The sequence below is a fragment of the Streptomyces sp. NPDC001744 genome, from assembly GCF_042892575.1.
GTDB lineage: Bacteria > Actinomycetota > Actinomycetes > Streptomycetales > Streptomycetaceae > Streptomyces.
Window position 1 is genome coordinate 57672 of sequence record NZ_JBIAUG010000021.1, and the last position, 82458, is coordinate 140129.

The 82458-nt window shown below is 73.5% G+C and carries 64 protein-coding genes, 1 tRNA gene and 2 pseudogenes (1 of these 67 cut by a window edge); 41 read left to right on the forward strand and 26 right to left on the reverse strand.

Features of this window, described 5'->3' with window-relative positions:
- From ACFYZY_RS23565 to ACFYZY_RS23580, 4 genes are all read right to left on the reverse strand, one after another.
- On the reverse strand, positions 1-209 hold the beginning of the coding sequence (locus tag ACFYZY_RS23565) for a MaoC family dehydratase (protein ID WP_388697417.1). The gene continues 253 nt to the left of window position 1, outside the view; 209 of the gene's 462 nt are visible here — the first part of the coding sequence; the start codon lies at positions 207-209; the stop codon falls past the left edge of the window.
- Between the two features lie 68 nt (positions 210-277).
- Positions 278-1834 (reverse strand): long-chain fatty acid--CoA ligase, encoded by a 1557-nt coding sequence (locus ACFYZY_RS23570; RefSeq protein WP_388697418.1) that lies wholly within the window; start codon positions 1832-1834, stop codon positions 278-280.
- Positions 1835-1845: 11 nt separating this feature from the next.
- Positions 1846-2745: an amidohydrolase family protein gene (locus ACFYZY_RS23575; RefSeq protein ID WP_388697419.1), complete on the reverse strand. Its 900-nt coding sequence runs from the start codon at positions 2743-2745 to the stop codon at positions 1846-1848.
- Between the two features lies 1 nt (position 2746).
- Complete coding sequence (locus tag ACFYZY_RS23580; RefSeq protein WP_388697422.1) at positions 2747-3658, reverse strand: SDR family oxidoreductase; 912 nt, start codon at positions 3656-3658, stop codon at positions 2747-2749.
- A gap of 206 nt (positions 3659-3864) precedes the next feature.
- On the opposite strand from ACFYZY_RS23580, the gene ACFYZY_RS23585 reads away from it, so the two are divergent.
- Entirely contained in the window at positions 3865-4284 is a 420-nt protein-coding gene (locus ACFYZY_RS23585; protein WP_388697425.1) for a MarR family winged helix-turn-helix transcriptional regulator, read from the forward strand.
- Between the two features lie 28 nt (positions 4285-4312).
- Here ACFYZY_RS23585 and ACFYZY_RS23590 read toward each other — a convergent pair whose 3' ends face one another.
- On the reverse strand, positions 4313-5023 hold the full coding sequence (locus ACFYZY_RS23590) for a TetR/AcrR family transcriptional regulator (protein ID WP_388697427.1): 711 nt from the start codon (positions 5021-5023) through the stop codon (positions 4313-4315).
- Positions 5024-5117: 94 nt separating this feature from the next.
- On the opposite strand from ACFYZY_RS23590, the gene ACFYZY_RS23595 reads away from it, so the two are divergent.
- Positions 5118-6752: an amidohydrolase gene (locus ACFYZY_RS23595; RefSeq protein ID WP_388697429.1), complete on the forward strand. Its 1635-nt coding sequence runs from the start codon at positions 5118-5120 to the stop codon at positions 6750-6752.
- On the opposite strand, the gene ACFYZY_RS23600 is transcribed toward ACFYZY_RS23595, so the two are convergent.
- A complete protein-coding gene (locus ACFYZY_RS23600; RefSeq protein ID WP_388697431.1) occupies positions 6719-7810 on the reverse strand; it encodes a LacI family DNA-binding transcriptional regulator in 1092 nt (363 codons plus the stop codon). The genes ACFYZY_RS23595 and ACFYZY_RS23600 overlap by 34 nt on opposite strands.
- Positions 7811-7941: 131 nt before the next feature.
- Between ACFYZY_RS23600 and ACFYZY_RS23605 the strand changes: the two genes are divergently transcribed.
- The 5 genes from ACFYZY_RS23605 to ACFYZY_RS23625 are packed head-to-tail and all read left to right on the forward strand — an operon-like array spanning position 7942 to position 13229.
- Entirely contained in the window at positions 7942-9576 is a 1635-nt protein-coding gene (locus tag ACFYZY_RS23605) for an ABC transporter substrate-binding protein (protein ID WP_388697433.1), read from the forward strand.
- Positions 9573-10526: an ABC transporter permease gene (locus ACFYZY_RS23610; protein ID WP_388697436.1), complete on the forward strand. Its 954-nt coding sequence runs from the start codon at positions 9573-9575 to the stop codon at positions 10524-10526. The genes ACFYZY_RS23605 and ACFYZY_RS23610 overlap by 4 nt, the downstream gene beginning before the upstream one ends.
- Positions 10523-11401, forward strand: a complete 879-nt coding sequence (locus ACFYZY_RS23615) for an ABC transporter permease (protein WP_388697439.1) — start codon at positions 10523-10525, stop codon at positions 11399-11401. Before ACFYZY_RS23610 ends, ACFYZY_RS23615 begins: the two co-directional genes overlap by 4 nt.
- A gap of 5 nt (positions 11402-11406) precedes the next feature.
- Positions 11407-12426, forward strand: coding sequence for an ABC transporter ATP-binding protein (locus ACFYZY_RS23620; RefSeq protein WP_388697553.1), 1020 nt, complete (start codon positions 11407-11409; stop codon positions 12424-12426).
- The gene (locus ACFYZY_RS23625) at positions 12423-13229 is read left to right on the forward strand and encodes an ABC transporter ATP-binding protein (protein WP_388697441.1); all 807 of its coding nucleotides are present in this window, start codon (positions 12423-12425) and stop codon (positions 13227-13229) included. The genes ACFYZY_RS23620 and ACFYZY_RS23625 overlap by 4 nt, the downstream gene beginning before the upstream one ends.
- A 310-nt stretch (positions 13230-13539) precedes the next feature.
- Here ACFYZY_RS23625 and ACFYZY_RS23630 read toward each other — a convergent pair.
- Positions 13540-13613 (reverse strand) — tRNA-Pro (locus ACFYZY_RS23630).
- Between the two features lie 52 nt (positions 13614-13665).
- Entirely contained in the window at positions 13666-16548 is a 2883-nt protein-coding gene (locus tag ACFYZY_RS23635; protein WP_388697444.1) for an AAA family ATPase, read from the reverse strand.
- A 124-nt stretch (positions 16549-16672) separates the two neighbouring features.
- Between ACFYZY_RS23635 and ACFYZY_RS23640 the strand changes: the two are divergent.
- Positions 16673-17131: pseudogene (locus ACFYZY_RS23640) on the forward strand (DUF309 domain-containing protein); the annotation flags it as partial.
- Between the two features lie 323 nt (positions 17132-17454).
- Here ACFYZY_RS23640 and ACFYZY_RS23645 read toward each other — a convergent pair.
- Entirely contained in the window at positions 17455-18057 is a 603-nt protein-coding gene (locus tag ACFYZY_RS23645) for a TetR/AcrR family transcriptional regulator (RefSeq protein ID WP_388697446.1), read from the reverse strand.
- A gap of 202 nt (positions 18058-18259) precedes the next feature.
- Between ACFYZY_RS23645 and ACFYZY_RS23650 the strand changes: the two genes are divergently transcribed.
- The 7 genes from ACFYZY_RS23650 (at position 18260) to ACFYZY_RS23680 (ending at position 29404) form a co-directional block, all read left to right on the forward strand.
- Entirely contained in the window at positions 18260-19219 is a 960-nt protein-coding gene (locus ACFYZY_RS23650) for a phosphatase PAP2 family protein (protein WP_388697449.1), read from the forward strand.
- Positions 19216-20478, forward strand: a complete 1263-nt coding sequence (locus tag ACFYZY_RS23655) for a DMT family transporter (protein ID WP_388697452.1) — start codon at positions 19216-19218, stop codon at positions 20476-20478. The genes ACFYZY_RS23650 and ACFYZY_RS23655 overlap by 4 nt, the downstream gene beginning before the upstream one ends.
- Positions 20479-20602: 124 nt before the next feature.
- Positions 20603-21613: an SPFH domain-containing protein gene (locus ACFYZY_RS23660; RefSeq protein ID WP_388697454.1), complete on the forward strand. Its 1011-nt coding sequence runs from the start codon at positions 20603-20605 to the stop codon at positions 21611-21613.
- Complete coding sequence (locus ACFYZY_RS23665; RefSeq protein WP_388697457.1) at positions 21610-22509, forward strand: hypothetical protein; 900 nt, start codon at positions 21610-21612, stop codon at positions 22507-22509. Before ACFYZY_RS23660 ends, ACFYZY_RS23665 begins: the two co-directional genes overlap by 4 nt.
- A 398-nt stretch (positions 22510-22907) precedes the next feature.
- Positions 22908-23774, forward strand: coding sequence for a GNAT family N-acetyltransferase (locus ACFYZY_RS23670; RefSeq protein WP_388697460.1), 867 nt, complete (start codon positions 22908-22910; stop codon positions 23772-23774).
- Positions 23775-24299: 525 nt separating this feature from the next.
- The gene (locus ACFYZY_RS23675) at positions 24300-25991 is read left to right on the forward strand and encodes a S8 family serine peptidase (protein ID WP_388697554.1); all 1692 of its coding nucleotides are present in this window, start codon (positions 24300-24302) and stop codon (positions 25989-25991) included.
- A 311-nt stretch (positions 25992-26302) separates the two neighbouring features.
- Entirely contained in the window at positions 26303-29404 is a 3102-nt protein-coding gene (locus ACFYZY_RS23680; RefSeq protein ID WP_388697557.1) for a LuxR C-terminal-related transcriptional regulator, read from the forward strand.
- Positions 29405-29423: 19 nt separating this feature from the next.
- Here ACFYZY_RS23680 and ACFYZY_RS23685 read toward each other — a convergent pair whose 3' ends face one another.
- A complete protein-coding gene (locus ACFYZY_RS23685) occupies positions 29424-30092 on the reverse strand; it encodes a 1,4-alpha-glucan branching protein (RefSeq protein ID WP_388697462.1) in 669 nt (222 codons plus the stop codon).
- A gap of 214 nt (positions 30093-30306) precedes the next feature.
- On the opposite strand from ACFYZY_RS23685, the gene ACFYZY_RS23690 reads away from it, so the two are divergent.
- A complete protein-coding gene (locus tag ACFYZY_RS23690) occupies positions 30307-30771 on the forward strand; it encodes a GreA/GreB family elongation factor (RefSeq protein ID WP_388697464.1) in 465 nt (154 codons plus the stop codon).
- A 7-nt stretch (positions 30772-30778) separates the two neighbouring features.
- The gene (locus ACFYZY_RS23695) at positions 30779-31639 is read left to right on the forward strand and encodes a hypothetical protein (RefSeq protein ID WP_388697466.1); all 861 of its coding nucleotides are present in this window, start codon (positions 30779-30781) and stop codon (positions 31637-31639) included.
- 55 nt (positions 31640-31694) lie between these two features.
- Here the strand turns inward: ACFYZY_RS23695 and ACFYZY_RS23700 are convergent, their stop codons facing one another.
- From ACFYZY_RS23700 to ACFYZY_RS23710, 3 genes are read right to left on the reverse strand one after another with little or no spacing between them, the layout of a single operon-like run.
- Positions 31695-32330, reverse strand: a complete 636-nt coding sequence (locus ACFYZY_RS23700; RefSeq protein ID WP_388697468.1) for a DUF1345 domain-containing protein — start codon at positions 32328-32330, stop codon at positions 31695-31697.
- Positions 32331-32333: 3 nt separating this feature from the next.
- Positions 32334-33149: a family 1 encapsulin nanocompartment shell protein gene (locus ACFYZY_RS23705; protein WP_388697469.1), complete on the reverse strand. Its 816-nt coding sequence runs from the start codon at positions 33147-33149 to the stop codon at positions 32334-32336.
- 5 nt (positions 33150-33154) lie between these two features.
- Positions 33155-34135, reverse strand: coding sequence for a Dyp-type peroxidase (locus ACFYZY_RS23710; protein ID WP_388697471.1), 981 nt, complete (start codon positions 34133-34135; stop codon positions 33155-33157).
- A 308-nt stretch (positions 34136-34443) separates the two neighbouring features.
- On the opposite strand from ACFYZY_RS23710, the gene fdhD reads away from it, so the two are divergent.
- Positions 34444-35280, forward strand: a complete 837-nt coding sequence (fdhD, locus tag ACFYZY_RS23715) for a formate dehydrogenase accessory sulfurtransferase FdhD (protein WP_388697474.1) — start codon at positions 34444-34446, stop codon at positions 35278-35280.
- Positions 35281-35326: 46 nt separating this feature from the next.
- On the opposite strand, the gene ACFYZY_RS23720 is transcribed toward fdhD, so the two are convergent.
- A complete protein-coding gene (locus ACFYZY_RS23720; protein WP_388697477.1) occupies positions 35327-37861 on the reverse strand; it encodes an ATP-dependent Clp protease ATP-binding subunit in 2535 nt (844 codons plus the stop codon).
- A 433-nt stretch (positions 37862-38294) separates the two neighbouring features.
- Here ACFYZY_RS23720 and ACFYZY_RS23725 point away from each other — a divergent pair, with 433 nt between their 5' ends.
- Positions 38295-39590: a YhgE/Pip domain-containing protein gene (locus tag ACFYZY_RS23725; protein ID WP_388697480.1), complete on the forward strand. Its 1296-nt coding sequence runs from the start codon at positions 38295-38297 to the stop codon at positions 39588-39590.
- 76 nt (positions 39591-39666) lie between these two features.
- Here the strand turns inward: ACFYZY_RS23725 and ACFYZY_RS23730 are convergent, their stop codons facing one another.
- The 3 genes from ACFYZY_RS23730 to ACFYZY_RS23740 form a co-directional block, all read right to left on the reverse strand.
- Positions 39667-40542 carry a 3-hydroxyacyl-CoA dehydrogenase family protein gene (locus tag ACFYZY_RS23730; protein WP_388697483.1) on the reverse strand — a complete coding sequence of 292 codons (876 nt, stop codon included), beginning with the start codon at positions 40540-40542 and terminating at the stop codon, positions 39667-39669.
- A 179-nt stretch (positions 40543-40721) separates the two neighbouring features.
- Positions 40722-42755 carry a DNA helicase RecQ gene (gene recQ / locus ACFYZY_RS23735; RefSeq protein ID WP_388697485.1) on the reverse strand — a complete coding sequence of 678 codons (2034 nt, stop codon included), beginning with the start codon at positions 42753-42755 and terminating at the stop codon, positions 40722-40724.
- 123 nt (positions 42756-42878) lie between these two features.
- On the reverse strand, positions 42879-44696 hold the full coding sequence (locus ACFYZY_RS23740) for an ABC transporter ATP-binding protein (protein WP_388697488.1): 1818 nt from the start codon (positions 44694-44696) through the stop codon (positions 42879-42881).
- Between the two features lie 272 nt (positions 44697-44968).
- On the opposite strand from ACFYZY_RS23740, the gene ACFYZY_RS23745 reads away from it, so the two are divergent.
- Positions 44969-45157: a CsbD family protein gene (locus tag ACFYZY_RS23745; protein WP_388697491.1), complete on the forward strand. Its 189-nt coding sequence runs from the start codon at positions 44969-44971 to the stop codon at positions 45155-45157.
- Between the two features lie 148 nt (positions 45158-45305).
- On the opposite strand, the gene ACFYZY_RS23750 is transcribed toward ACFYZY_RS23745, so the two are convergent.
- The gene (locus tag ACFYZY_RS23750; protein WP_388697494.1) at positions 45306-46106 is read right to left on the reverse strand and encodes a polysaccharide deacetylase family protein; all 801 of its coding nucleotides are present in this window, start codon (positions 46104-46106) and stop codon (positions 45306-45308) included.
- Positions 46107-46586: 480 nt separating this feature from the next.
- Between ACFYZY_RS23750 and ACFYZY_RS23755 the strand changes: the two genes are divergently transcribed.
- From ACFYZY_RS23755 to ACFYZY_RS23810, 12 genes are all read left to right on the forward strand, one after another.
- A complete protein-coding gene (locus ACFYZY_RS23755; protein WP_388697496.1) occupies positions 46587-47111 on the forward strand; it encodes a hypothetical protein in 525 nt (174 codons plus the stop codon).
- A 401-nt stretch (positions 47112-47512) separates the two neighbouring features.
- Positions 47513-49648 carry a hypothetical protein gene (locus tag ACFYZY_RS23760; RefSeq protein WP_388697497.1) on the forward strand — a complete coding sequence of 712 codons (2136 nt, stop codon included), beginning with the start codon at positions 47513-47515 and terminating at the stop codon, positions 49646-49648.
- Between the two features lie 103 nt (positions 49649-49751).
- Positions 49752-51263: a GT4 family glycosyltransferase PelF gene (pelF, locus tag ACFYZY_RS23765; RefSeq protein WP_388697499.1), complete on the forward strand. Its 1512-nt coding sequence runs from the start codon at positions 49752-49754 to the stop codon at positions 51261-51263.
- Positions 51260-52660, forward strand: a complete 1401-nt coding sequence (locus ACFYZY_RS23770) for a hypothetical protein (RefSeq protein WP_388697500.1) — start codon at positions 51260-51262, stop codon at positions 52658-52660. The genes pelF and ACFYZY_RS23770 overlap by 4 nt, the downstream gene beginning before the upstream one ends.
- An 88-nt stretch (positions 52661-52748) precedes the next feature.
- Entirely contained in the window at positions 52749-53750 is a 1002-nt protein-coding gene (locus tag ACFYZY_RS23775; protein WP_388697502.1) for a GDP-mannose 4,6-dehydratase, read from the forward strand.
- 31 nt (positions 53751-53781) lie between these two features.
- Complete coding sequence (locus tag ACFYZY_RS23780; protein ID WP_388697506.1) at positions 53782-54495, forward strand: NDP-sugar synthase; 714 nt, start codon at positions 53782-53784, stop codon at positions 54493-54495.
- A 6-nt stretch (positions 54496-54501) separates the two neighbouring features.
- Positions 54502-55431 (forward strand): NAD-dependent epimerase/dehydratase family protein, encoded by a 930-nt coding sequence (locus tag ACFYZY_RS23785; RefSeq protein WP_388697508.1) that lies wholly within the window; start codon positions 54502-54504, stop codon positions 55429-55431.
- Positions 55428-56090: a spherulation-specific family 4 protein gene (locus ACFYZY_RS23790; protein ID WP_388697510.1), complete on the forward strand. Its 663-nt coding sequence runs from the start codon at positions 55428-55430 to the stop codon at positions 56088-56090. Before ACFYZY_RS23785 ends, ACFYZY_RS23790 begins: the two co-directional genes overlap by 4 nt.
- 29 nt (positions 56091-56119) lie before the next feature.
- Positions 56120-57106, forward strand: a complete 987-nt coding sequence (locus ACFYZY_RS23795) for an endo alpha-1,4 polygalactosaminidase (RefSeq protein ID WP_388697559.1) — start codon at positions 56120-56122, stop codon at positions 57104-57106.
- Between the two features lie 183 nt (positions 57107-57289).
- Positions 57290-57844, forward strand: coding sequence for a 2Fe-2S iron-sulfur cluster-binding protein (locus ACFYZY_RS23800; protein WP_388697513.1), 555 nt, complete (start codon positions 57290-57292; stop codon positions 57842-57844).
- Positions 57841-58848, forward strand: coding sequence for an FAD binding domain-containing protein (locus ACFYZY_RS23805; RefSeq protein ID WP_388697516.1), 1008 nt, complete (start codon positions 57841-57843; stop codon positions 58846-58848). Before ACFYZY_RS23800 ends, ACFYZY_RS23805 begins: the two co-directional genes overlap by 4 nt.
- Positions 58849-58871: 23 nt before the next feature.
- Positions 58872-60971, forward strand: coding sequence for a xanthine dehydrogenase family protein molybdopterin-binding subunit (locus ACFYZY_RS23810; RefSeq protein WP_388697518.1), 2100 nt, complete (start codon positions 58872-58874; stop codon positions 60969-60971).
- Here ACFYZY_RS23810 and ACFYZY_RS23815 read toward each other — a convergent pair.
- The 5 genes from ACFYZY_RS23815 to ACFYZY_RS23835 all read right to left on the reverse strand — a co-directional run bounded on the left by ACFYZY_RS23815 (position 60968) and on the right by ACFYZY_RS23835 (position 68394).
- Positions 60968-62179: a type III PLP-dependent enzyme gene (locus ACFYZY_RS23815; RefSeq protein ID WP_388697521.1), complete on the reverse strand. Its 1212-nt coding sequence runs from the start codon at positions 62177-62179 to the stop codon at positions 60968-60970. The two genes, ACFYZY_RS23810 and ACFYZY_RS23815, sit on opposite strands and share 4 nt — an antisense overlap.
- Positions 62176-63954 (reverse strand): IucA/IucC family protein, encoded by a 1779-nt coding sequence (locus ACFYZY_RS23820; RefSeq protein WP_388697522.1) that lies wholly within the window; start codon positions 63952-63954, stop codon positions 62176-62178. Before ACFYZY_RS23820 ends, ACFYZY_RS23815 begins: the two co-directional genes overlap by 4 nt.
- Positions 63954-65147 (reverse strand): MFS transporter, encoded by a 1194-nt coding sequence (locus ACFYZY_RS23825; protein ID WP_388697525.1) that lies wholly within the window; start codon positions 65145-65147, stop codon positions 63954-63956. The genes ACFYZY_RS23820 and ACFYZY_RS23825 overlap by 1 nt, the downstream gene beginning before the upstream one ends.
- Positions 65148-65377: 230 nt before the next feature.
- Positions 65378-67180, reverse strand: coding sequence for an IucA/IucC family protein (locus tag ACFYZY_RS23830; protein ID WP_388697562.1), 1803 nt, complete (start codon positions 67178-67180; stop codon positions 65378-65380).
- Positions 67181-67203: 23 nt separating this feature from the next.
- On the reverse strand, positions 67204-68394 hold the full coding sequence (locus tag ACFYZY_RS23835; RefSeq protein WP_388697528.1) for an acetyl-CoA carboxylase biotin carboxylase subunit family protein: 1191 nt from the start codon (positions 68392-68394) through the stop codon (positions 67204-67206).
- 249 nt (positions 68395-68643) lie between these two features.
- Here ACFYZY_RS23835 and ACFYZY_RS23840 point away from each other — a divergent pair, with 249 nt between their 5' ends.
- On the forward strand, positions 68644-69528 hold the full coding sequence (locus ACFYZY_RS23840) for an iron-sulfur protein (RefSeq protein ID WP_388697531.1): 885 nt from the start codon (positions 68644-68646) through the stop codon (positions 69526-69528).
- A 149-nt stretch (positions 69529-69677) separates the two neighbouring features.
- Here the strand turns inward: ACFYZY_RS23840 and ACFYZY_RS23845 are convergent, their stop codons facing one another.
- Complete coding sequence (locus tag ACFYZY_RS23845) at positions 69678-70679, reverse strand: ABC transporter substrate-binding protein (RefSeq protein ID WP_388697534.1); 1002 nt, start codon at positions 70677-70679, stop codon at positions 69678-69680.
- A 203-nt stretch (positions 70680-70882) separates the two neighbouring features.
- On the opposite strand from ACFYZY_RS23845, the gene ACFYZY_RS23850 reads away from it, so the two are divergent.
- The 7 genes and pseudogenes from ACFYZY_RS23850 to ACFYZY_RS23880 all read left to right on the forward strand — a co-directional run bounded on the left by ACFYZY_RS23850 (position 70883) and on the right by ACFYZY_RS23880 (position 78124).
- Positions 70883-71956 carry a FecCD family ABC transporter permease gene (locus tag ACFYZY_RS23850; protein WP_388697537.1) on the forward strand — a complete coding sequence of 358 codons (1074 nt, stop codon included), beginning with the start codon at positions 70883-70885 and terminating at the stop codon, positions 71954-71956.
- Positions 71953-73008 (forward strand): FecCD family ABC transporter permease, encoded by a 1056-nt coding sequence (locus ACFYZY_RS23855; RefSeq protein ID WP_388697539.1) that lies wholly within the window; start codon positions 71953-71955, stop codon positions 73006-73008. Before ACFYZY_RS23850 ends, ACFYZY_RS23855 begins: the two co-directional genes overlap by 4 nt.
- Before the next feature lie 2 nt (positions 73009-73010).
- Complete coding sequence (locus ACFYZY_RS23860) at positions 73011-73841, forward strand: ABC transporter ATP-binding protein (RefSeq protein ID WP_388697542.1); 831 nt, start codon at positions 73011-73013, stop codon at positions 73839-73841.
- A 446-nt stretch (positions 73842-74287) separates the two neighbouring features.
- Positions 74288-75532, forward strand: a complete 1245-nt coding sequence (locus ACFYZY_RS23865) for a hypothetical protein (protein WP_388697544.1) — start codon at positions 74288-74290, stop codon at positions 75530-75532.
- 1123 nt (positions 75533-76655) lie between these two features.
- A pseudogene (locus ACFYZY_RS23870) lies at positions 76656-76907 on the forward strand (helix-turn-helix transcriptional regulator); the annotation flags it as partial.
- A 144-nt stretch (positions 76908-77051) separates the two neighbouring features.
- Positions 77052-77750 (forward strand): caspase family protein, encoded by a 699-nt coding sequence (locus ACFYZY_RS23875; RefSeq protein WP_345491952.1) that lies wholly within the window; start codon positions 77052-77054, stop codon positions 77748-77750.
- Positions 77747-78124 carry a hypothetical protein gene (locus tag ACFYZY_RS23880; protein WP_345484367.1) on the forward strand — a complete coding sequence of 126 codons (378 nt, stop codon included), beginning with the start codon at positions 77747-77749 and terminating at the stop codon, positions 78122-78124. The genes ACFYZY_RS23875 and ACFYZY_RS23880 overlap by 4 nt, the downstream gene beginning before the upstream one ends.
- 1024 nt (positions 78125-79148) lie before the next feature.
- On the opposite strand, the gene ACFYZY_RS23885 is transcribed toward ACFYZY_RS23880, so the two are convergent.
- Positions 79149-79967, reverse strand: a complete 819-nt coding sequence (locus ACFYZY_RS23885) for an IS5 family transposase (RefSeq protein WP_388697546.1) — start codon at positions 79965-79967, stop codon at positions 79149-79151.
- Positions 79968-80018: 51 nt separating this feature from the next.
- Positions 80019-80827, reverse strand: a protein-coding gene (locus tag ACFYZY_RS23890; RefSeq protein ID WP_388697549.1) for an IS5 family transposase whose coding sequence is annotated in 2 segments (ribosomal slippage) — positions 80019-80488 and positions 80488-80827 — 810 coding nt in all. Because the reading frame shifts where the segments join, the coding sequence is not laid out codon by codon here.
- Positions 80828-80964: 137 nt separating this feature from the next.
- Here ACFYZY_RS23890 and ACFYZY_RS23895 point away from each other — a divergent pair.
- Positions 80965-82272, forward strand: a complete 1308-nt coding sequence (locus tag ACFYZY_RS23895) for a hypothetical protein (RefSeq protein ID WP_388697551.1) — start codon at positions 80965-80967, stop codon at positions 82270-82272.
- The last annotated feature ends 186 nt before the right edge of the window (positions 82273-82458 follow it).

An 82458-nucleotide genomic window follows, 5' to 3' on the forward strand; every position in this document is an offset into this window, starting at 1 on the left:
GAGAGGGTGAGGTAGCCGTGGGCGATGGGGCCGCCGAAGGGCCCGTCCTTGGCCTTCTCCGGATCGGTGTGGATCCACTGGTGGTCGTCGGTGGCGTCGGCGAAGGTGTTCACCCGGTCCTGGGTGATCTCGAGCCACTCGGTGCGGCCGAGGTCGGCTCCGCTGAGGGAGGTGAGTGCGCCGAGGCCGTCGGCGATGGCGATGGGCATGAGGAGACCTTTCGATGGCGCGGGCGGCGCTGGGCGCACCCGGGGGAAACGTCCTGGTCGAACGCCGGTCACGACCGGGGGCGTTCGGCGGGTCCGGTGGTGAAGGAGTCGCGGACGGCCGACTTGACGACCTTTCCGGAGGCCGTGCGGGGCAGGCCGCCGGTGAGGACGACCGACTTCGGGATCTTGTACTTGGCGAGCCGGCCCCGGAGGTGGCCGAGGATGTCGTCCTCGCCGGCGCGGGCCCCGGGCTCGAGGACGACGACGGCGCGGCCGACCTCGCCCCAGACCGGGTCGGGGATGCCGATGACCGCGCATTCGGCGACGGCGGGGTGGTCGAGGAGCGCGTCCTCGACCTCGGCCGGGTAGACGTTCTCGCCGCCGGAGACGTACATGTCCTTGACCCGGTCGACGATGTAGGCGTAGCCGTCCTCGTCGGTCCGGGCGATGTCGCCGGTGCGCAGCCAGTGGCCGTCGGCGAAGACGGCCGCGGTGTCCTCGGGCCGCTTCCAGTAACCGGTCATGACGTGGGGGCCCTGGACGAGGACCTCGCCCCGCTCGCCCGGTCCGGCCTCGCTGCCGTCGGGCCGGACGATGCGGGTGTCGGTGAAGAAGTGCGGGACGCCGGCGGAGCCGGCCTTGGCCGCGGTCTGTTCCCGGTCGAGGAAGAGGACGCCGGGGGACGCCTCGGTCATGCCGTAGCCCTGGCTGAAGGCCAGGCCGCGGTCGATGTACGCGGCTATGGTACGGGCGGGCACGGGCGCGCCGCCGCAGTTGAGGGTGCGCAGGCTGGAGAGGTCCGTGGTTCCCCACCGCGGCCGGGCGGCCATGGCGTCGTACATCGTGGGGACGCCGAACAGGTACGTCACCCTCAGGTCCTCGACCAGTTCCAGGACGCGGTCGGCGTCGAAGGCGGCGAGCAGGACCACCCGGCCGCCCTTGAGGAGGGTGGGCAGGCAGGTCATGTTGAGGGCGCCGGTGTGGAACAGCGGGGCCACGACGAGGGTGACCTCGTCGGCGGTGAGGTCGGTGTCGACGAGGACGTTGACGCTGTTCCAGGTGATGTTGGCATGGGAGAGGACGGCTCCCTTGGGGCGGCCCGTGGTCCCGGAGGTGTACATGATCATGCACGGGTCCTCGGGCGCCACGGACACGTCCAGGAGCTCGTCCGTGGCCGCCCCGGCCTGCACCTCGTCGTACGAGAGGGCGCCCTCGCCGGGGCCCTCGGGCCCTTCGAGTGCGATCCGGTGGCGCACCCCGGCCTCGTCGGCGGCGGTGCGTGCGGCTTGTGCGTGCTCGGGGGCGTGGATGAGGACGGTGCTGCCCGAGTCGGAGAGGTTGTACACCAGTTCCGGTGTCGTCAGCCGGGTGTTGAGCGGGACGAAGACCGCGCCGAGCGCTCCGGCGGCGAACAGGGTTTCCAGGAAGGCCGGGTGGTTGGGGCCCAGGTAGGCGATCCGGTCGCCGCTCTCGACGCCCAGGGCGCGCAGGCCGTGGGCGAGGCGCAGGACCCGCCCGTGCAGCTCGCGGTAGGTCCAGGTGCGGCCGTCGTGGACGACGGCGGTCCGGTCGGGCGTTTTGCGGGCCCGGCGCGTCGGCCAGGAGCCGATGCCTTGGTTCAGCACGAGCGATTCCTTCAGTCGGTGGACAGACCGAGCAGGCGGACGGCGTTCTCCTTGAGGATCTTCGGCCGGACCTCGGGCTTGATGTCGAGTGCGGCGAAGTCGGCGAGCCACCGATCGGGCGTGATGACCGGATAGTCGGAGCCGAAGAGGACCTTGTCCTGGAGCAGGGTGTTCGCGTAGCGCACGAGCTGCGGGGGGAAGTACTTCGGGGACCAGCCGGACAGGTCGATGTGGACGTGCGGCTTGTGGGTGGCGACCGCGAGCGCCTCGTCCTGCCAGGGGAAGGACGGGTGCGCGAGGACGATCCGCAGTTCGGGGAAGTCGACGGCGACGTCGTCGACCAGCATGGGGTTGGAGTACTTCAGCCGGATGCCGCCGCCGCCCGGGACGCCGGCGCCGATGCCGGTCTGGCCGGTGTGGAAGAGGGCCGGAACGCCGAGTTCCTCGATGGCCTCGTACAGCGGGTAGGCGAGGCGGTCGTCGGGGGAGAATGCCTGGATGCTGGGGTGGAACTTGAACCCGCGCACGCCGTACTCCCCCACCAGGCGCCGGGCCTCGCGGACCCCGGCGCGGCCCTTGTGCGGGTCGATGCTGGCGAAGGGGATCAGCACGTCGGCGTGGGCGGCGCAGCTTTCGGCGATCTCCTCGTTGGCGATCCGCGGGTGGCCGGTGGCCTGTTCGGCGTCGACGGTGAACACCACCGCGGCCATGCGGCGTTCGCGGTAGTGGTCGGCCATCTCCTCGATGGTGGGCTGCCGGTGGCCGTGGGCCTTGAAGTACTTCTCGGAGGCGCCGAACAGCTCGGGGCTCAGCGCCCCGTGGCCGTCCTTGGAGACTTCGGCGTGGGTGTGCACGTCGATGGCGGTCAGCGTGTCGAGGTCGAGCGCGGTCCCGCGGGGGCGGTCGGTCATCTCATGCCTCCGGGGCCCGGGGCGCGGGGATGCCGTAGGTCTCGGGCTCGGCGCCGACGCCGTCCGGCCATGCGGCGGCGATGGCGTCGCCACTCCAGCCTCCGTCGGCGAAGGCGACCGCCTTCTCCTTCGGGTGGGCCCACAGGGCGAGGCGGTCGCCACCGATGCCGATGGCCTGCCCGGTCACGCCGTCGGAGTCGTCCGAGGCCAGGAAGGTGATCAGGCCGGCGACGTCCTCGACGGTGCCGAGGCCCTCGTCCTTGCGCAACCAGTCGGGCAGCGGCTCGCCGGTACGCTCGGACTCCTCGATGACGGGGGCGAACGCCGGGACGGTCCGGGTCATCTCGGTGGCGGCGACCGGCACGACGGCGTTGACGGTGATGCCGGCGCGGCCCAGTTCCATGGCCCAGGTGCGGGCCATCGCGGCGATGCCGGCCTTGGCGGCGGCGTAGTTGGTCTGGCCGAAGTTGCCCCGCTGGCCGGCGGGCGAGGAGATCAGGACGAGCCGGCCGCCGGTGCCCTGCTCGCGCATGCGGACGGCGGCGGCGCGGGCACAGGTGAACGTGCCGCGCAGGTGGACCCGTACGACGTCGTCGAAGTCCTCGTCGGTCATCTTCCACAGCACGCGGTCGCGCAGGATGCCGGCGTTGGTGACGAGCACGTCCAGGCGCCCGAACTCCTCTACCGCCGCGTCCACGAGCCGCTGGGCCGCCTCGCTGTCGCCGACGGCCACGGCCACGCCGGTCGCCGCGCCTCCGCGGGACGTGATCGAGGCGACGGCGGCGTCCACCGTGTCCTTGTCGACGTCGTTGACGACGACGGCGGCGCCCGCGGCGGCGAGGGCCTGGGCGTATGCCAGTCCGAGGCCGCGTCCGCTGCCGGTGACGACGGCGACCTTGCCCTGAAGATCCATGAGAGATGCCTCTCGAAGGGGGTGGAAGGGAGTGGAAGGGAATGCCGAGAACACCGGCCGAGCCGGGATCGACAGGAATCCTGATGAATGCAGTCTGAGCAATCAGCAGGATTCCTGTCAATGCCCTAGGGTGGGGCGACGCCGCGCCCCGGAGACACGCCCGGAAGCGGTACGAACCGTTCCACGCGGACCGTCACCACGGGAGGATGGACGTGAGCACGTCATTGCTCTACCTGATCAAGAGAACGGAGCTCGCGGTGCGCGCCCGGCTCGACGAACTGCTCAAGCCCGCCGGGATCACGGCGCTGCAGTACACCGCCCTGACGGTGCTGGAGCGGCACGACGGCATCTCCGCGGCGCAGCTCGCCCGCGACTCCTTCGTCACCGCCCAGTCGATGGCCGACATGGTCCGCGCACTGGAGAGCCGCGACCTGATCCGCCGTGAACCCAATCCGGCCAATCGCCGCGAACGCCTCATCCTGCTCGCCGACCCGGGGCGGCGGCTGCTCGCCGAGTACGCCGGGCCGGCCCGCCGCATCGAGGAACGCATGACCGCCGGCCTGGGCCCCGAGCGGACCGAGGCGTTCCGGCTGGCGCTGAACGAGTCCTGGCGGGCCCTGTCCTGACCCGGCGCGCCCGCGGGGCGGACGCCGCTCAGGCTTCGGCCGCCGCCGGGCGGAGCGCCGCCATCGCGCTGAGCATCAGTTCCAGGGCGAAAGGGTAGCCGCTGTCACGCATGTCGGCGGCCAGCAGCGGGAAGACCGCCGCGACATTCGGATGGGTGTCGGCCGTCAGCCTGCCGTAGACCGAGTTCCAGACCGCCTCGTCCGCCTCCCGGGCGGCCTTCGGCAGAGCGAGCGCCGCGGCGTCCAGGGCGGCGAAGGCCAGGGCCTGGTCCACGAACGCGTGGTAGGCGCGGACGGCGAAGGCGTCCGGGAAGCCCGCCGAGCGCAGGATGCCGAGGATCCGCTCGACGGCCCGGGTCTCGTGGGGGCGTCCCGTCGTGCGGTACGCGCCGAGGACGGCCGCCTGCGGGTGGGACAGGTAGCAGGCGTGGATCCGCAGGCCCATGGAGCGCAGGTCCTCCCGCCAGTCCCCGGTCGCCCGCCAGCCCTCCTGCGCCCTGCCGATCATTTCGTCCGCGAGGGCGAGGAGGAGGGCGTCGGTGTTGTGGAAGTAGCGGTACAGCGCGCTCGGGTCGGCGCCGAGCGCGGCGCCCAGCCTCCGTACGGAGAGCGCTTCGGCTCCGTGCTGGGCGACGAGCCGCAGCGCCGTCTCGACGATGAGCCGCTCCGAGAGGACAGCGCCCTGCTTGGTGGGTCTGCGGCGCTTGCGTCCGCCTTCGGGAGTGACACGTTCGGACATGGCCGGGACCTTACGTCAACACCATTGACGTGTAAACGGCCTTCCCGATTCCATGGCCCCCGCCCCCCGTCGCCTCACGCTCTGGAGCTTTCGAATGGCCAAGGCCGATCTGGTCTTCACCCGCGGCCCCGTCTTCACCGTGGACCCGGCCCGCACCCGGGCGACCTCGCTCGCCGTCATCGGCGACAGGATCGCGGCCGTCGGCCACGACGAGGTGCGCGAACTCGTGGGGCCCGGCACCGAGGTGGTCGACCTGACGGGGAAGCTGCTGCTCCCCGGCTTCCAGGACGCCCACATGCACCCGGTCTTCGCCGGCGTGGAACTGGCCGAGTGCGACCTGACCGAGACCGTCACCGTGAACGACTACCTGGCCCGGATCCGCGCGTACGCCGACGCGCACCCCGACCGCGAGTGGATCACCGGTGGCGGCTGGTCGATGGAGAGCTTCGAGGGCGGGCTGCCGACCCGGCAGCTGCTCGACTCCGTCGTCCCCGACCGCCCGGTCCTGCTGGTCAACCGGGACCACCACGGTGCCTGGGCGAACACCCGGGCGCTCGAACTCGCCGGGATCACCGCGACCACCCCCGACCCCGCCGACGGCCGGATCGAGCGCGAGCCGAACGGCACTCCCAGCGGCACGCTCCAGGAGGGCGCCACCTCGCTGGTCGGCCGACTGCTGCCGGCGAGCACGCCGGCGGAACTCCTCGCCGGGCTCCTGCGGGCCCAGAAGCTGCTGCACTCCCTCGGCATCACGGGCTGGCAGGACGCGATGCTCGGCGAGCTGGGCGGCCGGCCCGATCCCTCGGACGCGTACCTGACCGCGGCGGCGGACGGCACGCTCACGGCCCGGGTGACGGGGGCGCTGTGGTGGGACCGCGCACGGGGCGTCGAGCAGGTTCCCGAACTGGTGGCCCGGCGCGAGGCGCTGCGGGCCGACCGGTTCCGCGCGACCTCGGTGAAGATCATGCAGGACGGTGTCGCGGAGAACTTCACCGCCGCCATGACCTCCCCGTACCTGGACGGCTGCGGCTGTGCCACCGCCAACAGCGGTATGAGCTTCGTCGAGCCCGGGGCGTTGCGCGGATACGTGACGGAGCTCGACGCCCTCGGCTTCCAGGTGCACTTCCACGCCCTGGGTGACCGGGCCGTGCGCGAGGCCCTCGACGCGATCGAGTCGGCGGTGGCGGCCAACGGACACCGCGGCAACCGCCACCACCTTGCCCACCTCCAGGTCGTCCACCCCGAGGACCTCACCCGCTTCGCCGCGCTCGGCGCCCTGGCGAACATCCAGCCCCTGTGGGCGGCCCACGAGCCCCAGATGGACGAGCTGACCATCCCGTTCCTGGGTCCGGAGCGTGCCGCCTGGCAGTACCCGTTCGGCGACCTGGTGCGCGCGGGCGCGACCCTCGTCGCGGGCAGCGACTGGCCGGTGAGCAGCCCCGATCCGCTGGCGGGCCTTCACGTGGCCGTGAACCGCCGGGACCCCGACGCCGACCACGACCGGATCTTCTATCCCGAGCAGCGGCTCGACCTGCCGACCGCGCTGGCCGCGTACACCGCCGGAGCCGCCCACGTGAACGGTCACGACGACGCGGGCAGCCTGCGGGTCGGCAACCTCGCCGACCTGGTCGTCCTGGACCGCGACATCCTCACGGCGCCCGCGGAGGAGATCGCGGAGGCCCGGGTGGAGCGGACCTACGTCGGCGGCCGACTCGTGCACTCGGTCTGAGCGGACCGGACCGATGACGCCCGTACGTCGAGCCGGGTCGGGACGAGCACCCCCGCCGTCTCCCGGTCGCCGTGTTCCAGGACCGCCACCAGGGTTTCGACGCCCGCCTCCGCGATCGCCTCGGGCCGCAGGCTCAGGGTGGTCACGGGCGGCTCGGTGTGCTCGGCGGTGACGTCCTCGCTCACGCAGACGAGGAGCAGGTCGCCGGGGACCTCGTAGCCGAGCCGGCGCGCCGCGTCGAGGATCAGGGGCGGACTCGCCTCGGCCACGACGAGCAGGGCGTCGGGCCGTGCCCGGCCGCCCGCCGGGTCGCCCGTGAGGGCGGTCTCGACGGCGCGGATGACGGGACCGTTCCCCGGCCCCCCGGCGCGTACGACCCGCACCGCCACGCCGTGTGCCGCGCACCACTCCTCGTGCGCGGCGAAGACCTCGGCGTGGAAGCGGGTGGTGCTGTCCGGCACCACGAGGACGGGCCTGCGGGCGCCCTGCTCGCGAACGTGGTCGAGGGCCTCGCGCAGGGCGCCGCCGGCATCCACGTCCACCCAGTACGCCCCGGGCCGCCCCTCGACGGAGCGGTCGCTGAACACGGGGATGCGGGCGGCGAGAAGGTCCTCGACGATCAGGTCGTTGGCGACGGGGTCGGCGACGACCACCGCGTCGAGCGACAGGTCGGCCCACTCGCTCTGCAGGGACCCGGCGGGCAGCAGCACCACGGCGTAGCCGCGCCGCAACGACATCGCCGCGGTGGCCGCGGTCAGCCGGGCGAAGTACGGCGACTCCAGGAAGGCCCAGGGGGCGTCGGCGAACTCCCCGACCACGTAACCGATCAATCTGGCCCGTCCCGCGCGCAGCCGGCGCGCGGTGGCGTTGGGCCGGTAGCCCATTCTGCGCGCGGTCTCACGGGCCTTCTCCCGGACTTCGGGAGAGAGCCTTCCGGTGCCGTTCAGTGCCGCCGAGACGGTCGTCTTGGACAGGCCCGCCTCGCGGGCCACGTCGACGAGGCGGACGCGTGGGAGGGGCGGCGAGGGCTGCCCGCCGTGCGGTGGGGCGTCGGTCATGCGACTGATGCTGCCACCTTCGTGACCTTTGCAAAACCGTTCCCGCACAGCCTTGTGCGGGAACGGTCCCGCATCAATACTCACTCCAACCCCCAGCGCCCGTCACTACACCCGTAAAGGGGTGGGTCTGCATGCGCATGCCCCGAGCCATCGCGCTTCTCCTCTGTACCGCCGCCGTCGCGGCCACCACCAGTGCCTGTTCCGGCGCCACCGCGCCCAAGACCGCCGCCGGCGCGGACCACAAGGTCACTCCGCTCTCACCGCCCGCGCGGGGCCCCCTGGACTCCTTCACCTGGTCCCTGTACGCCGAGCCCTACACGCTCGACTACGCCCTCGCGTACGACTACCCGCCGAACACCGTGCTCGCCAACGTGTGCGAGCAGCTCATGCGGGTCACCCCCGACATGAAGATCGAGCCCGGCCTCGCGGTGACGTACGACCGGCCCGACCCGCTCACGCTGGTCTACACGCTGCGCCCCGGGGTGAAGTTCCACGACGGCACGACCATGACCGCCGACGACGTGGTCGCCTCCCTCCAGCGCCAGATGGCCCCTGGGACCGGTTCCCCCTGGGGGTCGGCGTTCAAGAACGTCAAGGCCGTGGAGAAGACCGGCCCGCTGGAGGTGACGCTCCGGCTCACCAAGCCCGACGTCCTGCTCCACGAGCTGATGGCCGCCTCCCCCGGCACCGTCGAGAGCGCCGCCACCCTCGCCGAGGCCGGCAAGAACTACGGCACCCCCGCGGGCAAGGTCAACTGCACCGGTCCGTACGCACTCGACACCTGGTCCCAGGGCGCCGAGATCACCCTGAAGAAGCACGGCGCGTACTGGGACCCCCGGCTCGCCCCCAAGACCGACACCGTGAAGTTCACGTTCATCGAGGACACGGCGGCCCGCACCAACGCCTTCCTGTCCGGCACCGCCGACGGCGGGTACATGGTGGCCCCCGCCACCATCGGACAGCTGCGTTCCGGCAACAAGGGCAGCGTCCTCTTCGGCCCCAACACCGCCGCGTCCAATCTCGCCGTGCTCGACTTCGGCGGCCCGCTCGGCGACGTGAAGGTCCGCAAGGCCCTCTCCCTGGCGCTCGACCGCAAGAACATCATCAAGGCCGCGGCCGGCGGCATCGGCGTCCCCGCCAAGGCCCCCGCCGCGCGCGGCGCGTGGGCGCTGGCCCCGGAGAAGACCGCCGCGCTCTACGACACCCGGCCCGAGCCCGGTTACGACATCGGCGCCGCGAAGAAGCTCGTCCAGGAGGCCGGGGCCGCCGGCCGCAAGATCACCCTGGTCACCAGCACGCTCGCTCCCGAGATCAGCGTCGTCGCCAACGCCGTTCAGGCCGCCGGTCGGGAGATCGGCCTGAACGTCGAGCTGAAGTCGGTGCCCCCCGAGGCGTACAGCAGCATCTTCGTCGACCCCGGCGCACGCGCCGGCATGGACCTGGTCATCACCAACGGGTACGACAACACGCCCGACCCGCTGGAGTTCTACCAGTACCTGCGCACCGGCGACTTCGGGAACTACGGCAACTGGTCGAACGCCGCGTACGACGCCGCCTTCGACCGGGCCAACGCCGAACCCGACGCCGGCAAGCGCGCGGAGCTGACCGCCGAACTCCAGGAGATCGCGTTGCGCGAGCTGCCGATCATCCCCCTCTACGAGGCGCCCTACACGGTCTTCCTCGGCAAGCGCGTGACCGGCGCCCCGACCGGGATCGCCCAGTTGTACTACCCGTGGGCCGCGACGATCGGGGCCGCGGCGAAATGACGCGCTACCTCATCGGACGCGTCGTCGGCCTGGTGGCGGTGCTGTTCGCGACCTCCCTCGTGGTCTTCGGCAGCGTCCACCTGGCGCCCGGCGACCCGGTGTCGTTCCTGCTCCACGGCCGCCCCGCGACCCCCGAGGCCGTGGCGGCCCTGCGCTCCCAGTACCACCTGGACGACCCGCTTCCCGTGCAGTACGCGAAGTGGCTCGGCGGGGTCTTCCGGGGAGACTTCGGCAGCTCCGCCCAATTCCACCAGGACGTCTCCGCCCTCATCGGATCACGGCTGCCCGGCACGGCCCTGCTCGTCGGGTACGCGGCGCTGCTCGTCGCCCTCATCGGTGTGACGTCCGGGATCCTCGCCGCCCTGCGGCCCGGACCGCTGGACCGGGCGGTGCTCCTCGGCAGCGGCGTCGCCACCGCCACCCCGTCCTTCGTGACCGCGATCGCGCTCGTGTCCCTGTTCTCCGTCCGTCTGGGCTGGTTCCCCGGCCCCGGCGGCACGCCCGTGGGATTCTCCGAGGGGCTGTACCACCTGACCCTGCCGGCCTTCGCCCTGGCGCTGACCTTCGCGGGCCTGCTCGCCCGGGTGACCCGCTCGGCGATGCTCGACGAACTCGGCCGGGAACACGTGGAGGTGGCACGCGCCCGAGGCGTCCCCGCGCGGGTCGTGGTCCGTCGCCACGTCCTGCGCAACGCGCTCGGCCCGGTCGTCACCGTCGGCGGCACGATGCTCGCCGGACTCCTCATCAGCACCTCGATCGTCGAGACCGCCTTCGACGTGCCCGGCCTCGGCTCCCTGCTCGTGCAGTCGGTCACCGCCAAGGACTTCGCCGTCGTGCAGGCGATCACCCTGCTCAGCGTGGGCGCCTTCGTCCTCGTCAACCTCGCCGTCGACCTGCTCGCACCCCTCATCGACCCCCGGCTGTCGCTCCACGGGGAAGGCTCCTCATGACCACCACCGCACCTCCGGAGCCCGCCGTCCTGCGCCGCAGGCCCGGGCTGCGCCCCCTGCGCCTCCTCGCCCAAGGGCCGTTGTTCACCGCCTCGATCGCGGTGCTCGCCGTTCTCGTCCTGATCGCCGTGCTCGCCCCCGTCCTCGCTCCGTACGACCCCGAGGTCCTCGATCTCCCGGCGAGTCTGACCGGGACCACCGGCGAGCACCTCCTCGGCACCGACCAGTCCGGTCGGGACGTCCTGTCGCGGCTGATGCACGGGGCCCGCACCGGGCTTCTCGGCCCGCTGCTCGTCGTCGGCGTCTCCACCCTGCTCGGCACCCTGCTCGGCGTGGTGGCGGCCTGGCGCGGCGGTTGGGCGGACTCCGTCCTGTCCCGCTCGATGGACATGGTCTTCGCGATACCCGGACTCCTGCTCGCGATCCTGCTCGTCTCCGTCGCCGGCTCGGGGATGACCGCGCCGGTGATCGCGATGGCAGTGGCCTACACCCCGTACGTGGGCCGCCTGGTGCGCGGCATCGCGCGCCAGGAGAAGGCCCGCCCGTACATCGAGTCCTACCGGGTACAGGGCTGGTCCGGCTGGAACGTGTGCCTGCGCCACCTGCTGCCCAACATCGCCGCCACCGTCTTCGCCCAGTCCGCGATGAACTTCGGGTACGCGCTGATGGACCTGGCGGCCCTCTCCTACCTCGGCTTCGGCGTGCAGCCGCCGACCGCCGACTGGGGCGCCATGATCAACGAGGGTCAGTCGGCCGTCCAGCAGGGGGCGATGCTGCCCGCCCTCGCGCCTTCCGTGTGCATCGTGCTCGCCGTGGTGGCGTTCGGCATCGTCGGCGAGGGTCTCGCCGACCGGATCGCGAGGCGGAAGCGGTGAACCGCATGAAGGAACAGCCGGAACGGAAGGACGCGTCTCCGGTCCCGGCCGGCGACGGGCGTCCGGTCCTGGAGATCGACGGGCTCGGGGTCCGGCTGCCCGACGACCGGGCCGGGCGGCCGATCCTGGACGGGGTCGGCCTGCGGGTACGCGCCGGGGAGAGCGTCGGCCTCGTCGGCGAGTCGGGCTCCGGGAAGTCGGTGACGTGCCGCAGCGTCCTCGGGCTGCTGCCCGCGGGCGCACGCACCAGCGGCGAGGTCCGGGTCGCCGGCCGGGACGTGCTCACCATGAGCCGTTCCGAACTGGCCGAGCTGCGGGCCCGGCAGGTCGCGATGGTCTACCAGGACCCGCGTGCCTCCGTGAACCCGCTGCGCCGAGTCGGCGACTTCCTCACCGAAGGGCTGCGCGCGGCCGGGACCCCGGCCGCCACGGCGGACGCGCGGGCCCTAGAACTCCTCGACGCGGTCGGCATCCGAGACCCGCGCGGCGCCCTGCGCCGCCGTCCCCACGAGTTCTCCGGCGGCATGCTCCAGCGGGTGGTCATCGCCGCGGCGCTCGCGGCCGAACCCGCGCTGATCGTCGCCGACGAGCCGACCACCGCCCTGGACGTCACGACCCAGGCCGAGATCGTCGAACTCCTCGCCCGGCTGCGGGCCGAGCGCGGCACGGGCCTCCTCTTCGTCACCCACGACCTCGAACTGGCCGCCACCGTCTGTGACCGGGTGTACGTGATGTACGCGGGCCGGGTCGTGGAGACGCGCGGTACCGACGAGTTGTTCGACCGGCCGCGGCACCCGTACACCGCGGGACTGCTCGCCTGCACGCCGAGCATCGAGGCGGGCGCGCCCGCGCCCCGCCCCATTCCCGGGCGTCCCGTCTCCCTGTCCGAGGCGCCGCCGGGCTGCGCCTTCGCCGCGCGCTGCGCCCACGCACTGCCGCGCTGCTCCGAGGAGAAGCCCGCACTCACCCGGCACGGCGACGGACTCGCCGCCTGCCACCGCGCCGACGAAGGGATCACGCTGTGACCGCCTCAGCGAAAGAGGGACCGGTCGTCAAGGGCCTGGTCGTCGAGGGCCTGCGGAAGCGGTACGGAGACCACGTGGCGGTCGACGGCGTGTCCTTCTCCCTGGCACCCGGGGCCTCTCTCGCGATCGTCGGGGAGTCCGGCAGCGGCAAGACCACCACGGTCCGGATGCTCGTCGGCCTGGAGCACCCGGACGGCGGGACCGTCCGCCTGGACGGACGGGACCGCTCCGCGCGGCCCCGGCGGCGGGCGGAACGGCTGTCCAGGGCCCGGGAGATCCAGATGGTCTTCCAGGATCCGTACCTCTCGCTCGATCCCCGGGTGACCGTCTCCGGATGCCTGGACGAGGTGCTGCGCCTCCACACCGGTCTCGATGCGGGCGGCCGCGGCACCCGGGTCACCCGGCTCCTGGACCAGGTCGGCCTCGGCACACGCGAGGCCGCCGCTCTCCCCCGCGACCTCTCGGGCGGCCAGCGGCAGCGCGTGGCGATCGCCCGTGCCCTTGCCGTGGAGCCCCGGGTCCTCGTTCTCGACGAAGCCGTCGCCGCGCTCGACGTGTCGATCCAGGCGCAGATACTCGAACTCCTCGGGCAGATCCGCAGCGCATCGGGGATCGGCTACCTGTTCGTCACGCACGACCTGGCGGTGGTCCGGCACATCGCCGACGAGGTCCTCGTGCTCAAGTCCGGTCACGTCGTGGAGACGGGCCCGGCCTCGCGGGTCCTGGAGGCCCCGGAACATCCGTACACCCGGCTCCTCCTGGACTCGGTGCCCCGGCGCGGGCGGTTCCCCGCAGGCCGGTGACCGTCGTCACGGACCCGTGGGGCCCGGCACCGGGACCCCGTCCTTCCGGCGCGCACGGCTCAGGGCTCGGGCCGTCGTGGTACAGGCGGGCGTGCACTCCTCAGCGGCCGGGGGGAGTCGTGCCCGGATTCGTGGGCCTCGCCCGCGTCGATCGCCGTGGCCGGAACGGTGGATCCGGACCGCTCCTTGAGCAGGTCAAGACGCGTCGGGAACCCTCGCACAAGGGTTTGGTCCCCAACTGGTCCCCAAAAACGATCAGGGGCCGTTCTGGATTGCTCCAGAACGGCCCCTGACCCGCGACTGTCTCCAGTCGGGACGACAGGATTTGAACCTGCGACCCCTTGACCCCCAGTCAAGTGCGCTACCAAGCTGCGCCACGTCCCGATGCACGGCCCCTGCGGTTTTCCCCGCGTCGGCGTGCAGGGGAAACACTACCTCACTCCGGAGGGCGGTCCGACGCACGGGCTGTCACCACGCCGCAGGCGGCGGCCAGGGCCGTCGCTTCCGCGAGGGCTCGCGGGGAGCCGGTGGCACGGGCCAGGTCGAGGCGGGCGCGGGCCTCCTCGTAGCGGGAGGGGGACGCGGACAGGTGGGCGACGGCCTCGGCGAGGAGGCGCCGGGACTCGGACGGACCGGCGAAGAGGGCCGCGCAGCGGAGGGCTTCGCCCAGGGCGGTGGGGGTGCCGATGCGTTCGGCGCGGGCACGGGCCTCGGCGGCGATCCCGGCGGCGCGGTCCGGGTCCGTGGCGGCGAGCGCCCGGGCGAGGTCCAGGGGCCAGGGAGCCCACACGATGTGGTGGCGGCCCCGGCCGATCAGGGCCTCGGCCGCCGCTTCCAGGGTGGCCACCGCCTCCTCGACGCGCCCTTCCGCGAGCAGCAGCCGGCCGAGGACGCTGGGACCGTCGGGCAGGACGATCGCGCCCGGCCACGGCGGCCCGAAGGAGTAGCGGTCGGCGACGGAGCGCGCCTCCGCCGTACGGCCCCGGGCGACGAGCGTGTCCACGAGGAGGCAGGCGGTGTCCCAGTGGACGGGGAGGCCCTTGCCCACCCGGTCGGCCAGGCGCAGGCCCTCCTCCAGGTAGTGCTGCGCCTGCGGCAGGTTGCCGCGGCGCCGGTGGACCAGGCCGAGCAGGGTGTGGGCGAAGGCGAGGTGGGCGCCGCTCCAGCCGGAGATCTCGAAGGCGCGGACGGCCTCCGTGAAGAGGGACTCGGCCCGGTCGGGACGGTCGGCGAACGCGTACGCGATGCCGGTGAGCGCCGGGATCTCGAATCCCCACGTGGAGTCCGTCCAGCCGAGTCCCCGGGCGAGCGCGCCGTCGACGAGGGCACGGTCGCAGAGTCGTACGACCTCGGTGGCGGGTTCGCCCCGGAGCATCGCGTCGAATCCCCGGACCATGAGGAGCGCCCGCTCGGAGTTGTCGGCGCCCGTGAAGCCCTCGGTGAGTTCGGCCAGGCGGCGGGAGCGGCGGAGGCCGTCCTCCTCGGCGGCCTGGAACCCCTCGTACATGAAGTGCGCGGCCTGCAGGCGGCGCCGGTCGGTGCCGGGTGGGGTGCGGACGGCCTCGGCGTCCAGGGCCCGCGCGGCCTCCCGGAGCTCGTTGTTGTGGGCGAGTGCCTGCGCCAGCCGGTAGGTCGCGTCGATGCGCAGGGGGTGGTCCAGGCCGGGCAGGTCCAGCGCGGAACGCAGGTGGCGGACGGTGGCGGCGGGCGCGGTCAGCAGGGAGGCGCAGCCGAGTTCGTACAGCACCTGGGCGTACGTCTCGGGGCCCGGCGGTTCTTCCAGGGCCCGCTCCAGGCACCGGCGGGCCGCGTCCGGGGCTCCCACGGCGAGGTGTTCGGCGGCGGCGGCCCGCAGCCTGTCCACGACCTCCTCGTCGTCGTCCGGGTGCACCTGGAGGAGGTGCCGGGAGACGGCGGCCGGTCCGTGGCCCGCTTCGGTGAGCGCCCAGACGGCCCGTCCGTGCAGGGCGGTCCGGGCGCCCGTCGGCACCGCCCCGTACACGGCGGTCGCGATGAGGGGGTGCGCGAACTCCAGGTGGGTGACCTCGCCCGGAGTCACCGCGGCGAGGCCGCTCCCGGCGGCGGGAGCGTCTCCGGCGGCGGAGTCGTCCGGACCCCCGTGTCCCGCCGGCGCTTCCGCGTCCTGTGCCTCCCGGACGTCGGCCGGGGTCGTGGGGCCGGACCCGGCGGCGCGTTCGGCGCGCGTCGGCGGGGTCGTCCGCGTGGTCACGATCCGCGCCTGGCGGAGGAGTTCGGCGTGTTCGGCGACCTCCCGCGGTCCCAGGCCCGTGACGGCCGCCAGGAGGGGCGGGGTGCTGTCCGCGCCGAGGACGGCTATCCCCCAGGCCAGGTTGGTCGGGCCGGTGCCGAGTTCCTTGATGCGGGTGACGAGGCCGCCGCCGCGCGCACCGGCACCCAGGTCGCGGAGGAGACCGGCGGAACCGGCGACGGGTTCGAGCATCCGGTCGCGGGCCTTGGCGAGGAGTTCGACCGTCTCGTACGGGTTGCCGCCGGTCACGGTCCACAGTTCGCGGCAGAAGGGTTCGTCGGCGTGGTCGCCCAGCATGTCCCGGGCGAGCGCGGCGGTGGCGTCGGGGGTGAGCGCGTGCAGGCCCAGGGTGAGGACGGCGCGGCCGGCGAGCCCGGCGAGGACGGCCGCCGTGCCGGAGCGGTGCGGTCCCTTCGGCAGGGGACGGTGGGCGAGCACGAGGAGGACGGGCAGGCGGCGGTTCCGCCCGATCCGGGTGAAGGCGTCGAGCCACGCCAGGGTTTCGGCGTCGGCCCACTGGGCGTCGTCCACGAGCAGGACCGGGGGCCGGTCCCGCAACCGGTCCGCGAGCCGTTCCAGGAGTCTGGCCAGGCCGTCCTGTACGCCCTGCGGATCGGCGGGTTCGTCCGACGGCGACGGCGAGGCGAGCCCGAGCGCGGGGGCGAGCAGGTCGAAGTGGTCGCCGAAGAGGTCGTGGATGTCCTCCGGGCCGAACCCGTCCAGGGCGGGCTGGAGCAGCTGGCGGGTGACGTGGAACGGGACCGAGGTGAGCGTTTCGCCGCCCCGGGCCGTCAGGACGGTGCACCGGTCCCGGGCCCTGCGGTGTATCTCGCCGAGGAGGGCGGTCTTGCCGATGCCGGCCTCTCCTTGGTAGACGAGGATGCCGCCGCGCACCGGGTGGCCCGCCACCGCACCGGCGACGAGTTCCTCGACGGCGTGGGCGGCGGCGGTGAGTTCCGGGCCCCGCTCGAGCAGCCCGCCTCGACCCCCGCCCCAGGCCCTGGTCGCGAACGGCGCTGCGGGCGACGGGTGTTCGGGATCCGACGACAACGGTGGCTCACTCCCCACACGGACTTCCGGCACGGCGCGGCCGACGTGACCTGTGTCGACCGGCGCAAAGCGTCTGTCCGACGAGCCTAGCGTTCCTGATCGTTCCGGGGGCAACAATGAAGGGGTGAACCGGACAGCGAGTGATCACGGCAGGGACCGCGACGAGGAGGGACGGGCCCGCAGCGCCCGGCCCCGCGACGGCCTCGGCAGGCCGCTGCCGTACGGGGCGGAGGGGGTGCCCCGGCAGCCCGAGGGCGTCGTGCGTGATCCCGGGGCGACCCTGCGCGAGGCGCAGCGGCTGCTCGACGCCGGGATGCCCTTCCACGCGCACGAGGTCTTCGAGGACGCCTGGAAGTCCGGTCCGGAGGCGGAGCGGGACCTGTGGCAGGGACTCGCCCAGCTCGCCGTGGGCCTGACGCACGCCGCCCGGGGCAACGCGGCGGGCGGCGCGCGTCTGCTGCGACGTGGCGCCGACCGTCTGGCGGCCCGGTCCGGGAGCCCGGCCCCCGCCCCGTACGGGATCGATGCCGAGGGGCTCGTCGCCTGGGCGCGGGAGCTGGCCGACCGCGCCGAGAGCGAGCCCGGGGACGGGGGCGAGGACCGGGACGGGAACAGGACGGGGAGGGAGAGGCAGAGGGAGGAGCGGGTGGACGCGGGGGCCGGGAGGCGGACGGAGGCCGGAACCGGACCGTCGGCGGAGGCCGGGAGGCGGGCGGAGGCCGTCCGTCCGGTCGTGATCGACGCCGCCGCCGAAGCGCCGCGCCTGCGGCGGAGCGCTTCCTGATCCCGGAGCTTCCCGGGCCCGCCCCTCTCCGCTCCGGCTCCTCCCGGGGCCGCCCCGGCCCCCGTTCCTCCTGAGGCCGCCCCTTCGGGCCGTGGACCGGGGCGCCGGGCGGCACCCCCGGCTCACTTGCCGGCGTACAGCGCCGGGAGGAGGACGGCGTCGACGAAGGACCGCATGGCCGAGGCGTCCTCGAACCTTTCCTCGAAGAGGCGCTCGACGCGGAGCAGGCCGAGGAAGCAGGGGGCGACGAAGCCGATGGCGGCGTTGTCGGCGGCGATCTCACCCCGTTCGACCGCGCGGGCCACGAGGCCGTCGAGGGCCGCGATCTCGGGGGCGATGACGGTCTCGCGGAGCGCGGCGCGCAGATCGGGGTGCTGGATGTACGCCTGGGCGACGGCCTCCATGAGTTCGGCGTCGCGCTCGCGGCGGGAGGCGGCGACGCGGGCGGCCTCGCGCAGGTCGTCGGCGAGGCTGCCGGTGTCGATGCCGCTGAAGAGGACGCAGCGCCGCTGGGCGAGGGCGGCGGTGACGAGCTTCGGCTTCGTCCCCCACTGCCGGTAGAGCGTGGCCTTGCCGCACTTGGTGCGGGCCGCGACGCCCTCCATGGTCACCGCGTCGTAACCGCCCTCGCGGAGCAGGCCGAGCACCGCGTCGTACAGCTCCGTCTCGCGCTCGGGCGTGAGCTTGCCGCGGCGGGCTGCGGCGGTCGCGGCCTGTGTGGACATCGGTCCCTCCCTGACGGGCACCTCGGTGTCTCCGCCGTCTCTCCCCGTGGGGGATTCCTACGCGTACGAGTCCGTCCCCGCACCCACGAGGATAGGACGCGAGCAATCGAGACGCAAACGTATCGATACGTTTGCGTCTCGATCGGATCGGATCTAGGCTTCCTCCGTTTGTTGCCGATTTGACGGATTAGAGGGCCGCGCGATGGCTGCCGGGATACGCGGGATACGAGGACCACGTCCTGCAGGACCGGAGGCGACGTACGCCCCCGGCCCCGCCGGGCAGGACGTCGGCGAGGGGGACGGAAGAGGAGAGCGGGGCGACGGACGGGAACCCGGCGGGAGCCCCGGCGGGCGGGAAGCCCCCGAGGGCGCCGGGAAGGCGCCGGAACCGCGCTCTCCGCGCGCCGGGAGGGGTCCGAGGCCGTCGCTCCCGCGCGAGTTGCTGCTCGTCACCGCCCTGTTCCTCGTCTACAAGTTCGGCCGGCTCTTCGCCAACGGCCACGAGACCCGCGCCTTCCGGAACGCCGACCGCGTCTGGGACGCCGAGCGCGCCCTCCGCCTGCCGAGCGAGGAGACGGTCCAGCACCTGCTCCTGCACGGCGAACCGCTGGTCCGGGCCGCGAACACGTACTACGCGGCCGTGCACTTCCCCGCCACGATCGCCTTCCTCGTCTGGCTGTACCTGCGCCGTCCCGCCCACTACCTCTGGTCGCGCCGGGTGCTCGCGCTCCTCACCGGCGCCGCACTCGCGCTGCACCTGCTGATGCCGCTCGCGCCGCCCCGGATGCTCGCCGCCACCGGACTGATCGACACCGCCCGCGTCTACGGCCCCTCCGTCTACGGGGCGGTGCCGGAGACGGACTCGATGGCGAACCAGTTCGCCGCGATGCCGTCGCTGCACTTCGGCTGGGCCCTGATGGTCGCGATCGGCCTGATCGCCGCCACCCGGTCCCGCCTCCGGGTGCTGTGGCTGCTGCACCCGCTGTTCACCCTGCTCGTCATCGTCGGCACCGCGAACCACTACTGGTTCGACGCGCTCGCCGCCACCGCCCTCCTCGGCCTCGCACTGCTCGCGGTCCGCGCCCCCGGCCGCCGGACGGCGCCCCCACCCGTACACCGTCCGTTCGGGACGGCCCCCCTTCCGGTCGGAGCCCTGCGATGAACCCCGCCGTCGGCACCACGTTCGCGGTGCTCCTCTCCCTCGTCTCCGCCGCCGGGTACGCGCTCGCCGCCGTCGCCCAGTCCCGGCTCGCCACCGCCTCCCCCGCCGCTCCCGTCGGGCGCGGGGCGCTGCGCGCGCTGCTCGCCCGCCGGCAGTGGTGGTGGGCCGTCGGCCTGAACGCCGCCGGAGCCCTCGCCCACGTGGCGGCGCTGCACTACGGCCCGCTGACCCTGGTCCAGCCGCTCGGCGCCCTGACGCTCGTGGCGGCCCTGCCGCTCGGCGCCTCCCGCGCGCGCCGGCGGGTGACCCGTACCGAGTGGCGCGGGGCCCTGTGGACCCTGGGCGGGCTGGTCGGCCTGGTCGCCGTCACGGGGCCCGCCGCGCCCGGCGAGGCCCTCAGCCTCCGCGAGTCGCTGGCCGTCGCGGCGTCGACGGCGCTCCTGATCTCCGCGCTCGCCTCGGGCCGGCTGCCCGGAAGCGGCCGGGGCGGGAACGGACTCGGGCACGCCACCGCCTCCGGGATCGCCTCCGGCGTCGCCTCGGCGCTCACCCAGACCCTGACGGGCGCGCTCGCGCTCGAACTCCCCGGCACCGAGCCGACCTGGTGGCAGACCGCGCTGCTCGCGGTCCTCGTCTCCGGCTTCGCGACGGGCGGGCTGCTGCTCTCGCAGACCGCCTACCGGGGCGGTTTCGCGGCACCGCTGGCCGTCGTCAACCTCTCCAACCCGGCCGCCGCCGCGGTCATCGGCGTGGCCCTGCTCGGCGAGACCTTCCGGGCCGGCGCCTGGGGCTGGACGGCCGCCGCCGCCGCGTCGATGGTGGCGGCGCGGGGGGTGGTGCTGCTGACGAAGGGCGGCGCGGCCGAGAGCGGGGCCGGGGCCGTCCCGGGGGCCGGAACCGCGCCCGTCGCGGCGGCGGTCGGTGGCGTCCGGACGGGGGAGGGTCTTCCCGCCGCGGTCGGGGGCGTTCCCGCCGCGGTCGGGGCCGGGACCGTGCGTACGGTCGGTGCCGTTCCCGCCGTCGGGGGTACGCCCGCGTCCGGGGCGGCGGTGACGCTCGAAGGAGTACGGGCGGTCGCGTCGGCGGCGGGACGCGGACCCTCGGGCCCCGCCCGTACCTCTCGCGCCTTCCGCACCCCTCGCGCCTCTCGCGCCCCGCGCGTCCGGAGGGCCGTCCGGGGAGCGTGGTTCGTGCCGTCGGCGCGGATCGCGGACGCGGCGACGGAGGCCGAGCCGGCGGGCGCCCCGCTCGCGGGCTGAGGGCGGACGCGGCCGGGGTCCGGGCCGGGGGCCGTCCGCCTCCGCACCCCCGCCTCCTGAATTCGTCATCTTGACGACAACTAACTCCGCCCCCTATCGTCAGTATGACGACAAGGGGGATTCCATGGCCGACATCACCCGGCGGGCCGGCTGGCGCCATCTGCGTTCCGCGCCCACCGCGCACATCCGCCACCAGCGACGGGGACGACTCGTCCACGACGGCGAGGGACTGAGCTTCTGGTTCCGGCCGCGCACCGCCGCCCTCTCCGAGGTCCCGGTGAACGACCGGGAGCTGGCGATGGCCTTCCACGCCCGCACGGCCGACTTCCAGGACGTGAGCGTGCAGTCCACCGTCACGTACCGGATCGGGGACCCGGGCGCGGCGGCCACCCGGCTCGACTTCTCCGTCGACCCCGACACCGGCGCCTGGCGCGGCACCCCGCTGGAGCAGATCGCCACCCTCCTCACCGAGACCGCCCAGCAGCACGCCCTCGACGTCCTCGCCCGCACCACCCTCGCCGCCGCGCTCGTGGACGGCGTGGCGGCGGTGCGGGACCGCGTCGCGACCGGCCTCGCCGCCGAACCGCGCCTGCCGGACACCGGCATCGAGGTCGTCGCGGTCCGGGTGGTGGCGATCCGCCCCGAACCCGAGGTCGAGCGCGCCCTGCGCACCCCCGCCCGCGAGCAGATCCAGCAGGAGGCCGACCGGGCCACCTACGAACGCCGGGCGGTCGCGGTCGAGCGGGAACGCGCCATCGCGGAGAACGAGCTGGCCAGCAAGATCGAGCTGGCCCGGCAGGAGGAACGGCTGGTCGAGCAGCGCGGCACCAACGCGCGCCGCGAGGCCGAGGAGAACGCCGCCGCCGACGCGGTACGGGCCGAGGCCGAGGCCGTACGGACGGTCCGGCTCGCACGGGCCGAGGCGGAGGCCGCCCGCGAGGTCGGCGAGGCGCGCGCCGGAGCGCAGTCCGCGTGGCTGCGGGCGCACGCCGAGGCCGATCCGGCGACCCTGCGCGCCCTCGCCGTGCAGCGGGCCGCCGAGAACCTGCCCCGCGTCGAGCACCTGACGCTCTCCCCGGACGTGCTCACCGGCCTGCTGGCCAGGCTGGGCGGCGAGGGCGGGGCCCGGCCGTGAGCCTCGCGCCGCGCGCGGTGCTCGTGCACCGGACCACGGAGTACGAGGAGCTGCTCGCCCGGCACGGCACGCACGGGCAGGCCGCGTTCTTCCTCGCCGCGCGCGGCCGCTCGGTCGAGGAGGTGCGCGCCCGGCACGAACGCGCCCACCGGGCGCTCGCCGAGGTGGCGGGCGCGGTGCCGCAGGCGTGGCGGCGGGCCCGGGTGGAGCGCGCCGACCTGGACCGGTTCCTGTTCGGCCCCGAGGACGTCGTCGTGGTGGTCGGGCAGGACGGCCTGGTCGCCAACGCGGCGAAGTACCTGACGGGCCAGCCCGTCGTCGGCATCGACGCCGACCCGGGGCGCAATCCGGGCGTCCTGGTCCGGCACCCGGCGGCCCGGGCGCGGCGGTTGCTGCCGTACGCGGCGGAGGAAGGGGCGGCGGTCGACGAGCTGACGATGGTCGAGGCCGTCACCGACGACGCGCAGCGGCTCCTCGCGCTCAACGAGATCTACGTCGGTCCGCCGGGCCACCAGACGGCCCGCTACACGCTCGGGCTCGACGGCACGGACGCGCCGGCCGAGGCGCAGGCGTCGTCGGGCGTCCTGGTCGGCACCGGCACGGGGGCCACGGGCTGGCTGCGCTCCCTGTGGGAGCAGCGTTCCAGCGCCCTGGCGCTGCCCGCTCCGTCGGACCCCCGGCTCGCCTGGTTCGTCCGTGAGGCGTGGCCGTCGCCGACGACCGGCACCACCCGCGTCGAGGGGGTTCTCGGCCCCGGCCGGGGCCTGCGCCTCACCGTCGAGTCGGACCGCCTGGTCGTCTTCGGCGACGGCGTCGAGTCGGACGCGCTCCACCTGACGTGGGGCCAGACGGTCCGCCTGTCCGTCGCCGTCCCGCGCCTGCGCCTCGTGTGCTGAACCCCGGCGGCGGACGGCCGTGACCGCCGCCCGGGGAGCGCGGGAAGCCCGGCAAGCGCGGGAGTCCGGCAAGCGCGGGACCGGGTGCCTTCCGCCGCTGCCCGGCGCACGGCCGTGACCGCCGCCCGGGAGACCCGAGCCCTCCCGGACGCCGACGCCGTGCCCCGGCCGCCCGCGTCCGTCCCGTACGCCACCCCTCCCCCGTGCGGCCGGAATCGTTCGGTCGGGGGCGAAGGGCGGCCCCGTGAGCGTTATGCTCGGCGCGCTTCGCCCGGACATCCGGCCCGCCGCGCCCCCGCTTCCCGGTCCCGGTCCCGGCCCCGTCCACGGCTCCCGCCCCCGGCGGCCCGGCCGCGCCGGTGCCCTCCCGCCCCTTCCCGGCTGTCGAAGGACACTCCATGGCCCCCGCCTCCTCCGGCCCCCTGTCCGTCTCCCCCGCCACGCCGCAGGAGTGGGCGCTCGTACGCTCCTGGGCCGCCGAGGAGGGGTGGAACCCCGGACTCTCCGACGCCACGGCGTTCTTCGCGCAGGACCCCGGCGGTTTCTTCCTCGGCCGCGTCGACGGGGAGCCGGTCTCCGCCATCTCCGTCGTCACCTACGACGACGCCTACGCCTTCCTCGGCTTCTACCTCGTGCGTCCCGGGCTGCGCGGGCTCGGCCACGGCCTGGCCACCTGGCGGGCGGCCCTCGCCCACGCGGGCGACCGGACCGTGGGGCTCGACGGGGTGCCCGCGCAGCAGGACAACTACCGGCGCTCCGGCTTCACGACGGCGTACCGCACGGCCCGGTACGTGGGCGAGGTTCCGGTGCCGGACGCCCCGCCGGCCGGTGTGGTGGCCGCCGGACGGGTCGATCCGGCCGTCCTCGCGGCGTACGACCGCGCCTGTCACCACGCCGACCGCCCGCGCTTCCTCTCCTCCTGGCTGACCACGCCCGGACACCGCGCGCTGGTCCGGATCGTCGACGGCCGCCCGGCCGGGTACGGGGTGGTCCGTCCCGCGCAGGACGAGGCACGGATCGGGCCGCTGTTCGCGGACACCCCGGCGGACGCGGCGGCCCTGCTCGACGGACTCGCCGCCGAGGCCCGGGGCTTCGGTTCGGCCCGGATCGCGGTCGACATGCCGGAGACGAACCCGGCGGCGGCGCGCCTGGCCCTGGAGCGCGGCCTGGAACCGACGTTCGAGACGGCCCGGATGTACACGGGTCCGGTCCGGCCGGTGGCCCGCGAGCGCGTCTTCGGCGTCACCACGCTCGAACTGGGCTGACGGCGGCGGCACCCCGGCGGGGCGCGGCCGGCGGGCCGCCCCGCCCAGGTCGCCACCCTCCCCGCGCCTCTTCCCCCTCCCCCTCCCCTTTCCCCGCCCCCCACCCTCCGCCGTCCCCGAGGGGTGACAAGGGTTTTCCCCGTATCGGGTTCACCCCCCGTTCCCTACTGTCCTCCGCACCGGCAGATACCATCCTCCGAGCCGCACCGTGACAGGTGCATGCGAAGGGTGGCGTCCGCCGGTGACGGCCTTGACCCGGGCCGTCGCGCCGGTGGCGGCGCACGGGCCCCCCAAGCCCAGGGACCCGCGGACCGTGACCCCACTTCGCGCCGTGTGTCCCGCGCCGCCGCCACTGCTCCGCAGTTACGTCGTACTCGAAAGGGCCACACCTTGAACCGTTCCAGGCGGAGAGTCATATCCGTGGTCGCGAGCGCCGCGATCCTCGGTGCCGCTGCCACCACCTCCGGGGCGTTCGCCGCCGCCCCGGTCGCTGCCACCCCGAAGCCCGCTCCGGCTTCGCAGACGATGCGGGCGCTTCCCGGCGCCCCCGTCGAGAAGGTCATCGTCACCTACAAGAACCAGGCCGCCGAGGCCGGGTCCAACGCCGCCGCGAAGAGCGACGCGGCCGAGAAGGCCGTGAAGACGGGCGAGAAGCTCTCCTTCGAGCGCCGCCTCTCCACCGGCGGCGCCCTGGTCGACCTGGGTGACAGCGCCACCCGGCAGGACGTGACGAAGGTCATGGACGCCTTCCGCGCCGACCCGTCCGTCGCCTCCGTCGAGCCCGACATCCGCGCGTACGCGATGGCGGTCACGCCGAACGACACCGAATACGCCAAGCAGTGGGACCTCGTCGAGCCCACCGGCGGCATGAACGTTCCCGCGGCCTGGGACAGGACGACCGGTTCCGGCGTCACCGTGGCCGTCATCGACACCGGCTACGCCGCCCACTCGGACCTGGCGGCCAACGTCGTCGCCGGTTACGACTTCATCTCGACCTCCGCCGACGCCCGCGACGGCAACGGCCGCGACGCGGACCCGAAGGACGAGGGCGACTGGAACGCCACGGCGGGCGAGTGCGGCACCGGCTCCACCGCCTCCAGTTCCTCCTGGCACGGCACCCACGTGGCCGGCACCATCGGCGCCGTCACGAACAACGCCAAGGGCATCGCGGGCATCGCGTACGGCGCGAAGATCCAGCCCGTGCGCGTGCTCGGCAAGTGCGGCGGCTCCTCCTCCGACATCGCCGACGCCATCACCTGGGCCTCCGGCGGCAGCGTGCCGGGCGTCCCGGCCAACGCGAACCCGGCGAAGGTCGTCAACCTGAGCCTGGGCGGCGCGAGCTCGACCTGCCCCAGCGTCTACCAGACCGCGATCAACGGCGCCGTCTCGCGCGGCACCACCGTCGTCGTCGCGGCGGGCAACAGCAACGCCAACGCCTCCGGTTTCACCCCCGCGAACTGCGCGAACGTCATCACCGTGGCGTCGACCAACCGCGAAGGCGGCCGGTCGTACTACTCCAACTTCGGCACCCTCGTGGACGTGGCCGCGCCCGGCGGCGAGACCCGTCGCGCCACCGACACCCCCGGTACCGTCACCACCCCCGAGAACGCCATCCTCTCCACGCTGAACTCGGGCGCGACCGTCCAGTCGACCGAGACCTACAAGCCCTACCAGGGCACCTCGATGGCGGCTCCGCACATCGCGGGTCTCGCCGCGCTCCTGAAGGCGGCCAACGGCACCCTCACCCCGGCCGCGATCGAATCCACGATCAAGGCCAACGCCCGCCCGCTGCCCGGCACCTGCACCGGCGGCTGCGGCACCGGCATCGCCGACGCCGCGAAGGCCGTCACCGCCGTCACCGCCCCGGCGACGGGCACCGTCCTCACCGCCGACGCCGACGTGGCGATCCCGGACAACACCACCGTGACGTCCCCGATCACCGTCACCGGCCGCACCGGCAACGCCCCCGCCGCCCTCAAGGTCGGCGTGGACATCAAGCACACCTGGCGCGGGGACCTGGTCGTCGACCTGGTCGCCCCCGACGGCACGGTGCGCAACCTGAAGGCGTCCTCCTCCTCGGACAGCGCCGACAACGTCCTGGCCACGTACACGGTCGACGCGTCGAGCGAGGTCGCCAACGGCACCTGGAAGCTCCAGGTCCGCGATGTGGCCAGTGGTGACACCGGCTACATCGACTCGTGGAGCCTCACCTTCTGACAGAGCACCACCCCCCACCGAACCACCCCCCACATCAGCATTCTTGCTGGTCAGCGACGCGCTCGTGGTCTACACCACGGGCGCGTCCCGGCGTTGCGGGGGCGGAAGCGGCCGAAGGGCGCTGTCCGTATGCCGGACAAGGGGCCTGGACTCCGCCGGTGGGCTCCGTATTCTCTGCGCACGGGGCTCACGGGCGGGGCCCGAGCGGCCGGAGGGGATGGACAGTGACGACAGTTCCGCACGCCTCCCCGCGCCCCGCGGGCACGGGGGCGTCCCCGGCGCCGGTGGGCCGCGAGGAACTCCTCGCCCGGCTGGAACGCGCCCTGCACACCCGGGGCCGCGCCCTGCTCACCGGCCCCGCCGGCGTCGGCAAGACCGAGGTGGCGCTCGCCGCGGCGGCACGCGCCGAGGCACGCGGCGAGACCGTGCTGTGGCTCGCGTCCCTGCCGTCCGACCGTGAGATACCCGGCGCGTCGGCCGCCGCGCTCCTCGCCTCCGTGGCGGCGACGGTGTCCTGGCCCGGGGCGGCCCGGCCCGAACCGTCCGGGGCGCCCGGTTCCGGCGTGCCGGACGCCGTGCCGCCCGGGACGGCCGCCCCGGCCTCCGGAAACCCGGGGCCCCTCCTTCCCGGAGCGGGTACGGCCCCGGCCCACGGCTCCGGCTCCGGTACGAGGTCCGCCCCCGGTCCCGGAACGCGCACCGGCGCGGCCCGCGCCGGCGGCGCGCACGACGACGGGACGGCCTCCGGCGGGACGCGCCCCGCCGGGGGCGTCCTCTCCGGGGCCCCCGCCCCCGAGACCCTCGTCCCGGGGCTCTCCGCCTCCGGGGGCTTCACGTCCGGGATCTTCGTCTCCGGGATCTTCGACGAACTGCCCGGCCCGCAGCGGACCGCCGTCGCCATGCTCTGCCGCGAGGCTCCGGTCGACGCGGACGGCTGGGACCCGATCGCGCTGCGCCTCGGCATCGCCCGCGTGCTGCGCGCCCTGGCCTGCCGGGGTCCCGTCCTGCTCGTGGTCGACGGGGCGCAGCACGTCGACGCGGACAGCGCGGACCTGCTGCGGTTCGCCCTCCACCTGGCGCCGCCCGCGCTGCGGGTGGTGGCCGTGGAGACCCCGGAGCCGTACGGGGAGGTCCACGGCCCGTACCGCTCCGAGGACCCGGACGCCGGGCACCTCTGGGTGCCGTCGGAGGCGGACGTGCTCCGCGTCCCGCCGCTGCACGCCGACGAGATCGCCGAACTCCTCATCCACCACCGGCTGCCCTCCCGGATGGCCGGCCGCATCCACCGCGAGAGCGGCGGCAACCCGCGGCTCGCGCTCGCGGTGGGCCGGTCGCTCGCCGACGCGCGGACCCCGGTGCACCACGCCGAGGCCCTGACGCTCTCCGGGCGCGCCCGCGACCTCGCCCGTCAGCTCCTGGGCGCCGCGCCCCCGGCCGTACGGGAGACGCTGCTGCTCGCCGCCCTCGCGCTGCGCCCGTCCGCGACGCTGGTGCGCCGGGCCGGGCGGCCCGGCGCGGAGGCGGACCTCGCGGCGGCCGAGCGGGCCGACCTGGTGTCGCTCGCCGAGGACGGCTCGGTGACCTTCACCGCCGGGCTGCTGGCCTCCACCCTGGTGCACGACGCCTGCTGGGCCGAGCGGAGCGCCGGGCACAGGGCCCTCGCGGAGGTCGTGGACGACCCCGTGGAGGCGGTGCGCCACCGGGCGCTCGCCACCGACAGCCCGGACGAGGAGCTGGCCGCCGAGGTCGCGGCGGCCGCCGAGCTGGCCCGGCGGCGCGGGAACAGCGCGCTCGCCGCCGAACTGGCGCTGCTGGCGGCGGAGTCGACGCCGGGGCGGCACGGCGCGCGGCGGATCGCCCGGCTCGTCGACGCCGCCGAGGAGGCCGCCCGCGCGGCCCGCGCCGATCTCGCGATGCGGGCGGCCACCGATCTGCTCGCCCGGGACGCGGGCCCCGCCGACCGGGTACGGGTGCGCCTCGCCGTGCTCGACACGGCGGGCCAGGGGCTGACCGGCCTGGACGAGATGTACGTCCACGCCATGGAGGACTCCGAGGGCGACACCGCGCTGCGGGCCGCCGTCCAGCTCCGGCTGGCCGTCAAGTACGTGCTGGCGGACGGCGATCCGCAGCGTTCGCGGACGGCGGCGGTCGCGTCGGCCGCGCTCGCCGCCTCGACGGGCGATCCACGCACGGCCGCGCAGGCGCTGACCGTGCGGGCGCGGATGGAACGGGCGCTCGGTTCGCCCGGCGCGGAGTCCGTACTGGCCCGCGCCCGCGCCCTGGAGCTGGCCGAACGGCCGCTGGGCATCCACAACGCCGCGCAGATCCTGACGATCCGCCACGCGCTCTTCGACGACCGGCTGGTGGAGGCCCGTGACGAACTGGGCGCGCTCCTGCCGCTGGTGCAGCGGCGCGGTTCCGTCGAGGACGCCATCGAACTCTTCCGCACGCTGGCCGAGATCGAGTCCCGGATCGGCCCGTGCGCGGCGGCCCTCGCCCATGCCGGACGGTCCCTCGCCCTCACCCTGGAGGCGGGCCTCTCCCCCGGCCCCGCCTGGTACGCGCTCGCGCTCGCGGAGACGGCGGGCGGCAGCTTCGCGCGGGCCGCGAGCTATGCGCGCCGCAGCGTGCAGGCGTCGGAGGAGGAGGGCGACCGCGTCTTCCTCTCGCGCGGCCGGTACGCGCTCGGCCGGGTCCAGCTGGTGAACGGGGACGTCGCCGCCGCCCTGGAGACCCTGCGCCGGGTCCAGGCCGACGAGCACGCCCAGTCGACCGTGGACCCGTCCATGCTCCGCTGGCACGAGGAGCTGGCCGAGGCGCTGCTCGCGCACGACGCCGGCGAGGAGGCCCTGGCGCTCCTCGCGGAGGTGCGGCCGGTGGCGGAGCGCCTGGGGCGGTCCACCGTCCTGCTCGGCTGCGACCGGGTGCACGCGCTGTGCCTGGCGGCCGGGGGGCGTACGGGCGAGGCGGCGGAGCTGCTGACCGGCACGGCCGAGCGGTTCGGGCGGGCCGGTCTGCCCCTCGAACAGGGGCGGGCGCTGATCGCGCTCGCCCGGGTGGAGCGCCGCAGACGCCGCCGGTCGGCGGCGCAGGCCGCCCTCCACGGGGCGGCGTCGGTGTTCGAGCGGGCCGGGGCGGTGCCGTGGCTGGCCCTGGCGGGCGAGGCACCGGCGGTCCCTGCGGGCGAGGGGCCGGTGGGGGGTGCCGGGGGCGAGGAGGCGGCGTCCGCGCTCTCCTCCCTCACGGAGGCGGAGCTGCGCCTGGCCCGGCTCGTGGGCCGGGGGGCCAGCAACCAGGAGGCGGCGGCGAAGCTGTACCTGAGCGTGAAGACGGTGGAGGCGCGGCTCACCCGCATCTACCAGAAGCTCGACGTCCGTTCCCGCGCCCAGCTGGCGACCGCGCTCCGGCCGTGAGCCACCGGGGCGCGATCCGCTACCGGTCCGTGAGGGCCACCGCGCAGACGCTCCGGACGACGGTCCCGTCGGGCCTCCGCCATTCGGCCGTCACCCGTCCCGGGCCGCCGGCCGCCGGGCCGTCGTCGCCGGGCCGCAGGACGCGCCGCACCCGCAGGACCGGCGGAGCGTCGGTGCCGGGCACCCGTACCGCCACGTCGGTGTGGTCGGGGCCTTCGGCGACCCGTACGGGTTCCGCGTCGGCACCCGTGCCGGCCGGGGCGAGCGGCGAGACGGTGACGGTGGGGTCGGGCGTGTCGCTCACGGACTGTTCCTGCGGTGCGGCGCGGCCGTCGAGCAGCGCGTACAGCCGCGCGACGAAGACCGGGTCGTGGACGCCGTCGTAGATCCAGCGCTTCCCCAGGACGCCGTGTTCGGAGGTGCCGACGAGGGCGTGCTCGGCGCCCGCCAAGGGGGCCGGACGGTAGGTCAGGGGGACCTGGTACGCCGTCGCGTCCGCTTCGGCGCCGTCGGTCACGACCATGAACTCGATGCCCACCTCGCCGGCGGGGTCGTCCAGGCGGAACCCGCCCGCCTTGGCCGGCCGGGGACCGGCCGGCCCGCCCGCGTACCAGGGACGGGTGGGGAGCCAGGCGGTGAGCAGCTCCAGTTTGGTGGGGTGCATCGTGGTGCGGTGGATCACGGCCATCGTGTGCTTCTTCCTTCCGGTCCGGGGCCCGGGCAACGTAACAGACCTGCCGGGACCCGGTTCCGGGCACGCCTTCGGCCGGGCGGTCACCGGAGTCGCGGGTCGTGACGGGCCGTCCCCGCTTCTCACCCCTCGTCACCCTTGCCTGATAATGTCAGGAATGTCGCATTCTCTGTGCGGCCCTCGACCGTGCCGTCCCAGAACGGGAGCAGGAATGTCCGGTGGACCCGAGCCCATCAACGCCGACGCCCGAGAGGCCCTGGAACGGGAGCTCGCCGAGCTGCGCGCCGAACGCGAGTCGGTCGCCGTCACCCTGCGGGACGGCGGCGGCGACGAGGTCGGCGACAGGGCCGACCAGGCCGACGAGTTGATGCGCGCCGACCAGGTCGACCGGCTGAACGGGCGCATCAGGGAGATCGGGGAGCGCCTGGAGGAGGGAGCCGTCGCGGCGCCGCCGCCGGCCGGCACGATCGGGGTCGGCAGCGGCGTGACCGTACGGTTCGACGACGGCACCGAGAGCGGTGTGCGGATCGCGGAACTCCCCGACGCGCTCGACCCGTCCCTGGTGACCGCCGACAGCCCGCTCGGCCGGGCGCTGCTCGGCCACGGCGCCGGCGACACCGTCACGTACGAGACGCCCGAAGGCCCCGCGACCGCGACCGTGGTCTCGGTCGGCTGACGGCGCCGTGCGGAAGGCGGACGGAGGACCGGGCGGAACCGGTCCGGAGGCGGAACCCGGGGACCACGCCGAGCAGGAGCGGATCAGGGAGACCGACCGCAAGGGCGGCCCCGGCCACACCGTCCTGGTGGCGCTGGCCCTCGCCGTGCCGGTCACCAAGCTCGCGTACACGGTCGGCGGCGGGGACGCCGTCCGCGACGTGCTCGTGGGCATGGAGCCGGCGAACTGGCCGGACATCGTCATCGGCATGCTCATCACCGACCCGCTGCTCGGCTCGGTGCTGGCCGTCGTCGTCTCCCGCGTGGTCTTCGCCCTGTTCGCCGCGCGCGGCGCGGTGCCGCTGGGCGGCGGACGGGTCGGAGCCCTCCGGCGGGCGGCGCTCACGGTCGTCAACCCGGTCGCCATGGGCGTCATCGACGCGTGCTTCTTCGGGCCGTGGTGGGGGCTCGGCACCGGGCTCGCCGCCTTCGCGCTGCGGCAGGGCGTGGTCGTGGAGTACCGCACGGGCCGCCGCCGGCCGCACCACCGGCACGGCCGGGAACCGGGCGCCCGTCACAACACCGGGTACCGGCCGCCCGCCTGGCTGGTGCGGGCCGCCGGCTTCGAACAGTGGGCGTCCCTGCTCCTGACCGTGGTCGCGCTGCCCGTCCTGTTCTTCGTCTCGGCCCTCGACGGGCAGTCGTGGACGTCGATCGTGGAGTGCCGGGTCACCCGTGGGACCGAGACCGGGAACGACCGCCTGATCGAACTGGGCCGCAAGGGGAACGGCGTCGTGGGCTGGAACCTGGACACCGAGCAGGTCTCCAACGGCGTCGGGTGCACGAGCGACGAGAGCCGCTTCGTACGCGAACCGTGGTGGCGCTCCTGACCCGGCGCCCGTTCCCGGCCCGGTCCGTGGCGGGTGCCCGGCCCGTGGCCGGTGCTCAGCCCGTGACGATGCCGGTGACCAGGTTGATGGCGGTGGCGAGGATGCCGGTGCCGAAGACGTACGACAGCAGGCAGTGGCGCAGGACGACCGCGCGGAGCCCGGCGGTGGACACGCCGGTGTCGGAGACCTGGTAGGTCATGCCGAGGTTGAAGCTGAAGTAGAGGAAGTCGCTGTACCGGGGCGGCTCCCGGGTGTTGAAGTCGATCCCGCCGCCCGGCTCCAGGACGTAGTAGAGGTAGGCGTAACGGGTGGCGTACATCAGGTGGAGCGCCGCCCAGGCCGTGGAGACGCCGCAGAGGGCGAGCGCGGCCGCCGCGCGGCTCAGGTCGGTGTGGCCGACCAGGAGCAGCACGACGATGGTGCCGAGCCCGCACAGGGAGGTTCCGACGACGGCGGCCTCCTCCACGGAGGCCCGGAACTCCTCGCGGTGGACGTTGCGGTGGGTGGCGGCGGCGTCCATGGGCCACAGGACGATCCAGCCGGAGACGACGAAGAGGGTCTCGGTGACGGCGATGCCGGTGAGGACGCCGAGCGGCACACGGGACAGCACGGCGACGAGCACGCCGGCCGCCGCGCCGGCGAGCACCGACCCGACGAGCCGCGGGAAGGCCCCGAGCAGCCGGTGGTGCACGGTTCAGGGCTCCAGGAAGACGACGGCCTCGTCCGTGTACGTGAGGAAGGTGAGCGTCTCGTAGAGGTACAGCTCGACGTTGTCCGCGTCGTGCGAGGTGTAGCCGATGGCCGCGTCCTGGCCGAGGCGGAGTTCGAAGTCGCCGCCCCGGGTGGACAGGACGACACCGCCGTCGAGGGCGGGCGCCCAGACCGGGGGGCGGTCCAGCATCCGGTCGAGGTGCGAGGCGACCGGATGGCCGTGGTCGGAGGTCTCGGCGACCGCCCGGTAGTGATCGGCGCCGAGGAGCAGCGCGTAGGGGCCCTCGACCCCCGCGAGCCGCAGCGCGCTCAGGGCCCGGGAGACCGCGTCGGGGTACGCGCGCGGTTCGGCGGGCAGGGGCAGCACCGGGTGGGAGGTGCGGGCGCGCAGCCCCTCGACGCCGGCCGCGCCGTACCCGTCGAAGACGGTCCGGTCCTCGACGAGGGCCAGGGTGCGGGCCGCGTCCTTGACGGGCTGCCAGTCGGAGTCCCGGGAGCCGCGCTCCACGTCGTCCACGGCGGCCCGGGTGACGGTGAACGGCACCTTGAGTTCGACCAGGGGCCGCGCCTCGCGGAGCCGGGCCGTGACGCCGGGGGCGGGCGGCTCCACGGCGGAGAGGTGGCCGGTGCCGACGGCGGCGAGGGCCGGGCCCGCCGGGTCGGGGACGTCCACGACCCGGCGGGCCGCGACGTGGCGACGGAAGGTCCGGCGGGCCTCCTCCTCGATCTCGGCCCAGGCGGCCGGGGTGACCGGGGCGAGTTCGCGGTGCAGGTTGGTGGGGTGCTCGGGGGGTGTCATGGGGCTCAGGCTCCTTTCAGGCTGCCGATGCCCAGGGAGTCCCCGGGACCGGTGGTGTCCGGCGCGCCGGGGAGACCGTCGAGGAGGTCGGCGCTCGGCACGAAGAAGAGGCCGCCGGTCACGGCCCGGGAGAAGTCGAGGATGCGGTCCGTGGTCCCGGGCGGGTTCCCCAGGAACATGTGGCGCAGCATCTGTTCGGTCACGGCGGGCGTCCGCGCGTAGCCGATGAAGTAGGTGCCGAACTCGCCGCTGCCGGGCCGGCCGAACGGCATGTTGTCGCGCACGATCTTCCGCTCGTCGCCGTTCTCGTCGGTGACCGTGGTGAGGGCGACGTGCGAGTTCGCGGGTTTGACGCCGTCGGGCATCTCGACGTTGGCCGCCTTGCCTCGTCCGATGACCCGCTCCTGCTCCTCGACGGTGAGCGCGTCCCAGGCCGCCATGTCGTGCACGTACTTCTGCACGACGACGTAGCTGCCGCCCTCGAACCCGGGGTCCTCGTCGCCGATGTACACCGACTCCGCGGCCAGGGGGCCCGTGGGGTTCTCGCTGCCGTCCACGAAGCCCAGGAGGTCGCGCTCGTCGAAGTATCCGAAGCCGTGCACCTCGTCCACGACGGTCACGGCGCCGCCCAGCCGCTCCAGGACGAGCCTGGCCAGTTCGAAGCAGAGGTCGGGGCGGCGGGCGCGCAGGTGGAGGAGGAGGTCGCCCGGGGTGGCGGGGGCGCGGTGACGGGGACCCCGGAGGGCCGGGAAGGGGTGCAGGTCGCGCGGGCGCGGATCGCCGACGAGCCGGTCCCACGCCTCCGAGCCGATGCCGACGACGCAGGTGAGCTGTTCGTCCGGGGCGCGGAAGGCCACCGAGCGGGTCAGGCCCGTCACGTCCTGGAGCGCCTCCCGCACGGCGCCCTCGGCGCCGGGGCCGATGGTGGCCACCAGGAAGAGGGCCGCCCGGGCGGGTGGCATGACGACGGGCTGGGGTACGGCCATGGCGCTCCCGCTGGAGAACGGCACCGCAGGACAAGGAGGGTGTCATGACGGTTATGACGGACATGCCAGATATGACGGACAGGGCCAGCGTAGGCGGACGGGGTGCCGCGCGCAGCCCGACGCGGCGGGCGCGGGGCCGGGCGGCGTACCACCGGGCCGGAGCGGCGCCCGGCTCCGGTTCCGGTTCCGGGGGGCGCGGCCGGGGCCGTCGCGCGCGGCGGTGCCCCGACGGCTACCGTCGGGGGTCGGGCCGCGCGGCGCCGCGGACCCGCGGATGCGCCGGCCGGAACCACAGGAGGGAACGAACCATGGGACGAGTGACCGCGCGGCGGCGCGTCCTGCGCGTGCGGGAGGGGGGCGCCTCCTACCGTCCGGACACGCTGGCCGCGGAGGAGCCGATGGAGATCCGGGTCGGCGGGCGGCCGCTGACCGTGACGATGCGCACCCCGGGCGACGACTTCGACCTCGCGGCCGGGTTCCTCGTGAGCGAGGGCGTGGTCCGCTCCGCCGGGGAGGTGGCCGGAATCCGGTACTGCGCGGGCGCCACGTCCGACGGCGGCAACACGTACAACGTGGTGGACGTCGTCCTCGCCCCCGGTGTGGCCGCCCCGGACGCCTCCCTGGAACGGAACTTCTACACGACGTCCTCGTGCGGGCTGTGCGGCAAGGCCAGTCTGGACGCGGTGCGCACCACGGCCGCCTGGTCCGTCGCGGAGGACCCGCTGCGCGTCGGCACGGAGGTGCTGGCGGTCCTCCCCGACCGGCTGCGGGCGGCCCAGAAGGTGTTCGACAGCACGGGCGGGCTGCACGCGGCCGGGCTCTTCTCCGCGGAGGGCGAACTGCTGTGCCTGCGGGAGGACGTCGGCCGGCACAACGCCGTGGACAAGGTCGTCGGCCACGCCCTGCGGTCGGGGCTGCTGCCGCTGCGCGGGACGGTCCTGATGGTGAGCGGCCGGGCCTCCTTCGAGCTGGTGCAGAAGGCGGTGATGGCGGGGGTTCCGCTGCTCGCGGCCGTCTCCGCCCCCTCCTCGCTCGCGGTGGACCTCGCCGCGGAGAGCGGGCTGACGCTGGTCGGCTTCCTGCGCGGCACGTCCATGAACGTGTACTGCGGCGACGAGCGCCTGGAGACCGTGCCCACCGGGTGAGGGGCCGCCGGTGTGCGGCGGCCCCTCACCCGTTCCGGCCCCGGCGCTACGCCGCGGCGGCATCCTCGTCGTCGTCCCGGTGCGCGCCCGCCCCGGGGCCGCCCTTGCGCACCGTGCAGTGGATCGAGTCGTCCGCCACGTCGGCCACGATCGTGTCGCCGGGCTCGGCGTCACCGCCGAGCAGCAGGGAGGCGACCCGGTTGTCCAGCTCCGTCTGGATGGTCCGGCGCAGCGGCCGGGCACCGAACGCGGGCTGGTAGCCGTGCGCGACGAGGAGTTTGCGCGCCGCGTCGGTTACCTCCAGGGTCATGCCCTGCGCGTGGACGCGCTTCTTGCTGCGGTCCAGGAGGTGGCCGACGATCTCCGACAGGTCCTCCTCGGTGAGGCTGTGGAAGACGATGATGTCGTCGATGCGGTTGAGGAACTCGGGCAGGAAGCGCCCCCGCAGGTCCTCCATCAGACGGTCCTTCAGCTCGGCCGCGTCGCCCTGGTGGTCCAGGATGCGGTGGGCCCCGATGTTGGACGTCATGATGACGACGCAGTGGCGGAAGTCGACCGTGCGGCCCTGCCCGTCCGTCAGGCGTCCGTCGTCCAGGATCTGGAGCAGCGTGTTGAAGACGTCGGGGTGTCCCTTCTCGATCTCGTCGAACAGGACCACGCTGTAGGGCTGGCGGCGGACCTTCTCGGTGAGCTGTCCGGCCTCCTCGTAGCCGACGTACCCGGGAGGCGCCCCGACGAGCCGGGCCACCGTGTGCTTCTCCTGGAACTCGCTCATGTCGAACCGGATCATCCGGTCCTCGTCGCCGAACAGCAGCTCGGCGAGCGTCTTGGCGAGTTCGGTCTTGCCGACGCCGGTGGGCCCGAGGAAGAGGAAGGAGCCCACGGGGCGGTTCGGGTCGCCCATGCCCGCCCGGTTGCGGCGCACGGCCTCGGAGACCGCCGTGACGGCCTCGTCCTGGCCGACGATCCTGGCGTGCATCTCCTGCTCCAGCCTGAGCAGCTTCTCCTTCTCGCTGGCGGTGAGCTGGGAGACCGGGATGCCGGTACGGCGGGACACGATGTCCGCGATGTCGCCGGCCGTGACGGAGACGACGCCCTCGCGCCGCTCCTCGATGCCCGCGAGTTCGCCCTCGATCTCGGCGATCTGCCGCTTGAGGTCGGACGCCTTCTCGAACTCCTCGCCCGCGACGGCCTGGTCCTTCTCGCGGCGCAGTTTCGCCAGCCGGTCCTCCCGGCTGATCACCTCGGTGGAGCGGCCGCCGCTGCGCAGCCGCACCCGGGCCCCCGCCTGGTCCATCAGGTCGATGGCCTTGTCGGGGAGGAACCGGTCGCTGATGTAGCGGTCGGAGAGCTCCGCCGCCGCCGTGAGGGCGCCGTCGGCGAAGCGGACCCGGTGGTGCGCCTCGTAGGCGTCCCGCAGCCCTTCGAGGATCTGCACGGTCTCCTCGACCGTGGGCTCCGGGATCAGGACGGGCTGGAAGCGGCGTTCGAGGGCGGCGTCCTTCTCGATGTGCTTGCGGTACTCGTCGATGGTGGTCGCGCCGACCACGTGCAGCTCGCCGCGGGCGAGGGCCGGTTTGAGCATGTTGCCCGCGTCCATCGAGCCCTCGCCGGTGGCGCCGGCGCCGACGACCGTGTGCAGTTCGTCGATGAAGAGGACGATGTCGCCCCGGGCCTCCTGGACGTCCTCGATGACCTTCTTCAGGCGCTCCTCGAACTGGCCCCGGTACTGCGCGCCGGCCACCATCCCGGAGAGGTCGAGGGAGATCACCCGCTTGTCCTTGAGGGTGTCGGGCACCTCGCCGGCCACGATGCGCTGGGCGAGGCCCTCGACGATGGCGGTCTTGCCGACGCCGGGTTCACCGATGAGGACGGGGTTGTTCTTGGAGCGCCGGGAGAGGATCTCGACGGTCTGCTCGATCTCCTCCGCCCGGCCGACCACGGGGTCGAGCCTGCCGGCCTTCGCCTCCTCGGTCAGGTCCCGGCCGAACTCGTCGAGGGTCGTGGCCGGCTGCTTCGGGGCGGCGGGCGCGCTCTCCCCGCCGAAGGCCGCCCGGTCCGCCGGGCCGCGCAGCTTCGACACGTCCAGGTCCTCGGCGCGCAGGAAACGGGAGGCGCCGGAGTCGGGGTCGCCGAGGAGGGCGCCGAGGATGTGCTCGGGGCCGATGTACGACACCCCGGCGGCCTGCGAGCGGGCGTGGGCCAGGGCGAGGGTGCGCTTGGCCGCCGGGGTGAGCCCGGGTTCCGAGGAGGGTTCGGCGGACTCCCCCGGCAGCACTTCGGCGATCCGGTCCGCGAGGGCGTCGGGGTCCACTCCGCCCTGGGCGAGCAGCCTGCGGGAGGGATCGACACGGGTGGCTGCCCACAGGAGGTGTTCGGTGTCGAGGTCGGAGGTGCCGTCCTCGACCGCCCTGCGGGTGGCGAGGTTGAGGAGTTCGTGCGAGGACTCCGTCAGGAGCCGTCCGATGGGCACGCGTTGCACGGCCGGCGGCGAGGAGGCGGGAGACATGCCGAAGAAACGATTCAGCATTTCACTGAACGGGTCGGAGGAACCGAAGGGTGAACCGAACGCCATCGACATGTCAGCTCCAGAGAAGCGCGGGGGGTCCCTCCCACTGAAACGCCATGTCCAGCGCTCCGCAAACGGAACGGACGCGGGGACGGAGGCCCGAACCGGGGCCCGAGCAGCGGGGCCCCGGTGGAGCGGGCCGGGCCGGGGCCGGAGGGCCGGGGCCGGACGCGACCCGACCGGGCACGGGCGTCACGCGACCGGCCCCGGTCGCGTCCCGGCACGGAGGCGACCCGGACGCGGCGGACCGGACACCCGGCGCGCCCCGCGCGTACGGTGGCGCGGGCGGGCCCGGTCCTCCCCGCACGCCCGCCTTCTCCCGGCACGCCCGCCCCTCCCGACACGTCCACCTCCTCCCCTTCCGCCCGCCCCGCCCGACACGCCCGTCCCGCCCGTATCCCCCGCGTTCCCGTGCCACGGGGACGTGTCGGCCGACGATGGTTCCATGAGTTCCGACATCCCCCCGCCCCCTCACGGCCCGCACCCCCACGGCCCGCAGGCCCGTGCCGGCACGCTGGTCCGGCGTCCCAAGCTGTGGCTCGTACCGACCGTCCTGAGCTCCCTCGTCGCCCTGCTGCTGTCGCTCCTCTACATGGGCGGCATCCTCAACCCGTCCGACAACCTGCACCGGCTTCCCATCGCCCTGGTCGACGAGGACCAGGGGCCTCCGCCCCCCGGACAGCGGAAGAGCCTGGGCGGACAGATCACCGACGCGATCGTCGCGGCCGGCTCCTCGAAGGACGACGTGGACTGGCGCCGGATGGACCGGGCGGCGGCCCAGGAGGCGCTGGCCTCCGGCACGGTGTACGGCGCGCTGGTCGTCCCGAAGGACTTCACCGCGTCCGTGACGGCACTGGCCACCGCCCGTGCGACGGCCCGTCCGACGATGCACGTGCTCACCAACCCCGGCGTCGGAAGCCTGGGGTCGTCCATGGCGTCCCAGATCTCCCAGAGCGCCGCCCACCAGGCGTCCCGCGACATCGGTGGGCGGCTCTCGGCCTCCGCGACCGCTCCCACCGCGCGGCTGCTGCTGGCCGATCCCGTGGAGGTCACCACGAGCGTCGGCCATCCCATCGGCCGGCACAGCGGGCTCGGGCTCACCGCCTTCTACTACACGCTGCTGCTCGTCCTGGCCGGCTTCATCGGCGGCAACATGCTCACCAGCGGCGTCGACACCGCCCTCGGCTACGCCGACAGCGAGATCGGCCCCTGGCACACCCGCCACACGACGGTCCCCATCAGCCGCACCCAGACGCTGCTCCTGAAGATGCTCATGACGGCCGGCGTCTCGCTCCTCACCACCACGCTCATCATGGTGGCCACGATCTCGATCCTCGGCATGGACGCCGCCCACCTGCCGACGCTGTGGCTGTTCTCGTACTGCGCGACGGTCGCCGTCGGCCTGGGGGTCCAGGCCATCAACGCCGCCTTCGGCGGCATCGGCCAGCTCGTCTCCATGTTCGTCTTCATCGCCCTCGCCCTCCCCTCCTCGGGGGCGACCGTCCCCCTGGAGGCCACCCCCGGGTTCTACCGGTTCCTGGGCGTCTTCGAGCCCATGCACCAGCTCAGCGTGGGGGTCAGGTCCATCCTGTACTTCGACGCCCGCGCCGACGCGGGTCTCGGACGCGCCTGGATCATGATCGCGGTCGGCGTGGTCGTGGCCCTGGTGTTCGGCTTCGCCATGACGCACTACTACGACCGCAGGGGGCTGCGCAGGCTCACGCCGCAGCCCGAGGAGTGAGCGGGGGCCAGGACCGGGGGCGTCACCGTCCCCGGTCCCGGACGACGCGGTCCGGGGACGACGACCGCGCCACGTCCTACTTCTTTCCCCCGGTGTAGTCGTCGTAGAAGCCCCGTCCCGTCTTGACGCCGAGGTGACCGGCGTCGACGTACTTCCGCAGCAGCTCGCGCGGGCCGCCGGGCAGTCCGGGCCGCTCGGCGGCGTAGTGCTCCTCGATGTCCAGGACGACGTCGAGCCCGACCTGGTCCATCATGCGGAACGGGCCGGCCGGGGTGCCCATGTTGATCTGCCACATCCGGTCGACGTCCTGCGGGGTGGAGACGCCCTCCGCGACCACGGCGAGGGACTCGCGCTTGATGGCGGCCCAGACGCGGTTGAAGATGAAGCCCGTGGACTCCTTGTGCGCCTCGAACGGGAAGACCCCGTAGTGGGGCAGTTCCCGCTTCAGGAGGTCGATGATCCCCCGGTCGGTGTGGCCGTCCGACATGATGTCGATCGCGTTCTGCTTCGGCGGCATGTAGAAGTGCATGTTCAGCACCCGCTCGGGGTGCTCGACCCGGTCGATGAACTGACTCGTCGGGTACGAGGAGGAGTTGCTGGCCAGGATGGCGTCCGCGTCGGCGGCGCGGTCCAGTTGGCCGAAGATCTCCTTCTTCAGGTCGAGGCGCTCGGGGATCGCCTCGACCACGAGCCAGGCGCCCGCGAGCGCCTCCGCCAGGTCGGAGGTGAAGACGACCCGGCCGGGTGAACCGCCCTCGACGGTGGCGGCGACCTCGGCCACGTTCTCCCTCACGTACGCGACCGCCGCCTCCTCGGCATCGGCCGAACGGTCGTAGATGCGCACCTCGCCGCCCCTGGTGGCGAACATCAGCGCGATCCTGCGTCCGAGTGTCCCCGCGCCGATCACGGCGACCGGGCGGTTCTGGATGTCGGTGGGAAGGGTGAACGGCATGCTCGTCCTGCTCTCCGGGGGTCGGGGGCCCGCCGTTCGCCCGGCCGGGCCACTCCCGCAGTCTCGGACGCGCCCGTCACCACGGCGACCCGGGCGCCGTCCTCCGGGCGGTACGGCTACGGCTTCCGGGTGACGTCCCGGGCCGCGGGCCCGGCGGCCTCCCCCGCCCCCGCTCGCCCCTACCCCTCCTCGTCCCAGGACGGCTCCGGCTCGTCGAAGTCGAACGGCGGCTCGTCGTCGTACGGCGGCGGATCGTCGTGCGGCGGATCGTCGTGCCGCGCCGGGGCCGCGGGCACGGCCCCGGGCCGCGCGGCCGGCGCCGGCGCGCTCCCGCCCCCGGCCGTGGTCCCGGCCGGAGCGGCGGTGCCGGCTCCCGCCAGGGCCTCCAGGACGCCTTCGGCGTATTTGGCCAGCTTGGCCTCGCCGACCCCGCCGACGGTGCCCAGCTCCGCGACCGTGGCGGGGAGCCGGGTCGCGATCTCCCGCAGGGTCGCGTCGTGGAAGACGACGTACGCCGGTACGCCCTGCTCGCGGGCGACCCCGGCCCGCCAGGCGCGGAGCGCCTCGAAGACCGGCACGGCCTCGGCGGGCAGGTCGACCGGCACGCGGGCGCCCTTCCCGGAGCGGCTGCCGGACTCCTTGCGGGCGGGGGCGACCGCCTTCTCCTTGCGCATCTGCACGGTGCGGCGGCCGCCCAGGACCTCACCGCTCCGCTCCGTGAGGACGAGCGTCCCGTAGTCCCCCTCGACCGCGAGGAACCCCTGCGCGAGGAGCTGGCGGACGACCCCGCGCCATTCGGCGGTGCCCAGGTCGGCCCCGATGCCGAACACCGAGAGTCCGTCGTGGTCGAACTGGATGACCTTGGCGGTCCTCTTGCCCTGGAGGATGTCGATGATCTGCCCGGCGCCGAACTTCTGGCGCCTCTCCTTGGCCAGCCGCCACACCGTGGAGAGCAGCTTCTGCGCGGCGACCGTCCCGTCCCAGGACTCGGCCGGGGTCAGACAGGTGTCGCAGTTCCCGCACGGCTCGCCCTTCTGCCCGAAGTACGCGAGGAGCCGCACCCGGCGGCAGTCGACGGTCTCGCAGAGCGCCAGCATGGCGTCCAGGTGCATGGCGAGGCCCCGGCGGTGCTGCTCGTCGCCCTCGGAGCCGTCGATGAGCTTGCGCTGCTGGACCACGTCCTGGAGGCCGTAGGCCAGCCAGGCCGTGGCCGGCTCGCCGTCGCGGCCCGCGCGGCCGGTCTCCTGGTAGTAGCCCTCGACGGACTTCGGCAGGTCGAGGTGGGCCACGAAGCGCACGTCCGGCTTGTCGATGCCCATGCCGAAGGCGATCGTCGCCACCACCACGACCCCGTCCTCGCGCAGGAAGCGGGACTGGTTCGCGGCGCGGGTGCGGGCGTCCATGCCCGCGTGGTACGGCACGGCGTCGACGCCCTGCTCCACGAGGAGCGCGGCGGTCTTCTCCACGGAGGACCGCGAGAGGCAGTAGACGACGCCGGCGTCCCCGTCGTGCTCGGTCTTGATCAGCTCCAGGAGCTGCTTGAACGGGTTGTTCTTCGGGACGATGCGGTACTGGATGTTCGGCCGGTCGAACCCGGCGACGAAGTGCCGGGCGTCCTCCAGGCCGAGGCGCGCGGCGATCTCGGCGTGGGTGGCCTCCGTGGCCGTCGCCGTCAGCGCGATCCGGGGCACCTTCGGCCACCGCTCGTGCAGCATGGACAGGGCGAGGTAGTCGGGCCGGAAGTCGTGGCCCCACTGGGCGACGCAGTGCGCCTCGTCGATAGCGAAGAGCGACACCCTGCCCCGGTCGAGGAGCCGCTGCGTGCCCTCGGTCCGCAGCCGCTCGGGGGCCAGGTAGAGGAGGTCCAGCTCGTCCGCGAGGAACGCCTGCTCGACGGCCTGCCGCTCGTACGGGTCCTGCGTGGAGTTCAGGAACCCGGCCCGCACGCCGAGGGCCCGCAGCGCGTCCACCTGGTCCTGCATGAGGGCGATGAGCGGCGAGATCACGATGCCCGTGCCGTCCCTGACCAGGGCCGGGATCTGGTAGCAGAGCGACTTCCCGCCGCCGGTCGGCATCAGCACGAGGGCGTCGCCGCCGCCGACGACCTGCTCGATGATCTCCTGCTGCTGCCCGCGGAAGGAGGTGTAGCCGAAGACACGGTGGAGCACCCGGGCGGGCTCGGAGATCTCGGTGGAAGCGTCGGAGAGGACCATTCGTGAAGCGTATCCGCCCGCTCGGACACTCCGGTCCCGCCCGGCGTGATCTGTGGACAACCCCCGGCCCGCCGCGGGCGGGGCCTGTGGAAAACTTCCGGCCCCGCCCGCGACGGGCCCGGGTCAGCGCGGGTCGGCCGCCGTGGGGGCCCCGTCGAGGAAGCCGCCCGACTGGTGCCGCCACAGCTTGGCGTAGGCGCCCTCCTCCGCGAGCAGTTCCCGGTGGGTGCCCTGCTCGACGATCCGCCCGCGGTCGAGGACCACGAGCCGGTCCATGGAGGCCACCGTGCTCAGGCGGTGGGCCACGACCAGCGCCGTCCGCCCCTCCATGAGGCGCCACAGCGCCTCCTGGACGAGGAGTTCGCTCTCGGAGTCCAGGGCGCTGGTGGCCTCGTCGAGGAGGAGGATCGGCGCGTCGCGCAGGACCGCCCGGGCGAGGGCGACCCGCTGGCGCTGGCCCCCGGACAGCTTCACGCCCCGTTCGCCGACCATGGTGTCGAAGCCGTCGGGGAGCGCGTCGGCGAACTCCGTGACGTGCGCCGCCTCGGCCGCCCGGCGGATCTCGGCCTCGGTGGCGTCCGGCCGGGCGAAGGCGATGTTGTCCCGCAGGCTCCGGTGGAACATGGCGGGGTCCTGCGGCACGTAGGCGATCATGCCGCGCAGGTCGGTCTGGCGCAGCCGGCCGATGTCCTGCCCGCCGATCAGGATCCGGCCGCCGTCGATGTCCGTCATCCGCAGCAGCAGCCGGGTGAGGGACGTCTTGCCGCCGCCGGACCGGCCGACGAACCCGACCTTCGCCCCGCCGGGCACCTCCAGGTCGAGCCCCTCGAAGAGCGGCTTCGCGCCCGTGTGGGCGAAGGTCACCTTCTCGAAGCGGACGTCGGAGCCCTCGGGCATCAGCGGTTCCGGGTCCTCCGGGTCGAGCACGGTCGGCGGTTCGAGGAGCAGCTCGGTGAACTGTCCGGCCTCCGTCACCGCGCTCTCCAGACGGCGGTAGATCTGGTTGAACTCGAACATGATCCGGGTGGCGTTGGCGTAGTACGTGAAGGCCACGACGATCCCCTCCACGCCGTGCTCTCCCCCGCCGAGGCCGACGGCGAGGACGAGTCCCAGGACGTTCGTCAGGACGGACATCGGGGCGACCAGCGTGTCGATGCGCAGGTTGCCGTAGTCCCAGGAGCGCAGGGTGAGCCGCCGCGACTCCGCGACGCGGGAGCGGTGCTCGGCGGCCTCCCGTTCCTCGGCGGCGAACGACCGGACGGTGTCCATGTTCATGAGGGTGTCGGCCACGTGCCCCGACACCCGGGCGACGGCCTGCTCGCGCCGGGCGACGAGCGCCTGGCGGCGGCGGATCAGCGGGGCCACGCCCCCTCCCGTGACCGCGATCAGCACCAGGAGGCCGACCACGAGCAGCGGGTCGTACTGCCAGAGCACCACCGACGCGAACACCAGCGGCACGAAGTTGCCCATGACCGAGAACGTCAGCGTGTCGACGAACTCCTCGAAGCGGGAGGCGAAGCCGAGGACCCGCTTGGTCAGCGATCCGGCGAAGTTGTCGTGGAAGAACGCGGCGTCCTTGGCGAACAGTTCGTCCATGCCGATGACGTACAGGTGCTCGATGCCCCGGGCGTCGAGGCGGTTCAGGCAGTGCAGTCCGGCGCGCCAGAGGGCCTCGCCGAGCAGAAGTACGGCGGCGAAGCCGAGGAGGTACGGGAGGAGCGGGCCGACGCCTTCGGTGGCGCCGTCCCCGGTGACCCGGCCGACGAGCTTGGCGACGACCAGCGGCGCGATGTAATGGAGGGCGATGTTCCCGAGCGCCGGAAGCAGCATCGCCGGCACGGCCAGCCGTCGCAGACGGACCAGTTCCCGTCCGTAGTGGCGGAGCGCGAGGAGCACCGGCCCCCCGGGCGGTAATCCTTCACGCGTTTCAGGTGATCCCATGCCCAACCCTGTTTTCTCGTCACGAAGGTGAGGAAGGGGAGTGTGCCGCGCGGACGCGTGCGCGGTCCAAGGGTTTTCGGCGGCCGGCCGGGGCCGGAGCGCGGGACGGCCCCGGCGGGCGGGGCGGACGGCCCTCCGGGCGGGTCGGCCGGACGGGTGAACTCCGCCGGGGCCGGTGCGGGGCCGGTGCGGATGCTTGACGGGCGGGATCCGGGGAACGCGCCTAACGTGACCGAAGTACCCCAGTCGACCAGAAAAGGGGCGTATCAGTCATGGGCGAGAGCCACATGGACAAGGCCAAGGGCAAGCTCAAGGAGGCCGCCGGCAAGGCGACCGGCAACGAGCGCATGAAGACCGAGGGCAAGACGGACCAGATGAAGGGCCAGGCCCGCGAGGCGGGCGAGAAGGCCCGGGGCAAGGCCGAGGGCGTCCGCGACTCCCTCAAGCGCGACGACGCCTGAGGCCCGCGCCCGTTCCGTCAGGCCGCCGTACCGCGCTCTGGAGGACGGCCTGAACGGCGGAAGGACCGCCCGGCACCGGCCGGGCGGTCCTTCCGCGCGTCGCCGGTCACCGGCGACGGCACCGTCCGCGGAGTGGTGCGGGACGGGCTCAGGGGGCCGTCCGCACGGGGAAGCTGAAGGTGTGCCCCTGCTGCTTGAGCCAGGGCAGCACCTCCCGCAGGGCGGCGACGGTCTGGGCGCGGTCGCCGCCGCCGTCGTGGAAGAGGATGGTCGGCCCGTTGGACAGTTCGTTCTTGACCGTGTTGACGATCGAGGCGGCGCCGGGGTGCTCGAAGTCCTTGGTGTCCACGTTCCAGCCGAGCGGCCGCATGCCCGCCTCGGCGGCGATCCGGCGGCTGTCCGGGGTGAACGCGCCGCCCGGCGCCCGGTAGTACTCGACCTTCGCTCCCCCGGCCGCGTCCTCGATCATCTTCTTGGCGTCCAGGATCTGCCGCTTCTGGTACGCGACGGGCTTCTTGTCCATCGCGGTGTCGTGGGAGACGGTGTGGTCGCAGAGGCGGTGCCCGTCCGCGACGACCTTCCCGACCAGCTCGGGGTACCGCTTCGCCTCCGGCCCGACCATGCAGAACACGGCCTTGACGCCGTGCTCCCGGAGGATGTCCAGCATCTGGGGGGTCCACCGCGGGTCGGGTCCGTCGTCGATGGTGATGTTCACCGCCCGGCCGCCCGCCTCCGCCGCGTGGGCGATGCTCTCGGGCATCCTCCTCGGCGGCGCCTGGGCGGGTTCCCCCGCCTTCCCGTCCTGCCGGCCCGCCGAGGCCCCCGCCGTGGCCGCGGTCTCCGCCTCCGCGTCGTGCGTCACCACCGTGGCCCCCCACACCGCCAGGCTGAGCCCTACGGCGGAAGCGACCAGGGCTATGTGCGCCTTGTACTTGTCCGACTGCCCCATGGAATGCCCACTCCCCGTTGTTCTTCGCTCTTCCCCAGGTGAAAGGACGTTACAAGGGGCGAGGAGGTTTCGTGTAACCGTAGTGACACACCTCGTCGACAACCGGGTACGCGCCCTCGGGGAAGCTCCTCGCGCGGGCCGCGCCGACCGGCCGTCCGGCGCGGCCGGAAGTACTCCCCGTGGCCGGGAGAGGACCCCCGCGGCCCGGCGCGACCGGGTCCCGGCGCGCCACGACCCGTCGCGTACGCGCCAATGCCCCCGGCCCCGCCCCGGAGCCGGGCCGGAACCGGGCCCGGTCCGCGGCGCGCCGGCGCACCCGTCGCGGCGTGCGGCGACGCGCCCCCGGGGGGCCGTCACACTTTCCCCGCACCACCTTCACGGAAAGAACGCTTTCGGCCGCCGTGGGTCCCGGGCCTTCTCGCCGAGGCAGACGCCGGGGCGTCCCGCTGCCTAGCCTCCCTGGCCATGCGATCCCACCTCATGAGACGTCTCGGTCTCACCGCCGTCCTCGCCCTCCTCCTCACCGCGTTCGGGCTGGCCCCGGCCGCGAGCGCGGCCGGCCGGACCGCCACCGCCGCCGCCGCCGACCTGACGTTCGCCACCAACGCCGCGACGACCACTCCGGGCGGCACGGTCAGCCTCTCCATGACGCTGACGAACAACAAGTCCTACGACATCTGGTTCGTCCACCAGACGATCGATCCCACCTGGCTCACCACCCAGCGTCCGGACCTGAAGTACGCGTTCACCGGCTGCGTCCTCACCGGCCCCGCCGGCAGCACCCCCTGTTCCGGCACCGGCCCGGCCAACCTCGGCGCCAACTACGGGGCCACGATCCCGCCCGGCCAGAGCAGGACCGTGACCCTGACGCTCCAGATCGCGCCCGACTCCGGCTGCAACGGCAACATCGGCTTCTACTCGTACTTCTACGCCGAGTTCAGCGACACCTCCAGCGTCAGCGGCGGCCCGGTCCACACGCCCGAGACCCGCGTCCTCTGCGCCTGACGGACGCGTCCGGCGAGTCGTCACAAAACGGTCTGTCCGAAAATCACCTCTCCTCTTCCGGATTGACGGTCTAGACCAATGACGGTTCCACTGGAGGGCCCCCGGACCGACCGACGCCCCCCGCCCTCTCCACCTGCGCGCAAGCGGCGCACGGGAGGAGAGGGTCGGGCGGCGAAAGGGTTTTCCACGCCTTTCGCCGCGCCAAGAGCACCGTTCCGAATATCTGATTTTTCCGGCCAGCTTTCGCGGCGGGACCACAAAAACTCCACAGGTACATCACCATGTGACGCGACGGATGCGTGAACGACCGGCCTTCGAGGGGGATGCCGGCGTCGCACGACGGGGGTGTGTCCGCTCTGCGGAGCCGTGCCCACCCCTGCTCCGGGAGGGGACACCACCGCATGAAGCGGATCTCAGGCACCACCTTGCTCACCACGGGCGCGCTCGTCGCCGCCCTCGTCCTGCCGGGTACGACGGCCCACGCCGTCGGCAAGGCCCCCCGCGTCGACCTGCGGGTCCTCGTCGTGACCGACGGGGGTCCGGCCACCGACGCCATCGCCGCCGAACTGGACGCGGCCGGAACGCCGTACACGACGGTCGACCTCAACCGCGCCGACCGCCCCGTCATCGACGACGCCTACCTCTCGGACACCGTGGACGGCGGTCCCAGGGCCAAGTTCCAGGCCGTCGTCCTGCCGAACGACAACCCGTTCCCGGCCGGCTCCCCCGAGATGGCGGCGCTCGCGGACTACGAGCGGTCCTTCGACATCCCGCAGGTCGACGCGTACACCTACGCCCGGCCCGAGGTCGGCCTCCAGTACGCGGTGTACGGCGGCTACGCCGGAAGCCTCGACGGGGTCGGGGCGCAGGCGACCGCCGCCGGTCTGTCCGGCCCGTTCGGCTACCTCGAAGGGGCCGTGCCGTTCGAGGACAACTCGCCCACCGTGGGCGAGAGCTACGCCTACCTGTCGACCCCGTCGGCGGGCGCGGACTTCACCCCGTACGTCGAGGCCGCGATACCCGGGACGACCAAGCGCGGGTCCCTCGTCGGCGAGTACCGGCACGACGGACGACGCGAGCTGGTCGTCACCTTCGTCTACAACCGGTACCAGCAGCAGTTCCGCCTGCTGGCCCGGGGCATCGTGGAATGGATGACCGACGGGGTCCACCTGGGCGCCTCGCGGAACTACTTCGCCGTCCACGTCGACGACGTCCTCGCGGCGGACGACCGCTGGAACCCGGCGCTCAACTGCACGCCCGGCGACGTCGACTGCGCCGACCCGAACGCCGTCCCGGACCCCATCCGGATGACGGCCGCCGACGTGGACCACGCCGTCGGCTGGCAGAACTCCCGGGGCTTCACCCTCGACCTGGCGTACAACGCCGCCGGCAGCGTCGACTTCCGCACGGACAACGGCGGTACCGACGCGCTGGCCGACCGGCTGATCGCCCGGCGCGACACGTTCCGCTGGATCAACCACACCTACACGCACGCCTTCCTCGGCTGCGAGCAGAACGTCGCCGTGGTGCCGTGGCGGTGCGCCACCCTCCCCGACGGCTCCGTCAAGTGGGTCTCCCGGCAGAGCATCTCCGACGAGATCGCCCTCAACCGCGTGTGGGGCCGGGCCGCCGGACTGCCGCTGGCCGACGACGAGCTGGTCACCGGGGAGCACTCCGGGCTGCGCGTCCTGCCCCAGCAGACCGTGGACAACCCCCACCTGGCCCCGGCCCTCGCCGACAACGGCATCGCCTGGCTGGGATCGGACAACTCCCGCGAACCCGGCCAGCGCCCGGTCGGTTCCGCCACGACCGTCCCCCGCCACCCGATGAACGTCTTCTACAACGCCGGGCGGGCCGCCGAGCAGGTCGACGAGTACAACTGGATCTACACCAGCCGCGCGCAGGGCGGCAGCGGCATCTGCGAGGACAACCCGGCCACCACCACCTGCCTGGCCGCCCCGCTCGACCCCGCCACCGGCTACACGGACCACATCGTGCCCCTGGAGCGGAGGATCGCCCTGGGCCACGTCCTCGCCAACGACCCCCGGCCCCACTTCATCCACCAGTCGAACCTGGCCGAGGACCGGATCGCCTACCCGGTCCTGGACGGCGTCCTCGACGCGTACGACGCGCTGTTCGCCGCGAACGCGCCCGTGGTGAACCTGCGGATGAAGGACATCGGGCAGGAGCTCCGGCAGCGCTCCGCCTGGCGCACGGCCGTGCAGAACGGCCAGGTCACCGCGTACCGCATCGGGCGGACCGTGACCGTCCAGGGGCCGAGCGGCACGACGGTCCCCGCGACCGCCCCCGCGGGGACCCTGCGGAGCGGTGCCGCCTTCGGCCAGGCGTACGCGGGCGGGCGGTCCGGCTGGACGGCGCTCGCGGGCACGCCGCTCACCCTCTCGCTGCCCTCCGCCCCCGCGTTCACGGCCGTCCCCCGGCCCGCGCCCGCACCGGTCCGGGTCCCGGCGCCGGGTCCGGCCGCCCGGGTCCCCGCGGGCGTGTCCGAGCCGGTCGCACCCGGCACGGACGGCTGACCGCCGCACCGGCGGCGCTGCCCCGTCCCGGCAGCGAGGTCCCGGCCGCCCAGCGGCGGCCGGGACCCGCACGACCACCCCACCACGGCCGTGGAGCACACACATGCACGTTCGACACGGCGCCCGGCGCCCGGGCGCCCCGCGCGTCACCCTTCTGACCGAGGGCACCTACCCGCACAGCCACGGCGGCGTCAGCGTCTGGTGCGACCAGCTCGTCACCGGCATGCCGGACATCGACTTCGACGTCCTCGCCGTCACCGGCTCGGGCCGCGAAGCCCTCGCGTGGGACCTGCCCGCCCACGTCTCCAGCGTCCTCTCCGTCCCCATGTGGGGCCCCGCGCCGGAGGGCCGGCCGGCCCGGGGCAGGACCGCCGGGCGGCTCGCCGACGCCTACGAGAAGTTCCTGACCGCACTGCTCGACCCGCGTGCCGAGGACGGTTTCTCCCCCGCCCTGTACGCGCTCGCGCACGCCGCCGGGGACGGCCTGCTCAGTCCGTTCCTGCGGGGCGACGCGGCGCTCGCGGTGCTCACCTCCGTGTGGCGGCGCCCGGGACTCGCCGTACGCGAGGCCGGGCCGACCCTGCACGACGCGCTCACCGCCACCGCCCTGCTCGAACACGCCCTGCGCCCGCTGTCCGCGCCGCCCCCGGCGACCGGGGTCGCGCACGCCGTCAGCGGCGGGGTGGCCGTCCTGCCGGGCCTGGCCGCCCTGGAACGGCACGGGGTGCCCCTGCTGCTCACCGAGCACGGCGTGTACCTGCGCGAGCGCTACCTGGGCTACCGCACCGCGCCCTACCGCTGGCCCGTCAAGGCGGTGGTGCTCGGCTTCTTCCGGCTGCTCGCCGAGGAGAGCTACCGCAAGGCGTCCCTGATCACCCCGGGCAACCGCTACAACCGGCTGTGGGAGGAGGAGGGCGGCGCCGACCCGGCGTCGATCCGCACGGTCTACAACGGCGTGGACCCCGCCGCCTTCCCGCACGCCGGTCCCGAACCGGAGGCCCTCACCCTCAGCTGGGCCGGGCGCGTGGACCCGATCAAGGACCTGGAGACGCTGATCCGTTCCTTCGCGATCGTCCGGGACCGGCTGCCCGGCGTCCGGCTGCGGCTCTTCGGCGGCACGCCCCGGGGCGGGGAGGCGTACCGGGAGCGCTGCGAGGCGCTGGCGGCCGACCTCGGCCAGGCCGGGGCCGTCACCTTCGAGGGACGCGTGGACGACATCAAGGACGCCTACGCGGCCGGCAACGTCGTGATGCTGTCCAGCATCAGCGAGGGCTTCCCCTTCACCCTGATCGAGGCGATGTCCTGCGGACGCGCGACCGTCTCCACCGACGTCGGGGGCGTGCGGGAGGCCGTGGGCGACGCCGGGCTCGTGGTGCCGCCGCGCGACCCCGCGGCGATGGCCACCGCCGCGCTCGCCCTCCTCGGCGACCCGGACCGGCGCCGGGCGATGGGAGAGGCGGCCCGGCTGCGGGTGATCGAGCGGTTCACCCTCCGGCAGACCATCGACACCTTCCGCGCCATCTACCACGAACTGGCCTCCGGGGAACGGCGGGCGCCCGTCCGGACCGTCCTGCCCGCGCCGGTGGCCAGCGCCACGGGGAGCTTCGCCGGATGAGCGGGCCGATGTTCCTCGAACCCGGCGGCGCCGAACAGGACACGCTCGCGATCCGGCTCGCCGTGCCGCGCACCCGGCGGTTCCTGGACGACGCCACGCTGGCGATCCGGCTCCCTCCGAAGGGGCCCGACGAGGAGGCGGTCAGCGCGCTCGCCGCCGAACTCGCGGACCGCGTCGGACCGGCCGTCCACCCCTACGAGGTGGCCGCGCTCCTGGAGGCGGACGGCCTGTCCGCCTCCCTGATCAAGGAGCGGTACGGCCATCCCACCCTGTTCTCGCTCGCGGCGGCGCTGTACGAACGGGTGCCCCGGACGTTCCCGGAACCGGCCGCGCCCGACGACCCCTGGCGGCCCGACACGGCCCGGTGCCTGCTGCGCGGTCTGCTGTTCGCGCTGCCCGCCGTGGCGTACCTCCTCACCGCCCCGCTGTGGCGCGTCGACGAGCACGCCCCCGTCCTGATCACGGCGGGCGTCGTCTCCTGGGCGTGGGGCCAGGCCCTCGGCCACCGGGCACACCTGCGGCTCGCGACGGGACGGCGGGAGGCGTCGCGCACGCTGCTCAAGGGCTCCGTGCTTGGGGCGGCCGTGGCGACGGGCCTCGCCGCGATCCCCGCCGGCGGGGGCCCCGCCACCGCGGCGGCGGCGGCCCAGTCGCTGTACCTGGCGGCGGCGGGCGTGCTGCTCGTGCTGGGCCGGGAGCGGCTGCTGCTCGCCGCGCTCAGCCCGCTGATGGCGGGCGTCGTGCTGCTGCCCTGGTGGGAGCCGGGCGCCCTGCTGCGGCTCACCTTCCCCCTGCTCGCGCTCCTCGCCACGCTCGCCGTCGCCCTGCGGGTGCTCGGCTCCGGCTTCGCCGTACCGGTCGTCGCCGGCGGTCCGCGGCCGCGGCTGCGCGCCTCCGTGCCGTACGGCCTGTTCGGGCTCGCGGCGGCGGTGCTCGTGACGCTGGAGGGCCGGCGGGACCCGTACGCGGTCATCGTCCTCACGCTCAGCATGGGCCCGGCGGAGTGGCTGCTCTACCGCTACCGGGGCTGGTCGGTCGCCGCGCTGCGCGCCAGCGCGACGCCCCGGGCGTTCCTGCTCCGCTCGTCCGGCGTCCTCGCGCTCTGCCTCTCCTGCTACCTGCCGCTCCTGCTGGTCCCGGCGCTGCTCATGGGCTCCGGTCCGGCCGCGCTGCTCTCCCTCGCCGCGGTGCTGTGGACCGCCCTGCTCCTCCAGGCGTTCGGCGTGGCCTGGCCGCCGGCCGCGCTCTGCGGGGCGGCCGCCGTCACCGCCGCGGCCGTCACCGGTGCGGCGCCGTCACCGGGGTCCGGCGTGCTGCCCGTGGTCTGCTCCGTGGCCGCGGTCTGTCTGGCGGCCTGTGTCGTCGCCCTCCTGGGCCGGCCCTCGCCGCACGTCTGACGGACCGGCCTCCCGGCCGTCCGTTCCCGCTCCGTCCGTTCCCGCTCCGCCCACCACCGCGCTGTTCCCCGTCGAAAGGACCGAAGAGTTGACCTCCGCACCGCTCGCCGCCGTCACCGGGGCCGAAGGGTTCATCGGCTCGCACCTCACGGAGGCGCTCGTCGCCTCCGGCCACCGGGTCAGGGCCATGGCCCAGTACAACTCGTTCTCCTCCTACGGCTGGCTGGAGACCCTCTCCCCCGACGTCCTCGACCAGGTGGAGATCGTGCTCGGCGACGTCCGCGACCCGGGTTCGGTGCGCGGTCTGCTCGACGGCGCCGACTGCGCGTACCACCTGGCCGCGCTCATCGCGATCCCGTACTCCTACCGGGCGCCGCACAGTTACGTGGACACCAACGTGACCGGCACCCTCAACGTCCTCGAAGCGGTCCGCGCCCTGGGGATCCCCCGTCTGGTGCACACCTCGACCAGCGAGACGTACGGCACGGCGCAGACGGTGCCGATCACCGAGGACCACCCCATCCACACCCAGTCCCCGTACGCCGCCTCGAAGGCGGGCGGCGACCGGCTCGCGGACAGCTACCACGCCAGTTTCGGCACGCCCGTGGTGACGCTGCGCCCGTTCAACACCTTCGGTCCCCGGCAGTCGATGCGGGCCGTGATCCCCACCGTCATCGGCCAGGTGGCGGCCGGGGAGCGCACCCTCACCCTGGGCGACCTGCGTCCCACCCGGGACTTCACCTATGTGAAGGACACCGCGCGGGCGTTCCTCGCGGTGGGCACGGCCCCGGCGGAGGACGTCGTGGGCCGGACCTTCAACGCGGGAACGGGCGGGGAGATCTCGGTCGGCGACCTGGTCGCGCTGATCGGGAAGGTCATGGACGCCCCGCTCGACGTCCGCGAGGACTCCGCGCGGCTGCGTCCGGCCGACTCCGAGGTGATGCGGCTCGTCGCGGACGCGTCCCGGCTGACCGCGGCAACCGGCTGGGAGCCGGTCCACACCCTGGAGGAGGGCCTGGCGCGGACCGCCGAGTGGTTCGCCGACCCCGCCAACCTGGCCCGCTACAAGACCGGCATCTACAACATCTGACCCGTCCGGCACGTCCCGCAGGAGGTACGCCATGCACGCTGTGATCCTGGCCGGTGGAAAGGGCGTCCGGCTGAGGCCGTACACCACCGCGCTGCCCAAGCCGCTCGTCCCCATCGGGGACCAGCACGCCATTCTGGAGATCGTGCTGCGCCAGCTGTCCCGGTCCGGCTTCACCCGCTGCACCCTCGCCATCGGCCACCTCGGCGGGATCATCCGCGCCTACGTGGGCGACGGGTCGCAGTGGGGCATGAGCGTCGACTACGCCACCGAGGAGAACCCGCTCGGCACCATGGGCCCGCTGCTCAACCTGCGCGAGCGGCTGCCGGAGCACTTCCTCGTCATGAACGGGGACGTGCTCACCGACCTGGACTACGCCGACGTGCTGCGCCGGCACGAGGGGTCGGGCGCTCCGCTGACCATCGCCACGTACGCCCGCGAGGTGCGCATCGACTTCGGGGTGCTGACCACCGACGACGACCGGGTGGTCGCCTTCACCGAGAAGCCGAGCATCGACTACCGGGTGTCCATGGGGGTCTACGGCGTCTCGCGCGAGACCCTCGACGCCTACACGCCGGGACTGCCGCTCGGCTTCGACGAGCTGGTCCTCGACCTGCTCGCCGCCGGGACGCCGCCGCACGCCTACGACTTCGACGGCTACTGGCTGGACATCGGCCGTCCGGACGACTACGACCGGGCCAACGCGGAGTTCACCAGCCGCAAGTCCCTCCTGCTCAAGGGAGCCTGAACAGCGATGCGCATCCTCGTCCTCGGCGCCGGCGGTTACCTGGGCGGCCACGTCACCGAGCGGCTGCGGGCGCTGCCGGGCACCCGGGTGCTCGTCGGCGGCCGTTCCCCGGGGGCCGACGCCGTCGTCGACCTCGCCTCCGACCGTCCGCACGTCCTGGCGGGCGTGCTGGCGAAGGCCGCGCCCGACGCCGTGGTCAACTGCGCGGGCGCGACCGGCGGCGACGCCGTCACGCTCGCGGAGGTGAACGCGCGCGGGCCCGCCGTGCTGTGCGCGGCGCTGCGCGAGGCCGCGCCCGGCGCCCGGCTCGTCCATCTGGGGTCGGCCGCCGAGTACGGTCCGGGGGTGCCCGGCCGGCGGGTGGCGGAGTCGGAGCCGTGCGCCCCGGCGGGTCCTTACGGCGCGACCAAGCTGGCGGGCACGGTGGCGGTGACCGCGTCGGGGCTCGACGCGGTGGTGCTGAGGGTGGGCAATCCGGTGGGCGCGGGCGCCCCGGTCACGGGGCTGCCGGGGCGGGTGGCCGCCCTGCTCGACGGGGCGGGGGTTCCGGGCGGTCCGGAGGGGGAGCTGCGGCTCGGCGACCTCTCCGCGTACCGCGACTTCGTGGACGTGCGGGACGTGGCGCGGGCGGTGGAGCTGGCGGTCACCGCCCCCGGGCCGCCGCCGCCCGTCCTCAACGTCGGCGGCGGCGAGGCCCTGCCGGTGCGGGAGATGGTGCGGAGGCTGGCGGACACGGCCGGGTTCCGGGGCCGGATCACCGAGGAGGACGGGGGCGGTTCGGCCCGGTCCGCGCGGGTGTCGTGGCAGTGCTCGGACATCACCGCGGCCCGTGCCGCTCTCGGCTGGCGTCCGGTCCACTCCCTCGACGCCTCCCTCGCGGCGCTGTGGGCGGCGCGGTTCCGCTCCCGTACGCCCGACGGGGTGGCGGCGCCGTGAGCCTGCTGGTCCCGCTGTACGTCCACCCCGCCGAGGACCCGGCCGCCTGGCACCGGCTGATCGCCGGCGCCGCGCACACGTACGCCGTGGTGATCAACCCGGCGAGCGGTCCCGGCGACGCGCCCGATCCGGCGTTCGCCGCCGCCGCCCGCGCGCTGCGGGCGGCGGGGGCGCGGCTGCTCGGTTACGTGGACACGGACTACGGCGTGCGCGACGCGGAGCGGATCGTCGAGGAGGCGCTCCGGCACCGGGAGTGGTACGGGGTGGACGGGTGTTTCCTCGACCGGGCGACCGCCGGGCGCGACGGCCTGACGGACTGCCGGCGCCTGGTGCGCTCCCTGCGCAGGGCGGGCGTCTCCCCCGTGGTCCTCAACCCGGGCGTCCACCCCGATCCGGGCTACGCCCGTCTGGCGGACCTGACGGTCACCTTCGAGGGCCACTGGTCCACGTACGTCTCGACGTTCAGCCGCCCGTCGTGGACGGCGCGGCTGCCCGCGGAACGGCTCTGCCACCTGGTGTACGGGGTGCCCGCCCCGCTCGTCCCGCTGGCCGTGCGCACCGCGCGCGAGCGGGGCGCGGGGGTGTGCGGCCCGGTGACCGGGGAGCCGCCCAACCCCTGGGCCGGTCTGACCCCGGCGCTCGCGGAGGCGGACCGGTGAGGCGGCTCCGCCGGACTCCCGCGGCCCTCCTGCTCCTCCTGGCGGTGCTGGCCGGCTGCTCCGGAGGGCCGGGCGGTCCGGGGGCGGGGGGCGGTTCCGCCACCGGTCCGACGGCGGGCCGTACGACCGGCCCCGCACCGGACCGCACCTCCGGCCCCGCGACGGGCACCCCCGGGCCCGGCGCCTCCGCCACCGGCGGCTCCGCGCCGGCCCGTACGCCCCCTCCTCCGACCGGCCGCCCCGCCCCGGGGGACGCCGCCCGCCCCCCGGCCGCGCCCTCGGCGTCCTCCGCGTCCTCCCCGTCCCCTGCCTCCGGTCCGCGCTGGCGACCCCGTCCCGGCCTGGCGTGGCAGTGGCAGCTCGACGGCAGGGCCGACCCCTCCGTCGACGTGCCGGTGTACGACATCGACGGCTTCGAGAACAGCGCCGCCGACGTGGCCCGTCTGCACCGGGACGGCCGCAAGGTGATCTGCTACGTCAACGTCGGCGCGTGGGAGAAGTACCGCCCCGACCGGGACGCCTTCCCCTCCTCCGTCCTGGGCGGGCCCAACGGCTGGCACGGCGAGCGCTGGCTGGACATCCGCCGCGTCGACGTGCTCCGCCCCCTGATGGAGCGCCGGTTCGACATGTGCCGCGACAAGGGGTTCGACGCGGTGGAACCGGACCTGGTGGAGGGCTACGCCCACGACACCGGCTTCCCGCTGACGGCGGACGACCAGCTCCGCTACAACCGCGTGATCGCGGAGATCGCCCACGAGCGCGGCCTGGCCGTGGGCCTCAAGAACGACCTCGCCCAGATCCCCGCGCTGCTGGCCCACTTCGACTTCGCGGTCAACGAGGAGTGCGCCCGGTACGACGAGTGCGCCCGGCTCGAACCCTTCGTCGCGGCGGGCAAGGCGGTCTTCCACGTGGAGTACGACGGGGCCCCCTCCGCGTTCTGCCCGCGGGCCCGCGCCCTCCGCCTGTCGTCGATGCTGAAGAACCAGGAGCTGGACGCGTGGCGCAGACCCTGCTGACGGGCCCCGCCCCCCGAAGGGACCAGCCGCATGGGTCGCGGCGGGCGGGGAAGGCGCCCCTCGCATAACGTCGGCCGAGGCGAAGCCGAAGGCGAGGAGGAGGACCCGTGGACCGGACCGCACCGACACGCGAGGACCCCGGAGCGGCCGGGAGGCCGTCCGGGACCGCCCGGGGAGCCCGCCGTGGGTAGGGCCGGGGTGGAGTACGGGCCGGAGGCCGGGGCCGCCTCCTCCACGGTCACCCTGCGGGTCAACGGCACGGCCCGCACCCTCACCCTCGACCACCGCACGACCCTGCTGGACGCGCTGCGCGACCACCTCGACCTCACGGGCTCGAAGAAGGGCTGCGACCACGGGCAGTGCGGGGCCTGCACCGTCCTCCTCGACGGCCGGCGCGTGAACAGCTGTCTGCAGCTCGCCGTCGCCTGCGCGGACGCGTCCGTCACCACGGTGGAGGGACTCTCCGACGGCGACCGGCTCCACCCGGTCCAGGAGGCGTTCGTCGCCCGCGACGCCCTGCAGTGCGGCTACTGCACCCCCGGCCAGATCTGCTCGGCCGTCGCCCTCCTGGACGAGGCCGCCGCCGGGCAGCCCTCGCTCGTGACGCCGCCGGACCGGCCGCCGGGCGAACCGGTCCCGCTCGACCCGGACGAGATCCGCGAGCGCATGAGCGGGAACATCTGCCGCTGCGGCGCCTATCCGCACATCGTGGACGCGATCGGGGAGGCCGCGCGGTGAAGCCCTTCGCGTACGTCCGGCCCGAGCGGGCCGAGGAGGCGGTCGAACGGTTCGCCGCCCACCCCGGTGCCCGGTTCCTCGCCGGCGGGACCAACCTCGTGGACCTGATGAAGCTGGGGGTGGCCGGCCCCTCGCTGCTCGTCGACGTCGGCGGCCTGCCGCTCGACGCGGTGGAGGAGACGGCCGGGGGCGGCCTGGACATCGGTGCGACCGTCCGGAACAGCGACCTCGCGGCCCACCCCCTCGTCCGCACCCGCTACCCCGTCCTCTCGCAGGCCCTGCTGGCCGGTGCCTCCGCGCAGCTGCGCAACGCGGCCACGACCGGGGGCAACCTGCTCCAGCGCACCCGCTGTCCGTACTTCCAGGACACGTCGAAGCCGTGCAACAAGCGCGAGCCCGGTTCGGGCTGCCCCGCCCGGGAGGGCGTCCACCGCGACCTCGCGGTGCTCGGCCACTCCGTCCACTGCGTCGCCACCCACCCGTCGGACATGGCGGTCGCCCTCGCCGCCCTCGACGCGGAGGTCCGGCTCCTGGGACCGGACGGCGAACGGACCGTGCCCGTCACGGAGTTCCACCGGCTGCCCGGCGAACGCCCGGACCGGGACACGGTCTCCGAGGACGGCGAACTCATCACCGGCGTGACGCTGCCCGCGCCCCCGCCCGGAGCGCGCGGCGCCTACCGCAAGGCCCGCGACCGCGCCTCGTACGCCTTCGCGCTCGCCTCCGTCGCGGCCGTCCTGACCGTCGAGGACGGCCGGATCGGGCACGCGGCCCTCGCCTTCGGGGGCCTCGCCCACAAGCCCTGGCGGGCCCGCGCGGCGGAGGAGGTCCTGCGCGGCGCGCCGGCGACCGACGAGACGTACGAACGGGCGGCCGACGCCGAACTCGCCGCGGCCGAACCGCTGCGCGACAACGGCTTCAAGGTCCCCCTCGCCCGCAACCTGGCCGTGAGCGTCCTGCGCGGCCTCGCGTCCCGCGCCGCGCACGACGGCACGACCCGATGACCACCGGAGGAGGGCACCGCGCCATGACCAGCCGATCCGCAGACCCGGCGACGGGGGCCGTCCGGCGCGACGCCCGGGAGAAGGTGACGGGCGAGGCCCGCTACGCCGTCGACCGGACCCCGCCCGGCTGTCTCCACGCCTGTCCCGTACCCGCCACCGTGCCGCGCGGACGGGTCACCGCCGTGCGGGCCGACGAGGTCCTGCGGCGTCCGGGCGTGCACGCCGTGCTCACCCACGAGAACGCGCCCCGCCTGGGCGAGTGCGACGACCCGACGCTCCTCCTGCTCCAGGACGACAGGGTCCCGCACCGGGGCTGGTACGTCGCCGTCGTGGTCGCCGACACCCCGGAGAACGCGCGCGCGGCCGCCGAGGCGCTGGAGGTCGAGTACGCCGTCGAGGACCACGACGTCCTGCTCCGCGCCGACCACCCGCGCCTCTACACCCCCGAGAAGGCCAACGGGGGCTTCCCGGCCGTGCGGGAGCGCGGCGATTTCGAGGGGGCCTTCGCGGCCTCCGCCGTACGGATCGACGCGACGTACTCCCTGTCCGCCCTGCACAACCACCCGATGGAGCCCCACGCCTCCACCGCCCGGTGGGAGGGGGACCGGCTGACCGTGCACGACTCCAGCCAGGGCGCGACGACGGTGCGGAACGTCCTGGCGGGCCTGTTCGGGCTGCCGCCGGAGCGGATCACGGTCGTCTCCGCCTTCGTCGGCGGCGGCTTCGGCTCGAAGGGCACGCCCCGGCCCCCGGCGGTCCTCGCGTCGATGGCCGCCCGGCACACCGGCCGCCCGGTCCGGCTCGTCCTGCCGCGCCGCGAGCTCGCGGCGGTCGTGGGCCACCGCGCGCCCACCATCCAGCGCCTCCGGATCGGCGCGTCCGGGGAGGGGGTGATCACCGCCCTCTCCCACGAGGTCGTCACCCAGACGTCCACGGTGAAGGAGTTCGTCGAGCAGGCCGCCGTCCCGGCCCGCACCATGTACACCTCTCCCCACAGCTTCACCGGCCACCGGGTGGTGGCCCTGGACGTGCCGTCCCCGTCGTGGATGCGCGCGCCGGGCGAGGCGTCCGGCATGTACGCCCTGGAAGCCGCCATGGACGAGCTGGCGGAGGCAGCGGGCGTCGATCCGGTGGAGCTGCGGCTGCGCAACGACCCCGACGAGGAGCCCGACAGCGGCAAGCCGTTCAGCAGCAGGGGCCTCGCCGCGTGCCTGCGGGAGGGCGCCCGGCGCTTCGGCTGGGAGGGCCGCGACCCCCGTCCCGGCGTCCGCCGCGAAGGGGACCTGCTGTGGGGCACGGGCGTGGCCTCGGCCACCTACCCCGTGATGCTGAGCCCGTCGAAGGCGTCGGCGCACGCCGGACCGGACGGCCGTTACACGGTACGGGTCGACGCCACCGACATCGGCACGGGGGCGCGCACGGTCCTGGCCGGGATCGCCGCCGAAGCCCTGGACGTCCCGCTCGACGCCGTGCGCGTGGAACTCGGCGACAGCGACCTGCCCGACGCCCCCGTCGCGGGCGGTTCCTCCGGTACGGGCTCCTGGGGCTGGGCCGTGCACAAGGCGTGCACGGCCCTGCGCGAAGAACTGGCCGGGCGCTCCGGTCCGCTGCCGCCCGGGGGCGTGACCGCCGAGGCGGACACCGGGGAGGAGACGGGACGGGAGTCCCCGTACGCCCGCCACGCCTTCGGCGCGCACTTCGCGGAGGTCCGCGTCGACACGGTCACCGGCGAGGTCCGGGTGCACCGGATGCTCGGCGTCTTCGCGGCGGGCCGGATCCTCAGCCCCCGCACCGCCCGCTCGCAGTTCATCGGCGGCATGACGATGGGGCTCGGCATGGCGCTGACCGAGCACAGCACCATGGACGCCGTCTTCGGCGACTACACCGAACGCGACCTGGCCTCGTACCACGTCCCCGCCTGCGCCGACGTGCCCGCGATCGAGGCGCACTGGGTGGACGAGCACGACCCCCACCTCAACCCGATGGGCAGCAAGGGCATCGGGGAGATCGGGATCGTCGGCACGGCCGCGGCGATCGCCAACGCCGTCCACCACGCGACGGGCGTGCGCCTGCGCGACCTGCCCCTGACCCCGGACCGGATCCTTCCCCTGCTGACGCGCTAGTCGTGGCCGCCCAGGAAGTGGAACGTGGGGCGGGGGTACATGAGGAAGTCGTGGTGGGAGATGTTCCAGGCGTAGGCGCCCGCCAGGGCGAAGGCCACCCGGTCGCCCGCGCGCAGGCCCGGCGCGGGGACCCGGCGGGCCAGGAGGTCCTTGGGAGTGCAGAGCTGGCCGGTGAGGTTGACCAGGGGCCGGCCCGCGGACGGGCGGGGCCACGGGTGCGGCCAGGTCTCCACCGGGAGGACGGAACAGGGCTGGTCGTGGCCCTTGGTGGCGGGGGTGCGCAGGTGGTGGGTGCCGCCGCGGACGACCGCGAAGGTCTCGCCGTGGCTGTCCTTGACGTCCAGGACCTCGGTGGCGTACCAGCCGCAGTACGCGGTCAGGGCCCGCCCCGGTTCGATCCGTACGGTCAGGCCGGGGTGGGCGGCGGTGAGGCGCGCCAGGCCGGCGCCGTACGCCGTCCAGTCGAAGCGGCTGCCGGGGGCCGTGTAGTCGACGTTCATGCCGCCGCCCACGTTGACCTCGGCCAGGCGGAAGCGGTGGCGGGCGGCGAGGCCGGCGGACCAGGTGACGACGGATTCCGCCGCCGCCAGGAGGTCCGGGGCCTCCAGGCCGCTGGCCAGGTGGGCGTGGACGCCCCGCAGTTCGAGGTGCGGATACCGGCCGTCCACGAGGAGGCGGACCGCCGTGTCCGCGTCCGCCGGATCGAGGCCGAACGGGGTCGGGCGGCCGCCCATCGTCAGTGAGCTGCCCGCCAGCGAGGCGTTCGCCAGGGGCAGGTTGAAGCGGAGGAGGACGGGGACGCGGGCCCCGGGGGCGAGCCCGGCCGAAAGGGTCCCCAGCACGGCCAGGTCGTGGAGGCTCTCCACGTGGAAGCGGGAGACGCCCCGGCCGAGGGCCTCCGCCAGTTCGGCCGGGGTCTTGCCGGGGCCGCCGAAGGCGAGCGGCCGGCCCGGGACGGCCTTGGCGACGTGGGCGAGTTCGCCGCCCGAGGAGACCTCGTAGCCGTCGGTGTACGGGCCGAGCGCGGCCAGGACCTCCGGCTCGGGGTTGGCCTTCGCCGCGTAGTACAGCTCGACGTTCGCGGGGAGGGCCGCCCGCACCGATGCCGCGTGTTCGCGCAGGGCGGCCAGGTCGTAGACGTAGGCCGGGAGTTCGGTGGGGTCCAGCGAGAGGACGCGGTCGGTCACCGTCGCGGTGGGGGCGGTCATCGGGCTTCGCTCCAGGTGTTCTCGTCGTGGGCCGCTTCCGTCAGGACGGCCTCGGCGAAGGGGGAGGCGAGACGGACGTAACCGGCCTCGCGGTCGGCCTTGCGCTCCCAGCGGGTGAGCAGGTTGGCCTTGGCCGGCAGCGGTACGCCGGCCAGCAGGGCGGCGAGCCGGGGCGGGCATCCGTGCAGGTCGGCGTAGGTCCGCAGGGTGGCGCGGACCTGGGCCCACAGCGCGGCCTCGGACTGCGGGTGCAGGTCCGCGAGCGCGGCGAGCATCTCGGCGACGTGGTTGACCAGCAGGCAGTAGACGACCCGGTCCCAGCCGCGCTCGGCGTCGTACGTCATGGGGCCGGCGACGTCGGCGGGCAGCGGGGCGAGGGTGGCGGCGTGCCGCTCGGGCAGGAGCTTCGTGCCTTCGAGGTCGCGGAAGAGGACCTGGGCCGGCATGCCGTCGTCGTCGACGCAGACGACGACGTTCTGGAGGTGGGGTTCCAGGACGAGGCCGTGGTCGAAGTAGGCGGCCAGGACCGGCGGGACGAGCAGCTTGAGGTACGCCGCCCACCAGTCGAGCGCGGCCCCCGGGCCGGCTCCCCGCAGGAGGCGGGAGATGTGACCGGGGCCGGTCGGGTACTCGTCGGCGACGGCGCCGGCGAGCAGCGGGGTGGTCCCCGGCAGGAGCTGCCGGGACAGGCCCTCGCGGACGATCACGCCGAAGCCTTCGAGCAGGGCGCGGTCGGGCGTCCCGTCGGGGCCAGGCAGGGCGAGGCTGCGGTAGGCGGGCTCGCGGAGCATGCCGCTGCCGGGGAAGCGGGCCGCCAGGTCGGTCAGGGCGGGCTCCAGGAGCCGGGTCAGCGCGACGGCACCGGTCAGCTCGTAACGGGAGTTCTTGCGCAGGCAGTTGGTGATGCGGACGTTGAGGCTGAACTTCAGGAACGTCTCGCCGTCGTAGAGGGTGCGCACGGACGCCGTGGCGGCGAAGGGCCGGGTGCCCGGCCCGAGGTCCAGGATGTCGCCGCGGTCGAACGCGGCCCGCAGTCCGGGGTGGTCGCGGAGCATCGCGTACTGCCACGGGTGCGCGGGCAGCAGGCGGTAGCCGTCCGGGAGACCGGGGTGCAGCCGGTCCAGCGGTTCGGTGGCGCTCTCCTCGACGCGCTCCTCGGCGATCAGCCCGGCACGGACCGCGAGGTGGCGCAGCGGGAAGACGGCGCCCGCCTCGGGCGCGTACGACGACCAGGAGGAGGCGTCGCCGCTGCGCGCCTTGGGGGTCGGGTGGAAGCGGTGGCCGAAGAGGAGCGACTGCTCGGACGCGAGGTAGGTCGCGAGGCCGTCCTCACCGGTGAACGGGTGCCGCTCCGTGCCGCGGGCGGCCAGCGCGGCGGCGACGGCCTCGTGACCGGAGGCGACCTGTCCCAGGAACTCGTCGTTCTGTACGCCCGTGCGCAGTGACAGCTCCTCCCGGGTGTGCTCGGCGAGGCGCCGCCAGTCGATCCGCTTCCACGCGTCGCCGTCCTGTTCGAGGACGGGGCCGGTGAACCGGTGGGCGCCCAGGAGGGAGGTGCGGCGCAGGGCGATCCGCAGCAGCACGCCGCGCCGGGGCAGGCGCAGCAGCAGGTGGCCGTCGGTGACGGCGCTCTGGTGCTCGGGTCCGGACACTTCGCGCAGCAGGCAGTTGAGGAGGGTGTGCGCGACGACGTCGTCGGCGCTCGGCAGGTCAGGGGCGCCGGCCCGTCCGGCGGACACGGGAGCGGGGGCGAGCGACTTGTTCAGCGGGGGCATCAACGGCTCCAGCGGGTGCGGATCGAACGGAGGGTGCGGGGCAGGGCGAGGCCGCACACGGCGCCCAGCGCCACGACACCACCGGTCAGGACGGGTGCGGCCGGGCCGTAGCGGGCGGTGCCCACGGCGGCGGCGACTCCCGCGACGACGGCGCCCGCCTTGGAGAAGAACTCCAGCGAGCCGAACAGCCCGCCGGAGGCGCGTCCTTCGGCGCACTCGGCCGCGAGCACGGACAGGCACACGAGTCCGAGGGTCAGGCCCGCGCCGAGGAGCAGCCGTACGGCGGTCAGGGTGACCAGGCTGCCGGCCACGCCGTGCCCGGCGAGGCCGAGCGCGATGCAGGCGAAGCCCAGGGCGATGCCCGTCCGGGGGCGGCGGTGGAAGGCGGCGTGCACGGCCATGGCCGTCAGCAGGTAGCACAGGTGCGGAAGGGCGAAGAAGAGGCCCGAGACGGCCGGGGAGGTGCCGGGTACGCGGTCCTCGACGAGCCGGATCAGGTAGGGGAAGGAGATGACGGTGGAGAAGACGAAGGCGAACTCCAGGGCGTACAGGGCCCGGAGGCGGGAGACCGGCGACGGCGTTCCCGGGCCCGCCGGCTCCGTCGCCCCCTCCGGCGTCTTCGCGGTCCCGGCGTCCGGCTCGGTCTCCCGCCCCGCCCCGGTGGCCCGGTCGGCCGGGGGCCTCGCCGCGCGCGACTCCGGCAGCGCCGCGATCAGCACCGCCGCCGCGAGCGGCAGGACGGCGAACAGCACGTACTGGCGGTGGGGCGACACCCAGGGCGACAGCGAGCCGACCACCACCGGGGCGAAGACCAGCGCCGCCCGGGCCGCGCCCTGCATCAGGGTGAGCGCCTTGGACAGCTCCGGACCCTCGAGGGCGGCGCCCAGGTAGCCGTTGGAGGCGGCGAACGTGCCACCGAGGATGCCCTGGAGGACCAGGGCGACGGTGAAGGCGGCGAGGGAGTCGGCCCACCCGGCGAGCAGGAACGACAGGGCCAGTCCGAGCTGGGCGCGCAGCAGCAGGCGCTTGCGCCCGAACCGGTCGGCGAGCCGTCCCCACAGCGGGGCACCGACGGCGGCGAAGATCGTGGGGACGATGTACAGCACGCCTGCCCAGCGGGCGGTGGGGTCCCCGAGCCCGGGGAGGATCTCCGTGAGGTACGGGGGGAGGCCGAGCGCGGCGAAGGACGCCACGAAGTAGGTTCCGGCGACGGCGTGGACCTGCCGCCGCCCCAGCGTGGGACGTGAGGAGGGGGCGGGCGGGTTCCCCGACGGACCGGCCGGGCCTACCTGACCCACCGGGCCCACCGGGCCCACCGGGCCCACCGAGTCGACCGGTCCGACCGGACCGACCGGACCGATCGGGTCGGACCCGGTCCGCGGCTCCGGGGCCGCGGACCCCCTCGTCCCGGCGGCTGTCGCGCTCATCGCGGGTCCCCCGCCCGACGGCGCAGGTAGTTGGGGCCCGTCGTGTAGTGCGTGTTGATGTCCGAGGCGCCGGACCGCTCCTTGGTGAGGAGGGTCCCCGCGGTGACCATGGCCTTGACCGGCAGCTCGCCGGCCTCCAGCACCCGTTCCCGCAGCACCGCCCCGGGCTGCCCGGGGCCGGTCCCGAGACGCTCGGCGCACTCCGCGATCCGTTCGCGTACGAGGTCCAGCAGGGTCTCGCGCGGGGCGCGGCCGTGCGCGGCCAGGCCGAAGGCGTACGCGCCCACGCACAGGTGGAGGGTGATGGTGACGAACATGTCGGCGACGGCCCGGTAGTCCTCGCCGAACATCCGCGGGTCCCGGAAGCCGGAGACCAGCTCGTCCGCCTCGGGTCCCAGGGTTCGGCGCAGCCGCGGCAGGTTCAGGCGGGGACCGTCGTCGTCCTTGAACAGCAGCCGCAGTCGCGTACGGCCGTCCTCCGGGGCCCGGTCGAACACCAGCGAGACGTTCTGCTGATGGGACTCGAGGGCGATGCCGTGGTCGAAGAGGGCGGCCTGCCAGTCGAGGAGCAGGGTGGTGCAGGCGTCGAACAGGGCCACCGGGTCGCCGCCGTAGAAGCGGTCGGCGAGGTGGTCGACGAGGAGGCGGCCGCCCGGTGCGGTGCTGAGGAGCGCGGCCATCGGCAGGACGACGGCCCGGTCGAGGCCGGCCGGGTAGCGGCGGCACAGGACGGCGAGCAGTTCGTGACCGGCGTGGGCGTACACGGTCTCGTCCGCGTGCAGGATCGTTCCCTTGAACCGGGGCTCGCGGGCGATGACGGCTTCGACGAGCCGCTGGCCGGCGGCGCCGTGGTCGAGGGTGACCGGCTTGATGGTCCGGCGGTTGCGCATGCCCAGGGTGGCGGTGACCAGGGGGAGTTTGAGGTGCAGGTCCGGCTCGTCGGCCAGGGCGACCGTGCGCATGGACAGCGTCGGCACGGCTTCCCGGTACGGTTCGCCGGCCAGGACCGCCGTGCCCTCCAGGCCCGCCTCGCGCAGGGCGTCCTCCAGCGGGGCGCCGAGGCTGAGCGGGTGGACCGGGAGCGCGAGATGGGTGCCGTCGAGTTCGGGCAGACCGAGGTCGGCGGGTGACGGCCAGCTCGCGGGCAGCCGGTCGGCGCCGCCGGGGACGGTGACCGCGTCCCGGGGCACGGCGAGCCAGCGCAGCGCGAAGCGGGGGTGGAACTCGGGCGCGTACGCGCGCAGGTGCGCGTCGTCCAGGCCGGAGCGGCCCCGTGCGGTCGGGTAGACCGGGTGGTCGAGGCGGGCCGCGAGGGTGTCGTGGGCGAGGGAGGGCGCGAGGCCCGTCCAGTCGGCCGGGTCGGCGCCGTAGCGGGCGGTCAGCACGTGGCCGACCTCGTCGGCGGTGCGGTCGTGCAGCCGCATCGTGGCCAGGGTCTGGCGGCACTCCTCGGCGAAGGACACGAATCCGGGCAGGTCGAGGGGGTCGGCGAGCGCGGTCAGCGCGCCGAGGACCGCGTCGCAGCCGGTGAGTTCGGCCCCGCCGGGCTCACTGACCAGCAGCGGGCGGCGGGCGGCGTACTCGCCCTGGAATCCGTCCTCGCCGACGGGCAGCAGCAGGGCCGCGTCCGGTTCCGTACCGGTGGGCAGCCGCAGCCAGCGGCCGTCCTCGCGCTCGACGGTGGTCGAGCGGGTGCGCAGGCCGACGACGTCCTCGCGGAGGAAGGCGCTCAGCACTCGCAGCAGCAGGGCCTCTTCGGCGCCGCCGGCCGGACCGGCGGTGGCGGGCGGGGCCGCGATCGGCGTCGGGGTCGGGGTCGGGCTCACGGAGTGATCTCCCAGGTCTGGGCGGCGAGGAAGTCGGCGACGACGCGGTCGACGCTCGCCAGGTCGGTGCCGATGGCGCGGACGACGCCGAGGAAGTCGCGGTTGGTGTGGTAGAGCTCGTGGCGTTCGCCGACGGAGCGCACCGGCCGGTACGACAACCGCACGCCGTCCACCTCCCGGTCCGTGGCGCCGGGGGCGGCCGTGAGGGTTCCGGCGCGGTCGGCGCACGGGGTGTGGATGCGGGCCGCGCCGTCGCGGCGCGCGTCCAGCTCGGCGGGGAGGGGTTCGCCGAGGTGGGTGCGCAGGACGAGTTCGAAGAGCGGGATGCCGAGGAGCTGTTCGAGGAGCTGGTCGCTCTGGTCGCCGATGGCGCGGTAGTTGACCTCGATGATGCGGGCACGGCCCTCGTGCACCACGAACTCGGTGTGGCAGATGCCGAATCCGACGCCCAGGGCGTCGAGCTGCGCGAGGATCTGCGCGGCGACCGGCTCGGGGTGGGCCGGGACGAAGGCCGAGCGCTCCTCCACGAAGTACGGCGGGGCGGAGAGCTGGGTGTGGAAGCCGCCCAGGACGTGCCGGACCGTGCCGTCGCCGAGCGTCTCCATCGTGAACAGCTCGCCGGCGAGGTACTCCTCGACGACCAGGGCCGCGCCGGGGCGCCGGTCCCGGATCTCCTTGCAGCGCAGGACCAGGTCCTCGGGCCCGTCGACGAGGACGACGTCCTCGCTGGCGACGCCCTCGCGCGGTTTGACCACGCAGGGATGGGGCGCGGCGGCCGCGACGGCGGCCGGGTCGGCGTCGGCGGCGAGTTCGGCGGACCACACGGCGTCGAGGCCGGCGGCGGCGAGGTGGCGGCGCATCTGCGCCTTGTCCTTGACGCGCAGCGCGGTCCGCCAGCTCTTGCCGGGCAGGCCGAAGTACTCGGCGGCCAGGGCGGCCTGCGTCTGTATGTGGTCGCTGTTGGTGAACACGGCGTCGGGCGCGTGGTGGGTGGAGATGCGGGAGATGACGGCGCGGAAGTCACGGACGTCGCACTCCAGGATCTCGACCTCCTCGGCGTAGCGGCCCCGGTGGGCGTCCGGCTGGTCGGTGAGCATCGTGACGTCGAGGCCGAGCCGGGCGGCGGCGGGCAGGAAGCCGTCGGTGACCGAGTCGGTGGGGTTGAGAGCGAGCAGGTACAACCGCATGGGCGGCGACGCCTTCCGATGTCGTGGGAGGGGTGGGCCGTCCCGGTCACGGGAGGGGCGGCCCATCCGGCGGCTTGATCCAGGCACCGGCGGGAGCAGTTTAGGTTAGGCAATCCTAAGTTTCAACCCACTGTCGAGGGTCGCGACTTGACGGGATTGATCACGGGCACCCTTGAACATAAGGTAAGCCTTACCTGTGTTTACTGTTCCTGGCGCACTCCGCGCCGCCCCGCTCGTGAAGGAACGTCCATGACGACCTCCCTGGCCATCCCGGTGACCCCCGCCGCCGCGGACCGGGGCACGCTCGCCCCGGGCTACCGGAACCTCGTCGCCCTGTGCGAGGCGCTGGACGTGCGGGTCGCCGGCCCGGGAGCGGCGGACGCGGCGCACGGCGCGCCGGAGGCCGGAGCGTGGGTGACGGGTGCGGAGCTGGTGGAGCGTCCGGAGGCCCTGTCGGCCTTCGTCGCCGCCGAGTCCGCGCGCATCCGGCAGCGGCACGGGCTCACCCCCCGTCCGGACGTCGCGGCCTCCCGCGCGCTCCACGACTACCTCTGGTCCGTCAGCCTGCTGATGAGCGGCGTCTGGTACCTGGAGCGGCGCGTCCCGCGCATCCGCCCGGCGGAGATCCGGCTCGACCTCTCGACGGGGGTGTACGAGGTGACTCCGGGCTCCGCGTTCGCCTGCCTGCCGGACGATCCCGCGGCCGGAGAGGCGCCGACGCCCGGCGTGCGGGCAGTCGGCCGGGAGGCGCTGCGCGCGGAGTTGCGGGCCGCAGTCGCCGACCACGTGGGTCCGCTCCTGACCGCGATCGCTCCGCACGTCCGGCGCGGCCCGCGCGCCCTGTGGGGCATGGCCGGGGACGACCTGCTCTCCGGCGTCTGGTACCTCGGACGCGTGCTCGGCCAGGAGGACCGGGCCGTGAACGCCGCCACCGAGCTGCTCCCGACGGCCGTCGCGCCGTTCCCCGCGGGCGCGGACTTCCGCCGGCTGGCGGGCCGCGACGGGCGACGGTACCCGACCCGCACGCGGACCGGCTGCTGCCTGTACTACGCGCTCGACGCCGCCCGCCCGTGCGGCACGTGCCCGCGCACGGGCGACGCGGAGCGGGTCCGGCGGCTCGACGGCGAAGCCTGACCGCGCGTCCGTACGGCGGGAACCGCCCCGGGCCGGCACGACGACGCGGGCCGGCACCGGGAGATCCCGGTGCCGGCCCGCGTCGTCGGCTTCACGACCTCACGGCCTCACGACCGCCGCGGGCGGGGTCGACCGCGGCGGACCGCAGGTCACTTGGCGGGGTCGACCTTGAACATCTTCGCCATGTCGTCGAGCATCATGTCGGCGCCCTGGAGCGAGACCGAGGTCATCCAGACCGAGTCCTCCACCTCGTGGACGTTGCCCTTCTTCACCGCGTTCAGGCGCTGCCACAGCGGGTTGGCGAGGAACTTCTTCTTCCGCTCCTCACCGCCCGAGAAGGTCGTCATGAAGATGTGGTCGGCGTCGGCCTGCTGGATCTGCTCCTCGCTGATCTCGATGTTGAACTTCTTCGGGTCCTGCTGGTTCGCCGGCCGGGCGAGGCCCATGTCGTTCAGGACGATGCCACTGAAGGTCGCGGGCAGGTAGACGCGCGTCGGGCCGTCGAGGAACCGGACCAGGGAGTACGTCTGCTTCGGGTTCTTGGCGTTGATCGCGTCGCCGATCTTCTTGGCGCGCGTCTCGTACGCCGTGAGCTCCGCCTTGGCCTTCGCCTCCTCGCCGAGCGCCGTACCGAGGAAGGTGACGTTCTCCTTCCAGATCGGACCGGTCGTCTTGACGAAGACGGTCGGGGCGATCTTGCTCAGCTGGTCGTACAGGTCCTCGTGACGGACGGTCGCCGAGACGATGAGGTCCGGCTTGAGGGCCGCGATCGCCTCGAGGTTGGGGCTGTCGAGCGGGCCCACGTCCTTGGTGTTCTTGACCGCGTCGCCGAGGTAGGGCGGGAAGCCCTTCTGGTCGCGGTACGAGCCGATGCCGCCGACCAGCGGGGCGTCCAGGGCGATGACGGCCTCGACGAGGCTGTTGTCCAGCGCCACCACGCGCTTGGGCTTGGTCCTGACCTCGGTCTTGCCCTTGTCGTGGGTGATGGTGCGCGGGAATCCGGCATCGGCCGCGGCGGACTTGTCCGGGGCACCGGAAGCCTTGCCGTCCTCACCGCCGCCGCCACAGGCCGCCAGGGAAAGGGCCATCGCCGCCGTGAGGGCGGCAGCGGCGGTCCGGCCGGGCCGGCGGCGCTGAGTGAAGGTGTTCATCGGGTCTCTCCCATGAGCTGACGGTGCAGACGAGCGGCCGACGACGGTGCGGACACCACCGTTCGACGACTTAGGTAAGGCTTACCTCGTAAAAACGCTGTGAGAATAGCGTCCGCCCGGGCCAGAAGCCACCCCGGCCCCCTCCCCCGGTCTCCGACCCACCGGGTCATCACATCGGTGAGGCTTGCCTTACCTTGTGACACGTGACCCTGAAGCCCATCGCCGCGGGGGCGGCCGACACCGCCCGCCCCGCGCCGCCGCCCCGCCCCGCTCCCCGCCGAACCGGCACCCGCGCCGTACTGACGGCCGCGCTCCTCGCCGCCGTCCTCGCGGCCGTCTGCGCCTCCCTCGCCATCGGCACGAAGGCCGTTCCGCTCTCCGACGTGCTCACCGCGATAACCGGCGGCACGGACGGCGACGCGGTGGTCATCCGGGAACTGCGCATGCCGCGCACCCTCCTGGGGCTGATCGTCGGGCTGTCGCTCGGCGCGGCCGGGGCCGTGGCCCAGGACGTCACGCGCAATCCGCTCGGCGACCCCGGCCTGATCGGCATCAGCGCCGGGGGCGCCTTCGCCGTCGCCCTCGGCATCGGCGCGCTGGGGCTGACGAGCCCGTACCAGTACATCTGGCTCGCCTTCCTGGGTGCCGCGCTCGCCGGTCTGCTCGCGTACGCCGTCGGCGGAACCGGGTACGGCGGCGCCACCCCCGCCAAGCTGGCCCTCGCCGGGGCCGCCGTCACCGTGCTGCTGGACGCGGGCACCAACACCCTCATCCTGCTCGACGTCCGCACCCTCGACCAGTACCGCTTCTGGGCGGTCGGCTCGCTCGCCGGGCGTGACGCCGGACTCGCCCTGAAGCTGCTGCCGTTCGCCGCCGCCGGGCTCCTCCTCGCCGTCGGGCTCAGCGGCCGGCTCAACGCCCTCGCGCTCGGCGACGACCTCGCCAGCAGCCTGGGCACCAAGGTCAGGACGACGCGCGCGCTGGGTGCCGTGGCCGTCATCCTGCTCGCCGGCACGGCCGTCGCGGCGGCCGGCCCCGTCACCTTCATCGGCCTCGTCGTCCCGCACGTCGTGCGGGCCTTCACCGGGCCCGACGCCCGCTGGCTGGTGCCCTGTTCGGCGCTGGGCGGCGCGGCCCTCATGCTGAGCGCGGACGTCGTCGGCCGGATGGCCGCACGCCCCGGCGAACTGGAGGCCGGAGTCGTCACCGCGCTGCTCGGCGCTCCCTTCCTCGCCCTCCTCGTCAAGCGGGGCAAGCTGAAGGAGCACACCCGATGAGCCTGTTGAGGTGGCAGACGGGCCCGATCGGCGTGGCGGTGCGGCCCCGGGTCGCCGTCGCCGTCCTCGCCCTCGTCCTCACCGGTTTCGCGGGGCTCGTCGCCTCCGTCTCCCTCGGTACGTACTCCCTCCCGATCGGCGACGTGCTCGGCGCGGTCCTCGGCTTCGGCGACGGCTCCGCCGACCTGATCGTCCACGAACTCCGGCTGCCGCGCGCGCTCACCGCCCTGTGCGTCGGCGCCGCCTTCGGCCTGGCGGGCGCCGTCTACCAGGCGGTCACGCGCAACTCCCTGGCCAGCCCCGACCTCATCGGCATCGCGGCCGGCTCCGGCGCCGGCGCGGTCACCGCGATCCTGATCGGCGGCGTCACCGCGGCGGGTGCGGGCACCTTCGGCGCCGTGCCTCTCGGCGCCCTCGTGGGCGCCCTGCTCACCTCCGCCGCGATCTACCTGCTGGCCTACCGCGACGGCACCGTCACCGGCTACCGCTTCGTCCTCGTCGGCCTGGCGGCGAACGGCGCGCTCCTCGCCCTGACCCGCTGGATGCTGGCCCGTGCCGACATCGACCAGGCGTCCCGCGCCATGGTCTGGCTCACCGGCAGCCTCAACGGCCGCGGCTACGAACACGTCCAGTGGTCCGGGCTCGCCCTCGTGGTCCTCATGCCGCTCACCCTCGCCCTCGCGCGCCCGTACCAACTCCTGCAGTACGACGACGACACCGCCCGCAGCCTCGGCATCCCGCTGCGGCACTCGCGGATCGCCCTCCTCGTGCTCGCCACCTGCCTCACCGCCCTGGCCACCTCGGCCGCCGGGCCGATCGCCTTCGTCGCGCTCGGCGCGCCGCAGATCGCCCGCCGGCTCGCCGGCACCGCGGGGATCCCGCTGGTGACCAGCGCGCTCACCGGCGCGGTCCTGATGGTCCTCGCGGACCTGGCCGCCCGGACCGTGATCGCCCCGACCGAACTGCCCGTCGGCGTGCTCACCGGCGCCGTGGGCGCCCCGTACCTGCTGCTGCTCCTCGCCCGGGCCAACCGGGCCGGAAAGGGAGGCTGACGATGACCGCCGCCACACCGACCACCCCGTCGAAGGACACCCTCCCCACCGCGCTGCACGGCACCGGCCTCCGCCTGGGATACGGCGACCGGATCGTCGCGGAGGACCTCGACCTGTCGATCCCGGCGGGCCGGGTCACCGCCCTGGTCGGCCCGAACGCCTGCGGCAAGTCCACCGCCCTGCGCGCCCTGGCCCGGCTGCTCAAGCCGGCCGGCGGAACCGTCCTGATGGACGGCGAGGACATCGCCTCCCTCTCCTCCCGGGACTTCGCCCTGCGCCTGGCCCTGCTGCCGCAGACCCCCAGCGCGCCGGACGGCATCACCGTGCGGGACCTGGTCGCCCGCGGCCGCACCCCGCACCAGCGGTGGTGGCGCCAGTGGTCCTCGGCGGACGAGATCGCCGTGGACGCCGCCCTCGCCGCCACCGGCGCCGCCGACCTGGCGAACCGCTCCCTCGACGAACTCTCGGGCGGCCAGCGCCAGCGCGTGTGGATCGCGATGGCCCTCGCCCAGGACACCTCCGTCCTGCTCCTCGACGAGCCCACGACCTACCTGGACCTCGCCCACCAGGTCGACGTCCTGGAACTCGTGGCGGAACTGAACCGCTCCGAGGGCCGCACCGTCGTCATGGTGCTCCACGAACTCAACCTCGCCTGCCGGTACGCCGACCACCTGATCGCCATGCGCGACGGCCGGGTCGTGGCCGCCGGAACGCCCACCGAGATCGTCACCCCGGAGCTGGTGCACGAGGTGTTCGGCCTGCGTGCCGCGGTCATCGCATGCCCGGTCGCCGGTACCCCCCTGGTCATCCCCGAGGGCGGACGCAGGACCTGAATCCGGCCGGCGGGCGCGGTCGCGGGCCCGGCGTGATCCACGCGCGGGCCCGCGACGGCCACCGGGCGCCGGACCGGGGTCCGCGGTCCTGATCGCCCCGGTCCGCCGACGGCCCCCGAAAACGGCCGAGGGGCCGTTTCAGATCTCTCTGAAACGGCCCCTGACCTGCGACTCTTTCGAGTCGGGACGACAGGATTTGAACCTGCGACCCCTTGATCCCCAGGAGTGAGGGTCAAAGGTATTTTCTGGATATAGAGGACTTAATCCGGGCACGAGTTGTGTGTGGAAGCATGCATCGTGCACCACCGCGCGTAGCGTGTGGTCCCCAACTGGTCCCCAGGATCACCGCCCTGGCGGCGAGGCACCCTCTGGCATCTCTGGTCACTGCAGGGTGGATAGGGCGGATTGACCAGCGGACTGTCAGTGCCTGCGCATAGCCTGCCGACATGCCCTCGACTCCCGATGAGCTTCGCCACGTCATGCTCGGTTCCCTCTTCACGCCTGAGGTTCCGCTGGGACCGACCCGGGACATACTCATTGCCTGCCACGTCTCGGCAACAGGCAAGGGCAAGCTCCACGGAAGCCCCGAGTGCCGCACGCTGCGGTCAGCCGCCTCTGTGGACCAGATCGACGTCCCATTCGGCGAAGCTGTGGAACGGCTCTGCGCGAGCTGTCGGTGGCCTCTGCCCACAGACAGCCTCATCCTGCCGCTCGGCGCCGCTGTGAGCGAGGTGGACTCGCTCGCTATCTGGCTCGATCGGGAGTCCAAGGATGAGGAGAACCTAGAGGCTGAGTGTGACGCCGCCATCGCCCTCGCCGCCGGCGAGTACCCGCCCCGCGCCACTGAATCCGGCGACGAGGAGGAGGAAGACGACGAGGCCGGGCGCGACGAGGAATGGGAGCGATACGAGCGTGCCCGCAACTTCCGCTCCCGACGTCACGAGCGCTGGCGTCGGCTGCATTCCTACCTGACACGGAGCAACGAGGCCGTGGCCGAGTACCCCTTCCTCGCTCCCTGGGCCGATGGTCTGCAGAGTCGCCTCGCCACGGTCCTCGATGAGGAACGTCGGGTCTTCGCGGCCCTCGTGCAGCCGATCCGCCTGCTGGAGGCGGCTGCCGTACGTGTACTGCCCGAGCCGCAGTTCTCCACAGATCCCGGCTTTGCCGGGTTGGGGGCGGAGGCGGAGAAGACCTTCCGGCGAGCGTGGTACGAGTGGAGTCAGCGAGCCATCTGGTCATGGCGCCGCCTGGAAGATCAGGACTTCGCGGTCTACACCGTCGTCAGCGACGCCTTCGGGCGTCGCCGTAAAGGGAAGCCCGAGGCCCACGCCGCCTTCAGCCGGTTCACCGCCGACTGGATCCGCCAGGCACGCGAAGAGGCCGGCCGCCCTGCCAGTACGGCATGGCAGCTGGTGGCGGTGAAGGCGCCCGCCCTCGTCCGGACCCATCACAGCGAGCCGGAACGTGACCCCCTGACCTTGTGGGAAGCCGCGGTCATCGCCACCTACCAGGTGGCCTTCAACCGAAAGGCCGGCACCACAGCCCTACTCGTTCCCCACCTAATCGCTGAGCAACTGCTCGCATGCGCCTCCGACGACATGCCGGTCCTGCGCCTGGCTCCCGACGGCAGCGCACTGCCCGCAGAGGTGCTGCTCGAGCAGTGGGACCACGCGGGGCTCACCCTCTCATGACCGCCTTTCCCGTACTCAGTCGAGCCGGGCAGACAGCCAACCGTACGGGCCGACCCACATGGCCGCGACCATCCCGCCACCACATCCACCGCCTCCACGAAGCCCTCCGCAAGCCGCGCTCCCCCGCACCATCCGCCATCAGCACCACGGCGTACGAGCCCCGGCCCTCGCGTGCGGCCACACCGCGACCACCACGCCTCCAGACGCACGAAGGCCACTCTCGCATGGATGAGAGAACGGCCTCCGACCTGCAGTTTCCGCACAGTGGGGAGGACAGGATTTGAACCTGCGACCTTGCCCCCAGCATCCGGCGAAGGCGCGTGACGCACGGCGAGGGGGGCTGCTTATGAAAAGGCGTCTCGCGGTCGGGTCGGTTGGAACCATAGACCGTCGGAACGCTCCTCGCCTCTCGTGCCCTGCCGTGGCAGCCCTCAGGCATCATGATGGCCCAACCACTGCGCCGATCTGCTGAAGAAGCTCCGCAATCCACGCTGGCGATCCGTGCACACCGAGCTCTTCCCAGAATCTGGTTGAGGCGTGGTGAAGGATGGGGAATGCCTTGACGATGCCGACGCCCAAGTAGGTAGCGGTAGACAGCCGCGTTGCCGATTTGGACGCCAGCAGCAGGCTGGACGCAGGTGTAGCCAATCGACCGTCGGCCCCAATTGACCCGGTCGACGGGCTGCGTGGGCAGGTCCGCGCCCGGTGGCAGAATGAAGATCAGGACGCTACGAGGGTACGGGGGTGGAGGGTGTCGGCACGGGCTGACCTGTACACGGAATTGCGGGGACTCCGGGAACGAGCAGAACGCGCTCGGCGCGATCACGGCGAACTGGTCGGCGTCGACTCTCTGGTCTTCGAGGCCGTGGCCCGAAGCCTGCCCGGCGCACGGGACCTCAAGGCGCACCGCATACGCGACTGGGCGCCTCCCCGGTATTCCGACTGCCGCGTTCCCCCACGAAACCGTACGCGCGAGGCGCTCGCCGTGGTTACCGTATGGAAGGCATGGGCGGGCGAAGAGCTGAACGAGGCGGAGTGGCTCGGTCTCCTGGACCGAGCACAGCGCGAGAGCACCGAGGAAGACGCCACTGCCAGGGCGGTTGAGCACACCGCCACGCCGCCGGTGTCCAGATTCAGCACTCCCCCGCCGCCACCGCCAGCGTCCAGGCGCATAGCACCCGCGCCCCCGCCGCGGGCGTCCAGGCGCGACGTCTCGGTTCCTCCACCCCGCCCGTCAACGGAACCAAACGACCCCTTCGGCACTTGGCTGGCCAGGCAGTTGCGACGGGCCGGTCTGACTCAATCAGAGCTGGCTACGGAACTGGGCATAACCAGAGCCGCAGTCAGCGCATGGATCACTGGTCGCGCCGAGCCACGAAGCGACACCCGTCGACACATCGTCAAGTTCCTCGAAGGGATGACGCTTCAGGACCCGGCACCGGCCTTCGCGGAAGGGCGTACCGCTGCGGCGGAGATACGGCAATTGGGCCCTCTAGAGCGGTGGAGGACCGGAGCCGCGGTGCTGATCGGTGTGTCCGACTACACGCACCTGCCCTCCGTACCCTCCATCAAGAACAATCTGTCGGCGCTCACCGAGGTGGCGTTGACGGGGCTCGGGATCCCGCAGGGCAACGTGTACATCGTGGAGAATCCCAAGTCGGCGGCACAGGTGCACGAGGAGATCGACCTCGCCATGGACGCCGCCGATCCTCTTTCCGGCGGGCTGTTCATCTACTACGCGGGGCATGGCTGGACCGATCCCCGGAACGGACGCCTCTTGCTCGGTCTGGTCGACTCGAACCAGCACAAAGCATGGACCGCTATGGAGTTCGACCGGATCCGCGAGCAGGTGGCGGACTCCCCGGTCGGCTCGCGGCTGCTGGTTCTCGACAGTTGCTACAGCGGGGCGGCGCTCGACACCCTGTCCGCAGGCCTAAGCAGTGCCTCACGGATCGAGGGCACGTACGTTATGACGTCCTCCGACGCCACCAACGCGTCACGCGCTCCACGCGGCGACCACTTCACCAGTTTTTCCGGCGAGATCATCCGCTCACTGACCGACGGAATCCAGGGCGGTCCGCCGGTAATCACCGCGGATGTACTTTTCCGTCATGTGCGGGCCAGTTGCCAGCAGCGGGGCTGGCCCGTGCCGTCACGACAAGTCGGGCGGGACGGAGACCACATGGAACTCATGGTCAACAGATGGGGGCAGTCATGACCGAAGTCCAACTCCGCATCGTCACGGAGACCGGTGCGAAGGTTCCGGACGGACTCCGGACCTTCCTCGCCCGGGACGCCGAACTGCGCGGCGTCGGTCGGGCCCGGTGGATCTCGGAGGCACCGAAGGAAGACACGCTCGGGGACGCCCTCGACGTTCTGACACTGGTGGTGAGCAGCACGCTCGCCCTGCCGTCGGCGATCGAGGCGGTCAGACGATGGTGCGGATCCCGTGGTACCACGGAAGGTGTCGACATTCGCCTGGGATCCCAGAGGATCACCGTTACCGGGACGGAGGACCCTGCAGAAATCCGGCGCCTGGCGGACCTGTTGAAGGCGGCGTACCCCGAGAGCACATCGAGGAGCGGGGAGTAGGAAACCCACCTGGTGAGTGGGGTAGCCGGATCCGGTTGACCAACCGAATCGGCCTGAGGGCCAGGTCAATGGACCTGGCCCTCAGGCCGTTGATGGTGGTGTCGGGCTACCGGCCTGGCCGGGTGGGACACCCCGCTTCGACCATCAACCACCCCTCACCACGGCTGTACGAACCGCTGCCCACCAGTCCCGGCCGGCATGGCTGCGACCACATCCCCCGCCTCCTCCACAGGCTCCGCTCCCCCGCACCACCCGCCACCGGTGCCGCGGCGAACCAGCCCCGGCTCAGGGCCCGCGGCCACCACACTCCCGGACACACGAAGTGAACCGTTCCAGATTCAGTAGAGACGTCAGATTGAACCGTCCCAGGTTGGTTGGGCCTCGATCCCCGCAAATGATCGAGTCTCCACCAAACCCGGAACGGTTCGTGCCCACGGTCGCCAGCTTCTGCGTAACGACTTGTACGAGGTGACAGACGACAACCGTGTGTGCCAGCTGACCGACTGACCTGTTCCGAGTACTGCGTCGATTTCGGCTGCACCGCCTACGTGTCCCTGTGGAGGCCACACGCTACGCGTCGACACCTCGTCGCACGATTCGAGCACTGGGGCGTTGTGGCACGACGTTTCCGTCCAGGACAGTCAAGCCGAGATCCGTCGGCGTGCTGGGAATCGCGTGCCGCGTGCATGACTAAATGCGAGAATGCAGCTCATGGCCAGTATGTGCCACGGCTCGAAGCTGGCGCTCCGGCACTGACAAAGCGGGGTAGCCATGGCCCTGGCCATGTGTCCAATGTGCAGTGACGACGAGGACATCGAGGTGGTCCGCCCGCTCGAGGGCGGGGGCCGGCTCGTGAAGCACCGTTGCGGCTTCGCTTGGGAGCACGGGAGCCCATGGTCCCCGAGAGAAACCCACTCCTGCTCGACCTCGCTGGCAAGGGTTTCGCCAACCGACAACACGCCGCCGCGTTCATGTGGTGGGCCAAGGATCAGCTCGGAGGGCGACGGGCAGCTTAGACCGTGTCCTATGTGGTGAGGTGGAGGAGTCGCTTGTGGCAGCAGAGGGCTGCGGCGAGGCCGAGGAAGGCCAGGTAGTTACGGGGATGGCGCTCGTAGCGGTGGTTGAGCCGGCGGTAGCCGGTCAGCCAGGACATGGTCCGCTCGATCACCCACCTGCGGCGCCCGAGTCGCTCGCTGGACTCGATGCCCTTGCGCGCGATGCGGACGCCGATGCGTTTCCCGCGGAGCCATTTCCGCAGCTCGGGAATGTCGTAGGCCTTGTCGGCGTGCAGGCGCTGGGGTTTGAAGTGTCGGCCGCGGTGGGGGTCGTGTCTCGTTTGGTGGCCCGCGATCATGGGCTTCAGAGCCTGGCTGTCGTGGGTGTTGGCGGCCGGGAGGCCGACGACGAGGGGCAGCCCGTTCGCGTCCGACAGGACGTGCATCTTGGAACCCGCCTTGCCCCGGTCCACGGGGCTCGGACCGGTGAGATCGCCCCTTTTTTTCGCCCTCACGTGGGCGGAGTCGAGGACCGCGCGGGACAGGTCGAGCAGGCCGGCGTCGTCGAGGCGATGCAGGATCTCCTCGTGCAGCCGGCCCCACACCCCGGCACGGGACCAGATCAGGAACCGGCGATGGGCTGTCGATTTGGAGACGCCGAAACACGGCGGCAAGGCCCGCCAGGCGCAGCCGCTGACCAGAACATAGATGATCGCGGCGAACAGCGTCTCATCAGGCGTGTCCTGCGTCCCACCGCCCTGCGGCCGCACCTTCGACGGCGGGATCAGCGGCTTCGCGATCTCCCACAACCCGTCCGGAACAATCCAACTCCACGCACCCCTCCCCATGACGAACCCAACGACCGCCTCACCACATAGGACACGGTCTTACTGATCGTTTCAGAATGAGGTTCGGAGTCGTCGCAAGCAGATGATGCTGCAGGCGAGTCGGAGCAGGCCGAGGTGGAGGTCGGCGCGTATCTCGTAGCGGATGCGGAGGCGTTTGAACTGGTGGAGCCAGGCGAAGGTCCGCTCGACGACCCACCTTGTCTTGCCCAGTCCGGAGCCGTGCGGGACGCCGCGTCGGGCGATCTTGGGTGTGATGCCGCGGGCTCGGAGGATGCGCCGGTACTTGTCGTAGTCGTAGCCGCGGTCGGCGAACAGCCGGCCCGGCCGGTGCCTGGGTCTCCCGCGGACTCCGCGGATGCGGGGGATCGCGTCCAGCAGGGGCGTCAGCTGAGTGACGTCGTGCCGGTTTCCGCCGGTAAGCGAGACAGCAAGAGGGGTGCCGTGCCGGTCGACGATCAGATGGTGCTTGCTGCCCGGCCGCGCACGGTCGACCGGCGAAGGTCCGGTGTGAGCCCCCCTTTCAGGGCCCGGATGTGCGAGCCGTCGATCGCGCAGTCCTCCATGTCCAGCAGACCGGCCTTGCGCAGCTCGGCCAGGAGCACTTCGTGCAGGCGGGGCCAGACGCCGGCCTCGGTCCAGTCCCGCAGACGGCGCCAAGCCGTCACCCCGCTGCAGCCGGTCCGCTCGGCGGGCACGTCCCTCCAGCTGACGTTCTTGCGCAGTACGTAAACGATGCCTCGCAGGGCGGCGCGATCGTCCGCGGGCAGGCGTCCGGGATACCGGTGGCGCCGCGGAGGCCGGGGTGGCAGCAGCGGGGTGATGCGTTCCCACAGGTCATCAGGCACAAGATCATCCGGCACCTGCACTACTCTGCCGCCACCAAGCCCGGCCGCCAACCCCTTGCAGCGAACTCATTCTGAAACGATCAGTTAAACGGGTGGCGCGTTAGCCGCCGACAGGTGATCCTGATTCATTGCCCAGATGTAAGGAGTGCTTCGTGGCGATCCGGCCGTTTCAGGAACTACAGGCCGCCGACGAAATGTCGTTGGCCTTCAACCCGTTCGGCCTCGGGGGCCGCATGCGCCCAGAGGATGCCGCCGAGTTCCAGCAGAGTCAGATCGCCGGGATTGTCCTGTCAGACCAAGTCGCCGAGGGGACTCGCCGGTCCTTCGAACGCCTTCGCAACGTCTACGCCTACGGCGTGCTCTCCTATGACATCTACACGCTGGTCAGTGACGCAGCCCTCCTGGCGTTCGAGCAGGCCCTGCGTGACCGTTTCATGGAGTGGTGCGCCGGCACCGTGAACTTCACCGTGTCCGAGCCGGAAGGGGTTGACTCCTTCACCGTCACGTCGTTCGAGGACGTGATTCTCCTGACGAAACGGCTGAGACGACGCAAGGCGCGTCTCATGGTGGACGGAACGCCCATGCCGTTCAATGGAATGCTCGGCGGTCTGCGTCGGTGGGCGCGTACTGCGGGCCTGCTCCGGGGCAGGCGAAGTATCGGCGTCGAGGAGTCATTGGCCGAATTGCGCAACCACGTCGCGCACCCGACACACCACCAGATCGACACTCCCGTCGACGCAGCCCGCACGCTGACCGATCTCGCTGAGTTCGTCAATCAGTTGTGGGGCCAGTCCACAGTCGGGGGTCGGCATTTCCCGGCGCCTCTCCCGCGCGAGATCCTGGCGATGAGCTGGGGCCTGAATGGGCGGGTAGGACTGGAATCAGCAGAGGCGCTGCGCGATCAGCCACGCTTGGATGACGACACTGCGTACGTTCTGATCAGGGCCTTTCGCCGGGACCGAACCGGCCGCCGCGAAGAACCACACTGGATGAACTTCGACAGCCGTTATGAGCTCACCCAGTATCCGGTCGACTACCTCTGGGGCCCCGGCAGCCGGGATGAAGCACTCGCATGGCATGCGGAGCATGACCCTCAGGAGGACGCGATCGACTTCGTCGACCGCGTGTTCCTGCTCCGCGAAGTCGACGGACAAGTTCACCACCCGATGCGACCGGAGGTCGCCGCTGGGTTGCTCAATGAAGAGCGCAACGGCACCTGGCACGCACTGCGAGCGGACTTTCCGAGCGATGCCTTCGTGCATGCTCGCGACCGAAGCGAGGACGGTGCAGGACACACCGTCCGCCCTGGTGACTGCGCTGCGTGCTCCGTTGAGGTCCTCGGCTCAGGCGTCCTCGACCAACTGCTCCGCCTTGCTGGTGTCGCCCCCGAAGACTTACGGCCCATTCGCCCGCCTGCCCTCCGCGGTCCGTTCGTGTTGGGCGTCGCCCGGCACGTCTAGGTCGTGTCCGATGGGTCGCGTGACGCTCCCGCTGGGCACTCGTTCCGTGGGACATGGGGCGGGGAGATCTTTCGGATGAAGAGTGGGCTCGACTGAGCCTTTTTCATCCTGCCCCTGAAGGACTATAAGGCCTGGTCAGCTGGGGTGGTGACGTGACAGAGCCCCCGGTCGTTGGCGGTGTTGATT

What these genes read in the sequence shown, in the direction of transcription:
- ACFYZY_RS23835 (WP_388697528.1), bottom strand. Translation starts at nt 68,394, where the DNA reads ATGCGGTTGTACCTGCTCGCTCTCAACCCCACCGACTCGGTCACCGAC.
- ACFYZY_RS23705 (WP_388697469.1), bottom strand. Translation starts at nt 33,149, where the DNA reads ATGACACCCCCCGAGCACCCCACCAACCTGCACCGCGAACTCGCCCCG.
- ACFYZY_RS23785 (WP_388697508.1), top strand. Translation starts at nt 54,502, where the DNA reads ATGCGCATCCTCGTCCTCGGCGCCGGCGGTTACCTGGGCGGCCACGTC.
- ACFYZY_RS23860 (WP_388697542.1), top strand. Translation starts at nt 73,011, where the DNA reads ATGACCGCCGCCACACCGACCACCCCGTCGAAGGACACCCTCCCCACC.
- ACFYZY_RS23605 (WP_388697433.1), top strand. Translation starts at nt 7,942, where the DNA reads ATGCGCATGCCCCGAGCCATCGCGCTTCTCCTCTGTACCGCCGCCGTC.
- ACFYZY_RS23580 (WP_388697422.1), bottom strand. Translation starts at nt 3,658, where the DNA reads ATGGATCTTCAGGGCAAGGTCGCCGTCGTCACCGGCAGCGGACGCGGC.
- ACFYZY_RS23840 (WP_388697531.1), top strand. Translation starts at nt 68,644, where the DNA reads ATGACGACCTCCCTGGCCATCCCGGTGACCCCCGCCGCCGCGGACCGG.
- ACFYZY_RS23675 (WP_388697554.1), top strand. Translation starts at nt 24,300, where the DNA reads ATGCGGGCGCTTCCCGGCGCCCCCGTCGAGAAGGTCATCGTCACCTAC.
- ACFYZY_RS23745 (WP_388697491.1), top strand. Translation starts at nt 44,969, where the DNA reads ATGGGCGAGAGCCACATGGACAAGGCCAAGGGCAAGCTCAAGGAGGCC.
- ACFYZY_RS23710 (WP_388697471.1), bottom strand. Translation starts at nt 34,135, where the DNA reads ATGGCCGTACCCCAGCCCGTCGTCATGCCACCCGCCCGGGCGGCCCTC.
- recQ (WP_388697485.1), bottom strand. Translation starts at nt 42,755, where the DNA reads ATGGTCCTCTCCGACGCTTCCACCGAGATCTCCGAGCCCGCCCGGGTG.
- pelF (WP_388697499.1), top strand. Translation starts at nt 49,752, where the DNA reads ATGCACGTTCGACACGGCGCCCGGCGCCCGGGCGCCCCGCGCGTCACC.
- ACFYZY_RS23770 (WP_388697500.1), top strand. Translation starts at nt 51,260, where the DNA reads ATGAGCGGGCCGATGTTCCTCGAACCCGGCGGCGCCGAACAGGACACG.
- ACFYZY_RS23880 (WP_345484367.1), top strand. Translation starts at nt 77,747, where the DNA reads ATGACCGAAGTCCAACTCCGCATCGTCACGGAGACCGGTGCGAAGGTT.
- ACFYZY_RS23810 (WP_388697518.1), top strand. Translation starts at nt 58,872, where the DNA reads ATGACCAGCCGATCCGCAGACCCGGCGACGGGGGCCGTCCGGCGCGAC.
- ACFYZY_RS23575 (WP_388697419.1), bottom strand. Translation starts at nt 2,745, where the DNA reads ATGACCGACCGCCCCCGCGGGACCGCGCTCGACCTCGACACGCTGACC.
- ACFYZY_RS23620 (WP_388697553.1), top strand. Translation starts at nt 11,407, where the DNA reads ATGAAGGAACAGCCGGAACGGAAGGACGCGTCTCCGGTCCCGGCCGGC.
- ACFYZY_RS23645 (WP_388697446.1), bottom strand. Translation starts at nt 18,057, where the DNA reads ATGTCCACACAGGCCGCGACCGCCGCAGCCCGCCGCGGCAAGCTCACG.
- ACFYZY_RS23855 (WP_388697539.1), top strand. Translation starts at nt 71,953, where the DNA reads ATGAGCCTGTTGAGGTGGCAGACGGGCCCGATCGGCGTGGCGGTGCGG.
- ACFYZY_RS23845 (WP_388697534.1), bottom strand. Translation starts at nt 70,679, where the DNA reads ATGAACACCTTCACTCAGCGCCGCCGGCCCGGCCGGACCGCCGCTGCC.
- ACFYZY_RS23590 (WP_388697427.1), bottom strand. Translation starts at nt 5,023, where the DNA reads ATGTCCGAACGTGTCACTCCCGAAGGCGGACGCAAGCGCCGCAGACCC.
- ACFYZY_RS23730 (WP_388697483.1), bottom strand. Translation starts at nt 40,542, where the DNA reads ATGCCGTTCACCCTTCCCACCGACATCCAGAACCGCCCGGTCGCCGTG.
- ACFYZY_RS23660 (WP_388697454.1), top strand. Translation starts at nt 20,603, where the DNA reads ATGGCCGACATCACCCGGCGGGCCGGCTGGCGCCATCTGCGTTCCGCG.
- ACFYZY_RS23750 (WP_388697494.1), bottom strand. Translation starts at nt 46,106, where the DNA reads ATGGGGCAGTCGGACAAGTACAAGGCGCACATAGCCCTGGTCGCTTCC.
- ACFYZY_RS23815 (WP_388697521.1), bottom strand. Translation starts at nt 62,179, where the DNA reads ATGACCGCCCCCACCGCGACGGTGACCGACCGCGTCCTCTCGCTGGAC.
- ACFYZY_RS23600 (WP_388697431.1), bottom strand. Translation starts at nt 7,810, where the DNA reads ATGACCGACGCCCCACCGCACGGCGGGCAGCCCTCGCCGCCCCTCCCA.
- ACFYZY_RS23760 (WP_388697497.1), top strand. Translation starts at nt 47,513, where the DNA reads ATGAAGCGGATCTCAGGCACCACCTTGCTCACCACGGGCGCGCTCGTC.
- ACFYZY_RS23585 (WP_388697425.1), top strand. Translation starts at nt 3,865, where the DNA reads ATGGACGTGAGCACGTCATTGCTCTACCTGATCAAGAGAACGGAGCTC.
- ACFYZY_RS23725 (WP_388697480.1), top strand. Translation starts at nt 38,295, where the DNA reads ATGAGTTCCGACATCCCCCCGCCCCCTCACGGCCCGCACCCCCACGGC.
- fdhD (WP_388697474.1), top strand. Translation starts at nt 34,444, where the DNA reads ATGGGACGAGTGACCGCGCGGCGGCGCGTCCTGCGCGTGCGGGAGGGG.
- ACFYZY_RS23685 (WP_388697462.1), bottom strand. Translation starts at nt 30,092, where the DNA reads ATGGCCGTGATCCACCGCACCACGATGCACCCCACCAAACTGGAGCTG.
- ACFYZY_RS23610 (WP_388697436.1), top strand. Translation starts at nt 9,573, where the DNA reads ATGACGCGCTACCTCATCGGACGCGTCGTCGGCCTGGTGGCGGTGCTG.
- ACFYZY_RS23780 (WP_388697506.1), top strand. Translation starts at nt 53,782, where the DNA reads ATGCACGCTGTGATCCTGGCCGGTGGAAAGGGCGTCCGGCTGAGGCCG.
- ACFYZY_RS23670 (WP_388697460.1), top strand. Translation starts at nt 22,908, where the DNA reads ATGGCCCCCGCCTCCTCCGGCCCCCTGTCCGTCTCCCCCGCCACGCCG.
- ACFYZY_RS23865 (WP_388697544.1), top strand. Translation starts at nt 74,288, where the DNA reads ATGCCCTCGACTCCCGATGAGCTTCGCCACGTCATGCTCGGTTCCCTC.
- ACFYZY_RS23655 (WP_388697452.1), top strand. Translation starts at nt 19,216, where the DNA reads ATGAACCCCGCCGTCGGCACCACGTTCGCGGTGCTCCTCTCCCTCGTC.
- ACFYZY_RS23740 (WP_388697488.1), bottom strand. Translation starts at nt 44,696, where the DNA reads ATGGGATCACCTGAAACGCGTGAAGGATTACCGCCCGGGGGGCCGGTG.
- ACFYZY_RS23755 (WP_388697496.1), top strand. Translation starts at nt 46,587, where the DNA reads ATGAGACGTCTCGGTCTCACCGCCGTCCTCGCCCTCCTCCTCACCGCG.
- ACFYZY_RS23720 (WP_388697477.1), bottom strand. Translation starts at nt 37,861, where the DNA reads ATGTCGATGGCGTTCGGTTCACCCTTCGGTTCCTCCGACCCGTTCAGT.
- ACFYZY_RS23595 (WP_388697429.1), top strand. Translation starts at nt 5,118, where the DNA reads ATGGCCAAGGCCGATCTGGTCTTCACCCGCGGCCCCGTCTTCACCGTG.
- ACFYZY_RS23820 (WP_388697522.1), bottom strand. Translation starts at nt 63,954, where the DNA reads ATGCCCCCGCTGAACAAGTCGCTCGCCCCCGCTCCCGTGTCCGCCGGA.
- ACFYZY_RS23615 (WP_388697439.1), top strand. Translation starts at nt 10,523, where the DNA reads ATGACCACCACCGCACCTCCGGAGCCCGCCGTCCTGCGCCGCAGGCCC.
- ACFYZY_RS23885 (WP_388697546.1), bottom strand. Translation starts at nt 79,967, where the DNA reads ATGGGGAGGGGTGCGTGGAGTTGGATTGTTCCGGACGGGTTGTGGGAG.
- ACFYZY_RS23650 (WP_388697449.1), top strand. Translation starts at nt 18,260, where the DNA reads ATGGCTGCCGGGATACGCGGGATACGAGGACCACGTCCTGCAGGACCG.
- ACFYZY_RS23690 (WP_388697464.1), top strand. Translation starts at nt 30,307, where the DNA reads ATGTCCGGTGGACCCGAGCCCATCAACGCCGACGCCCGAGAGGCCCTG.